Source organism: Myxococcaceae bacterium JPH2, assembly GCA_016458225.1.
In the GTDB taxonomy this organism is placed as follows: domain Bacteria; phylum Myxococcota; class Myxococcia; order Myxococcales; family Myxococcaceae; genus Citreicoccus.
This window is the reverse complement of record JAEMGR010000018.1, coordinates 1-109,348: the sequence shown is the minus strand read 5'-3', so window position 1 is coordinate 109,348 and position 109,348 is coordinate 1. Positions and strand designations below refer to the sequence as shown.

Genomic DNA, 109,348 nt, shown 5'->3' with positions numbered 1-109,348 from the left:
CGGCATCTCAGCCGAGGCGACAACTTCCCTGACACAGGGGGCTTCAGGTGGTCCGATAATCCCAGGGCATGTCACTTACCTCTTGAAGTTCTCAGGAAAAATCACCGCACTGGGCACCAACGGAAGAGCTTCACGATCCAGCATTCTCTTAATAGACGTTATCTCCCCAACATAGTTGCTTCGCTCAAAAACAAACCGAAACCCTTCCCCCACATCCAAATTCCAACTCACCGTAGACTCTCCCTGCATCACTTCAACCCCCTCCCATCCTCCATCCTCCGCAACACCACACGCACACGTAAAAATCAAGTAATTACCAGAAGCACCAACACTCTTCTCCAGTTCATCAAAAACAACCACCGAACCCCGAAACGGATCAACACACCCAATATCATCCCCATCAATAAACACCCTAACAAACACCGCATTCGAAAAATGTATCCCATCCAAAACCTTCCGCTCCTCACCAACCACCCGCTCAAGACTCAAGCCAAACAAATTCATCACTCACTCCCATGCCTGGGCGCCAAGGGAAACTGACTAGACAGCTCGGGATTCGGATTCACGAAAACCTTATGCACTCTCGACGACTGCCCCGACGCGGGAGTAACAATCGAATCAACCATGTTGTTCGGAGTAATATCAAACGGATACGATTTAGTGTAACCAACCGCGAGACTTTTCGGATCAACATAACGTCGATCGGGATTCGCAATAGTGTCTTCACGCAGTCGCGCAACATCGACATTCTCATCAAACTGCGTGCGATTCTGATTGGGGGCGCGTTCAAGGTTATATCGGTGCCTCAAATAAGAGTGTTCACTAATAAAATCCGCCTCAGTCCTGCCGCCATTCTCCTTATAGAATCCGTAACTCTCAAGCTCTTCCTTACGAAGAGAGGCCTTCAAGCGCGCGTACTGCGCAGCCGACTCCACACGCTCTTCCAAGCCAATGAAATTGGCATTCATCTGGAGTTCGACTCCAGAGAATTCGGCCTTCTTGCCCTCAACATGGGCTCGTGCCTGGGGCAGGAAATCCTCCCACCTCCTTGCCACAGTCTCAGCCTCAGCCTCCCCTGCAATAGACACCACTGTGGAATCAGCCGCCCCGAGCTTTGGCTTCGACAGCAATCCAGACGAACCGAGCGCCAGACGCAACCCGCCGTTGAGTGCCGCCCCACGGAGGCTCACTTTGAGCAACTGCGAGAGGTCAAAGGATTCTCGGCCATCAATGGTCAACTCGACTGATTGCTCTAGCGAGTCACCGAAGGCCCCAAGCAGGAAGCCCTCACTCGCATCCAATCCTGCCCCCAACAGCAGCGTTGCAGCACGGCCTAGCCCCCACCGAGCAGCCAAGCCATCCGCTGCAGCTCCGACACTTCCCGAAAAACCCATCGTTGTGGCAAAAATTAGCCATTTTGAGGCACCAATCACACCATCGCGGGTGTCTCGCACGGCCAGCTCACTCTGAGTCAGCAGCGTCGCGAGAGGGAAACCTGACTGAGCCCATGCATCAACAGCTTCTAGGTATTCACGGGACTGGCTCGGGTGAACAAGCATCCCTCGGTCGGTGAGACTGTTCGCCACCAAGGCGCGGTGATGGTCTTCGACTGTGCTACCAGGGGATTGACCATCCGGATCCGTGTACCGAAGCGGGTTGCCGTTGGCATACAGCCATGTCTGTATGCCTGTTGGTATGCCCAAGTAGCTGCCAGCACCGACTGGATCCTCGGACAAGAATCGTCCAGTCGTCGAGTTGTACCAACGCTGTTGTGCGTAGGTGAGACCAACATCGGCGTCCCACGCGTGGCCCGTGTATCCGAGGCTGGCCTGCGTCGACGTCGGCGCCGTGTCACTCCGATACCCACCCCACGCATCGTAACGGGACGCGGTCAGGTTACCGCCGCCATTCACCCGCCCTGCTGCACTGCCCAACGCATCGTGGAGAACCCGCTCAGCACCTACTCCAAGGACAAGACCAATTGCGCGCGTGTACACCAGCGCGGACGGCCCAGGCAGGCGCTCCTCGAGCAGTTCTCCTTCGCCCCACTGGTAAGTCGATATGGACGCAGAGCCGGTCTTGCGCTGGACTCGGAGGCCATCCCAACCGTACGTGTACGTGGTCGTGACACTGCTGCCTCCTGTTGGTGTCACAACTACCTTGGCCAAACGCCCTGCCCCATCCCAGCCATATTCCTTCTGCGCGCTAGCGGACTTCTCAGACGTCACTCGGCCAGAGACGTCCGTTACATAGGTTGCGAGTCGCTTTCGCGCCTCATCTGACTCCAACTCGTTGAAGATTCCTTCCAGTCCGCCTCGGGAGTCGAAGCTGTAGCGCCAATGGCGCTCGGCTACTTGGTTGTTGAACCCCGTCGCCGGCAACGACAATGCTCCTGCATATCCTGGCGCAGTCTCCTTCTCTTGCAAGCGCGTGCCATCATCTGCCAGACGATAGAGCACGGCTCTTCCGTCTGGGTTTCGGACCCCAGCCAGTCGGTCCGCGGCGTCGTAGCCATACTCCGTGACCTCGGTGCCCGTGCCCGCGCCCCGGTACGTCTCCTTTAGTCGGTTGCCTCGCCCATCGTATTCATACTCAAACAGACTGTAGCGATCCGATGCAGTGCTCAGGGCACTACAAGTAACGTCCGTTGTGCCATTCAGGATGGCCTTCATCCGCCCGCGAGAGTCGTAGCAGCGGCGCTCCACCACATTGCCGCCCTTGACGGAAAGCAAGCGTGCGCCACCGGCCTCCCATTCGAGCGCCGATTCTCCTGCAGGTCCCGTTACGGATTTGATCCGATCCAAGGAATCGAACCCATACCCCACGGCCCCAGCCAGCGACATCACGCTGTTGCGCTGGCCGTTCGTGTGGTAGCCGAATGTGACCGTCTCCGAGCCTCGCCGCTGACTCCTAAGTCGCCCACGCGCGTCGTACCTATACTCGCTCTCCACCGTCCCGCTCGCGCCGCGCGTCTCAAGCACCATCCGGGGCCGGTCTGCGGCCGTGTAGCCCAGCGACACCGCAGTCAGCGTCGTGTTTCCGGCGCTCGCGGGCCCTGGTTCGTAGGTCACAGTCGAAGCGCGGCCGCGCCCGTCCATGAGCGTGCGGATCGCGTCGCCATTCCCATCCACCTGCGTCGCCACACCCGCAGCCCAGGTTGTCTGCCAGCGGGCACTTCCCCGCGTGCGCAGCACCTGTCGGCCCAGACTGTCATAGGCAAATGTCTGTTCGGCCGTTGGACTCCCGCTGGGCGGCGTCACTTTTGTCAGCCGGAGGAGACCATCGTATTCGTACGCGAAGGAGCCACTGCTCCCCGGCTGGGTTACGCCCAGGAGTTCGCCTCGCGCACCTCGCGCGTACTCCCAGACTGTCTCATCCGTCGTTCCGTAGGCAAACGCTACCTTCACGACGCTTCCATTGGCGTCGTAGGTGTACTGGGTTCCGTCGTAGTCGCCCAGCTTCCCATATCGCTTCGTCTTGAGGAGACCTCGCGGCCAGTACTCGTAAAGCGTTTCGCGCCCGTCTGGGTCCTCACGCTTCTGCAGTTGGCCATCTTTGTAATAGGTGTACTTTGTCTCCTCGAGCCCCGAGGCTGCGGCCACGCCAAACTTCTCGGTCTTCAGGACGCCGTCGACATACGAATACGTCGTTGGCACTGCCCCTGAGGGCTGCTTCTTCAGGACATTGCCCGCAGCGTCATACTCCCAGGTGTCCGTGTCCGCGCCGATCTTCAGGGAGAGGACATTCCCCAGCGAGTCCACTTCGTAGGTCGACACCCGCGTGTCGGTCTGCCCGTCCACGGTGTCTATCTGTGTCTGAGTGGCCGTGCGATTCAGCCAGGTCGTCGTCGTCTGGTAGCGATACGACCGGGTCCCTGATGCCCAGGTCTCCAACTCATTGAGCACCCGGCCTTGGTCATCCCGCCCCAAGTACTCGGTCTTCGCGGTCCACCCCGAGCCCTCATTCACTTCACGAGACAGCTCCCAGGGACCGTCCAGCGTCACGTCCAAGGTGCGCGACGTTCCGCCCCCTGAGACCTCGAGACGCACCAAACGGCCGCGCGCATTCTCCTTTCGAGTGGTGACGATCGGAGTCCCGCTTCCAAAGTTCGCCGTCTCCGTGACCTGCTTTTCTTGGACGCTGTAGGAATAGTCCCACTTCATCTGCGGCGTCGTCTTGTTTGCCGCGATCGTCTTCGATGACAGGCGCCCGAGGTCGTCGTAATCGTACGTGCACTTGAAGCCTACATCGAGGCGCCTCTCGACATGCACACGTCCCGCATCATCGAGTTCGTAAACCGTGGCATGGAGTTCGGCATCGACCTCTTGCGTCTTGTTTCCGAGCGGATCGTAGTAGGTCTTGGTGACTTCGTTCGTCGGAGACGTGTAGGACCAGACCTGCCCCCGCTCCGTGTACTCGAACTTCTCCACCGAGGGCTGTCCATCGATGAGGCGATGCACTTCCAAGACGCGCCCGGCGGGGTCCAAGAACTGCGTCTCGGTCTCCGTCCGCTTCGTCTGCGCGTTCTCGTCGATGACACGCGATACCACAATCTTCAGCGGCGCTGTCGTATAGGTTCGGGTCTCCAGCTGAGTCAGTTCGCCTGTCGTTGTCTTCACGACCCGCTTGCGCTCAGTCAGGCGGCCCAGGACGTCACCATAGACATACGTCTCGACCAGGCCTGACTCCCGGTCTTCCAGGCGGGTCAGCCGCCCTGCGCTGTCGAACAGTCGACTGGCGTGGACTGCACCCGAGGGACTCACGCTATCGACACGTTGAGCATTCCCCAGCGGGTCAAACGTCGTCATGACCTGCTCATGCGAACCCTGGCTGCGTCGCACCGAGTTCCCCTGAGCATCCAACTTGACCGTCTCGACATCGTTATCGCCCCAGTTCCACGACACGGGGCGCCCGAGTCCGTCATAGCCAACCTGGGTCGTCCGCCCCAGGCTATCGGTCGTTTCGAGAGGATTGCCCTCGGCGTCTCGCGCGTACGACGCCTCGAACAGCAGCCCCACCATGACATGAGTGAGGTTGCCCGAATCGTCATAGACATACTTATGAGGATGGCCCATCTCATCGGTCACCGTGTCCAACCGACCGCCCTGTGCGTACGCATAGGAGCGCGTGACCTCGTGGGCGGGATCTCCAACCATGAAGGATTCGGAGGCGAGTACGCCGTCGACATACTTCATCTTCCGTCGATGGTTCGCACTGGTTCCCAACGTCGGTCGGTTGAGGGTCTCGGTGACGGTAAGACTCGGGATCCCATCCGGCGCTGTGGTCTCCTGATAGGCGTAGTTCCAAACTGCCGGGGGAGTTCCATTCTGCGCGGTCGTGAGCCGCCGACCCAGCGCGTCATACTCATTGATGGACCAATTCCCTGTCTCCCCCTCCGAGACAGAAGTCAGGCGACCATAATTGTCATACACCAATGCGCGGGTCAGCGTGGAGAAGCCGGTGGTCGCCGCCCCCAGGGTCAGCACCGCGCGTTGAGGCTGGCCCAGCGCATTGAATTCAGAGAACTGGACCTGCCGTCCCGCCGCGTCTTGGTAAGACTCCAATGTGCCGTCCGCATCATAGGCCGCATTGGTCATGACGGACTGGGACTCCTGTCCCTTTTTGACAGACAGCGACTGGAGGTCTCCCGTCGCCGAGTGGGGCGCCTCCATCGTGACCAGTCCATCCCCCGTTGAAACGTGAGTCGCTTCGGGCACCCCAAATTTCGGGTTCCAGACGTTCTGGCTCAACTTCCCGTCCGAGGGCAGTCCGGCCACCGACGCACTGCCCGCGGGCACCTGGGTCAGGTATTGTTCAAGCAACTGCAAGCGGTCGTTGGGCGTGCTCGCCACCGTTCGCAATGACCGCGAAGTTGAGCTGGTCTGAAAGACTGCCCCGCCCCGACTATCACTGCCCCACTTCGCGGTTGCCTTGCCCGCGGGCGTGGACATGAGGTTGTAGTTTCCAGACTCGTTCAGCTTCAGGCTCACCGGGACGTTGTCCGGGAGTGTGACGCTTCGCGTTTCTGCACCATAGTTGATGCGCAGTTGCCCATCCGTCATCCCCGATTCCTTGACCTCGGAGACAAGCTCCAGTGCGGTCAGGTGCACGTAGGGTGGGGTCGTGACATTTCGCGAGTAGGTCGCACGCCAAACTACCGGCTCTTCCGCGGTCTCGGTTGCGCCGTGGATGAGTCGCGCGGTCTCCAGCTCATTGCTGGCATTCCAGCGATCATTCGCGCTCACGGACGCCGAGAGCGGGACATAGGAATACGCGTAGATCTGGGAGGGCCCCCCCGGAGTCCGGACCGCACGCGTGAGGTTGCCACGGTCGTCGCGGGTGAACTCCACTTTGTAGAGCACCGTCGTCCCAGACATGAGCGAGACAGACTTCAGCCATTGCATCACGGTCTGCTTGGAGAGCTGCACCAACTCCGGCAGGGGATGCTGACCGGAGGCAACGATGGGCTCGTACTCGAAGCTCAGTGCGAGGCTGCCCTTCTCGCCCAAGCGTTGGACGCTGCGGACCATGTCCGTCTGGTTGTCGTACGCCAGCGTCGTCCATCCCAGACCATTCTCTCGGCCGTGCGCGTCCGCGTAGCGCGTCAGCAACCATCGCCGACGCCCCTCCGACTGCGGCCCCTGCGCGGGACGGTTGAACTCGAAGCGCTCGCCCGTGGACGTCGTGAAGACAACCTTGTCAGCGCGCTCCTCTCCGTCCGGCATTTCCAGCGGCGCATCCACCGTCAACTCGTGCCCGTGCGAGTTGTCCGTCTTGCAAGAGGTCACACTCCCCAAGTGCCCAGGGCGCAGGTCCTTCGTGCATTCAGGAAACGCAAAACCCTGGCCGTTGATGACGACCAGGTAGCGGCCCACCTCCTCCTCACGCACCCAGCCTTCGTAGTTGTGCGTCCACCCCACTCCGAGTGGGCGCACCTCGTTGCTCTGGTTGTTGTACGTGCGGGTGAAACCCATGCTGCCCGCGAGGAAGGGAACCGAGAAATCCTCATGCGTCAGGGAGAGGAGTCCCGATGCCAGGTTGACGCCATTCAGCGTCGGCTGCCCCACTGGCACAGCATTCGAACTCGTGAATGACCCCAGCGGCCGCCCCAACCCACTGACAATGCGTTCCTTGTTCGGACCAATGGGTTCCAGCACCAGGTAGATGGCGACCGAGGCTTCTTTGCTTCCTGGCATGCGCCCGCGCGCCAGATATGCGGGCAGTGGCAGGCGGATTCGCCTCGCCCCCGCCGCGGTCATGGTTCGCGATTGCTGGAGCTCGGCCTTGATGCTGCCTCGCCCGGTGTCGAACACCGAGTACTTGCCATCAGGCTGTCGCTGGACCAGCGCCTCCTTCAGAATGCTCCCTTCCTCGGGGCCGCATCCCTCGTTGAGGCACAGCTTGACCATTCCCGCGGTGATCTTCGCGGGGTCGAGCATGAAGTCAGCCATCGCGGGCCGCGAAATGGGTCGCCCCACCGCCGGCGTTCCATCCGGCGAGGACTTCGTCACCGAGGCATCGGCCGTAAACGACGTGGAGACCGTCAGGTCGTCCTTGCGCGCCGCCAACCCCTGGAAGTTGAAGCGGTACAACACGTTCTCTGCATTGCCGCTCAGGTACAGCTCGACGTAGAGGATGTCGCTCGCACTGAGGACATCCGCGAGCGAGTCACCGCCACAGCTCGCGGTAATGGTGTGCGCGGCTGTGTCCAGGGTCAGCGGACAGTCGATGCCGAACTGATCCGACCCCAAGCGCACGCGGTAGTCACCACTCAGTGTTCCCGCGCGGCCCGGGTCGTCCGGAGCCAAGAGGCTCGCCAAGAAGTCATACGAGAGGTCCTGCGGGCTGCTCGCAGGCGCGGAATTGGTTCCCGTCTCGAGGGGTCGTGTGCCAGCGCTTCCGGTCGCAGACACCTTCGGGGAATCCAGCGCCAGCACGCGGAACTCGTGCTCCCGCGCGAAGTCGTATTGCTCCGAGACAGCGCCCTCCGCATCGAGTCGACGGAACACGCTCTTCAGGAACAATGCCCGCGCCGGCAGGCCGGGTGGATTCATTCCACGCGGGTTCGGCTCCTCGAAGCGTGGCGGCGTCGCCTCGTTCTCAGCGGGGCTGACATAGCCGTCGCCGTCACGGTCTCGCTCAAGCAGGCGATTGCCCACCACGTGCAAGTAGTAGTTCGCGCGCACGAGGTTGTTGAGGGTCTTCTGCTTCCCCTCCTGATTGACCATTCGAAGCGAGGCTTGGATGTTGACCGTGTTCTGCCCTGGCGCCACCTGGAACGTCGTGACAGCCGGCTGCTCCACCGCGGTCCCCGTCACGCGAACAATCTGCCCCTCGAGAGCAGGAACCCCCTTGGGGACGTCGCGCAGCTCCTGGTCGTCCTTCAGACACGTCGCCCGCTGCACCGGGGACGCCGTGGGCAAGAGCTCCGAACAATAGACCTCCAGCGGAGTGCCGCCCCGTGCGTCATCATCTGTCAGGACTCCGGGCGCGCAGGTGCCTCCGTCCGACTGGAAACCTCGGACGCACGTCGCTCCGCCAGCATCCGGGCCAGGAACTCCACCGTCGCCTCCGGTTTCCCCGGTCCGAGGGGGCTCTTGCTTCGCACGGCGCACACGCCAATGCGTGACCACCTGCACCGCGTCATCCCGCGTCGTCCCGGCTCCCCCTGTCCGGATGAGGTGGGCCGCCGGGCCCTGCTTGAAGCCATCATCCTGGGCGCGCCGTTGCACGCGGACGTCGATTTCGGGCGGATAGAGATCCACGTCTCCAGGAATGCCCAACTCCGCCTGCGTGCAGTGCGAGATGGAGACTGTCTGGTCTCCCTCCTGAATCTTCAGCAGGCCATTCGCATCCGCCGCACACAGACCATCCGGTCCACGGGTCGAGGTGTTGACCGGGGGGACCGTCACCGTCGACATGCCCGCGTAGCCGGTGGCGTGGTTCACCGCGAAGACGACCAACCGGTCTCCCGGAACCAACCACAAGAAGCTCCCCGCGGTTTCGCCACACTCGGCCCGGAAGAACTGCTTGTCCGCCTCGGTCTTGGGTCCCGAAGCCTCCAATTCCTGACAGCGCTCTTTGGTCGCTCGCGACACGCCGTGGGTGGGCCCGAGCCTCACGCGCGAGTACTCGCCCTGCGCGCCCTGGGGCGGGTGTTGGGCGTCCGAGCACTCCTCCGTCAGCGGCTGCGTCACCGCGTACTTCGCCAGCGGGTGCTCCAAGTCATCCTCGCGGAAGAAGTGCACCTCGGTCGTCGCCACATCGTCTTCGGACACCGTACGAAGCTGGCCCGAAACCGGATCAACCGAGGTCTTCGTCACGCCCTTGCAAATGCCAGGCACCGGAGTGCCGTCCTTGGTCTTGAACGTGACGCGACCGTGCAACAGCCGAACATCCACGAGGATGTCGGCACGCGTCGTGCCTCCCGGAGATAGCCAGAAATCCGGAGAGCAGGTCGAGAAGGAGCTCCCCACGCTGTCGAAGCGGGTGTTGCCATTGGCATCCAGTCGCGCCACCCACCGAGGCCCCAGGGGGATGTCCGCGCACGCAATGCTCATCGTGTTCGACGCGAGCAGCGGGACCAACGTGGAGTACTGGCCCGAGGCCTCCGTCGCCGCCGTGGTGTCGACCGTGCTGGTGATGTCCACCCGCACTCCCTGGAACCGAGCGGAGCCCTGCAGCGGATCCTTCGCGCCGTCCTCTGAACTGTCCGACTCCTTCACGAGCGTCAGCTTCGCGCGCCGCGGAGCCCCCGCACCGCCATCCTCGAGAATGGGCTCCAGCTCCGCCTTCAGCCGAATGGCACGCACGTCGTACGGCGTCCGCCCTGTCAGCGTGAACGTGGTGGTCCCAGGCGCGAGCGTGACCTCCGTGAAGAGGGAGACCTCTCCCTCTCCTTGAACCTGCCACTCTTCCCCGGCCTCCGGAGCCAGCCGCCCGCCCGTCGGAGAAACACCCTCCACGGTCGCGTTGACGACCGTCGGCGGCGCGCCTCCAGATGCCTGGGCTGACGAATACCTCGCCGAGAACTCGAGGGCCTGCGTGTAGGGCAGGTCCACCTCCACCGTTCTGGACAGCGACGCCGCAGCAGGTGCCATCAGCGTCAGCGCGGTGACGTCCTCTCTCGGCGTGCGCACGACGCCCCAGACGCGCGACGAGCCCCCAGGGAACGTGTCCAGGATGCCCAGTCCTACCGCCAGCCCGGCGAGCCATTGAGCGTGGGCCGTGCCAAGTACAGCCTCTCCCATCCGCTGCCACAGCGTGGGAGGCGAGCGGGATGGAAGCAGTTCGTTGAACCCCAATCCTCCATCCGTCCCGCCCCCCGTGCTTCCCGGTACGCCACCCGCCTGAGCGAGCGCGGCCTCGACCTGGAGCTGCTGCTCCGGCGAGATCTCCATGTAACCGAAGTACTCGAACGAGGCCGAGGCCACGTCGCCGTCCGAGACAATTCCCTCGGGAGTGACGTGCCCGAAGCCCACGCGCTTGAGCGCGAGGCGCTTCTCGTCCTGCGCGAGCAGCACCACCATGCGCCCCACCGCGAGCGACGTCCGATTGGGCAGCGTCAGCTTCACAGACTTCATGAAGTGGACCTGCTCGGGCCCCAGTTGCCACAGGGCCGCCACCGCGGCGCGATCCTCGATGGGCACAGGCCGCGCATAGGGCGGCAGCTCCGTCGCGGAAAGGAAGCCCGACACCGAGCCGTCCAGGAAGGACAGCCCCCCTGCTGGGATCTCCAGCTTCATGGCCCCCTGAGTGCCATTGAAGCTCACCGTCCCACCACTCGCGCCGTCCACCGCCTGCGCCGATGCGCTGTTCACCGCCACCAACATGAGCGGCCGGTCCTTCGTCTCCTGCTCCGCGGCGACGACGAGGCTGCGCCGCACCGTGGGCAGCACACGACCATCCGAGGTCGTGCCGCCCTCGAATCGCACCACCACCGAGCCCGGGTGGATGCCCAGGAGCGCCCAGTTCCCGTCCGGCCCCGTCCGAGCCGACGCGTCCTGTCCCATCACCTGCACGCGCACGCCCGGCACCGGCTGGAAACGCTCGTCCAGGACGACGCCGCGCACCACCGTCAGCGGGCGACGCACCGTGAACTCACTGGAGAACGTCGTCTGCTGATCCGGCCCTTGGCCGGCCTTCATCCCGCTCACCTTCACGATGACGCGCTCGCCGACGGGAAGCGACCTGCGCGCCACGAAGGTCATCGTCTGACCTCCCGGCGCCAGCGAATAGCCGCCCTCCAAGAGCTCGCCCCGTGCCCGCACCTCGAAGTGTTGCGCCGCGGTCGCCTCGTCCACGGGCTTGTTGAAGGCCACGCTCACCAGAGCATCCGTCTCCACGCCCTCCGTGCCCGATGCCGGCTCCACGCCGGTCACCGCCAGCGGCTCCTGCGTCGCGTCGCGATAGCGCACCGTCACGCGCGCCGAGCTGGAGAGCCCCTGCGCATCCGTCGCCATCACATCAATCGTGTTCTCACCCAGTGACAGGGGGACCTGAGCCTCGTAGACCCCTGGAGACACCATCGCCGCGGCGCCCGTGCCGATGGAGACCGAGGACACCTGCGACGCGGAGGTCACCTGCGCGCGCACCGTGACAATGGGCTGCTCGGCTTGCGTCCCCTCCAGCGGCGTCAGGATGGTCACCACCGGAGCCACGCTCGGGATGAACAGGTGTTGCACCAGCTCGCGATGGTTCCCCGCGAGGTCCTCCGCGACGATCTCAATGGCGTTGTTGCCGGCCTGAAGCGGCAGCGCCACCGAGAATCCTCCGGCCACGACAGGCACGGAAATGCCCCGCACCGTCAGACTCGCCAGGTTCGCGTCCCCCACGGTTCCCTGCAGCAGATACGGGCTCTCCGAGACCTGCGCGGGATTGCTAGTAGGCCGAGTCAGCTGGAGATAAGGCGCCGTGCGGTCCACGGTGACCGTGCGCTGCGCCGATGCCACGCGCCCCAGTGCATCCGTCACCTGGATGGACAGGGATTGCTTTCCCTCCAACAGCGCCAGCGAGGCACTGAAATGCCGCGACGTCACGGCGGCGGGCAATCCATTCACCGTGACCTGAAGCGGAAGCGCGCCCTCGTCCACCCGTCCGGTGACGGCGAAACGCATTCCGCCCACCACGGTGCCGTCCGCGGGTGACTCCACCACCAGCGACGGTGGCGCCTCCGCCGCACCGCCATCCCGTCCGGAAGTGCCCGCGTCCGGACCCGGAACTCCGGCATCCTGTTGTGGCGGCGTCCCAGCATCCGAACTCCCCAATCGGATCAGATTCAACGTGGCCTGAGCAGACTGCCCCAGTCGGTCCACCACGCGAACGAGCGCCGCCTTGGGTCCCACGGGCACTTCCAGCGTGTGCGCGAAACGACCGCCCGCGCCCACCGGAACCGAGACACCATCCACCGTGAGCTGAGGCGTGTCCGTGGGATCTCCCAACGTCACCTCGCCCCGCACCGTGATGAAGGCCTCCGTAAAACGGTAGCCCTCGGGCGGATCCGTCACGACCAACGTCGGGGCCGCCGTGCCCACAGAGAGGCTGCGCGTGACGGTGGAGGTATTCCCCGCCGCATCGGTCGCGCTCACCACGATCTCGGTCTGGCCAGACTGCAGCACGTACGTGGTGGAGAAGGCTCCGCCCTCACCCAACACCACGGGCGTTCCGCCGACCTTCACCGTCAACTCCGTCAGGTCGGTCGCGGTCCCGGCCACCATCACCGAGTTTCCGGTCACCGGGGCATGATCGAGGGGTGCGGCCACCACCAACGCCGGCGCGACCGTGTCCCGGACCACCTGGAAGGACAACGCGGTCGAGTTGCCCGCATCGTCAAAGGCAACCACCTCGAACGCATTACCGCCCTCCGTCAGCGGCACGACTGCGCGGTACTTGCCATCCGGTCCCCGCACCATCGGGATCCCGCCCAGTCGAACTTCGCCCAGGGGACCGTCGTCGTTCGCGCGAACCACGACACTCGCCTCGGATGCTTGCGTCACGAGGTCCGTCGAGGGCGACTCCAGCACCACGGTCGGAGCCACCGTGTCGACCGCGAAGTGGAGCGTCACGGCGCGCTCGTTGCCCAGCGCATCACGCGCCGTGACAACCAACGTGTGGCTGCCCGTCGCGGCAACCTGCCCGCCGCTGGTGAACGGCTGGCCATCCAGCGTCGCCGAGACCTCTGGCGAGTGAGCATCCGTCGCGGTGAACGTCACCTCCACGGGGACGCGGTAGCGCGCGCCGTCAGCCACACCAAACACTGAGATCTCAGGGGCGGTGGCATCGATGGTGAAGTGAGCCACGGAGATCCGCTGATTGCCCGCCAGGTCCTCCGCCTTCACCTCCAACAGGTATGCACCGTCCGCGGTGACGCTCGTTCCGCTCACAAACGGCGCACCGTTCAGGGCCGCGCCCACCTGCTTCAGGTTCGCATCCGACGCGCTGAACGTGGGCGTCACCGCCGTTTTCACCAGACTGTTCTCAACGACTCCCGTCAGCGCCACCTCGGGCGGCGTGAAGTCGAGCGTGAAGTGACGCGTGGCCTTCGTCTGGTTTCCCGCCTTGTCCGTCGCGGTCACTTCAACAGTGCGCGCGCCCTCGGCCGAGACCAGGTCTCCGCTCACAAACGGCTGGCCATCCAAGGTCGCCACCGGCGCCGCATCCACGAGGTTCGCGTCGTCCACGGTGTACGTCACGACCACGGGCTCATTGAGATGACTCCCCTCCGCGGGTCCCACCACCGTCACGCTCGGCGCAATCGAGTCGAGCGTGAAATGCAGCGTGGTCACGCTGAAGTTCCCCGCACGGTCCTTCGCGATCACCTCCAACGTATGGGGGCCGTCCTCCGTGATGGGCGTTCCCTTGATATAGCCGACCTCGTCGAGGGTGTAGACATCCACCTCGAGGAACTGGGTTTCGATGTCGATGACGGGCGTGACCGGGCCCTTCACAAACACCCCATCCTGAACGCCAGTGACCGTGATGACGGGCCCGGTGACGAGGACCGTGAAGCGCACGCGCTTCATCGCCACGCGCCCTTCCTGATCCGTCGCAGTCACCAAGAGTTCATGTGTTCCATGGGCGCTCACCGAGGTTCCCGGCGTCCAGGGATTGCCATCCAGCGTCGCAGACGACGTGGCGAGATACCCTCCGGTCACCGTCCAGGTCGGCGTCACAGGCCCTTGAGTCACCAATCCTTCCGTCACGCCCGATACCGCGATGACGGGAGCCTGACTGTCCAACACCACTGCCCGACACACTCGCGCGACGTTCCCGCAGCTATCCACCACGGCTGCGGTGATGGCATTCACGCCTTCCACCAAGCCAATGTCTGACTGATAGCCATTATGACCGACGATTCCGGCCAGCGCCCCAGCGACCCAGACGCCCTTCGTATCGGGACCGAAAGTGCCCGAAACCGAAACGGGGGAACTAGTGAAGAACGCACCATTCTCCGGCTCGTACATCGTCAGGGGAGGAGGCAACGTATCCGCATCAAACACGGACACACGCGCACTCGAGCCCTGAGCATTCCTCGCAAACACATTGAGCGTGTTCTCGCCCGGCACCAGGGCTACCGGCGCAACTCGGACTCCATTGCCTGAAACAGGCAACTCAACGTTCACGCCATTGATCGAAACCTGGATCGAGCCAACGGCCCCGACGGACTGAACCATCAAGACAGGCATCGACCCAACACCATGCGAAGAGAACGTCTGCGAGACCGAGTTCTTGGCCTCACTCAGCACCCCGGTGTCCGCCATGCCGCATGGAAGCATGTTCAGACTTGCGACAGCGACGCGGACCCGTCCCCCTCCTGTCGCGGAAACCATCAACTGATTGAGGCTCTGACCCGCGAGAGTGACCGCCCGGACAAGCAGGGGAGTTCCTGACGAAATGGCTCCAACAGACACGCCATTCAGCGTCACCGTTGCAGACTGCACCTCGTCTCCACCTTGAGCGTCACCATTCTGAACAACCACAATGGCTGGCTCTTGGCCTTCGCCCGCGAACTGCGCCGTCCCCTGACTACCGCCCTGCACAACCAGCACACCGCCGAGCCAAGCCAAATCGGCAGACTCGGGGACCTCCTCCTCGCAGGCCGGCGCGAGATCCTGAGCCGAGAGCTTCATCCGCGTGGAGGCCTTTGCCGCCCGGGACTTGGGCTCGACGGGCTCCGACTTGCGCGGACACCCCGCGAGCAACACCAGCGCCAGGACTCCCCAACCCCACACCCAAGCTCGGGTCTTCATCACTGCGCCCCCTCGGCCTTCTTCTGCTCCACCACACCCGACAACCGCTCCGGGTAGCGCCTCACCGGAATGTCTTCTCGCAGTCGACGCATGAGCGTCTCCTCGGCCTCATGGCGCGCCTCGGCCGCCAGCTGTCCGCGAACCTCCTGGAACGTGGGCACCACGGTCCGTGGCGATTCCAGGGCTCGCGCGACATGCAGCCCGAAAGCCGTCTCGAATGGCTGGGACACCTCGCCGGACTTCAGCGCGGCCACCGCGGCGAAGAAGCGCGCGTCGATCTGCCCCTCGCGCACGAGCCCCAGGTCTCCTCCCAGCGCCCCCGTCACCGCGTCCTCGGACACCTCGCGCGCCACGGCCGCGAAATCCTCCCCGCCCACAAGGCGGGCATGCGCCGCATTGATCTTCGCCTGGGCCTCCGTCCGCGCTCGGCGGTCAGCGCCCTCCGCGAGCCGAACCACGATGTGGGCCACATGCACTTCCCGGCGCGCCAGTCCTTCCCGACGCGCCTCATACCGCGCCATCAGCGCCTCATCGGTGGAGGTCTCACGAGACAGGCGGTCAAGGTACGCATTCGCGATCACCTCGCGACGTGCGGCCTCGGCACGCGCGGCCACCTCGGGGTCCTTCAAGAGGTCGTCCTCCCGAGCCTTCTCGACGAGGAGCGTGCGCTCCACCACGCCATCCAGCGCGGCCTCCGCCGTCCCCACCCCTTCGTGGGTCTGCAGCCACAGCGCCACGTCCGCCCGTGTCACCGGCGAGCGCCCCACCTTCGCCACCACGTCCGCGGAATCGCACCCCACCAGCCCCCACCCCAACACGCCCACCAGAACCACCCCCAACAGCCCCCGATTCACTGTCCGCCTCCCAGGAACTCGCAGGCCGTTCCGGCCACGCAGTCGCCATCATCACAAGTCGTAGTGCCCGAGGCACCACTCACCACGCGCCCAATACAACGGCCCGCGGCGTCCGGCTTCCAGACGCCCGGCGTGAATGCACCGCGCAGGCCAGCCGAGGCGTCGGGCATCAGCCATGTCCCGCCATCCCAAGCGTCCTGCGCTCCAGACCAAGAGCCCCCCTCAACCGCTTGGCAGCGGAACCCTCCCACCGAATCCACCTCACAGCGTCCAGAGGCACAGACAAAGGCCGTGGACTCGGGCTCACACCGAGCCCCCACTCCGAGTCGCGCCTGCTGGAGGGTGACTCGCGGGGTGTCACTGCCTTGGTGCGCACGCCGCACGAAGAGGCGAGCCCCCGCCGACAGCGGTCCCACGGTCTGCACTCCCGACTGACACGCCAGAGGCACGGCCCCACAGCCATCCTGGGCGAACGCGACATCCGAAGAGGAGAACGAGAGGCTCTCGACCGCTCCGTCGAACGGCAACGACAACCACGCGCCCGCCATGCCCGCGTAGCAGCTGGGCGAATCCGAGACTCCCGTGACCGGGACTGACGTCTCTCCGAGCTTCAGCGGAATGGGCAGCTCACACGAGGCGCCCGAGCCCGTCGGCAAGCGCTCCACCTGTCGGAACACGCTCACCCGCCCGCCCAAGCGATCCATGACCTCGACCTCGAGCCGTGCCGATCCCGTCGTCGTGGCCGTGTAGGGCACCTGAACTGCCGTCTGCGACGGCGCCTCGAAGCGGCCTCCTGGAATCACATCACCGTCGACACGGAACTCCGCCCAAGCGAGCGGAATGTCCAGACTCGACCAGCCGGCAGATAGCGGGATGGGGCGTCCGACAACCAGATAGTCGATTGCATCCAGTGACACCGAAGGCATCGCGCGCGAGGCACCCACGGACTCGGGCAACGGAGACTCCGAGCGGCCCAAGGCTGCCGGTTCTGCCCCCTTCGACGTCCCGGAGGTAGTTGCAAGACTCGGTGCGCTGTCGCTCGCCGGGAGCACGGTGTAGGTCTGCGTCGAGGTCAGCGCTCGTCCGAGCGGATCCTTTACCTCCAGGGACAACGTCACGCTCTGGCCTACCTGTGCCTCGGGGATGCGCAGGTCGTAGAGCAGTGGATAGCTGTAGTAGTTCGCATACGGGATGTCTTGCGTTGCGACAACCGCCCCATTCACTCGCAGAGAATACGCGTATGGCCCTTGAGACCACCAGTAGGACGTATTGATACGATTCACATAAGGCAATGCGCGTAGCTGCGTAGGCAAGCCTCCCGGTGGGCTCGTGAATACAGGAGGCGGCTGGACGGTGACCGTTACCTGAGACCGAACCATTCGTCCGACGCCATCCACAAGCTCCGCGGACAATGTGTCGGTGGTTGCGGTCCCCAATGCAGGCATCCGAACCACAACGTTCGTCCAAGACGCACCTGGCTGCGGAGTCACAGTTCCTACCAGTCGAGAACCAAACCGCAGCGCAATCTGTGCCGGGCTAACGAAGTTATTGTGCCCCACCGCGAGTTCCAGGAACTGGCCGGAGTGATAGGTCGTCCCGTTGGAAACGTTCAGGCTGATGGGCGCTGCGACACCCACGAGAGGAGCAATAGTGACTCGTGCGGGTGGCGACAGAGCCGTCCTCCCGTTCGAGCTTCTCGCGAGAAGCTGCACGGACAACTCAGTCCCTGGGCTCGCGTCCGCTGGCACTTGATGAATGATGCGCAGCTCACGGTCATAGATTGCCCCCACGAGCTTGCCATCAATCAGCAAGTCAAGGCTCTCCACATCGACACCGGACGACTCACCCAACACAACGAACTTGTCACCAGGGCGCAGTTCTGCCCCGGCCACAGGCAGCGTGATACTGACTGACGGCGCAGTGCTCACACGAGGCAGCGTGAATCGTCTCACGCCGTGAATTGCATCCGCCACGACGATGTCGTCCCCGCTCAGGATCGCATCATCTGCGCGCCCCGCAGGGTACTCAGCCACCAGACGTGGGGCATCGACTTGCGTGAAGTCAAATACCTGCACACCCCTGTCTGCCTCGCTCAGGACAGCGAGGCGCCCGTAGAGGCGAGCCCGAACAACGGGGCCCGCAGTGGACACAGTCACCCGCTGCGTCGCAGATGAATCGCTGATGCTCCATGACGTGACCGACGTAGCGTTGGCCGTCACGGCCAATTCGCCTCGCAGCGCGACCGCACTCACAGCGACGCCAGCATAGGTCGCCAGCCTGCGCATGCTGCCCGAGGCATCGGCTCCCAGCAAACTCCAGCCTCCTGCGCCATGGGCCACAGCAGCGTGAATGTCATCCCCCGAGATATCCACCGCGCCACTCGACATCAGCATCGAGGGCACTCCGACCCCATCGGGCAGGGCCAAAGTGGAAATCCTTCCGCCATTCATCGCCCAGAGACGCCCCTTGGCGACCGAGAAACGCGTGACCGCTCCCATCTGGGCCAGCCAGTAGTTTCTGTACCAACCCGACATGTTCAGCGAGAGCCCCCCGCCCTCCTGCTCATAGTTCCACTCAATTCTGTTTCCGAGCAGGTAATAGAGATCATTCCCCATTCGCTCGATTTGCCGACCCGAGAATCCTGTCAGTTGCGACCGCTCGACAAATCGCGTCGGTGATGTGGAATCCAGGTATCGGAAACCCGCGCTCCCGGCGGCAACCACGACACCCCCTCGGTAATCCGAGAGGCCCATTGGGACATCCGAGAATGTCATGGTCGCAGAGGGGGTCGACGTCGGCGACGCCGTACCGTGAACCAGTCGTCGAGCCTCAACTCCCGATCGAGACGCGATCAGGAGGACTCCACCTGAGACCGCAACGTCCGCCCCATCAACCAGCTCTGATGCCACCACAGTTGCAGCACTGGGCTCGCGGACATCGACGATGCGCATACGGCCGTCCGTGCCCAGCACATACGCCATGCCGTTGACGACGCGAAGTGCACGCGGCGCGGCAATCATCGGAGCCGACGACAAGAATGTTCCGGCTTGCAGAGCGTGCACTCGAATTGCCTTGCTTGTAGCAATCACAACACGACCGCTGTCTCTCTCCGCGGACACGATGTTCTCATCGAGTTCAACCCATGAAGTTGACCCGCCGTTACTGCCACTCGCGGTCAGCGTTGTACGAGCCGGGACATACAACCCATTACCGGACTTCTGCATCGCTCCATCGACCGAGGCCCCCACCAACACCGCGGTCCCTCCGTAGGGAAAGTTAACGAGAGGGTGCTCGAGATCGGACAAGTCCAATACCGCGACATAGTTCGGGGTCAGCATCGACGCATAGACCGAATCCCCAAAGGCAGCCACGACACCAAAGGCGTTGTCCAGGTGGCTCGCGACCACGGGCGCAGTCGGGTCCGTGGCATTCACGATGTCCACGCCTCCGGTTCCGTAGGCCAAAACAACGGTGTCACCCGTCACCGCCATGGAGAGCGGCCGGTTCGGCGTCACGAATCGTCCCAGCTCCACGAGGGATACCGGATCGCCTCGCGTCAGGGCACCAATCGTGAATCCCGTCGCCGTCCGGACGTAGACGCGGTCGCCTTGCACCACGAGTTGCTCGGCTCCTTCAAACGAGGATGTGAAGAGTTGTCCTGTCGAGGAGAGCACGGGGGCAATCACTTCCCACTTCACCGTCTTGGTCGTGACGTTGCCCATCCGGTCAGTCACCTGAGCGACCAACTCCAACAGCGTGCCCATCGGCGTCGCCTCGGGCACCGTGTAGCGAATCACCGCCCCACCCGTCGTAACCACCGAGCCGCCCTGGGTCAGGGTTTGCTCGACGTGCAGCACACCGCCCGCATCGGACGCCGTCACTGTCGCCGACAACAGCGAGCCCGCGGCAACGCGCCCCTCAGCCGGCTCCACGGAGAGAGACAGACTCGGCTCCGAGGTGTCATCCACCACGATGAGAGACAGCGAGACCGGAGCGGACTCCCGGCCCTGCAGATCCACCGCCACGGCCTCCACCACGACATCCCGAGACCCCGTCCCCGTCGGCATCAGCAGCGATGCCACGTAGGGGGCTCCCGTCACGCGTTGCTGCTCGACGTGGTCCACGAGGAAGCGCACTTCGCGGACGGCGGCGGGCGCCGTCGTGGCCAGCACGCTCACACGCGCCCCCTCCAAGATGGGACCTGTGCCCTGCCGCTCCAAGGTCGACACCTGAGGCGCTGCCCCCGTGTCGTCCACCACCTGGATCTGCGCTTGGACTGCCGGCCCCCTGCGCCCCTGCGCGTCCACGGCCACCGCAGCCACCGTGACAGACCCGCTCGACGAGACCATCGGAGCCCGCAGGACTCCCGCCCACGTGGGCGCGTTGAACGTGACCGGAGACTGACCCGAGACCGTCACCTCGACTGCGGCAACTCGGGCTGGGTCCTTCGCCAAGAGGCGAACCTGGAACTCCGTTCCTTCCAAGACCGAGCTGGGCAACCCGAGCCCCAGCAGCACGGGCCCCGCCCCGTCATCCACCAAGGACACGGTGCGCTGCGCCGTCACCACGTTCCCGGCCAGGTCACGGACGCGCAGCGTGAGCTGCGTGGACGTTCCAATCCGAGGCAGATCCACTGTGCTCGGCAGACGACTGTCGAGCACCTCCACCACGCGCCCATCGACGAGCAACTCCGCAGTGTACGCATTGAGCGGCTCGTCCTCATCCACCCAGGTCGTGGCCAATGCCAACCGCGTTCCGGGCGCGGCCGTACTCGGCGCCGACAACGTGAGCTGCGGCAATCCCGGGTCTCGCGCCAATCCCAGACGCGACACCGTCGCACCGCGAGCCGCGAACACCCCTCCACCCGTGGCCACCACTCGGCCCTGCACTTCGGGATACTGGCCCGCGACCCGAGGCTCGAAGCGGGCATCCAGCACCGTCAGGCCCGTGTCCGTCCCCACCAGCAGCCAGGCACCGATCGCTCGCACCGAGACAGCCGGCGCCGACAGCGTCTTCGTTCCTGAAGGCGCCAGCACACTCCCGCTCACTGTGAAGCACGCCACCGACGTGCCCGCGACGCAGACTCGGTCGGCCCCCTGTGCGGTCACCGCGACCGCATCCGTCACGTTGACCGAGGCAACCACCTCGGGCGCCGGAGGCACTGCCAGGTCAATCACGGACAGCTGAGCCCCTGCCAGGACGTACAGCCTCTCGCCCTGGACGGAGAGCCCCTTCACGGGGCCGAGAGCGACGCGCGCCTGCAATGCACCCGCCGCATCACGAACTTCGACTCCTTCGTCCGAGCCCACGAGCCAGCCACCTCGGAAGGCGGCCAACGCGGAAGGCTCGCGGCGCAGCGGAATCCGGATCAGCGTCGACAGATCGGACGGCAGCAGGTCCAGTTCACCAGCGCCCGCGACCCGCAGCGCCACCGCGACCTGGTCTCCTCGCGTCGCCAACGCCGCCGCGCCGCCGTCCAGCGACCGCGACGAGAGCAAGGTCCCATCCGCGCGGACATGCGCCTCGACGCGACTGAGTCCGCCCCCGTTGTCACGCAGGACCCACAACTGCTCTCCAGTGAGCGCCATATCCGAGACGGCCTCTGGCCCCTCCAGCGGGAGTTGCACCGCAGCGCCCGCCGCGAATACAGCCAGCACGCCCGTCGACTCGGCGGTGGCATTTCCTCCCAGACCCGAGGCATCGGCGGAGACTCGAACGCTCGCGCCCTCGGGGCCCAGCGGCAGTACGGCTCGACCCGACGTCACAGCGCTGTCGGCTCCGTTCACCTGGACACGCGGCGAGACAGAGGCTCCCGTCGTCGCGGACGCGACCACGGAGATCTGTGAGCCGCCCGTGAACACCGGCCCCTCGGGGTCACTCGTCAGGGTCACGACCGGAGCCACCGTTCCGCTGTCACGCACGCGGATCTGCAGCGTCGCGGGGGCACTCTCCACGCCGCCCTGGTCCTCGACCACCGCGCGCAGCATGGCCGCGCCGCCCTCGGGCCCCACGGTGGGAGCCACGAAGGTGTAGCTCCAGGGGGACTGGGTGAGGACGACTTCGTTCGTGTCCATGGACAGTCGCACGCGGCGGATTCCCGCGGGGGCGATCGGATACACCGTCACCACCACCGGACTCCCCTCGACGAACTCGCTCCCCATTCCTGGGCTCGAGAACGCGACATACATGGGCGCCGTGCTCGGCTCGATCGTGAGCCGCGAGGTCGCCGTCCCCATGTTTCCGCGCTCATCCAGCGCGCTCACCGTCACCACCACGTTGCGATCCGCCGTGACGACCGGCGCGTGCCACCGAACGGTCCACGGAGAACTCGTCAGCGTCGCCACCGGTACGCCATCGACTTCGAAGCGCACTGAGCGGACCGGGTTGGTATCCGTGGCGTTCACGCGCAGGTCCAACATCGAACCTGAGATCACGCGCGTTCCATCCGCGGGTGCCAGGACCGACACCACGGGAGGCGTGACATCCGGCGTCACGGTGAGCGCCACCGGAACCGCGCTGCCCGTCAGGCCGCCTTCGTCCGTCGCCGACGCGGTCAGCACGTGGGCCTCCGCGCCCGACACCATCCGGGGCATGCGCACGCGATGCGTCAGCGTTCCACTCGCCGTCGTCAGCGAGGCATCGCGCTTGATGGAGGCACCGTCCAGGCGCAGCTCCATCGCGCTGAGCTTCGTGTTGTCCGTGGCGGAGACCCCCACGTCCAGCGTCGAGCCTTCCTCCAGCGTGAGCGCCGCAACCGTGGGCTGCGTGAACGTCACCGTCGGCGGGACGTCGTTCACGATCTGCACCGTCACCTGCACCTCGGCCGAGTTTCCGGACCCGTCTTCCGCGCGCGCGAGCAACTGCGACGTCTTGCCCACCTTGTCCGCGGACCACGTGTACGTGAAGACGCCGCCGTTCCCGACCAATGGCACACCATCCACGCTCAACGCCCTCGGGCCAATGCCGCCCGAGTCATCCGTCATCCGAACCTCGAGCAACCACTCAATCTGGGCCGTGAACAAATCGCCCATCTCGACGGGACGACCCGAGTTCTTCACCACCAGGGTCACCACCGGACTGGTGACGTCCACCGTCCGGAACGACGCGGTGCCTCCCTCGGTGACGGTGTTCCCGTTCAGGTCTCGGATGCCCTGCACGCTCAGCACATACTGAGTGGTGGACAGCAACGAGGCCGAGGGCACCAGCGTCAGGCCCATGCCATCCGCGGACACGGTCACGGTCGCCGGCTCGGCAATCGTGCCACGCCACAGCTTGGCCTGAGCGGCGCTCGCCGCATCGATGGGCTCATCGAACCGGACCGTGAATCTGCTGGTGAGCGGCAGGTTCTGCCCACCCTCCAACTGCGCCGGATCCCACGCCACCACCCGCGGTGGACGGGTGTCCGCGCGCTGCACGGACCCCACCAACTCCACCGCCGCACCACCGGGCTGCGTGAGCTTGAGGGTGACGAACCCCAACGGACCGGCCGGAACAAAGACGCGCAACTCGGTCGCGCTCAGGGCGTTGCTCAGCACCTGTCCGCCATCCACCGTCACGACGATGCCTCGCGTGAAACCGGTTCCCGTCAGGGTCACCCAGCCTCCATCTTGAGACACCTTCGACGGGGACACCGCGGTCACCGCCAGCGGCGCCACGTAGACGAAGCCGCCCTCCACGAGCACCCGCTCACCGGACGCCGAGCGCAACTCCACCGTCACCGGTCCCGCCCCCATGGCCGCCGGAGCACGGACCCGAACCAGCGACGCGGTCGCGGGCTGGAGCAGCACAGCGGGCACTCCCCCGAAGCGCACCTCCGACACGGACTCCAGATGCGTCCCCGAGATGTCCACCAGGGCGCCTCCGGCCACGTCTCCGTGGTCGGGCGTCAGCGAGGCGACCTGCATCTGGGTCTCAGCCGCGCCGCCAAGCACGGAGTAGCGCCACGGCCCCGCCAGCACGCCACCGCGAATGTCGGTGGGCGCGAGCGTTGCTTCGACCGTGTAGCGCTGCCCCACGTCGAGCGACGGTGACGGCTTGAAGCCCAGCGTGAACCCTGAGTTCGCTGGCGCTCCCGCCACGGGCACGTTCCCGACGAAGGACTTCACGAGCACGGTGCTCGCCTCGGCCTGCGCCTGAGAGAGCAACGAAGACACCGTCACGGACAGCGTGCCTTCGGGCGCGACCACACCGCCGGGAGCCGGCTGGGCTCCCACCGTCACGGGATACGGCAGGTGATACACCTTCATGCTGGTGGCGTTCGCCGCCACCGCCACGCCCGCCACCACCGCGACGTGCTGCCCCTCGACGCCCAGCGCGGGCGCCCACGTGCGCTCCACCAGCCCCTGGGTGGTATCCACCCACGACAGCCGCTGACGGCCTCCCACCCAGGCCCAGGGCCCGAACAGAGACACCGACAACGCGTCGTTCCACGCGGTGCCCGACTCCCACGCCCCCACCAATTCGGGAGCGTCAAGCTCCGTCGCATCCACCAGCCGAGCCCCTGCGCCCAAGCCCAGCAACAACCGATTGCCATCCGCCGCCATCGAGTAGGCCGGCGCGGGCAATCCACCCAGCTGTCCCAACAGCTCCAACTGGGCATCGTCGAAGCTGCGAATCTCGAGTCGAGACGTCGTGCCCTCATCCACGAGGATGGCCAATCCCCCGCGGATCCGCTCCATCGCGCGGATGTTGCCCCCCAGCACATAGGCACGCGAGACCACGCGGAGCACGCCATCCACGCGGCCGAGCAACGCCAGTTCGTTGCCTCCGCCCATGGCCACGTAGGCCGCGCCCGGGGTGGCGACAATCGCCGTGGGCGTCACATCGGAAGGAGACAGGAAGATGCTCTCCTGCTGCTGTGGCGCGCAGGGCACTCGGGGCCCCATTCCACAGGAGCCCAGCGTGTAGCGGACCACCACCCCCGCGCCCGCCAGGAACGCCTCGTCGCCGCTCACGCGCAGCGCCGTGGCTTGGGTCACTCCCGAGACCTGTCCCAGTTCGTACGGGACCTCCGCCACGGACAAGTCGAGCGCCGTGAGCTGCCCCGCCTTCGCGACCAGCAACGCATTGCCCACGCGAGCCATCGCCTCGGCGCCCGAGCCAAAGGGTCCCCGAGACTGCAGCGTGAACATGAACGCGCCGCTCCAGGCCGCCCCGACGGGACCGCCAGGCGCGGGCGTCGCGATCCGCACATCCGCGGCGCCCGTGATTCCATCCGGCACTCGCACCCGCAGGGTGGTCGAGGACAGCAAGCGGACCTCGGTGGCGGGCAGGCCCCCGAACGTCACCAACGAATCCGAGAACAGGCCCTGGCCCGTCAGCTCGACATACGCCTGACTGTTGAAGGGGGCAGACGTGGGTGACACGCCCGTGAGGCTCGGCGCAACCAAGTAGCGATACGCCCCAAGCTTCACGTCCGACAGTCCGCCCACGTTCTCCACGCGGACCGCCGCCGGACCCGCCACACCCGGAGGCACCTTCACCGAGATAGAGCGTCCATCCGGGGCGACGGTCCGCTGCAGAGCCGGGGTGCCACCGATGGACACCAGGCACCCCTCCACGAACCGCTCGCCCTGAATGAGGACGGTGTCCCCTCCCGCCTCCAGGCCGTATCCAGGAGTCACTCCGGTGATGCGCGGGCGCTCGGCGCTCGCGGTGGAAGCCGTGCTGAAGCGGATGTCCACATCCACCCCGAGCTTCCCGCCCGCCACGTCCGCGAGGTCCTTGCCCACATGCAGGCGGTAGCGCGTGCCACTGAGGAGCGGCACATAAGGCTCCAGCAGGAGGTCCGCGCCCTCCGTCGTCGCGACTGCGCGCCGCGCAACCCGAACCGGCGTCGCCACACCGTCCTCTGGGACAAGCGTGACCGACTCCGCGGTGGTCATGTCCGGGAACGCCGTCAACCGCAGACGCATCGCGGCCCCGACCGCCACCCGCTCCCCCTGCGCCGGGCTCGTCCCCACCAACTCCAGGTGGTCCATCGCCACCGCGGCCAGCGCACCCGCCAGAACACCCAAGCGCGACGACTCGTGCTGGAGCGGCAGCTCCACGGCCTGTCCAGCCACATCCAGGAACAACGTGCCCACGAGGAGGTGGTCATCCGCGAACGCCAGGGTCCGCGCGTCGCCCATCACCCACGCCCGCTCCAGCGAAGTCGGAGACTGCCCCACGGGAACCGCGAAGCGCTGAACCTTCCCACCACCCGCGGCCACGTAGGCGACCCCGCCACTCACCCACGTCTGCTCGGCGGACATCCAAGTGCGACCCTGAGGATCGCTCAACACCAGGCTCCCCGCCGGGGCAGGATTCAGCGGATCCGCCAGCTCCACGATCGCCACCTGCCGCACACGGCCGAGCGACGCGAAGGCGCGTGAACCGTTCACCACGATGTGCTGGGCGGGCGCGGACAACGGGAACCCCGTCCCCACCTCCGGCAGATCGCCTCGGGTCGCGTCCAACACATGCAGCCGCGGCGCCGCCACGTTTCCGTCCGCGACGAGCAAATAGGTGCCCTGGAGCGCGAGCGCCGTGGCGCCACCCACCACCGCCCGCGAGCCCACCGGCAACGGGGCCTCGGTCTCACCGAGCCGATACTGAGACACCCCGGCCGAGTCCGCGACGAACAGGAGCCGGTCTTGCACCACCACGTCCGTCGCCGAGCCAGTCGTCGCGATCGCCGGCTGCTCCACCGGCGCCGCGGGCAGCGAGACATCCCATCGCTTGAGGCCCGCTGGGCCCGCCGCCATGTAGAGCGTGCTGCCCGCCTTCGCGAGCCGTCGCCCACCGCCCGTCGCAGGGAAGCGCAGCGTCTTCTCCTCACGCAGCGTGGGCAGCTCGTTCAACCGAGCGATGAGCAATCCGCCCTCATCGGTAGCGCGAGAGGCCTCGTAGACCGTCCCATCTTCACCAACGATGGCCGACGCACCGCCCAACGCCGCATAGGCCACACCGTTGTCCACGAGGACGTGCGCCACGGGCAACGTGGGCAGTCGCGCGACCGCACCCGCGCCGTACAAGAAAGACTGAGGCAGCGTGAACGACTGCCCTGCCGTGGCCACCGTCACATCCACCAACCCCGCCGTGTGCGGTGGCACTCGCGCCACCGCCTGATCCATGGACAGCACACGCACTTCGAACGAGGGGGTATCGCCGAACGAGACGGACATGCCCGGATGGAAGCCCTTGCCTGTGAGTGTGATGCCGCCCCCGCCCTGCTGCGGCGACTGCGTCGGCGACACCACCTGCAAGCGCAACGGATCTCGGTACAGGAAGCCACCCAGCCGCGAGGCGCTCAAGCCAGAGGGGCCATCGATGACTTCCACGCGCGCGGGCCCGGCAGCGGCACCCAGCGACGGCGGCACCGTCACGTCCAGGGTGTCCCGCGCAATCCACGCAACCGAGGCTTCCTGACCACCCACCAGGACGCGCGTCCCGGGCGTGGCGCCAGCGGCAGCGCGGAAGCCCGCGCCGGTCAATCGAACCACCGTGCTGGCGTTCGCCAGCCCCGAGGCAGGGGTCAACGCACCCAACACGGGCTGAAGCGCCCCGTCAGGAGCGAGCATGAAATGCACCGACACTGGCACCGCCAGCGGCCGTGTGTCGAAGGCGTGCACCCCCGACGTCACGGACACCTGGATCTCGTCCCCCTCATTGAGGCTGTTCGGGGCCGGGGTGAAAAGCACGGTCGAGCCCCGTACCGAGTACACGACATCGAGCGCTCCCGCGACGTCTCGCCACGAGCCCCCGCTGCGAGCACGCACAAAGAACGTGGAGGGCGTCACCGAGCTCACGGCCACCGGCAACGTGAAGCGAACTTGAATCGAAGTTCCCACCGGGACGACGGCGCCCTCGGCAGGAGTCACATCCACGGCCAACAGCTCCGTGGGAGGAACCTCGATGAGCGTCGAGCTTCCGGACGTCGCCGCGAACAACGAGCCGCCCACCTCCGTCAAACCCGTCACCGGCGCCCCCAGGTCCGTCGCCTGAAGCAACCGAGGATGGCTCTCATCGCGCAAATCGAAGACATGGACCTTCGTCCCCACCGTGACGAAGGCCTGTCCGCCACGGACCAACAGCCGGCTCGCGACAAGCTGCTCATAGCTTCGAGAGCCACTCAGCACCGTCGTACTGCCCAAGCGGGTCCCCAGTCGGTCGTACACCGTCAGCGACAAACCCGAGCCCGTGCCGTTCGCCACCTGCGAGGTGAGCGCGTAGAGCCGGCCTGGTCCCACGTCGAGCGCGAGCGCATCCGCGTCCAGCGGGACCGAAGTCGGCGTGGACAAGCGTGGCCCGCTCGCTTGGAAGACCTGGATGGCACCCGGGCCCGCCTGCGGATCCGTCACGCTGACGAATGCCTCCGCCCCCACGACTCGGACTCCAGTCGCCCACCCGAATGTGGTCGCGTGATCCGCCACGAAGGGGAACGCGGGGTCAGAAGCGTCCACCACCGAGAGCCCCAGCGCATCCGTCGCCAGGAACGCAACCGAGCCCGACACATCGATGCCTCGAACCGGCGTCTGGCTGAGCACCCCACCCAGTCGCAAGGGGCGCTCCTCGACCTTCACATCGAAGATCTCCAGCCCGGCGAACCCCGGGGTCGACACGCCCGCGTACAACGTGTCCCCACGCAGTCGAATCTCGGAGGCCACGCGTGGCGGGAAGCCCGGCAGGGACAGCGCGGTCCCCACGGGCATGTCATACGAGAAGAGCCCGACCTGGACCGGCGCCTCATCGGGCCGCTGCACCCTCACGGGGACCAGCGCCGCGCCGTCCACCGCGGGCGTCGTGAAGCGCAACGACGAGAGGTCTCGGATGTCCACGTCCACCGCCGGCGCGTCGCCGACAAACACCTTCGACCCCGGAGCGAGCGCGCGTGCTCCGGACAGAGACACCGTCACCCGCGTGCCCCCCTCCACTGGGCCATGGTCCGGGGTCAGCGTCACCAGCGCCCCGGCGAGCGAGTCCAGGTACAGCACCGCGGACGGCAGCGTGCCCGTGGGACCGCCACCGTTCTCCACGGTCAGGTCCGCAGGCCCCGCGAGCGTCGCCGCGGGCACAGTCACACGCAGCTCCGTATCGGACAGGACATCGAACGTCGCGGCGGCTCCCCCCACCCACACATGGGCCGTGCCCGTGAAGCCCTCTCCCGTCACGGTGAGGCTCGTGCCTCCCGCGAGGTCCGCCGTGGCACGCGAGACCGCCACCGGCTTCGGCACGTGGCTGTTCGCCGCCGCGGTCCGGAAGTCCAGACGGAACGGGACGAGCAAGGCCCCTCCGCGCTGGTCCGTCACGGTGGAGTCCACGGACAGGTGGTAGTCCTGACTCGGGCTCAGCGCGCCGCTCGCGCGCACAGTCAGCACCGAGTCCACGACCTCCAACACCACTGGCACGTCCTCGCCCCCCGGCCCCAGCAGCCGGACGTTGCGCGACGTCACGCCCGAGGTCGCCAGCGCTCGATTGAAGCGCACCGTCAGCGCCACGCTCTCAGGAGGCACCGCCGCCTGCCGCTCCGGGGCAAAGCCCGTCACGTACAGGAACGGCACGGACAGCTCGGAGACACGGTCACGGCTGGCCAGGAGCAAGCGGTCCTGCACGGGCACCACGTCCCAGGCGCGCTCCACGTTGCCGCCACTCACCAGCTGCGGACGCGTGGGATCCGACACATCCACCAACAGCACGCCGCCTTCGGCCGACGCCACGAAGAGCATGTCGCCCACGAGCCGCAGGCGCTGCGGGTGCCCCGGCGCATTGGACAGCTTCGAATCGAACGGAATGGACGCGCCCGGAATCAGCATGGGCACCGCGGGATCCGCCACGTTCACGAACAACAGGCCGAAATCAGCGGCGGCCACGATGGCCACGCCTCGCACCACGACGACATCCGTCAGGACATAGGGAAGCGGAAGCTGTCCCACCAACGCCGCCCCAGGCCGCGCCGAGCCATAGACAAGCAACTGCCCCGTCGACGTCCCGCCCACATGGGGAAGCGCCTGGTCTCCCGCGCCATGGCCCGTGATCGAAGTCTCGGGAGGCGGAGGCAGATCGCGCGGGTCCCCCGAATCCGGCGGGCAGTAATAGAGGCCCTGGTGCGATCCCGTCACCACGAACGCACGCCCCTCGGCGACCGTCGCGCCGAAGACATCCGGGAGCATACCCAATGAACCGACGAGCACCGGGTCCTGAGGCACACGTGCGTCAAAGAGCGCGACGGAACCCGCCTCGCCATATGCGCGCAGCGAGCCAGGACACTGCTCGTTCATGGCCTTGTGCATCTCCGTGCCGAGCACCCAGGCTCCGGTCGGCGTGGGGAGTACGCGAGTGGCCGACATCGTCTCGCCGCTTCCGCTCGTGTTGAGCGCGGCCCGCCCCAGCAGTGGCAAGCCTCGCGTGTCGGTCGCGTCGAGCACCGTCAAGCCACTCTGCCCGTTGGCCACATACAGCCGGCCATCGCGCGCGGCGACATCCAGCGAGTCCGGCATCACTTCGATGTCCGGCAACGCGGTGTCGTTCACGTAGCGCATGCGCACCGCGAAGAAGCGATCAACGAGCGCATCCGGCGGATCCACCACTTGAGCGCCCGACGTGCGCGGAGCCCCAGCCCGGGTCGCATCCAGCACGAGCGCGCGGTACGACTCCTGAATCGTCCCCTGCTTGGTGATGGGGCCGACGTAGTCCTGCGCGAAGCGGTTCCCGTTTCCACTCGCACCCGCCGCCGCGAACACCTGGAGCGGCTGCGCGGGATTGGCCACCAGCGCCTGAGGCGCCGTCGCCACCGCGCGCTCCTCTCCCGAGAAGGGCAAGCCGTAGCCCACCTTGCTCGACGCGCTCGCGCGCGACAGCCCATCGGGCGCCACCACGGTCACCTCGGCCGCACCGAACGAGCCAGCCGGCGCCACCGCGGTCAGCGAGTGGAAGGACGTCACCTGCACATCCGAGGCGGGCAGGCCTCGCACGAGCACGCGCGTGGCCCCCAGTGGATCCGCCCAGGCCGGCAGGAAGCCGTCGCCCACGACGCTCACGGTGCTGCCGCCCCTCGGGTTGAGGAAGCGCGGCGTGGCCTCGGTTGCGCGCAGCGGCGCGACATACAGGTACCCACCCGAACGCCGAGCCACCAGTGCGGACGTGTCTTGCCGGACCTCGACATCCGCCAGGCCCACCACACCCGGCGGCGTCACCACCTCGAGGCGCGTGGACGACGAAGCCCACACCTGCGCCGGCAACCCGCCCATCCACACCGTCGAGTCCGAGGTGAAATGGCTGCCCAGCACCTGCACCCGCTGGCCGCCCACGACGGGGCCCACGCGAGGGACCACCTGCGAAATCACCGGTGCATCCCCCATGTCCGCCGCGGCGATGAAGGACACCGAGAACGGCGCGATGAGCGCGACCCCAGCGGGCGTCTTGAGGGCCTTCGACACGGACAGACGCATCACCGCGCCCGCGGGCAACGGCTGCGACGGCCGGAACACCATCGTGCTGCGAAGGTCTCCTTCGCCTCCGACCTCGGGAGGCGGCCCTGCGACAGGGATGCCATTGGCCGTCAGCGAGAAGGCTCCCGGCGCCGTGGCGGCATCGAACGCCGCGGACAGGAAGACGGTGACGGACGCCAAGGACCTCGGGACTCGCTCTCCCTCGGCCACGCTGGCCCCCACCACGGACAGCTCAGATGCGTCTCCGAACTCCAGGGCCCAGCCCCGCGCCCCACGCTCGCGCATGCTCACGAGGCGGCCCCCACCCAGGGCCACGGCCCGAGCGTCCCCCCCGTCATTTCCAGCGACGTGGTAGAGCAGCTTCGGGTCGAGCAGGTCGCTGAGATCCACCACCGCGACGCCCGCGCTCCCCGCCGCCACATAGGCCACTCGCCCGGCGAGCCGCACGTCCGCGGCAAAACCCTTCACGTCCACCGAGGCCAGGCGAACCGGAACCTCGGACGACACGTCCACCAGCACCAGTCCCTCGGCGCCCGCCGCCACCACTGCCACATCACCCAGCATCCGCACGCGCTGCGCCGCGATGGACTGAGGCATGGCCCCCACGGGCACGGGTGCGCCCGACATGGACCACACCTGCAGAGTGCCCGCGCCCACGCGGAAGTCCGCGTCACGCGTGCCCGTCCCGAGCACCGCCCGGTCGCCCCAGACCGCCACGGACTGCGCTCCCGGCGGCGTGGAGACCTCGTGAACCGGGAATGCCTCCACTGAGATGTCGAACGAGCGCAGACCACTGGCCGCGGCCGCCGCGAGCAAGCGGTCACCTCGCGCATCCACGGCGAAGACGCCGTGCGCACCCGCGCGCGTCACGCGACGCAGGACAGGCGACTCGGGGTGGTCCACATCCACCACCGCCACCGCCCCCTCCATGGCGCCGCCCCCCGAAGCCGCTGGGACGACGAGACCCACGTACAGCAGGTCTCCGCCCTCCAGCGGGTACGCGATGGACGTGGCCTCACCCGGAAGCATCAGGCTCCCCAGTCGACGGTCATCGCGCTGGTCGCCGTTGTCATCCACCAGCTTGCCCCGCTGGTCGGGAGGAATGGGCATGCCCACCTGAGGCCCGAAGCGCCGCAAGCCCGACAGGTCGACGACCTCCAGCGCAGAACCACCCACCGTGAAGGCCAGCTCGCCCACCACCACGGCATCCCGCAACGGATGCCCCAGCGCGACAGATGCCCCCGTGGGTTGATCGAACGTGAAGCCACGCACCAACGTTCGAGTGGTTCCATCCGGGTTGGTGACCGTCACATCCACCGGCCCGCGCAGCCCATCCGGCGTATAGGCCTGGATGAGCCCCAGCCCCAGCACGCGCACCTGATCCGCGGGCCGACCGCCGAACCGCACCTGCACACCGCCTTCGGGCGCGAAGCCCGTGCCCGAGATGAGCACCCGCGTGCTGCCAGACGTCGGCCCGCGAGCGGGTGTCACCGCCGCGACCGAGAGCGAATCCACGTAGAGGAACGCACCCACGAGGTCCGCGCGACTGCCCCCCGGCACCCCCACCGTGAGCGTGGCGGGCCCCGCTCCACCCGCCGGAACCTTCACGACGGCCTGGGTGCTCGACACAAGCGACACGAGCTGCGCGGGCACGTCGTTGAAGCGCACTTCCATCCCCACTCCGAAGCCCGTGCCGTTCAGCGTGACCAGGGTCCCACCCGCGGACGGTCCCTGACGAGGCGTGAGCGTGGAAACAGTGACGGGCACCGCCGAGGGCTGCGAGGCCGTGGTGAACTCCGCCACGAAGCTCCCAGGCATGGGCGTCGAGTTCTTCCGGGCGTGCAGCCCCTCGACGCGAATCTGGTACGTCTGATTGACGGCCAACCCGTCCTGGGGAACGAGCGTCAGCGTCGTCCCGGCCGTATCGGCTTCGACACGCGACAAGGGCACGGGCACGCCCGCGGCCGATCCGTTCATCAGCACCAACTGCACCGTGGACGCGTCCGCATCCAGCACAGGTTGGCTCAGGATGACTCGCGGCGTGGTGCCCACGTAGACGGCGGTCTCGCCATCCGCGGGTACGCTTGCCGTGACGACGGGGAACGGCACTCCCACGACGACCAACGCGTCGCCAGGGACCTGAGCCCCCTCGGGCACGGGCACCGTCTCGGACACGGTCCCCACGAGCACATCGCCTTCCACCGCCACGTCGGACAGCTTCGCCGCGGGGAACAGATCCACCGCGTCCACGGCCTCGGGGCGCGTCGGGTCCGACGCCATCACCACCTGGAGGAGCGCCGCGTTGCCAGAAGCCCCCGCCACGCCCAGTTGCGCCCCGAGCGCGGCCGATGTGAAGCGCATGCCCGCCACCAGCGGCGTCACCGTCGAGACGTCATGCGGACGGGTTGGCGGAGTCAGGGAGAGCGTGCGCAAGGCCTCTCCCACCACGGACAGACCTTGCCGCCCCGAGAGCGCGACCGCCGAACTGCCGCCGGACAACTCACCCACGACGGGCAGCCCCGGCATCGCCAGGTCGGTGACGAGCAGACGCCGTTCACCGCCCCACTGGGCCCGCAGCACCGCGTAGTGACCCGATACAGCCACGTCCTCGATGGACGGCTCACGCTGCGTGCCGTCGAAGAGGAACTTCGTCACGCTGCCCAGCAGCACTGGACGGTCCGGGTCCATCAACGAGAACAACGTCACGCCCGAGCTTCCCGACGCCATCAGCGCCAGGTCCCCCGCGAGCGCGATGCCCGTTGCCTTGCCCACGCCTGGAACGGCCACCACCAGCGCTGGCGCGGTCGGCAGGGTCACGTCAACGACGAGCAGCGAGGGAACGCCCTCTCCCACCACGTCCACGTACGGCAGGCTCGCGCCGTTCACCGCGACGTAGGCGCGCGTACCCCGCACCGCGAGCGCCACGGGCTCGTAGGGCGCGGGCATCGACATCCCGCCCATCACCGAGGCTTGGGTGGGCTGCGACACATTCACCACCGACAGCGCGCCCTGAATGCTCGACCGCTGCAGCTCCACCACGTCCTTCGCGCTGGTCGCGACCGCCGCAGGCGAGAGCACATAGGCCTTGCCCGCCGACAGCGCCACCTTCACCGGCGGCAACGACGGGAGGCGTCCCGCGACCTGCCCGCCATCCCCCGGCACCGAGACCTGGCGCCCCACCACGGACGACACCGAGAGGTCCGTGTACAAGTAGGCGCCGGGCACGACCACGACGCGGCCATCCGGGTTCGTCACTCGGACATCCGCGGGGCCGAAGGTTCCGGACGGCATCTTCACCGTCATCAGTCCCGGAGACAGCACGCGCACGTCGGTCGCGGCCTTGCCGCCCACCGTCACCGTGGCACCACGCTGGAACCCACCTCCGACCAGTTCGACAGTGTTGTTGCCCGCGAGCGGTCCTGTGGCGGGGGAGACGAAGTTCACCTCCAAGATCTTCAAGAAGAGGAAGCCGCCATAGAGCGAGCCCTCCAGGCCATTGGGGTTCACCACGGTGACCGTGGCCGCACCCTCGAGCTGCGCGGGGGTGCGCGCCGTCAAACTCAGCCCATCCGCGGCCACGGCCACATCCGTGGCCTCCGCCCCGGAGAAGAGGACACGAGCCCCCGTCGCGAACCCCGTGCCATGCACCGTGACGAACGTGCCGCCTTCCAACGGCCCCGAAGCAGGCACCACTTCGAGAACCGAGGGCAGCGCCGCGCCCACCGCGCGCGTGGTGAATCGCGAGCGGAACGTCTCGCCGAGGACCAAGTGGGTGGACGTGGCCAGCTCCGGCCCCACCGTGAGGAAGTAGTCCGTGGAGACCGCGAGCGACTGCAAGAGATGCACGCGCAGCAGCCGCCCCATGACCTCCACCCGAGTCGGCACCTCAGGCCCCAGTTGAGGCTCTCCAGCGCGCAACACCACCGTTCCAAGCTGGATGCTCTCGGGATCCGGCGCCGTGGAGAACTCGACATCGATGACCAGGTCATTCGCGGCGACGGGCACCTGACGCGCGCCGTCCGCCGGACTCACGGACATGACGACCATCCGCTCCAACCCGTAGAGCGCCAGCGAGCCATCCACCGTCGTGACCGCGCCCCCCGCGGCCGGAACCACCTGGGCCACGCGAGGCAGGTTGGCGCGAACCAGCGTGCTCGCGGAGCCATCCGGTTTGACGACCGAGACGGCCATCAGCCCCTTCACCGGTTGGGCATTCGCGTCGACGAGTTGAGTGGTTCCCAGCACCAGGTGGCCCGTCGCCGCCACGGACGCCAGCCCCGTGGCCAGCACGTCCTGGCGCGCAAGCGCATGCGGAAGCAAAGACAGCAGGCGCGGCGACTCAGGCCGCGTCAGGTCCACCACGGCGAGTCGAGCCCCCGGGCCATCACATCCCACGAAGGCACGCGACCCGACCGCGGACACCGTCAGCGCGGCACCCGGGACCGCCACGAAGCCCCGCTGCTTCAACCTCGGATGCCGCGGGTCCAGCACGAGCAGGCCCGCATCGCCCGCTGCCACGAGCAGCAGATCCCCAGCGACGAAGACATCACGCGCGCCACCAAGCACGGGCACCGTGAGCACCCGCTGCGGCGCCGTGGGCACGCCCACGTCCACGACCACGACCCCTGCCGACCCATTGGCCACGTACGCCAGCCGATCCTTCACAGCCACGCCGCGCACCTCGTTGCCGGGCAGGTCCACGCTCCCGCGCAGCACGCGCGTGCTCGCGTCCACCACCGACAAGGTCGGCGGCACGTAGACGCCCCCCGCCTTGAGCCGCGATGGTGACACCACCAACGCGAACTGCCCCGCCATCGTCATCGCCGCGGGCGGAGCATCGAGGGGCACCAGCCCCAGCGCGACCAAGGGATTGTCGCCCTGCGTCGCCTGGACGAACGCCACCGCGTTCCCCGAGGGCGAACTCTGCGGACTCACCCCAGAGCCACCCACCACCACGAGTCCCGCTGCATTCGCCGCCACGGGCCCCAGCGACGACGTCGTGCTGAATGGACTCAGCAGGTGCGACGGTCGCAGGCCGATCTCCACCTTCACGGAGCTGGACTCCGTGCGGTTCTCGGACGGATCCACCGCCGCGGAGTGCAGCGTCACCTGGTCCCCCGCCCGACCACCAGGCACGAGCCAGCTCAGGGAATGCAACGGGCGATTCGAGGGACCCGGATGCGTCTCCGACGTCGACCCAAGCTTCGCGCCATCCACCCAGAACTCGACGAAGTCGATGCCCGCGTTGTCGCGTGCCGCCGCGGACAAGGTGACGGTGTCGCCCTCCGTCACAAGGTCGTAGGCGGGCGGGTCCACCATCTCCACCTCGGGAGGCACGGTGTCGCGCACGGTGCCCACCATCACTGCCGCGGACACAGTCTCCTGCCCCGCGGTGTCCACCGCCACAGCGGTGAGCGCGAAGTCCCGATTGCCGCTGCCCACCGGCGCGATGAACTCGCCGACATACACGTTGGGCGCGCCCGGAATGCCCGCGGGCGTCTCGGCGGTCGCCACGCGCTTGCCGTCCACCAGGAAGATGACTTGCCGGATGCCACCGTCGGCATCCGTGGCCTCGACCTGCATGCGCACAGGGCGGCCATCGAAGACGTTTGTGCCGGGCAGCGGCTTCTTGATGGCCACCACGGGCCGAGCGTCCGGAACCACCTGGACCTGGAGCGGCGCGGAACGCGTCTCCTGCCCCGACAGGTCCACCGCGCGAGCGCGCAGCGTCAGCGTCGTGCCGACGAGCGACGCGGGCGCCTCATAGTCAAAGTCATACGGCAGCACGTAGCGCCGAGCCACCTCGGTCAGCGAGTCCCCCGTCCCCACATCCAAGGACACCGAGGCCACGCCCACGCTGTCTTCGGCCGTCACCGAGAAGCGGCGCTTCAAGCCCGCGACCACCTGCGCGGGGCCATGCAGGGCCACGGTCGGCGGCTCGTCCTTCACCACCTTCACCGAGACCTGCTGCTGCGACTTCAGTTGGGAGCTGTCCGTGGCCTCGGCGATGAACGTCAGGGTGCTGCCCCGTGCCCCCATGGGGACGCGGTACGAGAAGCGATACGGCGCGACCGGCATGGTGGCGAGCGGCTCGGTGCTTCCCGCCAGGCGGAACACCACGCTGGCCACGCTCACGTTGTCCTCGGCCTTCGCCTCGATCTCCAGGCGCATGCCCTCGACGATCTCCGAGCCAGCCGCGGGCGACAGGAACGCCACCGAGGGCGGTTCTGTATCGGCGTGGACCGATACCGTCACGACAGGGGCCATGGACTCCTGGCCCAGCGAGTCCCGAGCCCGCGCGCGCAAGGTGAGCGTCCGACCCGCGGACCCATACGGCAGTGGCACGCGGAAGGAGAACGGACGCGTGGTGCCCGTGTAGCGCAGCGTTCCACCCACGCCGCCTTCGACGAGGACCTCCACCCACGAGATATCGACATCGTCCTGGGCCGCGACCACCACGGCGAAGTCGCGTCCCTCCGTCAGCGTGTCGCCCTGGTGTGGCTGCGCCAATGCCACCGTGGGCGCCTTGTCGGTCACGACAGGCACGCGCACGAGCTGGCTGTTCACCCGATGCATGAACGAGTCCACTGCGGAGGCCTGCAGCGTCATCTCCGTCGCGCCGCGAGGCACCGGCACCTGGAACGCGAACGGCGGACGCCGCAGCACCAGCGGCGTCACCGAGCCATTCACCGACAGCTCGACCGACTGGATGCCCACGTCATCCTCGGCGGACACGACCACCGTCGCGGTGCTGCCCTCCACCACCGAGCGACCATCGGGCGGCGCGATGATGGCGACCGCCGGCTCGCGGTCTCGCACCACGTTCACCTGCTGGATGAACTGCAAGCTCCACTTCTGGCTGAGATCCCGGGCCCGAGCGGCCACGAAGTACGGAGCGCTCTGCGCGCCCGCCCCGGCCAGCGTCGCGAGCGCGGGCGCCGTCACTGCGTAGCTCACGGGAGGGGCGTACACGTCGAACGGCGACGACGGCAGCGCGTTCTCCGGCGGGAAGCCTCCCGCCACGTACACCACCTGGAGCGCGGCCTGACTCGGTCCCGCGAGGATCTCCACGCGGTCCACGAAGACGTTGTCCCAAGCGGACACTTCCACCTGGAAGGGGGTCTTCTCGACCACGCTCTGGCTGGGCAACGGTTGCAGCAGAGAGGCCACGGGCGCGCTCGTGTCAGCCACGACCACGACAGCCTGCTCCTCGGAGGACGCGTGGCCCTCAAGGTCGGTCGCCACCGCGCGCAGCGTGAGCGCCGTCTGGGTCCGGTTCGGATCCAACGCCACGAAACCGGGCGGCAATCGCACCCGACCGCCATAGAGCTTCAGGCGGGACACATCCTGGAACGGGGCACTCAGTCGGAGGACCGCCGCTCGCACGTCCGGATCCAACGGGACAGGCAGGTCGTTCTCCAAGTGGTCCGCCATGACGCGGACTGCCTGCGCGGTCGTCTCAGGGACCTCCAGCACAGGCTGCCCGTTGATGAACCACTGCACGCTGCGGACGCGCGTGTCGTCTCCCGCGACCGCTTGCAGGAAGAGCTGGATACTGCCCTCGGAGAGCGTCGCGTCCCGCGCGGGTGTGGCGATGGCCACAGCAGGCGCGCTGGCGCGGCGTCCCTCCACCACCAGCCGGACCTGCCCCTTCTTCCCCAAGGTGTCCGTCACGGTGACGAGCAACACAGAGGGCTCGCCATCGCGACCGACGGGCGGCGTGAACGACACGCGTCGCGAGGCAAGCCGCGTCGCGGGCGACACCGCCTCGCTCAGAACGACGGCATCCCGGAACCGCACCTCCACCGAGGCCACGCCCACGTCATCCAGGGCATCGAAGGCCAGGTTCGCCACGGTGCCCTGCAACAGTCGAACGAAGCCGCTCGCCAACTCCGGCGCCGTGACGCTCTCCACGTCGGAGGCCAAGGAACTCCAGCGCACGGACGGCACCGCATCCGGGCGGACATCGACGAAAGTAGAAGCGGACACCGAGGCATTGCCAGCGCGATCGCGCGCCACCACAGACAACGCCACGGGCGCGCCGCTGGCCGGACGACGCAGCACGAGCGACGTGCTGGCATCCGGACCTGGACGCGTGAAGGACGCGACCGTCAGGCCGTCCACCTGAAGGTCCGCTGACTCGACCTCGACGTTGTCTCGGAACGACATGGACACCGCCACCGGCGAGCCTTCGACCACCGTGCTCCCATTGGCGGGCTCCGTCACCAGCACCGAGGGGACCTGGGTGTCTGGCTGCACGCGCAAGGGAATCGTCGCCATCGCGCGCTTGCCCGAGGTGTCACGCGTGAACGCGCTCAGCACCGCCGCGCGCGGAGACCACCCCATCGGCGGACGCAAGCGCACTTGCGGCTGAATGGCACGACCGGCCGTCACGGCATGGGAATCCAACAGGCCCAGCGCGACCCACTCGTCCCCCGCCACCACGCGCGCTTGGACACCGAGGGAATCGAACACGAGCCCCGTGCGGGACACCACGACGGGCTCACCCGCAGCGGTCTCGGGCAGCAGCTCCACATCGATCTCATCGACCTGGACGTCAGGGACCGGAAAGCCGAGATCCACTTCGTACAGAGGCGCCCGGAGCACCACCTCGCCCCGGCCCGCGGGGTACGTCGCAAGGAAATCCCGCACGGCCGCCGAGTTCTCGGCCCCGGCGAGGATGCGGTAGCGATAGGCCACCCGTGCACGTGCGCCCTTCCCCGTTGGGGACGGCGCCACCCGCAGCTTGACCCGGCCTGGGGCAGTCCCCAGGTCGAGCGAGTCCGGAGGAACAATCCGCAGGGTCCCCGCACCCACGGCCGCGCGGAACGTCTGCGCCTGACCGAAGCTCCACGTCACTTGAGACGCGGTACCTCCCGGCACGGCGTTGGGTACAGAGAGTTCCACCGCATCCGGGGTCTCGGTGGAGATCCGCGCGGCCGAGGTGGACAGCACGACGAAGCCCGACTCCAGCCCCACGTCATCCTTCAGCTCCACCTGGACCTGCTCGCGACGCTCCTCCGTGACAGCCGTACCGGACTGGGGACGAAGCACCGCGACCGAGGGAGCCGCATCCTCGACGAGCACGCGCGTCAGGCTTGCCTCGGTGGTCTTGAGGGTCGAGTCCACAGCTCGCGCCGAGAACGTCATCACCCGCGCTCCCGCGCCCTGCGTCGGCATCGGGACGGGAATCGTCATCACGACGCTCGCGCCCGGCGAGTAGGCTGGGAGGCTGAGCGCAACCCCATCCAGGCTCGCCTCCACGGTGCGGACTTCCCCGTCGTCACTCGCGGCCACGGTGAGGTTCACGGTGGTCCCCGCCACGCACACGCGCTCGTCCGGCCCGCCAGCCAGAGACAACGTCAGGCGAGGCGGTTCCTTGTCGAGAAGCGGCTTCACGACGAAGTCCACCGGGGAGGTCTCCGTCACGTTCCCCGCGGGATCGAACGCACGGGCCACCAGGGTGTGCTTTCCCGCCACCATCCCGCGAAGCGAGACGGTGCCCGCGAAACTCCCCACATACTCCCGGCGGGTCAGGATGCTGCCCGGGCCCAGCGGATCCGGAACGCGGGTCTCCTCGAAGCGCTCCTCGGCGACGCTCAGCGGATCCGAGCCATCCGCCAGGTGCAGCACGACTCCGTCCACGAGCACCGCGACGCGGGACACCCGCACGTCATCACGAACTTCCACGCGCGCGCCAAGGGAGCCGTTCAACGCCACTTCCAGTGGGGTATCGCGAGAAGGCAGCGGAGACACCAGCAGGGCCGTGGGCGGCTGCACATCACGAGTCACCTGGAGCGCGACCGTCGCCGGCTCCGAATTCTGCCCGGCGGTATCGCGCGCCATGACGCCCACCGTCTCCGGCTGCCCCAGATGGACAATGGGCGCACGGACCGTCACCACCTGAGGCGTCCGCACATCTCGCGCAGGGCCGGTGACCGGCAGCGTCCCCTGGGGGATGTCACCCGACACGCCCACCCAGCCAATGACCCCATCGTCATCCGCGAGCGACACGGCCACGGGCACATCCTCGCCCTCGCGGTAGGGACTGCCCGACGGAGGCGAGAGCACCGTCACGGTGGGCGGCTGGTCCCGTACGGCCTGGACGGAAATCCGGCGCTCAGCCGTTTGGCCATGGGTATCCGCGGCCACGGCCCGCAGCTCCAGACTCTGAGGCGCCGTCTGGGTCGGCGGCTGCGCGGGGATGGGCACCGGGAAGGTGAAGACCTGGTAGAGGCCATCCCGCACACCCTCTTGCAGCCGGGCCACTTTCTGAGCGCCCAGGTACAGTTCGGCCCACGCCACCGCCACGTCGTCCGAGGCCACCACCTCGACGCTCAGCGTCCGGCTCGCGAATACCCGAGCGCCCTCGGCGGGCGAACGGAAGCCGACGAGCGGCGCCTGCGTGTCCTCTGCGATCTCAATCGAGACCTGGGATTCGGCCGTCGCGTCCGCGCTGTCGGTCGCCACAGCCTTCAAAACGGCACTGCGGGCTGGCCCGGCGATGGGCACCTCGAATCGGTACGGAGGAACCGTCAGGGTGGCGACGGAGGTCGCGCCCAGGAAGAGCTCCACCTTCTTCACCGCCACATCGTCCGAGGCATCGACCACGACCTCGAGCTTGCTACCCACCGTGACGTGCTGACCGGAGGCAGGGCGGCGCAGGGAGACCTCGGGCGGGGCGTCACCCAGGGCGTGGATCAACACCTCGGGCGAGAACCCGACATTGCCCGAGACGTCATAGGCACGCGCCCGCAAGCGGTGGTCGGCCCGAGTCTGGAGAAGGGATGGCGCCACGATGGCGTGCGTGACGAATGAGCCCGGAACTCCTGCGTTCTTGGGGGGCGCGGTGTCCGTGAAGATGACCGCGTCATCCACGAGCAGCTCCACCTTGCTGACGTCGACGTCATCGAGCCCTGCCACGCTCACCAACAGCTCTTCGGTCCGCACCACCTTCGCGCCTTGGGAGGGCGTGACGAGTGCAAGCGACGGTGGCTGCACATCCGGCGCAGAGAAGATCGTGACGGACTGACGCGTCTCCTGGCCCGCGCTGTCTCGCGCCACCGCGTCGATGACGAACGTCTGCCCCGCGGACGCGGGAGGCAGCAGGTAATCGACGGCATAGGGCGCCGCGCTCGACAAGCCCACCGGCGCGCCATTCACGAACCAGCTCACCTGAACGGGCTGCTGCGAGTCATCCAGGGTCGCGGCGAGCAGTGACACATGCGAGCCCGCCAGCACGCTGCCCTGATGCGTGGGGCTGAGAATGCTCAACTGCGGCGGCGAGTCCGCCTTCACCATCGCGTTGAACGCCACCCGGCGCTCGTTGCCCCCCACGTCGATGGCCTGAACCTCGATCTTCACCCGCTTGCCCAAGCTGGTCGCGGGCGGCGTCCACGCGAAGGAGAAGTCCTCCGAGCCCGCAGGCGAACTCCCCAGCGCGCCCTTCGAAAGCCGGGTGCTTGCCACCACGGCACCCTCCACCCACAAGCGAAGGTCCACCCCGAAGGCGAGCGCGTCATCTCCCAGCGAACCCGCCACGACGAGAGGTGCCCCCACGGTGGCATCAGCGATGGGGCCGACCGGCTGACGCAAGGTGAGCAGCGGCGCGGTGTCCGAGGCGATCCGCACGGCAAGCGCCTCCACCGGAACCTCCGCGCCCGCCCCATCCACTGCGGCCGCGCGAATGATGGCCGCAGTCCCCGCCGATGACTTCGGCGGAAGGAAGCTCACTTGCCACACCGGCACGAGGACGGGCTCCTGCCCCTTCGCCGTCGACTTCAGGCGGACTTCGACACTCGGCGCGACTGCCACGCCCAGGGGGGCGTCATCCACCGAGAAGCGAACAGACTGGAAGTCTCCCGGAGCCAAGGTGCCCGAGGTCCAATCCCCGCTCGTCACCCGCAGGAGCTGCGGCAATCCAGCGACGAGCACCTGTCCCGCCTGAGGGGCTTCGTACACGACGTGTCGCGAGCTGGCCGCAGGGGCTCCAGTCACCGCGACGCGGATCTCCGGCGATAGTCGCTCCTGCTGCGCGGTGTCCACCACCCGGGCGCGGAGCACCATCGTGCCCCCAGCGTACGGGGGCGCCTTCACCTCCAACACGTAAGGCGGCGAGGTATCGGACACCGTCGGCACGCCGTTGACGAGGAAGTCCACCCGCGCGACGCCCACGTCATCCGACGCCGTCGCATGCACTTCGAGGCTGCCCCCGGCCACCACCGTCGAGGGGGCGCTGAGCGTCACCTCGGGCACGCCGTCGCGCGCATCCACCTTCAGCGACACGGGGGCCTGTCCGGGGTACTTCGCGAAGACCCGCGTGGGAACCGCGCGGAGTGACGTCACCCGACCATCCGGCGACACCGTCAAACTGGAGGCGTCCTCGGAACTCCACTGCGTCCCAAGCTCCGCGGGCGTCAAATCAACCCGGGCGCCATTGGTGAGAACGCCCTCCAACCGAAGCTGGAGCGCCGCGCCCACTCGGTCGATGACGGCCGCCGTCGCGGGGGGCGCGGGCACAATCGCCAGCGACGCCAGGATCGCGGTGGAGTCCACCACCACCGGCACCGAGGCCGTGTAGCCCGCGTACGCCACCGTCACGGTTGTGTCGCCATTGGCGCGCGCCACCACCTGTCCCTCGCGCGTGACGACCGCCACGGACTCATCTTGGGAGGTGTACGTGGCGCCGCTCGACGCACCGCTGACATCCACGTCACCCGCGATCGCGAACTTCGCCGTCGCCGTCAGGGTGACCCGCTGCCCGGGCCCCTCGGACAGCAGCAACGGAGAGGGGCTGGCCCGCAGGGAGAGCACCGGATCGAACGCGTTCGAGTCGGTGAACTCCACCGTCGAGGTGTGGACGGTGCGACCGAACGGATCCACCAGCGCCACGTCCGCGACGACCACACCATCCGGGGGAATGGAGGGCGTTCGCACGGGCAAGGAGAACGTCACCTTCCCCGGCGACGTCAGCCGGGGATAGGCCACCAGCCGGCGAGCCACCACGAAGGCATGCGCCTCCACGTCATCCAGGTCGCCCTTCACCGTACGCAACAGGGCCGAGGACGCGCCCGTCACCGTCAACTCGGCGCGCGCCACCGGCCCCTGGAACGCCACATCCACCAGCAGCTTGCTCGCGTCCGAGGACGCCCGCACGCTCACCGCGTTCGACGCGAAGCCCGGCGGCTGAGCGGCCGCATCGAGCACCACCTGGGCGGTCTCAGCCTCTGTCCCCGAGGACACCACGGGGGAAGCACGCACCGTGAGGCGGCCATCCGCGGGGAGCGGCGCGCTGAGCGGCACCAACACGTGAAAGGGGACCGCACCCGCCTCGTCCCGCGACACCACCGTCCGCGACAGGTTCGCAAACGCGCCCGCCGAGGCCGATGTGCCCTGCACACTGACGGCGACCTGACGGACGTCCCCCCCCTCGACCTCGAAGCCCAGCTCCACCGAGCGGGCCCCAGGCTGCGGAGGCGCCACCGGATAGATCGCCACCACCGACGGCGCGGACTGCGCCACGGCGAGGCCCGGCGTCGCGCACACGAATGCCAGCACGACACCCAGCGCCCCCAGGCGCCACGTGGAGAGCCACTGCATGGTCTTCCCCCTCTCCCCTCAACGCGTCCCCGACGCGCCGTCTACTCGAAATGAACGTCCGCCGCGTCCCGGAGCCGGGCGCGCAGCGAATCGAAAACCTTGCGCTGGCGCACCGGCGCCATCCGCCCCTCGACCTCTCCCCGAACCTCTTCGAACGGCGGAATCCGCCCCTCTCGCCGCTCGATGAGTTGGAGCACCGCGAACCCCTCCGCGGTCTCCACCACCGAAGACACCTGGCCCACCTCACGCAGCGCGAACGCGGCGTCCTCCAGGCGTCGGTCCTTCAACTCGCCTCGCGCGAACAGGCCCAGGTCGCCCCCCAGCGCCCGCTCCGGCCCATCTCCGCTGCCTTGAATCCGCGCCAGCGTCTCACCCGCCTTGAAGCGACGGGCGAAGCCCTCCGCGCGTGCCCGCGCCTTCGCGCGATCCGCGGCACTGCTTCCCTCCGGCACCGCCGCCAGCACGCGCCCCACATGCACGCGCTCTGGCTGCGCGTAGTCCGTCCGGTTCGCCGTGTACGCACTCCGCAGCTCCGTCTCGGTGAGAGCAGGAGCAGCCCGCTCCTCCTCCGCGAGCAGCGCCTGGACCACGAGGCGCTCCTCCAGCTCCCGCACCTGCCGCGCGATGTCCTCACGCTGCGCGATGCCCCGCCGCTTCGCCTCATCCACCAGCAGTCGCTTGTCGACCAGGGATTGCGCGAACTCGCGCCGCCCGGCGGCATTCTCGAACTGCGTGCGGAGCGCGGGGGGCAGCCGCAATGCCTCGCGCTGCAGCTCCTCGCGCGTGATGACGCCGCCCTTGAAGCGGGCCGCGACGTCCGCCATTCCGGACGGAGTCTGTGCTGGAGACGGTGCGGACGAGGGCGGCTGGCAGCCTGCCAGTACCAACCACGCCACCCATCCCCACCCTGCCCTGTTGGCCTGACGCAAATTGTCCTCGAATCGCAAAGCAGCTGGACGGCGCGCAGTCTGCGCGATCTGCCAATTCATTTTCAATGCCCAACCCCGAGCACGTTTGAGTGATGTCGGGCCGCTTTGGTACGGTGCTAGCAGCCACGTTTCCCCCGTCGGGGGTCCGCCCTGTTCGGAATTACCGTTAGGATTTGCAATTCATGAACATCCTGAAGATAGCCGCAGCGTCAACCACAGCCCTGTTGCTCCTCGGTGCATGCAAGGGTTCAGGTGGCGGAGCGGCCAGCGAGGCGAAAGGCGCAGTGGTTGCTCGGGTGGGGGAGGGAACCATCACGGCCCAGCAGATCGAGGCGAAACTGGAATCCCAGCCACCCCTTATCCGCTCGCGTTTCGCCACGCTTGAGGCAAAGAAGGAATTCCTAGACAACATGGTGCGCTTCGAGCTGCTCCTCCAGGAAGCGCGGCGTCAGGGATTGGAGCAGGACCCCGAGGTGAAGGGCACGCTGGAGAAGCTGCTGGTGCAGCGTCTCATCCAGCGGCAAGCGGAGCAGGCGGAGGTCCGTCCGCTCACCGAAGAGGAATTGAACAAGTATTACCAGGATCATTTGTCCGAGTTCGTGCAGCCGGCCAAGGTCCGCGTGTCCCAGATCTTCCTGGCGTCCGCCGCGAATGACGCCAAGCACGCGGCGGTCAAGGCCGAGGCCGAGGCCCTCTATGCGGACATCCGCAAGAAGGAGTCCGGCCCGGCGAAGATCGCCTTCTCCACTTCGGTGCAGGCCCGCTCGGATGACGCCGCCTCGAAGGGCGCCTCGGGAGACCTGGGCACCCTGACCCACGAGCAGCTCTCCGCGCGCTGGGGGAAGGCGGTGGCGGATGCGGCCTTCGGGCTCCAAGCCATGCATGACCTGGCCCTGGTGGAGTCCGAGCGCGGCATGCATGTGCTCAAGCTCATGGTGCGCGAGCCCGCGCTCGAGCTGACGATGGACCAGGTCCGCCCGCGCATCGAGAGCCGCGTGCTCATGGAGCGCCGCGCCGGAGCGGTCGACACACTCGTCGCGGCCCTCAAGACCAAGACGACCGTCCAGGTAGACGACGCCGCCTTGGGCGCGGTCCGGGTCCAGGCGGACGGCGTGGGCTCCGCGCGTCCTGGCCCCACGCCCTGACTTCGGGGACTCCGCGACAGGCCCTGATATCACTTTCGCCCGAGGTTTTTTGCCAGGGTTGAATCACCGGGTCATTCTGATTCCACGGAATGACCGGGGGGCTCACGACCAAGCACGGGGCCTGGGCCGGCGTTCCTCGCCAAGAGCCTGGAAGCCACCGCATGCGGATCGCTGTCATCGCCACGTACACGCACCCCACCCGGCTGCGCGTCAAGGAACCCTCCATCATGCAGTCCTCGGTCCCGGAGCTGATCGCCGGACTGTGTCCCGCGGACGCCGAGGTGGAGATCTTCAACGAGAAGGAGGCGGACATCCCGTTGGATCGGGATTGGGATCTCGTCTTCTTCTCGTACCTGCACTCGTACTACGAGCACACCAAGGTGCTCTCCACGCTGCTGCGCCAGCGCGGCATCAAGACGGTGGGCGGGGGACGCCACGCCAGCTACTTCCCCGAGGACGCCGAGCGCTACTTCGACGCGGTCATCACCGGGGAGCCCGAGACCAACGTCCCAGCGCTCATCGCGGACTTCGAGCGGGGCGCGCTCCAGAAGCGCTACGCCCTGCCGTCCAAGGGCGCGGCGGCCATCCAGCCGTACCGCTACGAGCTCATCGACTTCACGCACAACAAGGTGCGCCTGCCGGGCATCGAGGCGTCGCGCGGGTGCCCGTTCTCCTGCAACTTCTGCGTCCTCACCGGCAACGAGCGCTACCGCTTCCGCCCCATTCCCCAGGTCATCGATGAGATCCAGACGCGCATGCGCTGGAACCCGAACTACCTCGGGATGATGGAGGACGCGTTCGTCTTCCTCGACAACAACCTGGGCGGCTCGCCCAAGTACCTGCGGGAGCTGTGCGAGGCCCTCATCCCGCTGAAGAAGACCTGGGGCTGCGCCCTCACCTTCAACGTCCTCAAGGACGAGTCACTCGTGAAGCTGATGGCGAAGGCGGGCTGCCGCTACGTGTACACGGGCCTGGAGTCGCTCAACCCGGACTCCATCAAGGCGATGAACAAGGGACAGAACAAGCTGTCGGAGGTGGACGCCGTCATCCAGCGCGTCTTCTCCGCCGGCATCCTGTTGTCCTTCGGCCTCATCGTCGGCTCGGACGGCGACACCAACGACTACCTGCTCAAACTGCCGCAGTACCTCTCGGACCTGCGCTACTTCTCCATCACCTTCCTCGGCATCGTCTGCCCCTATCCCGAGACGCCCTTCTTCCGCGAGCTGCAGGCCGAGGGCCGCCTGCTCCCGGGCACCATCAGCCGCGACTATGACGGCTACACGCTGTGCCACCGCCCCAAGCAGCTTCACCCGTCCGAGGTCATCGAGCACTTCCATCGGCTGTGCAGCGAGCTGGGGAGCCTGCCCAACATCGCCAGGCACTACTGGTCCAAGCTCACGATGAGCGACATGCCGCGCTACAAGACGACCATCCTCTTCTCCGGACCGGAGATCCTCAGCATCCGCAATCCGGTGAAGAACCCCGCGCGCCGCTACATCGCGGGCATGGACGCGCTGGAGGAGTGGGACGTGCGGCAGATGGCCGCGCTGGGCCTGGAGCCCCAGCGGCTCACCTGAGGTTCGGCGTGGGCAGGTGGACCTGCCGCGCCAACCCCACCGCGCGCAAGCAGCGGATGAACGTCCAGCCCACGTCCACCTGCCACCAGACCCAACCGTGGCGGGCGGACGCGGGGAACGCGTGGTGGTTGTTGTGCCAGCCCTCGCCCAGCGCGAGCACGCTCACCCACCAGACGTTGCGGCTGTGGTCCCGCGTGTCGTGCACCCGCGTGCCGAAAGCGCGCGCGTGGCACACCGAGTTGACCGCGTAGGTGCTCTGCATCCAGGACACCATGGGCAGGAAGAAGTACGCGGGCAGCGTCCGCCACCCCAGCGTCAATCCGAGCACGAGCACCGCGATGACCTGGGGCCCCAGGCGGAAGCGCAAGAGCCAGTGGTAGTACCGGTCCTCCGCGAGGTCCTTGCACCACGTGCGCCACGCGTCGTCATGGGTGGACGCCTCGTTGAGGATCCAGCCCATGTGCGCGTACCAGAGGCCGCGCTCCGGCGAGTGCACGTCGCCCTCCGTGTCCGCCTTCGCGTGGTGGATGCGGTGCGTGGCGGCCCAGAGCAGCGGGCTGCCCTGCCCTGTCAGCATGGCCACCGTGACGAGGCCGTACTCCACCCACCGGGGACACTCGAAAGCGCGATGGCAGATGAGCCGGTGCAGCCCCACCGTCGTGCCCAGGCCGATGGCCACATAGAGCGTGAGCGCCACCGGCAGCGCATGCGGTGGCCACGGCAGCACGAACGCCAAGGCCGCCAGGGCATGCACCACCAGCATGTACACGACGATGATGGGGCTGACTCGGAAGCGCGGTGACTCGGCGGACATGGCGGGACTCGGAGGGAGGAACGAAGGGAGGGACCGCACACGGCGACGGCTCAAGCCGAGACACGCTCTGGAGGTGCGAGCGAGGCCCCATCCGCCGTGCCCGCCTCGAGGCGGTCGATCCGTCGCAGCTCGGCCCGCGCGCCAATGTCCGTGAAGAGGGCCCGGGCTCGCGCGAGGAACGCCGCGCGGCGATGCGGCAGCGCCACCGCGGCATCGAAGTAGGCCACGCCCGTCTCCCAGCGGTTGGGGCTGGCCTCCAGCACCGCGATGGCCTCGAGGAACACCGGCTCGGCCGCCGCCACGCCCTTGCGCAGCCGCAGCGCCCGCGCGGTGACCCGCAGGGCCGGCCCCTTGAGGTACGGATACAGCCGAGCAATGGCGCGCGCCTTGAAACAGCTCCGGCGCACCACCCGCCACAGCTCCGCGCGAGGCACCACCGTGGCCCCTTCCTCCAGGGCGAAGAGGGCCGCCTCGGCCGCGTCCACCAAGCCCACCTGAAGGAAGGGCACCAGCACCTGGTAGCTCCAGATGGTGCTGAAGGCGCGCACGGCCACCAGCGCCGCCTCTTCCACCTGGTGCTCGCGCACCGTCACGTTGGCCAGATGGTTGAGGCTGGCGCACTGGTTGGCCAGGTCGTCCACCTCGACGCTGATCCGCAGCCCCTGCTCCAGCTCCGCGCACAGCTCGCCCACGTCGCCCTGGCCCAGCAGGTAGCGACACATGGGACTCCAGGAGTGTGCCCAGCCCTGATGCATCAGCGCGTTGAGTTCCACGCCGATGGTGCGCATCTGCTGGTAGAGCTGCTCGGCCGCCTCGAAGCGCGAGCAGAGGAACTCGCCCGTCGCCTGCATCATGAGGCACGTCTGGCGCTCCCAGCGCTCGCCCACCAGGCGGAGCGTGGCCACGGCCTGCTCCTGGTAGTCGCGCGCGCGCCGCAGCTCGTTGCGGAAAAAAGCCTGGATGCCCAGGCGACTGAGCGCCAGTCCCTCCGCGACAGGGTCCCTCGCGCGCCGTGCGTACTTCAGGGCCCGCTCGCAGTAGCGCAGCGAGCGCTTCACCTGCCCCGAGCCGAACAGCAGCGACGCGAAGAAGCCACTGGCGAGGCTGACCGCGTAGTCGCTGCGCGAGCGCCGGGCCATGTTCACCGTCACCAGCGTGGCCCAGGTGAGCTTCTTGATGTCCGCGAAGTAGTAGATGCGGATGAGTGAGAACAGCGTGGAGAGCTGCCGCAGGTACTGCGACAGCCGCGCCGAGGGCAGCGGGCGCATCACCCAGGGCAGCACCATCGTCAGCGCCAGCAAGAGCAGGTTGCCCAGCGTGCGCACGCCGAGGGCCAACAGGTTGCCGGGCAGGCTGCGCCCCATGAGCACCAGGGACTTCTCCAGGTGCTGCGTGGCGCGGCTCGACTCGCCCTTCTCCTGGTGGGCGCGCCCCAGTCCCAGGTGGATCTCCGCCTGTCGCGCCACGAGCTGCTCGTCCGCGAGGCACTGCTCGAACATCAGGATGGCGCCCGCGTAGTTGCCCGCCTGGAGCAGCGTCTCCGCCAGCTCCTGCATGACGGTGCGCGTCTGCCGCAGCACCTCGTCACGGTCCATCCCCTCCACGGTGCCGAGCAGCTCGAGGGCGCGGTTGTAGTGGTGCAGGGCGTCGTCGTTGGCGTACTGCGCCCGCGCGCCGCGCGCCGCCATGAGCGTGTACTCCAGGCCCTTGAGCAGATCGTTCCCGGCCAGGAAGTGGTAGGCCAGGATGCCGGCGGACTGGAAGGGATTGTCCCCCGCGCGCGCCTCCAGATAGCGGGCCAGGCGCCGGTGCAGGTCCTCGCGGCCGGACACGAGCAGCGTGTTGTACGCCACGTCCCGGATGACGATGTGCTTGAAGATGCAGGTGAACGGCTCCTCCATCTCCAGGAGGATGAGCCCCAGCTTCGTGAGCGTGTCGATGGCCTCGCGGATCCGCGTGGCCCCGATGGACTCCGGCGCGAGCTCCGCCACCGCGTCCAGCGTGAAGATGCGGCCAATCACCGAGGCCACCTTCACCACCAACTGCTCGGTCTCGCTCAGCAGATCGATGCGCGCGAGCACCACGTCCTGGATGGAGTCCGGCAGCGTCAGCCCCTGAAGGCTGCGCTTGAGCTCCATGCGCTCCTCGCCCAACCCCACCGGGCCCACGTAGCCTTGCTCCACCAACCCCTGGACGATGGACTCGGTGAAGAACGGGTTGCCCTGCACCTTGGCGAGCAGCAGGTCCTCCAGCCCGGTGTCCGGCGGCGCCATGCGCAGGTGCAGCCGCAGCAGCTCCCGCGTCTCGTCGTCGTCCAGGCTGGACAGCTCCAGCGTCCGCAGCCCGGCGAGCCCCTGGAAGCCGCGAAGCTGCTCACCGCCCGGCCGAAGCGTGACGAGCAGCGTGATGCGCAGCGCGGACAGGCGCGCGGCCACATGCTCCAGCAGGTCGATGGAGATGTTGTCCGCCCAGTGCAGGTCCTCGAAGAAGAGGACCAGGGGCTGCACCCGGCTGAGCTTCTCCAGCAGCAGGAAGATGATCTGGAACACGCGAAGCTGCTTGCTGCGCGCGTCCAGGTTGCGCGTGACGGCGGCCTCCTCCACCGGCAGGCCGAGGATGCCCGCCATCACCGGCAGCCACTCGGACTCCACGCCCTCCAGCCCCTCCAGGCCCTGGCGCAGGCGCGCCAGCTGCGTCTCCAGGTCGTTCGCCTCGTGGAGCCCGAACGCCTGGATGAGCACCTCCTTCCAGGGGAAGAAGGGCGTGAACATCTCGTACGAGTAGCAGATGCCGTACAGCGAGCGGGCGCCTCGGTCCTCGGCGTCCTCGACCACGCGCGCGCCCAGCCGAGACTTGCCAATGCCCGCCTCACCGGACACCACGCACAGCCGGCCCGCGCCGTCCAGCGACTCCTCCACGGCCTGCCTGAGCACGTCCTGCTCGCGGTGCCGCCCGACGATGCTCCCTCGGCCCTTGATGAACAGGCTGCGGCGCATCTCCGACTGGAGGCGATAGACGGGCACCGGGCGCGCCACGCCCTTCAGCTGGGCGGCGCCCACGAACTCCGAGATGAAGCCGCCCTGGTGCAGCCGCCCCTCCGTGTGGGCGTCCACGTGGATGCCGCTGCCGCGCCCGTGCGTCATGAGGCGGGCGGCCATGTTCACCACCTCGCCCAGCGCCGAGTAGCCCTTGCGCCAGGGCGAGCCCATGTCACCGCAGTAGGCGTGCCCCGTGGCAATGCCGATCTGCAGCTCCTGCACGAACGGGAAGGCGTCCTTCTCGCGCTGGAGCTTGCACGCCAGGCGGCACGCGAGGACTTCCTTGTTCGGCAGCGCGGTGGGCGCGCCGAAGAGGACGTAGAGCACGTTGCCCTTGTCCGTGAAGTCCGTCATCAGGAGCACGCCGCCGTGGTGCGCGCTCTCCTTCTGCACGAACTCGTAGAACGCGTTGAGTTCGTGGGTGAAGGCCTCCGCCTCGGAGGGGCCTCGCGCGCTGGTGAAGCGCAGGAAGAAGCAGGTGACGTCGCGGAAGTCTCCGGAGAACTGCTGGTGCGCCGTGGTGATCTTCGTGAAGAGCACCGGGTTCAGCAGCAGCGCGCACCGGCCCACCAGCTCCAGGCCGCCGGGCGTGGGCCGAGGTTCCACCGTGCGCGCCTCCAGCGCGGCGGCGGGATCCAAGCGGAAGCAGCCGTCGTCGCGGACCTCTCCCCGGCGCGCGGACTCGGGCACCAGCGCCCAGGCCTGGGCGCTGAGGATGACCTCGCCCACCGCGGCGCGCTTCTCGGCGAGGACGGCTTGCGCGAGCGGCTCGCCGATGAGGGCCGGGTGCATCCACAGGCCCGTGGCGCCCATCACGATGCGGTGCGACTCGCCGAACCCCACGCCGATGCGCGACGACACGCCGAAGCGCTGGCCCAGGAGTTCGATTTGTGCGAAGCGCGCCAGCCGCCGCTGCACCTGGAGCGCGCACACCGCCGCGCGCTGGACCACGTGCGCATCGCCCTCGTCCGGGAGGGGCTCGAAGCACGTGAGGATGGAGTCGCCCGCGAACTGGTAGATGTCCCCGCCGTGCTGGCGCACGACGCCAATCATCTCCGTGTAGTAGCTGGTGAGCAGGCGCTGAAGCGCGTCGATACCGCGAGGCCCCGCGCCGCTCAGTCCCACCACGATGGGCGTGAAGCCCGCGATGTCCAGCAGGAGGATGGCCCCGCGCACCGGCTCCACCGGCGGCAGGGAGTACGCCTCCGCGTCCGACAGCCGCGCGAGGACGGCGGCCGGGATGTACGGCACCAGCGACGCGACGACGGGGTCTGTGCTCTCCGGGAGCATCCGGGCGATCTTCCTCGGCTCAGGCCAGCGTGGAGAAGCGGAGCCAGAACGCGATGACACAGACCGCGCCGTACAGCGGAATCTCGGCCGTCTCCGCCCACGGTTGCGCGCGGCGCAGCGCACCCCAGACGTGGACCACCACCATCAAGCCTCCCACCAGACCAATGAGTTCGAAGATGGCCCGGTGGCTCTTGGGGTCCGGGACGAACTGCACCACGGTGATGATGACCGCCAGGGCCACGCCCCCCAGGCAGCGGCCGAAATACACCGTCAGGTCATTGTTCCCTGTGGGGAGCTCCCAACCGAACCACTTCGCCCATCGCAGCGGGATGAGCAGCAGCGGCAGCGCGTAGACGAACAGGAAGAACGACGTGGAGACGACGAGGAACCAGCTGGCCAGGGGATACTGGGCATTGATCATGGCGGCGACGGGGAAACGGCCGGGCGCCAGATTCTTGAACGCCAGAAGTCCGCCCCCCGCTGTCGCATCCTAGACGTTTCACCCGGAGGCGTGTGGGCCTTGAGCACCCCAGCGTGTTGAGGCTGTCCTGGGGCGGGTCAGCCACACCCCAGACCTGACGCATCGCGTTCAGGCCAGCGCTTCAACCCACCTCGCGGGTGGCGGCGAGGAGGAACTCGGTGACGCGCTCCAGCGAGAGGGTGCGCTCGAGTTCCAGGGGGAAGTGGAGGAAGGCCTCCGGTGGCCCGTGGAGGATGATGGGCTTGCCGTAGCGCAGGGCCAGGGCGCTCTCGGAGGCCGTCCCCTCGCCGCCGGGCAGGCCCACCAGGGCATGGGGGGTGAGGACGTTGATGTGATTGCGGCTCATGGGCTCGGTGCCCTGCTCTCCACTGAGTGGCAGGTGCGTGTAGATGGGCAGCTCGATGGCCCGATGGGGGTAGCCCTGTCGGGGCTCGTAGTGCCCTCCCCCTGCGATGCCCCCGGGGACAATGCCGATGGAGATGCCGCGGCGCCCTCTCACCTGGACGAAGGCCTCGGCCGCCGCGCCCATGACCCCGCCTCCCCCGCCCGTGAGCAGATCGAAGCCGGCCTCGGCGATCCATCGTGCCAGGGGCACCACGACGGGCGCATGCGCCTCCTTCCCCGAGCCGAAGACCCCGATGATGCGGCGTTCACTGCGCATGGACCCGCGCCTCCTGACTGCCACCGAAGAATCCTCCAAGCTGCGCAGGCCCTCCGCCGCCCGGAACTCCGGGCCGCCAGACCCGACGCGTCGGCCGTCCACCAGCGGAAGGATCCATCCTTCGACAGTGACGTAGTTGTCGGTTGATTCGCCTGGCGCTCCACCCGCCCGAGTCCCCGCATGTCAGCCCCCTGCTCTACCTTCCCGCACGTCAGCCAGGAGGCCGACCATGTTCGACGCCTGTGGTGGATGTGAGCGACGTGGCAGTGCGGGTGAAATCTTCGACTGGTGCGCGCACTGCGAGCTGTCGCTGTGCCCCCGGTGCATGGCACGCGGCTGCTGCGAGTCCATCCCCGCGCGCTCCGGACGCAGCGCGCCGAACGCGCTGCCCGAGCCGCCCTGCGAAGACCGCGCCCCGCTGCCGGAGCATTTTGGCGGACGCTGCTGCACCCGCGCCCGCGCCATCGCGTGCTCCTGCGCGTTCCATTGGGTCTGCGAGTCGCACGGCGACCTGCACGTGGGTACGCACGACTGACGGCCTCGGGCCCGCAGTGTCGCGAGCGACCTGTCAGGTCCCCAATACCCCTCCTACCTCCGAATCAATGGCGACTCGGACGTTTCTCAAAGGACCGCTGATTTCTCGAACGACGAGATAACCTCGCAGGCGGTCAGGTAGGACAAGGGGGGAAGCCATGGTCGCCATCCTTGGTCGCAGCCGCGCGCATGTCCGCCTGCTGGACATGGTGTCCTCCGCCGCGACGCATGACGTCGAGGTGTTGATCCAAGGGCCCAGCGGGGTGGGCAAGGAGCTGTACGCGCGGCTCATCCATGAGCGCAGTCATCGGACCGCGCAGCCCTTCATTCCGGTGAACTGTGGCGCGGTGCCTCCGGAACTCTTCGAGAACGAGCTGTTCGGGCACGTGAGCGGCGCCTTCACCGGAGCCAAGGCACGCGCCCAGGGGCTGGTGGCCGAGGCGGAGAACGGCACGCTGTTCCTGGACGAGGTGGATGCCCTGCCGCTGTCCGCGCAGGTGAAGCTGCTGCGGTTCATCCAGCAGAAGGAGTATCGGCCGCTGGGGGCGTCGCGCGCGTTGCGCTCGAACGTGCGGATCATCGCCGCCACCAACGCAGACCTGCTGGCGGAGGTTCAAGCAGGCACCTTTCGCTTCGACCTCTTCTTCCGCCTGCGGGTGGTGCCCCTGGAGGTGCCCGCGCTGCGTGAGCGCCCCGAGGACATCCCGCTGTTGATGGAGCACTTCCTCCAACGTTACGCCGCCGAGTATGGCAAGGCGCCCGTGACCTTCTCGGATGCCGCGTTGGAGCGACTGCGGACCTATTCCTGGCCCGGGAACGTGCGCGAGTTGGAGAACTGCGCGCGCTGTCTGCTGTGCACTCGCGCTGGCTCCAGGGTGGACGAGGGGGATTTGCCGCTGCTTCCCCAGGCGAGAGCCACACCGGAGATGGAGCCGCGCCCGCGCTCGTCAGCACAGCGCGAGCCCTTTCATGAGGCCAAGCGCAAGGTGGTGGATGCCTTCGAGCGAGCCTATGTCGAGGAGTCTCTCGTCGAGCACGCCGGCAACATCGCCGCCGCCGCGAGAGCCAGCGGCAAGCACCGCCGCGCGTTCTTCGAGCTGATGCGGCGGCACGGGCTCACCCTGCGCACGCGCTGATCACCTCGTCGTACGCGGCTTGTTTCCCTGCTCATCTTCAAGCAGGGGGAATGACATGTTCGCCCCGGCTCGCGCGGACTTCCTCCGTGCTCGAGCTGGCGCGGCTCGCACGCGCCCACGCGGATCCGCGGCCTCGCCACGAGCAGGCCAGCGGCTCCGCTCCGCGCTCGCGGCACGGCCGGCTTTCACTTTTCTGATCCGATGCGATGGCACGGGGCTCCGCGCCCGCGCGGCTCGCCACGGCCCTGCTCGCGACTCGTGATTCCTCATGTCTCAGGGCGGGCGGACGTGTGCCTTCGCGACGGTGGACCTTTTCATCCACCCCACCGTTCCGAGCAAGCCCGCGAGGTTAGGCGCGGAGGGATGGATGCTTTCATCCACCCTGCCGTCGCGCAGCGCTCCGCGAGACGTAGCAAGTGCGCGCAATCCCGTGGATCCACCACGAAAGCAGGCGTGGCCCAGCAGTTGCTGTGGAGCAGCGAACGCTCGGCACGAACTCCAGGGAGGGTTCGTGGCCTGGATGGCGCGGCGCACGGGGGACACAACGGGTGGCGACGTACGCGGCAATCGCATCGGTGGGGCAGGCCATCCTGGCGCTGCTCGAGCAATCGTGCCCGAAGCCGGAGTTCGAGGGCGCGAAGTTCGAGCTGTATCAGGCGGGCGACTTCAAGACGCCCATGGACGAGGGCATCTCCCTCTACCTCTACCGTGTTGCGCCCAGCACCGTGCGTCGCAACCTGTCCGGACGCGAGGACGCGCTCGGCCGCCGCGCGAGACGGCCGCTTCCGTTGGACCTCTGTTACCTCCTGACGCCGTGGGCGAAGTCCGCCGCGAAGCAGCACCGATTGCTGGCCTGGAGCATGCGAACGCTGGAGGACACCCCCACGCTCACCGCCAGCTTCCTCAATCACCACGGCCGCCCCGAGCCCGACACGTTCCTCCCGGATGAGACGGTGACGCTCGTGCAGGACACGCTCTCCATCCAGGACATGCTCAATGTCTGGGAGGTGGGCAAACCCAACATCCAGGTGTCCGCGACGTACATCGCGCGCATGGTGTTGATCGAGTCCGCCATCTCCGACACACAGGGCCCGCCCGCGCAGACGCGCGCCTTTGGCCTGGGGAGGACCGAGGGATGAGGCCCGCTCCGCGCGTGCTGGAGACGCTGTCGCGCGTGGCCCCCTTGGGCGTGCGCTTCCGCGACGAGTTGATGGGAGCGCTCGTGGGCGACGGGCTCGACGTGAGCGCGTACCCGGAAGGTCAGCCTCACCTGCGTCGCCGGTCGATGCTCAGTCGCTCGGGGGTGCATGTCCTGTCGGATCTGCCGGGGCTGCGCTCCTTTGAGATTGGTGGCGCGGAGATGGGGGAGGCCGCGTGGTGGGCCCAGCTCCCGCCGCGCCAGCCCTTCACCGTCGAGGTGGAGGATTCATTGGGACGCTTCCTGCCGTGCTCGTTCCGCGCGGAGCTGCCCTTCCGTGGCCTGTTCGAACTGGAAGAGGGCTCACCGCCGGGCTCACCGCCGTCTGTCGCGGGGCCTCCGTCCGTGCCGTTGTTCTCCGCGCCCGCGCGTGTCACCGGCACACCGCTGGCCGTGCTCCGCGCCGAACTCTGGGACACGCAGGCCCAAGCGCCCGCGGCCTGGGCGCGCGTGGAGGTGACTCCGGAGGGAGGCTCGGCCTCTCGCGGGGTGACGGATGCCCAGGGGCGTCTCGCCCTCTTCTTCCAGTACCCCGCTCCCGTGGACCTGCCCCCGGGCTCGTTCGCGGATGCGTCGACGCTGCCCTCGGGTCCGCCGTTGCTCGAACAATCGTGGGCGCTGGCGGTGCGAATCCACTACGCGCGGCGCTCGCCCGTGCCCGCGCGTCCTGACCTGCGCGTCACCCTGTCCCAACCATCCTCGTGGGTCTGGCCGGATACGGGCACCTCGCTCGAGCTGCTCGAGCCCACGCTGCGATACGGCCAGGAGCTCGTCCTGAAGACCCAGGGCGCACCGCGTTCCCGGCTGTGGATCACGCCCACGGGTTCACCTCCCTAGGAAAGACCGATGCCCGAATATCTTGCTCCCGGCGTATTCGTCGAAGAGACCTCGTTCCGTGCCAAGTCCATCGAGGGCGTGAGCACGACCACCACCGGCTTCGTGGGACCCGCGCGCTACGGGCCCGTGGACCTGGAGCCGGACCTCATCACCAGCGTGGTGGAGTTCGAGCGCGTCTATGGCAACCGCCGCCAGCTCGACTTCAAGAAGGCGGGCACGCTCCACAACTACACGTGGCACGCGGTGCGCGCCTTCTTCGAGGAGGGGGGCAAGCGCCTGTACGTGGGCCGCGTATTCCGCCAGCTCGATGACACGACGTACAACGGCATCGACGCGACCATCGACATCACCACGGGCTCCGTCCAGAGCAGCTACAACGACGGGCACGCGCGAGCGCTGCTGGAACCCGGCGCGACGAACAAGAAGAAGACGCTGCTGCTCACCGCGCGCTATCCGGGCTCGGCGGGCAACCTGCGCGTGCGCTTCTCGCTGCGACTGGGCCAGAACGTCCTGTCCTTCGAGGGCACCACGCCGAAGGTGGGCGCCCTCCTGGAGAAGGACGTGGTGCTGCTGCGCGACACCAAGTCGCCGCTGGCCAGCCCCGTGGGCGCCGGAGAGTTCTATCTGGCGACCTGGAGCGAGGACGCCCAGGACTGGACCTTCACCGGAGGCCCCGGCTCGCCCATTGCCCTGTCCAGCCTGACCCAGGACGAGGGCTACGAGCTGCGCGTCCTCACCCTGACGGTGACGGCCATCCCCACGGATGAGCCCGCAGCCTCGCAGGTGTGGGACGGCCTGGCGCTGGATCCCTCGCATGCGCGCAACGGCTCGGCGGACTCGCTCACCGACCGCTTCCTCATCGATGCGACCCAGCCCGCGAAGAACCGCGACGTGCCAATCATCATCGCCACGCAGCAGCTCAAGACGGGCCTGGAGGTCCTCCAGGCGTTCCTCGACGCGAGCCTCGCCAGCCCGGTCATGAGCCCCGCGCTGGAGCTGGCGCTGGACGATCCCGACTCACCCGAGTCCCAGCGCTCGCTGGAGGTGCTGCTCAAGGGCGGCGTGGACGGAGAGCGACCCCAGGGCGATGACTACCTGGGCCGGCAGGTCCCCAACACCACGCGCAAGACGGGCCTCGTGCAGTTCGAGGACCTGGAGGACATCTCCATCGTCGCCGCGCCCGGCTCCACCTTCGGCTACGAGAACGGCTACGGCATCCACTCGGCCACGGTGCTCAACGCGCTCATCAGCCACTGCCAGCGGATGAAGTACCGCATCGCGGTGCTCGACAGCGGCAATGGACAGACGCTGGGCCAGGTGCGCGCCCAGCGCGCGAAGATCGACTCCAGCTACGGGGCGCTCTACTACCCCTGGGTGAAGGTGTTGGATCCGGTGACGCGGCAGCCCATCTTCCTGCCGCCGAGCGGCTTCGTGGCGGGCATCTACGCGCGCAACGACGTCAACCGCGCTGTGTACAAGGCCCCCGCCAACGAGGTGGTGAACCTGGCGCTCGGCTTCGAGTCCAACCTGAGCAAGTCGCAGCAGGAGGTGCTCAACCCCGAGGGCATCAACGCCTTCCGCTACTTCGAGGGGCGCGGCTACCGGCTCTGGGGCGCGCGCACCGTGAGCTCGGATCCCGAGTGGAAGTACGTGAACCTGCGCCGCTACTTCGCCTACCTGGAGCGGTCCATCGACAAGGGGACGCAGTGGGCGGTGTTCGAGCCCAATGGCGATCAGCTCTGGGCGAGCGTGCGGCGCACCATCGAGGACTTCCTGCTCAATGAATGGCAGACGGGCGCGTTGCTCGGAGACAAGCCGGACAAGGCGTACTTCGTGAAGTGCGACCGCAGCACCATGACCCAGAACGACCTGGATAACGGTCGGCTGGTCTGCCTCATCGGCGTGGCGCCGCTGCGTCCGGCCGAGTTCGTCATCTTCCGCATCGGGCAGTGGACCGGAGACCGGAAGTAACCCGGGAGGACTGAGCAATGGCTGTCCAACGAGAGCGCCCTTATGTGCAGTTCAACTTCCTGGTCGACCTGGGAACCGGCAACACGGACGGAGCGGATGCCGGGTTCCAGGAAATCAGCAACGTGGGCATGGAAGTCACCGTGGCGGAGTACCGCAACGGCAACGAGAAGGAGAACAGCGTCCGGAAAATCACCGGTCTGAACAAGGCGACGGACGTCACCATGAAGCGCGGGGTGATTGGTTCGCTCAGCCTGTACCGGTGGTTGGATCAGCTCCGCAACGGCGATCCCAACGCGCTGCGCACCGTCACCATCCAGCTCCAGAACGAGGACCACACCGCGGTGGTGCAGACGTGGAAGCTCTTGCGTGCGCGCATCGTCAAGCACGTGAGCGGTCCCTTCAACGCGAAGGGCACGGACGTGGCGATGGAAGAGCTGACCCTCGCCTACGAGCGCCTGGAGATGGAGTGACGTGAGTCGCCCGGCCGCCAGACGCCTCCCCGGCATCCGCTTCGAGGTGCAGGCACCTCCCGTCGAGGAGGTGCTGCCCCGCATGGACGTGGCGGCCTTCGTGGGCTTCGCCGCCTCCGGACCGCTCCACGTGCCCGTGGCCGTGGAGGACCCGGCGGACTTCGAGGCCGTGTTCGGCGAGGCCCCCGCGCTGGCGAGGGACCCCGCGACGGGCGAGGTGGTGGTGGCCCACCTCGCCTCGGCGGTGCGGGCCTTCTTCCGCAATGGAGGTCGGCGTTGCTGGGTGGTGCGCGTGGCCGGGAACGGGGCGAAGTCGAACACGTTCCCCGTACCGGGACTGGTGCGCTGCTCCGAGTCCGGCAAGGTGACGGCGGCCGTGGCTCGCGCGCGCTCCGAGGGGAGCTGGTCCGACGACGTGAGCGTGGCCACCAGCCTCACGCGCGAGCTGCTCGAACTGGGCACGTGGTCCGCCGTGGGGACGGACGTCGTGCTGGAGGTGACGGTCCCCGGTGGCGTGGCGCAAGGCGATCTGCTCCGCCTCACCTTCGGCGACGGCTCGCTGGCGCTGCTCGTCCCCGTTGATACCGCCGAGTCGATCGACGCGACACAGACGCTGCTCATGCCCGGGCTCGCTCCGCGCCGGGTGACGCTGCGCGTGCGCAGTCCCCGCGCGCGCTGGCTCCAGACGGGCGTGGGCCTGGGTGCCCTTCCCCTCTCGGCGCAATGGACGCGCGGCGACGGACAAGCCGTGACGATTCCCGTGCTTCAGGTGGATGACCCGGGCGCGGCCTCGGAACGTCGAACGCTGACGCTCACCTTGGACACGTCGCCCGAGTTGGCGCCGGAGCCGGGCGCGGTGCTGCGCGTGGACGCCGCGGGCACGGGTGAGCACTGGCTGATGGTGGAGTCGCGGGTGCTCGGCCAGTGCCCCCACGCGGTCCAGGTGTCGGGCGTGGCGTCGCGCGTGCTCACCGCTCCGCCCCTGGATGTCTCGTCCACCCCTGTTTTCTGCGAGCGCCTGACGCTCAGCCTGTGGACGCGGCGTGGCGATGAGCAGCCGGCGCGTCTGGACTTGCTGGGCCTGTGCCCCGCGCATCCTCGGCACTGGGGTTCCCTGCCCACCGACGTTCGCCGGGCCTGGGACGAGGAGCCCGAGTCCCTCCCGGGGCGACTCCCCGAGGTGCGGCTGCCGGGCGACTGGCGCCAGGGCATCCCCGTGTCTCGCTTTCCCCTCGCGGGTCCTGGCCCGGAGGGTGAGGCCTTCTCGTTCCCGCTGGGGATGACGGACGTGCCTGGCGGCTGGCTCGGATGCGTGCCCCCTCCAGCTGACGCCTTGGTCCGCGATGGGCTGGATGACTTCGGCTCGGAGCTGTTCCTGGACCCCGACCTGCGAGAGCTGGGCACGGACACGCTGATGGCGCAGGCCTCGTTCATGCGCTACCAGGCCAGCCAGCCGCGCGCGCCCCGGGGCATCCATTCCCTGCTGTGGCGCACGGACGTCACGCTCGTCGCCGTGCCCGACCTAGTGCACCGCCCCTGGGTGCGCGAGCCCGTGGCCACCTACCCGCCCGCGCAGCCCGGCGTCACGCCTCCCCAGCCGGCCTGGGGGGCCTTCCTCGACTGCGCGCGCATGGCTCCGCCCGCCCCCACGGCCCTGCTCGCCGAGCCCTCCGCTCCCGAGGTCGGACAGTCCTTCACCGTGCAGTGGAATGCCGTCGCGGGACCGGACATCACCTACGTCCTCGAGGAGGCCACGCGCCCCGACTTCCGCGACGCGGCCGAGCTGTATCGCGGCGTGGAGCTGGCGCGGACGCTCCATGGCCGTACCCCTGGGAGCTGGTACTACCGCGTGCACGCGGAGCGCTCGGGCACTCCCGGCCCGTATGCGCCCGGCGTCCTCGTCTCCGTCGCCCCCGCCGTGCACTGGCGGCTGGAACCGGTGGCCTCCTACTCCGCCGAGCCGCTGCTGGCGGTGCAGCGAGCCCTGCTGCGCATGGCCTGCGCCCGCGGCGACATCCTGGCCGTGCTGAGCGTGTCAGCGCACTACCGAGAAGACGACGTCATCGCGCACGCGGGGCTGCTGCAGTCGCCCATGGCCGGTGCGTCCGAGGGCGTTCCAGCGCTGGGCTTCGCGGAGGAGAACGCGCTCAGCTACGGCGCGCTCTATCACCCGTGGACGTTCGTCTCCGAGGAGCAGCGCCCCGACGTTCCGCTGCGCATGCCTCCCGATGGCGCGGCGAGCGGAGTCCTCGCGCGGCGCTCCCTGGAGCGCGGCGCCTGGGTGGCTCCGGCCAACGAGCCATGGCGCGCGGTGGTCGCGCTCACGCCGCTCCTGGCTCGCGAGCGGTGGTTGGACCTTCAGGACGCCCAGGTGAACACCGTGCGACAGGAGCCTCGGGCCTTCCTCACGCTCGGCGCGGACACGCTCGCCGTGGACTCGGACGTGCGGCCCATTCATGTCCGCCGGCTGCTCAGCCTGCTGCGCCGCGCGGCGCTCAAGCTGGGCGCGGCGTATGTCTTCGAGCCCAACGACGCCAGCTTCCACCGACTGGTGCAGCGCGGCTTCGAGGCACTGCTGGGCGACTTGTTCATCCGGGGGGCCTTCGCGGGAACCACGCGCGAGGGTGCCTTCCAGGTGGTGACGGGCGACGCGCTCAACACCGCGGCCCAGACGGAGCAGGGGCGCTTCTTCGTGGAAATCAAGGTGGCGCCGTCCCAGCCGCTCACCTTCCTCAATGTGCGGCTCGTCCAGAGTGGCGACCGCGGGCTCGTCACGGAGGCGCGATAGCCATGGCCACCCCGCAGGACGAGACCGTCATCGCGCCCTTCACCGCCTTCGCGTTCGCGGTGGAGATCGAGATTCCCGACGTGGTGCCCAAGGCCTGCAGCGCGGCGTTCTCCGAGTGCGATGGCCTGGAGATGTCGATGGACGTGAAGACCATCCGCGAGGGTGGCAACAACGGCCGGCAGATTCGCCTGACGGGCGCGCTCAACTTCGGACAGCTCACGCTCAAGCGCGGCATGACCGCCAGCTTCGACCTGTGGGACTGGTTCGAGGAGATGCAGCGCCGGCCGCGACTGCGAGCCAACGCGGAGGTCGTCGTCTTCGCCCCCGGTCGCGCGCAGACCGAGCGCGCGCGGTTCGTCCTCTCGCGCTGCCTGCCCGTGAAGCTCAAGGCGCCGCCGCTCAACGCCAAGGACGGCATGGTGGCCATCGAGGAACTCCAGCTCGCCTATGAGTCGCTGACGCGCAAGCGACTGTCCCAGGGAGGTGCGTGATGGCCGAGCCCACGCCCCTGGCCAAGGCCGAGCTGCGACAGCTCGACGCCAACTTCGAGAATGAGATTGAGAACGACACCTGGGCGACGGTCCAGTTCAACCCCGAGACGCTGAAGGTCAGCTTCGCCAATCAGGTGCAGACGCCCTCGGGCGGCGGCGACCAGCGTGGCACGCCCGCGCGCCAGTTCGTGGGGGCCGGCACCACGAAGCTGGCGGTGCAGCTCTGGTTCGACGTGTCCGGACAAGCCGAGGGCCAGTCCGGCGCCGTGGACGACGTGCGGCAGCTCACCAAGAAGGTCGCCTTCTTCATCACGCCCAAGAAGGACGGCGACAAGTTCGTTCCGCCCGCCGTTCGCTTCGTGTGGGGCAGCTTCCAGTTCGACGGAATCATGGAGTCGATGGAGGAGTCGCTGGAGTTCTTCTCGCCCGAGGGCAAGCCCCTGCGCGCGAGCGTCTCCTTCGGGCTCACGCAGCAGAAGATCACCGCCTTCGTGTTTCGCCCCACGGACTCGCCACCGCCCAGCGCGCCCCGTGGGCCGAGCGGCCAGGCCCCAGGCACCGCGCCCATGACGTCCGCGACCCAGGGCTCGACCTTGCAAGGCATGGCCGCGAGCCAAGGCAAGGGCGCCGACTGGCGCGCCATCGCCAGCGCCAACGGCATCGAGAACCCCCGGCGACTGGCTCCCGGGCAGCTCATCGACTTGCAGGCCGGCGCGAGCGTCGGCGTGAAGCGCTAGCGGAGACACACACCATGGCCCTGGTCATCAACGAGATGGAGGTCACTCCCGAGCCCGCTCCCACTCCGGCGAACACCGGCGCGAGCGCCCCCGCGTCACCCGAGAAGTCTCGCACCCAGCACGCCACCGAGCTGTCCCGCTCGCTGGCCCGCCACCACGCCCGCGCCGAGCGCGTCCGCGCGCACTGACCCCGAGCCCCTCCACCCATGGCCGACGGAAACGACACGCGACTGCGCATCGCCCGGCCCACCTTCAAGGTGGACGGACAGGAGCAAGGACCGCTCGCGTCCGCGCTGCTGGAGCTGAGCGTGGAGGAGTCCACCGACGGGCTCTATCGCTGCGAGGCGACGTTCGGGAACCTCGGCCCCAAGGACGGCAGCACGGGCTTCCTCTACTTCGACCGGAAGCTGCTGGACTTCGGGAAGACCTTCTCCGTGTGGCTGGGCACCGATGTCCTCTTCGAGGGGCGCATCACCGCGCTGGAGGGACTCTTCCTGGAGAGCGCGCCGCCCGCCATCACCGTGCTCGCGGAGGATCGCTTCCAGGACCTGCGGATGACCCGGCGCACCGCGACGTACGTGGACGTGACGGACAAGCAAGTCATCGAGCGGCTCGCGGGAAAGCACGGCCTCACGCCGGACGTCCAGGTGCGCGGCCCCACCCACGCGGTCCTCGCGCAGGTGAATCAGAGCGACCTCGCCTTCCTCCGCGAGCGCTGCCGGGCCGTGGACGCGGAGCTGTGGATGGAGGGGCGCACGCTGCATGCGAAGCACCGCGCCGCCCGGCCCCAAGGCCAGGCGCTCAAGCTGGGAATGGGCAACGAGCTGCGCGAGGTGGTGGTGACCGCAGACCTGGCGACGCAGCGCTCGGCCGTGAAGGTGAGCGGCTGGGACGTGCACGCCAAGGACGCCCTCACCCACGAGGCGGGGCCGTCCGTCCTGGGCGCCGAGCTGGGCTCGGACGAGAGCGGCGCGAGCCTCCTCGCCGCGAAGCTGGCCGAGCGCAAGGAGTCGGTGGTGCACACCGTGCCGCAGAACAGCGACGAGGCGAAGGCCCAGGCCGAGGCCTGCTTCCGACAGATGGCTCGACGCTTCGTGGTGGCGCGAGGCACCGCGCAGACGGACGCGAAGCTGCGCGTGGGGGGACGGGTGGAGCTGTCGGGCGTGGGGCCTCTCTTCACGGGGACGTACACGCTCGTCGACGTGAAGCACGTGTTCGACGGTGCCAAGGGGCTGCGCACCGACTTCGTCGCCGAGCGACCGGGACTGGGGAGGCCGTCATGACGGAGCACTCGCCCTGGGAGCAGGTGGCGGACTCACGCGGCGCCCACGGACTGGGGGGCCGCTTCTTCGGCCTCTATCCGGCGAAGGTCGTGGACCTCAAGGACCCGAGCAACATGGGGCGCGTGAAGGTGATGCTGCCCTGGTCGCCAGATTCGGGCGGTGAGCAGTACACGGCCTGGGCGCGGCTGGCCACGCTGATGGCGGGACCGGGGCGCGGCACCTGGTTCGTCCCGGACGTGGGAGACGAAGTGCTGGTGGGCTTCGAGGCGGGAGATCCGCGCCGGCCGTACGTGGTGGGCGCGCTGTGGAATGGCAAGGACCATCCGCCCGAGGCCATGGACGCTGGGGGCAAGAACGCCCGCAAGGTCATCCACTCGCGCAACGGCGTGGTCATCACCCTGGACGATACGGACGGCCAGGAGACCCTCACGCTCACGACCCCGGGCGGTCAGACGATGACGCTGAAGGACGGGCCCGGCTCCGTGGAGGTGAAGGACAGCAACGGCAACTCGATCAAGCTGGAGGCGAGCGGCATCACCGTGACGTCGTCAGCGAAGGTGACGGTCAACGCGAGCATGGCGGAGATCTCGGCCAGCCAGCTCACCGTCAACGCGGGCATGTCTCGCTTCAGCGGCGTGGTGCAGGCCGACACCGTCATCACCAACAGCGTGGTCAGCGCCTCGTACACGCCGGGCGCGGGGAACGTGTGGTGATGGCCACGACCCTGCCCCATCCGGTCCAGTGGGTGACCGCAACGCCGCTCTGGGCCAGCGCCGGAGACGACGCCTCGCGCATGCAGGCGCCCGGGCTCCTCCAGTTCGACTCGGACCGGTTCATGGAGGAGCTGTCCGAGCGGCTCCAGGCCGAAGCGCGACCGGACCTGCGCGACATGGTGGCGAAGTACGAGAGCCACCGAGAGCGCTACCCCGGCGAGCCGGATGATCCGCCGACAACACCGCTCAAGCTCTACCAGCCGGCGCACGGGCGGTTCTATCTGGTCGCCGCCAGCCTCGTGTGCCGCCTGCCGGGGCTCCCAGACCACGTGGTGGACACCGCGCACGGCGACAAGGCCGCCTTCGTGCTGCGCCGGCGCGGCGCAGGGGGCATCGAGGAGGCGTGGGTCCCGGACACGAAGGACCCGCGAAAGAAGCTCCGCATCTGGCAGCCCCTGGCATCCGATCAAGCCTCGCGGCTCGCGGCGGGTGAGGAGCAGCTTCCGCTCTTCCCGGTGAACTTCGCGGTGGAGGGAAAGCGCCGACGCATGCTCGTCGGGCTCATCCCCACCTCCAGCCAGGCCACCTTCGAGGCGGCGGAGTCCTTCCAGCCCGCGGACCCGCAAGTGGCCCTGAAGGACGAGGCCGAAGCGAAGGTGGCTGGGACGTACGAACAGCTCAAGCGCTGGAAGGACCTGCCGGGCGGCACGTCCCAGGCCGAGCGCGACGAGCAGACCGCCGCGCAGCAGGAGGTCTCCCGGTTCCTCCTGCTCGACTTCGCCACGCTGCTGGCCACGCGCATGCCGGCCTTCTGGACCGCGCTGCCGGGGGGCACCAACCCGGGCGGCGCCTGCTCGGACCTGTACCTGCTGCTGGCCAACCAGCCCATTGTCCCGGGCTCGGCCACGACGTGGCGCGCCGCGCTCACGTGGGCTTGGGAGCACCGCGCGCAGCTCGGGCGCGGTGAGACCGCGGGGCTCGACTTCAACCTGCGCGCAAGCGGCGTGTCACCTGACACCCTGCGGGCCGCGTTGCTCGCGGCGGTGGTGACCGGGACGTACACGCTGCCGTCGGAGCCCGTGGCGGTGGCGAAACTCCAGGATCCAGGCGAGACGCACTACGTGCTGCGCTGCGTGTACCTGCGGCCCGCGTGCGGTCCGCTGTGTCCGCCCGTGGTGAGCCCCCCGACAGAAGACTTCCGGCTGGCGCCGTTCTTCGACCCGGATGCACCGGGGCGGCCGGTACGCATCGTGTTGCCAGTCGATACGAGCATCCGGGGGCTGCGCAAATTCAAGAAGAACGTCGGCTTCGCGTTGTCCAAGGGGCTGCGCAAGCAGATGTCTCGCGTGCAGGACCTGAAGAAGACGATGGACGGAGAGCTGGATGCCGGCACGTCGTTCAACCTGGGAGAGCTGTGCATGTTCTCCATTCCCATCATCACGCTGTGCGCGTTCATCGTGCTGATGATCTTCTTCAGCCTGCTCAACATCATCTTCTGGTGGATGCCCTTCCTGAAGATTTGCCTGCCGAAGGTGAAGGAGGGCTAGCCGCATGGACACCGGAAAGTTGCTCGGGCGTGGCATCAGCTTTCCTCCTCGGGTGGGGCCGGATGGACGCATCCAATGGTCCGAGGGCGAGCGCAACGTGCGCGAGTCCATCCAGGTCATCCTGGGAACGCAGCAGCGTGAGCGCATGCTGTTGCCGGAGTTCGGTGGGAGCCTGGCGCAATCGCTGTTCGAGCCGAACACGGTGACGACGCGGCATCAGCTCGCCGAGCGCATCAGCCGCGCCCTCGCTCGGTGGGAGCCGCGCATCGCGGTGGACTCCGTGACGGTGGAGCAGGACCCAGCGGACGCGCGGAGCGCCATCGCCACCATCACCTACAAGCTCGTCGCCACGGGGGCGAAAGAGCGCATCAACCTGGGCGTCACGCTCGCGGGATAAGACACCGTGCCACTGACCCTCCCCACGATTGACGACCGCACGTACCAGCAGCTGCTGGATGAGGCGCTTGCGCGCATCCCGCTGCACAACCCCGAGTGGACCAACTTCAACAAGTCCGACCCGGGCGTGACGCTGCTGGAGCTCTTCGCCTTCCTCACGGAGAGCTTGCTGTACCGCGCCAACCAGATACCGGAGCGCAACCGGCTCAAGTTCCTCCAGCTCCTGGGGATGCCTCTCCAGCCCGCCGCGTCCGCGCGGGGCATGGTCGTGCTGCGCAACGAGCGCGGTGGCGCGCCGCAGACGCTCACCCTGAGCGATGGCGTGGAAGTGCGAGCGGGCCAAGTCCCCTTCCGCACCGAGCGCGGACTCGACGTGCTGCCGGTGGAGGCGGCCTTCTTCTACAAGAAGGCGGTCACGCCCGAGGCGCGCGTGAAGGAGTACTACCAGCAGCTCTATGCGTCCTTCACCGTCACGCAGCCACCGCCCGCGCCGCTGACCAGCCTCCAGTTCTACACGACGACGCCCTTCTCTCCGCGCGGCACCGAGGCGCTGGACCTCGGCGCGGACGCGGTGGACCAGGCCCTGTGGGTCGCGCTGCTGCTGCGGCCCGCGGACAGGCGCCTGCCCGACGCGATAACCCACGCGCGTGAGGCGCTGCGAGGCCGCGTCCTGACGCTCGGGATCGTCCCCGCGGAGACCTCGAATGGGCGCTCACTTCCGCCGGGGGAGCGCGCCACGCCCACGGGCTCGGCGGTGCTCCAGTTCCAGGTGCCTCGGCTGCCGCCCAGCGGCGTGCTGCCCGAGGATCCGGCGCTGCGCAACGCGAGCTGGCGCACGCTCACGACCGTCGAGGTTCCCTCCTCGCCCACGGTGGTGGACATCGCTTTGCCCGCGACCGAGGAGGAGCTGCGGCTGTGGTCGAACCTCGACCCGCTGGAGGCGGGGACGCGGGACTTCCCGCCCGCGCTCGACAACGAGGAGCAAGCAGGCCGCGTGCTCACCTGGCTGCGCATCACCAGCTCAGCGCCGACCGCCACCCGGCTGCTCTGGGTGGGCCTCAACGCCGCGCCCGTCCGCCAGTGCGAGCAAGTGACGGGAGAGGTGCTGCCGCTGGGGACGGGCGAGCCGGACCAGAGCGTCAAGCTCGCACGCGTGCCCGTGGTGCCCGGCTCGGTGCGCCTCACGGTCTCCGTCAACGACGTGGAGACGGAGTGGACCGAGACCGATGACTTGATGAGCGCGGGCCCGGAGGTCGCGGTGCCCGACCCTCGCATGCCCCCGGGTTCGTGGGCCGCGAGCACGGCGCCCGCCAAGGTGTTCACGGTGGACTCGGAGTCCGGCGAGCTGCGCTTCGGAGATGGCGCGCACGGCGCACGGCCGCCCCTCGGATCCACGCTGCGCGCCAGCTACGACCACGGCGTGGGGCGCGCCGGCAACGTGGGGCCGGGCGCCATCGCGAGCGGGCCTTCGCTGCCCCCTGGCATGAGCGTGGAGAACCCGCTGGCCACCTGGGGCGGCGCGGACGCCGAGGACGCCCGCCAGGGTGAGAAGCACATCGCCCGTTACCTGCAGCATCGGGACCGGCTGGTGACGGCGCGCGACTTCGAGACGCTCGTGCTGCGCACCCCCGGCGTCGCCGTGGGGCGCGTGGAGGTGCTCCCCGCGTTCCACCCCGCCCTCTCCCCCAACGAGCCGGGCGATGCTCCGGGCGCGGTCACGCTGCTGGCCATCCCGCGAAACGCGCCGGACCCCTCGGACTCGGCCGGACCCGACAGCTTCCTGGATGCCATCGCCTGTTGGATCGCCCCGCGTCGGCTGGTGACGACCGAGGTCTTCGTGCGCCGGCCGCAGTACCAGCCCGTCTGGGTGACGGTGGGCGTGGACCTGGTGGCGGGCGTGTCCCAGGCGGTGGTGACGGAGGCGGTGCGCGCGGCGCTGGAGGAGTTCCTCTCGCCCCTGCCGCCGGAGGGCACCGACCTGCTCGATGCGCCGGCCAACCGCGGCTGGCCTCTGCGCAAGACGGTGGTCGCGCTCGAGTTGTCCGCCGTGTGCAGCCGCGTTCCGGGCGTTGCGTGGGTACGCGGAGTGCGGCTCGGACTCGCCACGGGCGCGGAGCAGGACAATGTGCCGCTGCGGGGCCTGCAGCTCCCTCGGCTCGCGGGGCTGTCCGTGGCCGTGGGGGATGCGCCCTCGCTCGATGCGCTGCGCGGCACGGGGCCGGTGGCCAGCGGGCCCCAGCGTCCGTTCGTCTCCGTCCCTGTCGTTCCCGAGGAGTGCCGGTAGCCATGGACGCCAACGGCACGCGCTTCCACCTGCTGCTGGGCCGCGACGACTGGAGTCGCTGCACGAGCGACGGCCAGCCACTGGGGCAATCCTGGGAGGGCTCGCCCGCGACGCCCGTGGACCTGTCCTGGGACACGGTGCGCTCCGAGGTGGCCCTCCGCGCGGAGCTGTATGCGTTTGTCTCGGGTACGGGTGACCGGCAACCCGCGCTGGAGGATCGACGGGGCGGCGCGCGCGACCGGTACGGGAACTTCTATTGGGTTGACCGCGATGGTCGCACCGTGAAGGTCCTGTCCAGCGGCTCTCGGCTCACGAGCGACTTCTGGCCCGTGCCGCTCGATGCCGCGAGCGAGACCCGCGGAGGCGAGTTCGGTCCGGTGGCATCTCCCGCCCCGCTCGCGCCGCTGTCTCTCTCCGGACTCGCCGTCACGGAGCACCACTACCTCGTGGTGGGCACCGTCGCGCCAGCGGGCATCCTGGTGTTCGACCTGCACTCGGGCGGCCCGCCGACGCATTACCTCTGGCCCGCGCCTCCCGCCGGTCTGCCCTTCACCCCGTGGGATCTCGCCGCGACGCCGTCCGGGGGCGCCGTCGTGCTCGACCGCGAGCATCAGCGGCTCTGGTACCTGGATGCATCGCTGCGCGCGGTGCGCACGGGCGCCGAGACGGTCGTCACCGCCGCGAAGGTGGATGCGTTCCAACCGCGCGACGGGAGCTTCACGCGCCGCACCGCCGCCGAGACCTTCCCCGAGCCCGTGGCCCTGAATTCCCCGGGCCCCAATGCCGCGCGAGATCCCATCTCGGTGGAGGTCCTCCAGGACGGCCGAGTCATGGTGCTGGACCGAGGCCCCACCGACAGCCGGCTGCTCGTGTTCCGCGACGGCGTGCCGGAGGGAGTCCCCGTACCGCTGGAGGTCGCCAGCCTCGCGCAGCCTGGAAGCCCGGCCTTCAGCTTCCCGCTGGTGGCGCACGACATGGCGCTCGTGCGCGGTGAGAGCGGCGCTCCGGACCGCCTGTATGTCGGCGCGCGGGACGGGAACCAGGCCTTCGCCTTCGAGTTGCACGGCGCACCGGGCGCGCAGCTCGGGGCCACGCCCCTGGCTGAGTACCTTCCCATGCGGCTGTTCGGAGGCAAGGCGCTCATCGCCTTCGCGCAGAGCGCCTACTACGACTTCGGCGACACCTTCATCCCGCTGGTGGCGCAACGGCGGCCCCGCTTCGCGCCGAGCGCCACGCTCCGCACGCCCGTGCTGGATGGCCGTACGCCCGAGTGCGTGTGGCACCGGCTGATGCTGGATGCCTCGATTCCTCCCGGCGCCTCGGTCACGGTGCGAAGCCGCGCCGCCAATGACGTGGCGGAGCTGGAGGCCCAGCCCTTCTCCGAGGAACCCGCGCTGCTGAAGCGCGCGAGCGGCTCCGAGCAACCCTTCGCGCCCGCGGCGCGCGGCGAGTACCGCGGCACGTTCGAGGTCCTCTTCCAGCGCGCCCGAGGTCGCTATGCCCAGGTCGAGCTGACGCTCACCGGAGGCGGAGGCACCACGCCGCGACTGTTCGCCCTGCGCATCTGGTACCCGCGCTTCTCCTACGCCGAGAACTACCTGCCCGCGCTCTATCGCGAGCAGCCCGAGTCCGCCGGCTTCCTGGAGCGCTTCCTCGCGAACGTCGAGGGCTTGCTCACCCCCCTGGAGGATCGCATCGCCGCGGCCCAGGTCCTCTTCGACGCACGCGGCGCGCCTCCCGAGGCGCTCGAGTGGTTGGCCTCATGGTTCGCGGTGGTGCTGGACCCCGCTTGGGATGAGCCGCGGCGGCGCCTCTTCCTGCGCCACACGTTGGACTTCTTCCAGTGGCGGGGCACCGCGCGCGGGCTGCGCATGGCGCTGCGCCTCGCCTTGGACCCGTGCGTGGATGCCTCCCTCTTCACGGAGGACGTGGACCCCACCCGCGCGCGCATCCGCATCGTCGAGCGATTCCGCGCGGCCCGCACGCCCTTCATCGCGCCCATCGCGCCGCCTGCCGGAGGCCTGCGTGTCGTCGCGCCCGCGCCGCGTTGGGAGCCCGCGCAGGGCCGGGCCCTGCTGGTGTCGCGCTACCGCGACGCCCTGACGGATGCAGGTATCTCCGAGGCATCGTTGCCGGACACGTATCCATTGCGCGCGCCATCGGACGCGACGCTGGCCGAGGCGTGGCGCAACTTCAGCGCGCGCTCGCTCGGCTTCGTTCCCGCCGCCACCGACGCGGACGCACCGCGCTGGCGCGACTTCCTGGCGCGTCGCTACCAGCAGTTCGACGCCTACGCGCTCGCGCATGCCAGCCACGCGACGGACTTCTCGCAGGTCGCGTTGCCCACGACGCTGCCCGCGGACGGCGCCGCGCTGGTGGACTGGTACCACTTCGAGACCGTGGTGCTTCCCGTGCGCGCGGCGGCGCATCGCTTCACGGTGGTGCTGCCCGTGCCCGAGGGCGGCGCCGCGCTGGAGCAACGTGAGCAACTGGAGCGCGCGCTGCGCGTGGTGGAGCTGGAGAAGCCAGCCCACACGGTGTTCGACGTGAAGTTCTACTGGGCCATGTTGCGCGTCGGCGAGGCCCGGCTGGGCGTGGACACGCTGGTGAATCTGGGCAGCCGAGCCCCCGAGCTGATGCCCGCGATGCAGCTCGGACGCGAGTACCTGGCAGAGAGTCATCTGGCCCCGAGGCCCCCGCAGGACGCCGTGGACCGGCACATCCTGGGGAGGGATTCGCTCGGGCGCCGTTCGATTCAGGGGAGTGACATCCAATGAGCGGCTTTGGTCCGAGTACCACCACTGCGCAGCGCGCCGCGCCCGACCCGACGAAGCACGTCAACTACGTGCTGGGCATGGTGCTGGGCGTCGACGACTTCACCCAGGAGTTCGCCTACCTGTCCGAGCGAGACAGGTGGCTGGCGCGCGATCTGCTGGGCTACGGCACCGCCTGGGGACTCGCCATCACCACGGGCCTGGGAAGCCGAGGCCCCGAGGTGCGCGTGGCGCCTGGCGTGGCGCTCAGCCCTCGCGGCCAGCTGGTGCGCGTGACGCCTGCGCAATGCGCGTCCCTCAATGACTGGCTGCTCACCCAAGGCACGACGGTGGACGCCCGCGTGGTGGCCGGCGTGCTGCGGCTCTGGGTGGTGCTCTCGTATCGCGATTGTGAGACGGACTCGGTCCCGGTGCCCGGCGAGCCGTGCCGCACCGAGGACGACTCGATGGCGCCCTCGCGGCGCACGGATGACTTCAAGCTGGAGTTCCGCCTCACGCCGCCCGAGGAGCCCACCGAGGAGCAGGCGGTGCGCGACCTGGTGCGCTGGCTGCGCGCCCACATGGAGGTCGTCCCCGACGCGACAGGCACCGCCACGCTGGCGGACCTCCTCGCCGCGCTGCGCGCCGCCGTGGTGCAGCCCTCACCGCTGAGTCCGGAGACCGATTGGCTGCTGGACACGTCTCCCGCCGCGCCGCTGCGCGTCTACGCCGGGGACGTGGAGTCGTTCCTCCGGGCGGCGCTGCGCGTGTGGGCGACGGAGCTGCGCGCGCTGTGGCGCCCCAACTGGCTGGGCGAGGCGCAAGGGTGCCAGCAGCCCGTGAATGCCCTCCCCTCCTCGGACGTGGACTGCGTGCTGTTGGCCGCGGTGGATGTGCCGGTGGTGAAGGAGCTGGGCGGCGCGAACTGGAAGGTGAAGGACGCCACGCCCATTGGCATCGACGAGTCGACCCGACCCTTCCTCTGGCATCTGCGGCTGATGCAGGAGTGGGCGCTCGCGGGTCTCGTGAGGGACACCACCGCGGTGCACCGACCCGCGGCGCTCCCGGACTACCTGATGGTGGCCGCCGGCACCGTGCCGATGGATCCCGCCGGTGACGCCAAGAGCGCCTACAACGGGCTGAAGGCCTACGCGGTGGGCGCGGCGGACGGCAAGGTGTCGTTCACCTTCAACGGCTACTCGAACAAACCCGACACGTGGCAGTACGTCGTCAAGCCCATGCTGGTGGCGAACGCGGCGGTGCAAGCGCCGACCGTGTACCTCGTCGCCTTCGACGACAAGGGCTTCACGCTCCAGGTCTTCGACAAGGGCCTCGTGGTGCCCTCCGCCACGCTCACCAAGCTCCAGGTCGTCCTGGAGGTGAGCCAGTACTTCCTCAAGCCGGTCACGCTGAGGTAGCCCATGCGCATCGCATTGGACACGCCGTTCCTGAAGGACGGCATCCGCTCGACGAACTTCTTCAACGGACGCCTGCTGTCCGCCGAGGACCTGAGCCGCGAGCAAGCCGCGCGCGACGCGGCCCAAGAGCGCCTGGGCCGCGCGCTGGGCGAGGGCGTGGCGTATGGCCTGGAGGTGGGCCTGTCGCTGGACAACTCGCCCAGCACGCCGCTCGTCACCGTGCAGCCAGGCCTGGCCCTCACTCGCGACGGCGAGGCCCTGGAGTTGCTCCAGCCCGTGGAGGTCTCGCTCCTCCAAGGCGCGGTGGAGGGCGCGGCGAGCGCTCCGGAAGGCTCGGGAGACTTCGGCGCCTGCTCGCTGCCCGGCAGCACCTACGTGTCCGGCACGGGCATCTACGTCCTGGTGATGGCGCCCGCCTCTGGCCGTGAGGGACGCGCCGTCGCGAGCGGCCTGGGCGGCGTGCAGTCTGGCTGCGATGCCAAGCAGGTGGTGGCGGGGGTGTGCTTCCGCCTCCTGCGGTTGGACCAGGACGCCGCGCTCACGAGCGCCCTGGCCTCCAGCGCCCTCACGCTGCGCAACCTGGTGGCCCATCAGTGCTTCGGCACCACGGACCCGGATGCTTCATCCGTCGTCACGTGGCCCTTCTCCGAGCCGACGGGCGGCTACGGACTGCTGGACGCGCTCCGGCCCCGCTTCCTTACGCCGTGCGACGTGCCGCTCGCCCTCGTGCACTGGAAGGACGGCACGGGCATCCGCTTCATCGACATGTGGGCCGCGCGGCGACGCGTGGCGCGCGTGGGCCATCCCCTGCCGTGGCTGGCCGGCCCCGGTGACCGCCGCGAGGTGGAAGCCGAGGCGATGTACCTCCAGTTCCAGGAGCACATCGAGCGGCTGCGCGTGGACGCGGTCAATCCAGGCACCGTGAGGGCGACGGACCACTTCATGTACCTGCCCGCGGCGGGAATCCTCCCGCTCGGCGGCTACACGGGCACGCGAGGCTTTGACTACCTCAAGTTCTTCGAGGGCCTCACCGTGCGAGCGCCCATCAACATCGAGGGCGCGCGGCTTCCGTCGCTGCTCTCCGCCGCGCGCGCGTACCCGCCCATCGAGCTGGCTCGCAAGGAGCTCATCTGGCTCTACGTCGTGCGCGAGAACCAGCAGGCCCTGTCGGCCCTGTCAGGCCCCAAGCCCCAGCCGTATCTCGTCTTCGCCACGGGGCACATTCCCTACTGGGGTGACCCGCGCTTCGACACGTCGAAGTGGAGCTACGCGAACTACGCATCTGGCGGTCCCAGCGCGGATCAACCCGGTCCCTGAGCCTCGAGGAGCTACCCTTCCATGTCCCTTCCTTCCAAGGTCAAGCCGGGCGATCTCATCACCTCGGCGCTGTTCAACGACCTCGTCGACTACCTGAAGGCACAGGACCAGCGATTGACGCAGTTGGAGGCGTCCATCGCGGTGCTGGCCATCCTGGACGTGCTGCCAGCGGGCCTCATCCGCATGGGCACGGAGATGCGGGTGCTCGGCCGAGGCTTCGGCACCGCGGGCCTCAACACGGTGCTCATCGACACGGTGATGGTCACCGCGTTCAAGGCCGGCAGCTCCGACAGTCAGCTCATCTTCGACCTGCCCACCATCCCCAACGTCCCGCCCGAGGGCAAACCCGTCAGCCTCTCGGTGAGCAACGCGCGAGGGTTCGCGTCCACCACGGTGCAGGTGGGACAGGCCCTGCCCACCGTCCCGGATGGCAGCATCCAGACCACCATGGCGCAGGCGCCCAGTGGAACCATCACCGCGGGCGGCACCTACGACTTCTTCTACACGCTCAAGGTCATCTCCAACATGGACGAGACCTTCAAGCTCGCCGCCACGCTGCAGCCCACGGGCTCGACGGGCACGTGGGTGACACAGGTGACGGACACCACGTCGCAGCGGACGCCGCTGCCCAACGGAGAGCTGTTCATGGCCCGGGGCGACGCGCCCAACGGCACCGTGAAGCAGATCGTCGTCCGCGCCACCGTGCCGGCGGGCGTGACGGGCACCGCGAAGCTGCGCCTGGTGATGACCTCCAAGCTCAACGCGCAGTTCACCGGCTCGTCCGGAGACTTCGGCTTCACGGTGGGCAGCACGTCCCAGACGCCCACCATTCCGCTGTCGCGCACGCTGGTGTCACCCACCTCGGCGCTCAACACCACGACGGACGAGGTCCAGGCGACGGCGGGCACCCAGGTCACCTTGCGCTTCGCGGCGGACATCCCCGTGGCGGGCACGTACCAGGTGACGCTGAGCCTGCCGGCGGACAGCACCAACCTGTGGGGCGCGAAGCTGTCCAGCGCCTCGCCCAGCACCCCGCTCGTCTGGCAATTCAACATGTCCGCCGCGGGGTCCACCAACATCTACGTCACAGTGCAGCCAGGGGCCACGGCGCCAACCTCGGCGGATCTGTCGATGACCGTCGTGTCCACGACGGACTCGTCCAAGTTCGGGCAGGTGTCTCAGAAGCTGAAGAGGGTTTGAAACGCCCATGCCTTCATGGGCAAACAAGGGGGGTCGGTATCGTGAGTCAGATTGACAAGCATTCTGGTAGCACCATTCGGGCACTCGCCGCCGCGGCCCTGGCCATGTTCCTGGGCGGGGCATCCCGCGCGGACGCGGCCACCGCGCAGAAGCTGTGCTTCCGCACCGCCACGGGCGTCCCCGGAGTCCCGGGGCCGCCCACGATTGATGGAGACATCGCGAGCGACCTCGGGTGGACGGGCGCGTTCCGCTACGAGTTCGGCAACGGGACGAGTTCCTCCCATGGCGTCATCCAGGGCAACCGGGATGGCAGCAATGTCTATCTCTCGTTCGAGGTGAACAACGACGCCACGTTCGATGACGAGGACGTGCTGGTGTTGACCTTCGACGTGGGCGGAGCGACGAACCGCTATCGCCGCCTGCACCTGTTCCCGCTCTTCGCCGGGACGGGCGCCGCCGCGGACGCTCGGCTGCGCGAGGTCCAGCTCTGGCAGTCCGGCACGCTGGACGGGAGTGGCAAGGTCGTGTGGGGCACGGGGACGACCATCCCGCATGCCTCGCTGGTCGCGGGCACGTTCTGGCTGGACGCGAAGGTCAAGAGCACGGACGGCGGCGCGGGGCACCGGACCTGGAACGTGGAGATGAAGATTCCCATCGCGGCCAGCGCGGCGGCCCCGGGCATCAACTTCCCACCGGGCGTCGACTTCAAGATGTTCCTGGACGCGTTCCGCGTGGACTCGCTCATTGCGATCACCCCGTCGCTCCAGTGGCCGGGCAACGCGCCGGTGCCCACCAACTTCGTCGACCTGGAGAACGCCACGCCCGCCCCGGCGGACTGGGGCGCAGGCACCTTCGGGACGAGCGGCTGCGGCGGGGTGTCCTTCGACTGGAGCGACATCACCACGAACAACACGCCGTCGGGCCTCATCAAGCTCAACGCCCCCAACTCCTTCCGCGTCAACCTGCACAACAACTCGGAGAGCGACACGGGCGTGAGCCTCTCGGCCAATGACATCAAGGCCACCTTCAAGATCGCCAACTTCGGACTGCCCGCGCCACTGAGCTGGCAGCCGGTGCCCGCGGCCAACAACCCGACGCCGTCTGGCTCCATCCCGCCCATCTCCAGCGCGATGCTGAGCACCGGCGACTGGACGCTGACGCCCGCGCAGCAGGCGGACTACAGCGCGCACGCGCACCAGTGCATCCTGGCGGAGGTCGAGTCGGGCGACGCGCGCACGCTGTTCATCAACCGGAGCGCCTGGCGCAACATGGACTTCGGGACCGCGTCCACGTTCGAGCGCACGGCGGAGATCGCCACCAAGGGCTACAAGCTGCCGCGCGAGGCGAAGGCGCACCGCATCGAGCTGCTCGCCGCCTCCGAGTTCGCCCCCCTCCACCAAAGCGAGGGGACGCGGCAGCCCCGCGGCACCGAGGCGACGTGGCTCTTCCACGGGTACCGCCACCTGGGCGCGGGCATCACCATCAAGAAGAAGTCCTTCGAGGTCGTCGAGCCGGTGGGCTCGTTCGGATACGTCATCCGTCACGAGCTGTCGCCCAACGACACGACCGAGAACCCGTCCTCCAAGTGGCAGCTCGACGTGAAGGGCATCCCACTCAACCCGCGCACTCGCGAGCTGCCCCCGACGATGCGCTACTACCAGGCGGACATCGAGGACGGGAAGACGCTCGCCATCACCGCGCGGGCCGAGTACCCGGAGCCCAACGGCGAGTCGCGTGACGGCGGCACGTCCGGAGGCACCGACGGTGGCACGGGGGGCCATGGCGGCACCATTGGCGACAGCTGCGGGTGCAAGCGCACGGGCTCCGCGAGCACCGTGGGCCTGATGGGAATGCTGGTGCTCGGCTTCATGGCGAGCCGCCGGAGCCGGCGCGAGTAGCGACGTGAAGACACCGAGGCCCCTCGGCGACGAGGGGCCCACCGAGGATTCACATGAACACACGATGGAGTGCAGTGCCGCGCTGGCTTCCCGCGCTGGCGTTGGGGAGCGTCACGCTGCTGGCGAGTTCGGCCGCGCGCGCGGATGACAATGCGATGTGCATCCGGGATGCGAGCGGCGTTCCCTTCAGTCCGGGCCCTCCCACGGTGGATGGCGTCGTCCCGACCGACAAGGGATGGACCGGCGCGTTTCGCTACGAGGCCAGCAACGGCACCGACAAGCCGCACGCCGTGCTTCAAGCCGTGCGCAATGCCGGCAGTGCCTTCCTGTCCGTGGAGGTGAACAACGATCCGCACTTCGACGCGGAGGACGCCGTCGTCCTCGCGTTCGACCTCGGAGCGGGTCCCAAGCGATACCGGCGCCTCATCATCTACCCGCTCGTGGAAGACGGAAACGGCGTGGAGGCCAACCAGCGCCCCGCGCAGCTCGACTACTTCGAGTCCGACACCGCGACCGGGGGCGTGGTGGACTGGGGCACGGTGATGCACAAGGTGAACGCCGAGCTGGACCCCAGCGCACCGGGGGCTTTCTGGCTGGACGCGAAGGTGAGCACCGCCGTCGCCGGCGTCAACGACAACTCGTGGTTCGTGGAGATGCGGCTCCCCACCGCGAACCTCAACCTCGCGGGCGCCACGAATCCGCGCGTCTACGTCAACGTGATGCGCGTGAACAACCTCGACGCCTCCGTGTTGTCGGAGCGCTGGCCGACGGGGACACCGCCGCCGCTCGGATTCCTGGATACGTCCACGCCCAACACGAGCACCTGGGGTGCGCTCTCGTTGGGCGGTGGCGGAACGTGCACGGGCCTGTCCATCAAGTCCTCGGACATCCGGACCAATAACAGCTCCCCCACGCTCATCATGAATCCGGGCGTGGCGGGGCAGAACGTGTTCCAGGCGGTCGTCACCAACAGCGGGAGCACGGACGCGTCCGGGGTGCGCGCGACGTTCCGGATCGCCAACTTCGGTCTCCAGACGGATCAGAGCTGGAAGCCCGTGCCCGTGGCGAACAACCCGAGCCCGCCCTCGGGAGTCATCGCCAAGAATGGCGGAACCCAGACGCTGCAGATTCCGTCGTGGATCCTCAATGCCCAGGAGCAGGCGGACTACACGGGGCATGCGCATCAATGCATCCTCGTGGACCTGACCTCGGGCGGCACCCCCGTCACCTTCATCAACAGCTCCGCCTACCGGAACATGGACTTCGGCACCGCGTCCGTGTTCGAGCGCACCGCGCAGCTCTCGACGCGCGGCCTTCCCACGGATCCGGGGAAGAAGGTGACCCGGCTGCGGCTGGACACGGTGAAGGGCATGAAGGTCCTGAACACCGACGGGGAGAAGGGAGACGCCGCCAAGCGGGTCGCTCGGATGACCTGGCTGTTCCACGGCTACCGCGAGACGGGGCAGACCGTGACCATCCGGGGCACGTCGTATCGGCTGCTCGATTCGATGGGCTCCTTCGGCTACGTGGTGGACCACACCACGCCCCCCATCGTCCCGGGCAAGCCTCCCGAGGAGGAGGCGGTGCTCAACCGCAAGTGGCAGCTCCAAGTGAAGAGCACGCGGCCCGAGCTGCCCGTGCGTGCCCTGCCCCGCCTGGACCTCATGGGCGTGGCGGACCGACTCGTGCTCTTCCCGCGCCGTCCGCCCGTTCAGACAGACATCGGGAACATCGGCCCCCACGCGGCCGTGACGCCTCCCGTGCAGGGCCCCATCGCCACGCTTCCGGTCGAGCGGCCCGGGACAATCCTCACCCGAGCGCCCATCCCGACCCGGCCCTTGCCGGACCTCCCCACCCGCCCGGTGCCGACGCTGCCGACGGGAGTCGAGGACAAGGAGACGCCGGCCACCTACTACATCGACATCCCCGAGGGTGAGTCGGTGGACGTGCTCACTCACGCGGAGTTCCCCGAGGCCCAGGACGGAGGCAAGCCGGTGCCGGACTGTGGCTGCCGCCGGACGCCCACCACGGGTGCCTCGGGCGTCACGGGGCTCCTGTTCCTCGCGTTCGTGGCGCGCCGGAGAGGTCGTCGCGACGATGCGTGACGGAGCGGGGGTGGGCGAGACGATCATCGGGCGGCTGAAGCTGCGCGGAGCGGACTTGGAGCCGCTCTCCGCGAAGCTGCGGCTGGAGAGCCTGTTGAGCGGCGCCCACCTCGCCCCTCTCGGGCTGCCTCCCTCGGCGACCGTCTGCATTCGACGGTTGGCGGATCCCCGACCGGGGATGTTGCCAGTGAGGCAGCTCACCGTCCGCCCTCCTCCCGCCTGGGAGGAGGCGCTGGTGCAAGCCCTGCGCGCCCAGGTGGCGAGCGCGGCGCGTCCCGCTCGAGGCGCAGTGCCCGCGGGCGCCGAAGCCGTGCTGTTCCTGGACCGCGCGGAGCTGCTGGCCTGCCTCGCGAGCGATGTCTGCCGAGGCACGGCCTCGCTGAACTGGTGGTGGCGCGGCCTGTTTCCCGCGGCGGACCTCGCCCGTCGCGTGGTCGCGGAGTGGCTGCGCCGCCCCGAGTACGTTCCCGCCGCGCTCATCCACGTGGCCCGTCGCCAGGAGACGCCCCTCGTGGCCGCGCTCTTCAGCGAAGACGAGGCACGCGTGCTGCTCGCGCGAGTCTGCGAAGTCCATGGCCTCACGGCGTTGTCCTCGGCAATGAACGAGCGGCTGCGCGAGGACCGAGCCTCGGTGGCCGATTCAACGTTCGCACATGGACATCCTGCGCCCGGGCCCGCAGCGCGAGTCGTCTCGCCCTGGGACACCTGGGTCCCCGAGGTGAAGACCCTCGGGGCTTCGCTCGCGCATCAGGCGTGGGTGGGGATCTCGCTGATGGTCCAGCGGGCTCCAGCCACGGTGAGGCTCACGCCTTTCGTTGAGGCCGTGCAGGCATGGCTCCACCCCTCTCGGCCGTCACACGAGGTTGCTCGGACTGAAGCGGATCCGCCTCCAGAATCACAGGCGTTCGAGGCGGTCCCGAAGGTCTCCACGCCTCGCGACCCCTCCGCCTCCAGGGCGGACTCCACGCTGAATGCCTCTCCTTCGGTGACCGAGGCTCGCGGTCGAGAAGCCGATACCTCGATGCCAACGCTCGCGGAGCCTGCGTCCGCGGACCTCCTCGTTCAGGACGAGGACGGTCTTCCGCCTCCTGCAGCTGCGCCACGAGTCAGCGACAGCCTCGGGGCTCCCGCGCTCACGCCTCCTTCGCCGGAGGGAAGCATCGCTGCCGCGGTGCTCACCCCCACGGAGGAGGCGCTCACGGCGAACACCGCACCGACTCCAACCGAGCAGCCCCAGGCCGCCGTCCCGTCCGCAATGCATCCCTCGACGACGGAGCACTTCGAGCCCCCTTCCGCGAGGGCGTGGGGGCTGCCCATCTCCACCGGGCTCGGTGGCCTCTTCTATCTCGTCAACCTGGGCCTCTTCCTGGAGCTGTATGGCGACTTCAGTCAGCCGCGATTCCAGGGCCTGTCCCTCTCGGTCTGGGACTTCGTCACGCTGGTGGGCAAGCGGCTGTTGAACGACACACGCCCCAATGACCCCGTGTGGTCCGTGCTGGCGCAGCTCGCGGGACGCAGACCTGGGGAAGCCCCTGGACAGGGCTTCGAGCCTCCCGAGGCGTGGCACATTCCACCCGCCTGGCTGCGCGCATTTGGAGCACCGGACGGTCGCCCCTGGACCTGGAGCATCACGGGCGGGCGGATGCGCGCGCGCCATCCTCAGGGATTCCTCGTGCTGGATGTCCCAGCCCTGGTCGACGACGCGGCTGAGTCGCGCCTGCGCCATGAACTCGCGCCCTACGGCTTCACGGACATCGCTTCGCTCGAACTCGGCGCTGTCCCTGGCCCCGACGCGAGCACTCCACTCGAACGATGGCTGGCGTGGCTGGTGCCTTATGTCCGCGCGCGACTGGAGCGGGCGCTCGGCCTTGCTCCGGGAGACGGCTCAGCGCTGGAGCGAATCGTGTTCGCGCAGGATGCGCGGATCCACCTGACGGCGACGCATGTCGACGTGGTGCTCTCGCTCGCGCTGCTGCCCCTGGAGGTCCGCGTGGCGGGCCTGGACCGTGACGTTGGCTGGCTCCCCGCCGCCGGGCGTCACCTGACCTTCCATTTCGACTGAGCGAGGCGTCATGTCCGACACGCTCGAACACTTCAAGCTCCACTTCTTCGCGGCCACCGCGCGAATGCTGGCCCAGGCCTCGCGCGCGCTCGGTGGAGCCGAGTCCGTGCTCGCGCGCTTCCCGTTCCTCTCGGCCTATCGACAGGAGTTGGTGGAGCTGGGGATGGACGCGCCGGAGATGGACAACGATCCACGCTTGTGGGCCGAGGTCCTCACCACCTGGGAATCCGACGTGGTGGGGCACTTGCCCCTGCGCGCGCTGCGCGAGGCCGCGGGCCTGGAGTTCGATGCCCTGACGCTGCTGCTCGCCACAGGCATGGTGGAGGAGGACGCGCGCTTCGGAGCCTTCTTCGCCGCGATGCAGGGCACCCCGACCCTGCACCGCCCTACCCTGGGCTTCCTCAACGCCTGCTGGCGCGCCGAAGAGGACCGCGGCGAGACACGGGCCGCGCTTCGGCGCCTGATGGAGCTGGGGCTCGTGGAGGTCGTCAATCGCGACGCGCCTCGCTCGGAGTGGGCGCTGCACGTGCCGGGCGTCATCTGGGACGCGTTGCGCGGAGAGACCGCCGAGGCTCCGGCGCCCTGGCTGAAGCACCACCCGCTGACCTCGCTGGAACGAGACGAACCGCTCCTCGTCCCCGCGGACTTGATGGACGCCCTGGAGCGTCTGCCCGCGCTGCTCGCCTCGGGTGAGGTGCGCGCGGTGGTGATTCGAGGGCCCCGGCACAACGGTCGACGCACGCTCCTGCGCGGCGTGGCCAGTGCGCTCGGTCGAGGCGTCCTGGAGATTGAAGGCCCCCAGGCGCGCGATGACGTGCGCTGGCACCTGGTGGGCCCGCTGGCCACGCTGCTGCACGCGCTCCCCGTGGCCGTGCTCGACCCTGCTCCGGGCGAGGCCGCCGAGGTGCCTCGGCTCGCGGGCCTGGACGGACCGTTCTGCGCGGTGCTTGGACGCCTGGGCGGCGTAGGTGGCGAGGGCGTGGAGCGTGCCCTGACGTTGTCGGTGGACATGCCCGCCCCGGACGAGCGCACACGACACTGGGAACGCGCGCTGGCGGGCCGACCTTGTCCCTCGCTCGAGGAGCTGGGCGCGCGCTTTCGCTACACGCGCGGCAACATCCGTCGGGCGGCCCGGCTCGCGCTCGCCCAGGCCGCGCTGGCCGGACGTGAGGCGGTGATTCCCGAGGACGTCCGCGAGGCGGGGCGCGCACTGAACCGGCAGGCGCTCGACACGCTCGCCGTGCGCCTATCGTCCACGGGGGACTGGGGCCAGCTCGCGGTGGGCCACGAGACGATGCGCGAGCTGCGACACCTGGAAGCCCGCTGTCGGAGCCGCGAGCGACTGGGCCACACCGTGGGCGACACGCTGGCGCGGCAGCTCACCTCGGGCGTGCGCGCCCTCTTCCAGGGGCCCAGCGGGACGGGGAAGACCCTGGCGGCGCGGCTCATCGCCTCGGCGCTCCAGCTCGACGTGTACCGCGTCGAGCTGTCGTCCGTGGTGAACAAGTACATCGGTGAGACAGAGAAGAACCTCGCTCGCATCTTCGCGCTCGCGGAGGAGTTGGACGTGGTGCTGCTGTTCGATGAGGGCGACTCCCTCTTCGCGCGCCGCACCGAGGTCAGCTCATCCACGGATCGCTACGCCAACCTGGAGACGAACTACCTGCTCCAGCGCATCGAGTCCTTCGAGGGCATCCTGCTCGTCACGACGAATGCGTCGGACGCCATCGACTCGGCCTTCCAGCGGCGCATGGACGTGGTGGTGGACTTCCGCGCACCGGATGCCACCGAGCGTTGGGCCATCTGGCAGATGCACCTGCCCGCCGCGCACACGGTGGAGGTGGGCCTGCTGCGTGAGGTGGCCATGCGGTGCGATCTGAGTGGTGGGCAGATTCGCAACGCCGTCCTGCACGCGTCGCTGTTGGCCCTGGAGGAAGGCGCGGTCCTGGGCTCGGCGCATCTGGAGGCCGGCGTGCATCGTGAGTACCGCAAGGCCGGAGACGTCTGTCCCTTGCGTCGCGCTGGCGCGACCTCGTTGCGCGGATGAGCTGAGGGACGACGCGAATGGCCGCCCCCGCCCGAGCCGCTGCACGAGGATCCGCCCCTGCTGGGGCGAGAGGGGCACCCGCGCGCTCGGGCGGAGGAGCCACGTCCGCGGACGCTCCGGGCGGCGCGGCGGTGAAGGTCAGCGGTGACGCGGAGAAGGACCCCAAGTTCCGCAAAGTCATCGAGCAGTTGGAGAAGAGCGCCAAGAAGACGCGCAAGCACCCACCCGCGTCACAGAAGGCCTCCGAGGCACAGAAGGCCGCCGTCTCTCCGCCGAATGAGCGGAGCGCCGGCGCCCAGGCAAACCAGGTCGACGCCATGAAGTCGGCGGAGGCCCCCAAGGCAGAGCCCAACGGCTTCCTCGCGCTGCTGCGCGCGGAAATCGAAAAGGTGATGCCGAAGAATCTCGACGACGCCGACAAGTTCATGAAGGGCAACGAGACGGCCCAGGTGAAGGGCGCCGTCGCCGGAGGTGTCCAGGAGCAGAAGGACACCGCCGCGGGCCCCACCGAGCAGGCCGCCGGCGCCCCTCCCGACACCGGCGCCGTCCCCGCCCGCGCCTCCGAGGCCATGCCCGCCGAGCCCGCCGAGGCTCAGCTCCCCGTCGCCGCCGGCGAGGCCATGCCCGCGCCCCGCCCCGGCGCTCAAGTCCAGGCACTCCAGCAACCCAAGCAGGACGCCAACCAGCAGATGAAGGACGCGGACCTCACGCCCGAGCAACTCACCAAGGCGAATGACCCGCGCTTCTCCTCCGTCCTCTCCGCCAAGTCCAACGTCGAGAAGGTCGCCACCGCCGCACCCGGCAAGTACACCTCCAGCGAGAAGGCCACCCTCGGACAGGCCGTCGCCAAGGCCTCCTCCGACGGCAAGTCCAGCCTCGGCCAAATGGCCGCCGTGAAGGTGTCTGGCAACTCGAAAGTCAAAACGCGCCAGCTGCTCGCCAAGCAGAAGGACGAGGCGCGCCGCAAGGAAGTCACCGACACCATCGAGAAGCTGTACCAGCAGACGAAGCTCAAGGTGGAGACGAAGCTCTCCTCCCTCGAGACGGACGTCATGCGCATGTTCGACTTGGGCGCCGAAGCCGCCCTCTCGGACATGAAGTCCTACGCCAACCGGGAAATCGACAAGTACAAGGACGACCGCTACTCCGGCATCCTCGGCAAGGGCCGCTGGATTGCCGACCTCTTCCGCGACGTCCCCGAGGGAATCAAAGTCATCCTCCGCGCCGCTCGCACCCGCTTCGGCTCGAAGATGGATGCGCTCGCCGTCCGCATCTCCTCCACCGTCGACTCCCGCCTCGCTGACGCCAAGGCTGAAGTCAACAAGGGCCAGGCCGCCATCAAGTCCTACGTGGACAGCCTCCCTCGTGACTTGCAGTCCGTCGGGCGCCAGGCCCAGCAGGAGATGGCCAGCCGCTTCGACGAGCTTCGCAACGGCATCGACGCGAAGAAGAACGACCTCGCCCAGAAGCTGGCCCAGAAATACAAGGAGGCCCACGACAAGGCCGACGCCGCACTCAAGAAGCTCGAGGACGAGAACAAGGGCGCCCTCAAGGGCCTCGTCGACGCCATCGCCGAAGTCATCCGCATCATCGCCGAATTCAAAGACAAGCTGATGGGCGTCCTGCGCAAGGGCGCTGACGCCATCATGCTCATCCTCAAGGACCCGATTGGCTTCTTGGGCAACCTGCTGGCCGCCATCAAACTCGGCTTCAACCAGTTCGTCGCCAACATCTGGACTCACCTCAAGCGCGGCTTCATGCAGTGGCTCTTCGGCTCTCTTGCCGAGGCCGGCATCCAAGTCCCCTCCGACTTGAATGTCTGGTCCATCCTCAAGCTCGTCCTCGACGTCCTCGGCCTCACCTACGCGTGGATGCGCGGCGAGGCCGTGAAGCTCGTCGGCGAGCGCAACGTCGCCCTCATCGAGAAGCTCGTCGAGTACATCACCGTCACCATCAAAGGCGGGCCCCAGGCCCTCTGGGAGAAGCTCAAGGAGGACTTGTCCAACCTCAAGGCCATGGTCATCGACGCCATTCAAACCTGGCTCATCGACACCATCGTCAAGCAGGCTGTCACCAAGGTCGTCTCCATGTTCAACCCGGCGGGCGCCTTCATCCAGGCCTGCATCGCCATCTACAACGTCGTCATGTGGGTCATCGAGAATGCCTCCCGCATCCTCGCCCTCATTGAAGCCGTGGTGAACTCCATCCACGCCATCGCCACCGGGGCCATTGGGGGCGCGGCCAATTGGATTGAGCAGGCGCTCGCCAACCTCATCCCCATTGTCATTGGCTTCCTCGCGCGACTCATTGGCTTGGGTGGCATCTCCGCGAAGATTCGCGAGTTCATCACCAAGGTGCAGACCAAGGTCCGCGCCGCTGTCCTCGGCTGGCTCAAGAAGGCCTTCGAGTGGGTCAAGAAGCTCTTCGGCAAGGGCGGCGACAAGGGCGACAAGCGCACGATGGAGCAGAAGCAGAAGGACGTGGACGCCGCCGTTCAGGAGGCGGACGCCCTGATGAAGAAGAAGGGCGCCTCGGCCAAGGGCGTCACCGCCAAGCTGGGCTCCATCAAGTCCAAATACAAACTCACCTCCATCAGCCTGGCCCAGGAGGGCGAGAACAAGTTCCACGTCGAAGCGGAGATCAACCCCAAGGGCAAGGGCCCCTCCGAGCGGCTCGCCAGCAAGGGCTCGTTCTCTCTCGCCCCCGGAGGGTTCGCGGCGCACGAGGGCGGCAAGATTCCCAACATCAAGGCGGGCGCGCCGCCGATCACAGTGCACCTGCTCGCCAACCACGGGCCGGACGTGCCGTCCGCGACGCTCAAGGATCGCTTCCAGCGCCAGTTGGAGCAGTTCCGGACGATGCGCGACGCGCGCATCAAGGGCTCGCAGGACGCCATCGCCCGGGCGAACGCGGACCTGCTCGACATCGAGTCGCGCCCCGCCACCGCGGACCAGAAGAAGCTGGAGAAGCGGGTGAAGGATCAGAACACCCAGTACACGCTCATCCGCGAAGCGAAGGAAAACATCCGAAAACTCCGCCTCATCCGCGAGAACGATACCGAGGGCGTCGTCGGGGCGCTGGAGAGATGGGGCGCGACGCCAATGCCCACGCGCACATCGACCCGGTTCTACCGGACCGACCTGATGGAGCAGTCCATCACCGCCGCGCTGGAGGCGGGCAAGGCCACCATCGACGAGCAGTTCAATGACGACAGCGGCCAGTCCAAGGCCGCGGGGACGAAGCTCAGCTCCCCGCTGCGCGCCAAGTTCACCAACAACATCGGCGTTGGCTACAAGCTCATGCCCGACATGACCGTCGTGGAGGCCAAGAACCTGCGTGGCGTGGCGGTCATCATCGTGCTCTCCGACCCCACCCAGCGTCACTACGTCGTCGAAACCGCCTATCCGGAGTGATGCCAATGAGCCCCGAGACACGCGACCCCGATGCCCCACCCGCTCCGAGCAGCCCCGCCGCTCGCGAGGCCGCCCTCGCCACCGTGCGCGACTACCTGGAGCGCTTCTTCAAGGTCGAGCGGGACATCGCCGTCTCGGCCGACGAGGCCCTGCTCACCGTGGGCCCGCACTGGCGCGAGCGGTGGAAGACCGCGCAGGCCTTCCGGCTCGTCATGCGCGAGGACTTTCCGCCAGGGACGTTGAAGTCCTTGGTGGACGACCACACCAGCATGCTCGCGCCCGATGACGACCACGCGCGCGAGACGCTGCACGTCATCTTCACGATGAGCTCCCTGCACGGCGCGGTGGACCACGACGAGTTGGACTGAAGTCTCAACCCCACGCGAGGACGCCCATGCTGCGCAATACCTTCGCCTGTCTCGTGCATGAGCAACGCGAGTGCGTCATCGACCTGGTGAGCAACCTGCATCACCTGGATCCGACCTCGCGCATCCTGCTGTACAACGGCGGCCAGGACGCGGCGCTCCTCCAGGACTTTCCGTGGGAGCAGTACAACGCCGTCGTCCACCCCACCCCGCGTCCCATGAAGTGGGGCTGGCTCCACGACTTCGCGCTCGATTGCTTTCGCTTCGAACTCCAGCAGGGCCCGTTCGACACGATGACCATCGTGGACTCGGATCAGCTCGGGCTGCGGCCGGGCTACTCGGAGTTCCTGGAGCGCTTCCTATCCGAGCACCCAGGCGCGGGGCTCTTGGGCAACATCCAGACGCCCCAGGGCCCGGGCGCCAACGCCGCGCCCGCCGTGAATGCTCGCCGCGAGCTGGACCTGTGGCGCCCCTTGCTGCGCAAGTTCCCCGATGGCGAGTCGAAGTTCGTCCACTGGACCTTCTGGCCCTCCACCGTCTTCACCGCCGCGGCGGCCAAGGACCTGGTCGCGCTGTGGGACTCGGACACGCAGCTTCAGGAGGCGATGCGCCGCTCGCGCATCTGGGCCACGGAGGAAGTGCTCTTCCCGACCCTCGTCGCGCTCCTTGGGTATCCCGTCATCCAGAACCCGTGCCGGTATGACGTGGTGAAGTACCGCGTGCGCTACTCGCGCGCGCAGCTCGACGCGGCGCTGGCGGATCCGGCCGTCTTCTGGGCCCACCCCATTCCGCGCAAGCACGATGATCCGCTGCGGGCCCAGGTCCGGGATCGCTTCGGGGGCTATCCGCTCGCGACGCTCACCGCGCCCGCCGTGCCCGCGGAGCCCGCGCCGCGCCTGCTGCTCACCTGGCCCATCCTGGCGGAGATGCGGCGCATGGAGGGCTGGCTCTCCGACGTGGAGGCGGACCTGCTCATCGCGGCGGCGGCCCGCGCCATCCAATCGCTGCCCGGCGCACCCGCCCTCGTGGAGGTGGGCAGCTACTGCGGCAAGGCGACCGTGGTGCTCGGCCGGGTCGCCGAGGCGCTCGGAGCGACGTCGCAGGTGCATGCGATTGACCCAGGAGACGGCGTGGTGGGCGACCGCGAGCGTGGGCTCCAGAACCTGGCGCCCACGCGGGACACCTTGGCGCGAAACCTCAGGATGGCGGGGTTGGACTCGCGCGTGCGGGTCCACGTGGCCCACGCGCCCTCCGTACCTTGGAGCGAGCCCATCGGGCTCTTGCTGGTGGATGGGCTGCATGATCACGCCAGCGCATCGGCGGACTTCCACCATTTGGAGCCCTGGCTCGTGGAGGGCGGGCTCGTCGCGTTTCACGACTGCGCGGACTACTTCCCGGGCGTCCAGCGCCTCGTGCGCGAGGTGCTGCGCGAGGGTCGCTTCACGCGCGTGCATCAAGCGGAGACCCTCGTCGTGCTCCAGAAGCGGGTCGCACGGTCCGCGGCGCCACCTCCGCCCGAGCCTCGCGTCGACGCGGTCCCTCCAAGGGTTGCCGCCGAGGGCCCGCTCGTCTCGTGCATCCTCCCCACGCATGATCGACGCGCGTTCGTGCCGCTGGCCCTGCGGACATTCCTCGCGCAGGACTGGCCTCGACGGGAGCTGCTCATCGTCGACGATGGTCATGACGCCATCGAAGACCTCGTGCCGAAAGACTCACGCGTGCGCTACATCCGCCTGGACCGCCGGCAGACCATCGGCGCGAAGCGCAACCTCGCGTGCCAGGCCGCCGAGGGCGACGTGGTGGTGCACTGGGACGACGATGACTGGTCCTCGCCGCGGCGGCTCACCCGTCAGGTCGAGTGCTTGAAAGGCAGCGGCGCGGAGGTCTGCGGCCTCACCCGCGTCTACTACCATCAGCCCCTGGCGGATCGCTCTTGGCAGTACGTGTATCCGGAGGGGCGGCGGCCTTGGGTGGCGGGCAACTCGCTCTGCTACGAGAAGTCGTTCTGGCGGCGCAATCCCTTCCCAGACATCAACGTCGGCGAGGACGCGCGCTTCCTCTGGAGCGACCCGCGTCGGCGGCTGCGCGTGGTGGAGGACACCTCCATCCTGGTGGCCTTCATCCACGGGGCCAACGCGGATCCCAAGCGCATCCACCATCGCTTCTGGCACCCGCACTCCTCCGAGGTGCTGCGCTCCCTCATGGGGAGTGAGTGGGAAGACTATCGACGGGCGGCGCTGGGTGCCTCCGCCTCGCTGGGTGCCGCGCCATGACTCCCTCCCTCCTGTTCTGCTTCCACGGCGGCCCGCTGCGCCCCACGGCCATCGCGGCCGTCCGCTCGGCCATCTCCCACAATCCGCAGGCGACCGTGCGCGCGTGGTGCGATGCGTCCGCGCTGGCCCTGTATCAACCCTTGCTTCCCTCGGTGCTCTTCGAGGACCTGGCCGTGCACTTCGAGGCGCTGGGGACGACGCGGGTGGACATCGCCGCGCGCCGCATGCGGGCGCTCGCGCTGTATCGCCATGGCGGGTGGTACCTGGACGCGTTCGACACCCTCACCCTGCGCCCGCTCCCCGCGGTGGAGCGCTTCACCGTGGGCGAGGAGTGCTGGGACCCGCGGCGTCGCTGCGCGGGGGTGTGCGCCAGTCCGCCCGGGGACGCGTTCGCCGCGGCGTGGCTGGAGGCCATGAAGGCCGTGCCCGAGTCCACGTGGGACCACTGGACGGATCAGACGGTGTGCAACCGCCTCATCGACTCGCGCCGCTTCACGGTGGAGGCGCTGCCCACGGGCCGACTCAACTGGCCCTCGGAGAGCGGCTTCACGGGCGAGCTGCGCCTGTCCGAGGATCAGATCGCCTGGCTCCTGGAGAACGCGTGGGTGCTCCACTACTTCGGCCGGGGCGCTCGGGGCGTGCCGTACAAGGAGATGAACGCGACCACCCTGCGGCGCTGCCGCACCCTCAACGGATGGCTGCCGCGGCTCATCCTCCACCACGCCCGAGCGCTCCCGCGCACCGCGTGACGCGGCCGGCACCGGGTTCGTTTGCGTCATTTCCTCAGGAGATGAGACACTGCGCGAGCCGGGGCACTCCCCACCCCGGCCTTCGAGGAGCAGTCCGTGCGCGACGTCTTCGATCTCCCCCTCCTTTCCGCTTCCCTTTCGTCGTGGGTGTCCCCGTGAGCCGCGCGCTGGCTGTGTCCGTGGCCGGGGGCAGTCCGTCCTCCCTTCCTTCCCGAGCCATCGAAGTGGACGCGGGCATGGCGTTGCCCGTGGCGTTCGGCGGCCTGAGGAAGATCCTCCGCGCCTGTGAGGACGCCGCGCCGGAGCCCGTGCGCGCCCTGGCTCGCGCCCGCCCCGCGGAGTGGAATCGGCTCTTCCCCGGCACCATCGACGGAGCCCCGGACCTGGGAGACCTCGCGCTCAGCCCCTCCGAGCGACGGCTGCACCGAGAATCCGAGCAGGTGTTCTGGATCCTCACCGTCGCGGCGCAGGCCATCGTGGCGGCGCTGCGCGCCAGCGGTCGGCCCCTGGTCATCCACGGCGCGGGCGAGTGTGACCTCGTCAGCCTGCGCGCGGTGATGCGCGCCGCCGAGTGGGGACGCTTGGAGGGCCTGGAAGGCACGGTGGTCCTGACGGACTGGAACGTGCGTCGCCCCTACGGTGCCGAGTGCTTCGAGCCCCGCCGCCGCGCCTACCTGGGTGCGCTGTGCGAGCGCATGCGGACGGCCAGCCCCCAGGGACTGGGCGTGGTGTCCTCGCGGCTGGTGGAGCCCGCGGTGGACCTGGAGGGGCGCTACCTGCAGCTCGTGGTGGACGCCTCGCTGTCTCGCGAGGAGCGCGTGGCGGCGGCCATCCTGGCCATCCGCGCCTGCTTCTTCACCTCGAACTACGAGGGCGCGACGCTCGCGGCCGAGCAGGGCCTGGCGCTGCTGGGAACGGGCGCGGAGGGGGCCTCGCCCCAGGGCGTGGCCGAGGCGTGGGACCGGCTGGACACGGGCTTCGTCACCCCGGCCATCGAGATTGACCGGGGCAGCCTGGGCGACGGCGACGAGCTGCGGGCGCTCCTGGAGCGCAGCCTGGGCGTGGTGCACGTCTACACGGGCGCGCATGACGACGCGATGGCGGCGTTCGGGCGCGGGCTGGAGTGCCGCCTGCCTCCCGAGATGGTGGCGCGGCTGCGGATGTTCCGGGCCCTGACGCTGACCAAGCGCTTCGGGCAGCTCCCGAATGCACGCGAGGAAGTGGAGGCGGGGCTGGCCGCGCTGGCGGGCTGCACGGGCGCGGACCGCGCGCTCCAGGAGGGGTGGCTGCGCAACGTGTGCGCGCTGACGTGGTTCTCCGAGCGCAAGCTGGACAAGGCGCTGGTGGAGGAGAAGCTCGCCATGCGCTGCGTGGGCGACCTGCACGACGCGAGCGCCACGCACCTGAAGATCAACCTCATCTCCAACGCGAGCTATCTCCAGGAGACGGCGCGGCAGTTCCCGGAGTCCATCGCCACGTGGCGACGCTTCGAGAAGATCAGCGAGAACTGGGGCGTCAACTTCGCCAAGCACCACCGCTATCGGCTCGCGGGCCTGGAGCTGGCGGCGGGTCAGCGAGACGCGGCCGTGACGCACTTCATCGAGGCCTACGCGGGCGCGGAGCAACTCCAGGACGCGTTCCACCGGCAGGTCATCGCGGCGGAGCTGGGGCGCCTGTTCCTCGACGAGGGCCGAGCCGCCGAGGCCGTCGACTGGTTCGCCAAGGCGGAGGAGCAGGCCCGCGCCATCGGCGAGCCGCTGAAGACGGCGGAGAGCGTGGCGGGCCTCGCCGTGGCGGGGGGCAGCTCGGACTGGAGCGAGGCCGTGCGCTGCGCCCGCGCGAGCAGCACGTGGCCCAAGCAGACCCAGGCCTTGCTGGACGCGCTCGCGAGCGGCAACGCGCAGGCGGTCCAGGCCGTGCTGCCTCGGGCTCGCACGAAGCTCAACCGCCCGTTCGACTCGGTGACGCTGTACTGAGTCCGCGGGGAGCGGCCTCCGCCGCGCTCAGCCCGCGAGCCGCGCGGGATCGAACGGGGCCGCGATGTCACTGCGGCCCTGCGTGATGAGGTCCACCAGGGCGACCGCCGCCAGCGCACCGGTGAGGATGCCCTGGCCGCCCAGTCCCGTCGCGACGTACGTCTGGCGCATGCCGGGGAAGCGCCCCAGGTATGGGCGACCATCGGGCGTCGCGGCGCGCAGTCCGGCCCAGGCGCGCACGAAGCGGGCCTCGCGCAGACGGGGCGCCAGCTTGGCCACCGTGGCGCTCAGGTGCAGCAGGCCCGCGGGGGTCACCTGCTCGACGAAGCCCGCGTCCTCCTCGGTGGCGCCCACGACAATCTCACCCGCGCGCCACGGCGCCAGGTACGTGGACCCCGAGACGACGCGCGACAACTTCAAGCCCGGCGAGTGCACCACCAGCATCTGCCCGCGCAGGGGCTTCAGCGGCAGGCCCGGCACGCCGGGAATCTTCGTGGACCACGGGCCCGCGGCGACGAGCACGTGCTCGGCGCTCAGCACATCGCGGTCCGTCTGGAGATGAACTCGGCCGTGCTGCTCGGCCAGGGAGCGCACGGACTCACCGAGCCGCAGGCGCACCCCGGCGCGCTGGGCCTCGTGCAACAGCGCGTTCAGGTAGCCCTCGGTGTCCACCATGTGGCCGTGCTCGGAGACGAAGGCGCCGAGCAGCGGCGTGCCCTCCAGCGCGGGCTCCAGCTGCGCGAGCTTCACGGAATCCACCCAGGTGCCCAGTCCCTCGGTGTCGCGCGCGGCGGACTCGGCCAGCGCGTCACGGCTCTTCGAGTCCGGCGTCACGCGGAGGATGCCCTGCCCGCGTCGAAGCTGCGCGCTGTCCGGCAGCGTGGCCAGCTCCTCCGCGAGCAGCATGCGGCCTGCCCGGGCGAAGGCGAGCATGGGCCCGTCGTCCAACAGCCGAACGGAGGGGATGGCCACCCCGGCCGCCGCGCGCGAGCCCCGACCTCCGGGCTCCACCGCGTCCAGCACGGTGACGCGGGCGCCCAGGGCCGCCAGCCGCCGAGCGGCCGACAGTCCCACGACGCCCGCGCCCAGGATGACGACGTCGGTTCCTCGCTCCATTCGGTCCGGCCCTCGTCCCGCGGCGCCCCTGCGTGGGGCACGCGCTCAGGACGAGGACGTTACCAGCCCGGCCGCGAGACGCGCGCGCATGCCATCCACGATCCGGAAGAGGAGCATGCCTCCGAGCATGGAGGCCCCGAACAGGAGCGCCGTCCCCGTCCCCGAGGCCAGCGACACCAGCGCGGGACCCGGGCAGTAGCCCGCGAGGCCCCAGCCCACCCCGAACAGGGCCGCGCCGCCCACCAGCCGCAAGTCCACTCGCGCCTTGGAGCGCGCCGGGAACTCCGTGGCCAGCACCGGCGAGCGGCGCCGACGGATGAGCCGCTGGAGGGGTGCATGGACCGCCAGCGCACCGCCCATCACGAACGCGAGCGAAGGGTCCCACGCGCCCGCGAAGTCCAGGAAGCCCACCACCTTGGCGGGGTCCGTCATGCCGCCCAGGCCCAGGCCCAGGGCGAAGAGCAGCCCCGCGAGCGCCGCCATGAATCCGGCCTTCATGCCGCACCTCCCAGGACGTGACGCACGACGAAGACAGTGAGCGCTCCGGCCGCCATGAACGTCATCGTGGCCGCCAGCGAGCGCGGAGCCCCGTGGGCCAGCCCGCAGACGCCGTGACCGCTGGTGCAGCCATTGCCCAGCCGCGTGCCAAAGCCCACGAGCAAGCCCGCCGCCACCGGAATCAGCGCGCCCGTGACGACCGGCGCCCCGAGCAACCCCGGCGCGAGCGCGCGCAACAGGAACCCACCCGCGACGAGCCCTCCGACGAAGGCCGCGCGCCAGCCCCACTCTCCGGCGACTGGCGCGAGCAGTCCTCCGGTGATGCCGCTGATGCCCGCGGTCCGGCCGTTGAACAAGAGAAGGAGCGAGGCGGAGAGCCCGATGAGGACCCCGCCCGCGAGTGCGGCGAGAAACGGATGCATGAAGGTCAATCCTCGAAGATGTTGATCCAGGGAGAGACTCGCGCGTCTCAGCGCGAGGGAACGGAAGAGGATGCCGCGGCGGCGGGCGCGGGCGCGGTGGCGGTGACGGGCGTGGCTCCGCCCAGTCGCGCCAACGTGTCGCGGTTCTTCATCAGGATGCCCGCGCCCATCACCACCAGGAACACGGAGAACGCGCGCTTGAGCGAGGCCTGGGACACGAAGTGGGACGCCCACGTGCCCACGAGGATTCCCACCACCGCGACCGCGGTGAACCCCGCCAGATAGCCCCAAGGCACCACCACGTGCCCCAGGTAGCCCGCGAAGCCGACGAAGGAGTTGAGCGCGATGACGAGCAGGCTCGTGCCCACCGCCTGCTTCATGGGCAGGCCCAACAGCAGCACCAGCGTGGGGACGATGAGGAAACCGCCCCCCACGCCCACCAGGCCCGTGATGGAGCCCACGCCCAGGGCGGACAGGACGAGCAGCGGGATGCTGCCGGGGCGTCCACCCTCGGTGCCGTCGGTGCCCTTCGCGGCGTCCGCGCGGCTGTTGCGGAACATGAAGAACGCGGCCACCAGCATGATGATGGCGAAGAGGATGAGCTGGATGACGCCCGGCACGTGAACGGAGAACCTCGCTCCCGCGTAGGTGCCCGCCATGGTGAGCGCGGCGAAGGGCAGCGAGGCGCGCAGCCGGACGTTGCCCTTGCGCCAGTGACTGGCGGCGCCCACCAGGCTCGTCATCCCCACCACGGCCAATCCCATCGCGATGGACTGCTTGGGGTCGAACCCGAGCACGTACACGAGGATGGGCACCGTGAGGATGGAGCCGCCGCCGCCCAACAATCCGAGCGACAGGCCGATGAGCGCCGCGAGGGTGAATCCCAGAAGAGGCATGGCGAACTCAGGAGGACTCGCGCACGGCGAGCATGCCGCCGGCGAGGTTGTACAGCGAAATGAAGCCCTGGGCGGACAAGAGCCGCGCGGCGATCACCGAGCGCTTCCCCGAGCGACAGATGAGCAAGAGCGGCGCGTCCCGCCGCCACGAGGCCGCCGAGGACTCCAGCGTCCCCAGCGGGACGAGCTCCGCGCCGGGCAGGTGGCCCAGCGGTCCCACGAACTCGTCCGGCTCGCGCACGTCGATGCGGCGGACCTCGGGGCCCAGCGTGCCGAGCTGGGCCGGAGTGATGTCTTGATAGAGAGCGGTCGTCATGGGCGCACTCACGGGGAAGGGAGCGGAGGAGGCAGTCTTCCGCACTCACGATTGGCGGGGACGGCCAGGTGGATCTTCTTGGGGTTGGGGAGCCGCAGGTTCTCCATCACCTGGATGAAGTCCTCGCGACTCTTTCCCGCCAGCCGGGGGTTGTGCTGCTTCTCCTCGGCGATGCTCGTGGCGGTGTGGCCCTGGTAGTCGTGGGCCGGGAAGACGAGCGTGTCATCGGGCAGCGCGAACAGCACGCGGGTGATGGAGTCGTGGAGCTGGCCCGCGTTGCCATTCTGGAAGTCGGTGCGGCCGTTGCTGCGCACGAGCAGCGCGTCGCCGGTGAACACGCGGTCGCCCAGGAGATAGCTGACGCTGTCATCGGTGTGCCCCGGCGTCGCGAGCACCTGGAAGGACAGCGCGCCCACCTGGACGGTGTCGCCGTGCTTGACGTGGCGGTTGGCGCAGGGCGCGCCCCCTTCCCCGCCCACCACCTCGCAGCCCGTGCGCTCGCGCAGCACGCCCGAGGCGGTGACGTGGTCGGCGTGCACGTGGGTATCCAATACGTGGGTCAACTTCAGCCCCAGCTCGGACACGCGGCGCAGGTCGCGATCCACCTGCTCGAGCACGGGGTCGATGAGGACGGCCTGGCGTGAGACCGGATCCCCGATGAGATAGGTGTAGGTAGAAGACTCGGCATCGAAGAGTTGACGGAAAATCATTCCAGGAACCTCCGACCCGTGAGAGCCACGGCGGCCGGAAAAGGATTCACCCCGGGGCGCGGCGCCCCCAGACTTCGAGGGGACAGGGCATGGGCGACAAGAGCGACATGGAGCTGGTGAAGGCCGCGAAGGCGGGGGACACTCGGGCGCTCGAGGAGCTGCTCAGCCGCCACGAGAAGCAGGTGTACCGCTTCGGCCTGCGCATGTGCGGCTCCGAGGAGCAGGCCCGCGAGGTCCTCCAGGAGACGCTGCTGGCGGCCTTCCAGGGCATCCATTCGTTCCGCGGCGAGGCGGAGTTGTCCACCTGGCTCTATCAGGTCGCTCGCACGCACTGCCTGCGGGCGCGGCGGCAGCGCGCGGGCGCCCCTGTCGAGCACGAGCCCTTGGATACGCCCGTGGCCCAGCACGTGCCCTCGGCCGAGCGCACGCCGGACGAGGCCTCGCACGCGCGGCAGCTCGGCGAGGTGCTGCACACGGCCATCCTCGCGCTGCCGGACACCTACCGCGAGGCGCTCATCCTGCGTGACGTGGAAGGCCTGAGCGCCGATGAGGCCGCGCGCGTGGTGGGCATCGAGGTGCGGGCGCTCAAGAGCCGGCTGCACCGCGCGCGCAACCAACTGCGCGAGGACCTGACCACGCTCCTCGGAGAGAGCGCCGTGGACACGGGCAACGGCTGCCCCGAGCTGGCCCAGGTGCTCGCCCAGGACGCCGAGGGGGACATCGACCAGGCCACCTGTGTCCGCCTGGAGGAGCACCTCGCCACGTGTCCCAATTGCTCGGACGCATGTGACTCGCTGCAGCGCACGGTGTCGCTGTGTCGTCGCATCCCGGGGGACGCCGTGCCCGCGCCGGTCCGCGCCGCGGTGAGGCAGGCCCTCACCCGCGCCCTGACGCCTTGACTCGCGCTACGCGCGGGTGAACTGCATGCGCAGCTCGCAGGTGTAGCGCCCTCTCGCGTCCTTCAGCCAGAGCTGCTCCGGCGCGGGATACATCTCCTCCAGCGACAGGCGCTCCGCCTCGCGCGCCAGATGCGACAACAGGTCCAGCGCGAACGGGCTCGCCGTGTCGATGAGGTACGGCTTGCGCTCCTTCGACGTGCGCATGAAGACGAAGCGCGGCCAGCCGTTGGCGCGTCGCTCACGCTGCACCGCGAGGAAGAGGTCGAACCCCGTCACCTTGGCGAGCCGCGCCGCAGGCAACTCCCAGCGCTCGCGCTGATACACCGCGCCGCCCACGCTCAACCTCGGCAGGTGGCTGCCTTGCGTGCGCAGCGGCGCGTGCAGCACCTGCGGATGCGCCAGCGCCGCGAACGGCGGGTACGAAGAGAAGTCGTCGAGCGGCATGTAGAGCCAGAGCCGCTCGCCCTTCCCGTCCACGAGCACCGGGCCCTCGCGCGTCGGCAGCACCTTCACCGTCGACGGGGTCAGCGCGCCCTCCTCCACGTCCAGCACGTCCGACACCGAGTACAAGAGGCGCCGGCCTGGGAACACGTAGAAGCCCTTGTTGCGCCGGCGGATGGCCATGCCCACCAGCCCCTTCGCCGAGGGATCCGCCTTCAGCCAGCGCTCCGCCACCGCCGCGTAGCGCGCCCGGTCCGGATAGAAGGCGCCCAGCCAGCTCCACAGCAGGAGGTGGTGGTGCACGCGCGCGAGCATGACCTCGAAGCCCTCGCCCTCCTTCTTCGCGAGGCACACGTCCGGCAGCGCGTAGCGGCCTCCCGGCGCGGAGGTGCCCAGGAAGTCCACCGGCAGCGTGCGCGCGCGGGCGGCGTCCTCCTCCAGCATCACCGGCGGCACCGGCGAGAAGCGGCTGCCCGCCACGTTGTCCGGTCGCAGGCGCACTGCGTAGTCGAGGAAGTCCACCGGACGCTCGTCCGGACCGAGCGCATCGCGGACCTGCTCGCGGAAGCCGCGCTGCACGCGCTCGCCATAGGCCGCGGACAGCGCGAGCGGATCCGACAACGCGGTCTCCAGCTCCTCGGTGAAGCGCTGACCGAAGCGCAGGCGGAACGGCGAGCTGGCCTCTTCGTAGATCACCAGGCGATCCGCGTAGACCTGCCCTTCGCCTCGGCGCGCGGGCTTGCCGGTCACCTCGGTGAAGCGAGCCTCCAGCCGCAACAACAGCCCGCGCCGGCCTGACAGGTCCGCCGCCTGGAACTCGCTCCGCAGTTGGTCCAGCCCGTCCAGCCGCTCCAGCCAACGCGACCGTGCCTCGGACTCGGGCAGCGCGGCCACGGAGCCACGGACGCTCTCGAAGGTGCCGAAGTCGTTCGGATGGAAGCCGAGCCCCCACAGCAGCAGCGCGCCCTTCACGAGCGGAATCGCGAGCCGCTCCACCGCCTCCGCCGCGACGCCCAGCACCTTCGCCGCTTGCGTAGGAGTCGGATGCTCGCGCAGCACGGCGAGCAAGGCCTCTGCCTCTTGGGAGAGCGGCACGTCCAGCCCCAGCGGCGCGCAGACGGCCCGGCCCGGGGTGAGGGTGAACACGGGGTTGAGGCGCAGCGGCAGGTGCGGTCGCAGCGTCCGCTCACGGCCCACCGCGCGCGCCAGCTCCGTCACGGCCCAGAACGAGAAGAACGTGCGCCGGCGCGTGTCCCCGCTCGGCACGGTGCGCACATCGAACGCGTCCTCGGAGGTCCGCTCGCCGTAGGAGATGGGGCCGAAGAAGCTGGTCGTCTCGTTCTTGGCGCAGAAGCGCTGGAGGTACGTGTACACCTGCCGCTCCACGCGGCGCGCGTCGGAGGTGTCGGGGCGCTCGCCTCCGCGCAGGTAGCGGCTCCACACGTTGTCGAACATGGCCGGGCTGGAGAGGAACACCGCCTCCTGGATGCCCGCGTCCCCTGCCCGCTCGCGCAGACGCTCACGAAGGGCCTGGCGCTCCTCGGCGTAGCGCGCTTGGAGGGCCGCGCGTTGCTCCCGATGGTGCACGAGCGCGGCCTGGAGGTCTGGTCCCACGCGGAGCTTGCGCGCCGGCTCGCGTCCTTGAGCCAGGGCCTCGCGCAGCGCGTTCGCGTCCGCCTCCGACGCTTCGGCGCGCACTGCGTCCACGAGCGACTGCTCCGCGTCGAGCAACCGCGTTGCCTCGGCCTGAAGCTCCGCGGACAGCCCGAGCGACTCCAGCCAGTCGAAGGGAAAGCCCGCGTGCCGCAGCACGAACACGTCGCCCAGCGTCCAGCGCTCGCTCATGCGTGCACCCGCTCCAGCACGGCCTTGCCCACCAGCGCGTCCACCAGCTTCGCCCGGTGGGCCTCGGGGACGTCGCTGAGCGCCTCGGAGATCTCGGTCGCTTGCAGCAAGGTGCTCAGCCTGGGAGCGATGCGTGTGTCCAGCGCAAGCACGCTGCCGGTGCGCAGGTTCGCCGCGTACCACGACGGCTTCGCCACACCGTCCAGCGACGCGGGCAGGTCCACCACCGCGCAGTCCGTGTCCAGGCGCACCTGGGTGGGCACCTTCGCCCCGCGTGCCTCGCTTCCCGGCGGCACCGAGCGCGCGGGCACTCGCAGATAGGCCCCGGCGACCCGGCCCGGGCTCAGCGGCTGGCGTCGCAGCAGGCGCAGCGCCAGCGCGGACAGGACTTCCGGAAGCCTCGCGGCACGGAGGGTGTCCGGGACATCGAAAGGCCGACTCCGCGCGAGGTCTCGGTCTCCAGGAGGCGTGCCGGGCTGCACCCAGCGCTCGTCGAACCGCCGCGCCTCGGGCCCGCGCTCCAGCGCCCAGTGGAAGGGCCGTACCCCCGCGATCCAATCGAACAAGGGCTCCGCCAGCAGCGTCGCGAGCGTCTGCTCCAGCGCGCCCTCGTCCACCGCGGGCGCCCCCACCCACCACTCGGCCACCACCGACACACCCGCGCGGCGCAGGTGCTCCATGCCCCGCCGCAGGAAGTCCGCCGACAGCGCGTTGCCCTGCGGATCAATCACGAGCCCGTCGCGGATGGCGCAGAACCCCACGACCGCCAGCTGGCAGCCGCTCTCCACCAGCGCCTCCGCCCGGAACAACGTTCCCAGGGCCACGTGTCCCGCCCAGGGAGCGCCGCCCGTGAAGGCGCGCACCTCGCTGGCCGTGCGCGCGCCCAATCGCCAGCGCGGTGCGCCCGCCGTCACGCTGGCCTCGGTCCACACCAGGTCCGTGCCCTTGCGCTCCTCCGGAGGCGGCACGACGACCAGCTCCATCAAGTCGGGGATCCACACAGGCGTGGCGCCGGCGGGCGAATCCAGCCCCGCGGTCACCCGCCACCGAGGCACCTCTCCCCCCTCGGGGAAGGTGGCGCGCTGGAAAGGGCTCAGCCGCGCCAGGGCCGCGCGGTGCAAGTGGACGAAGGGCCCCGCCAACTCCAGGGCCACGTCGGGAGGACACTCGCGCGCGAGCCACGCCGCCGCGGGGAGCTGGAGGTCCTTCTCCAACCACAGCCTCACGCGCGTCGCGCCCGCGAACTGCTGAATCGCCCGCGCCAGGTCCTCCTGGTACGGCAGCGGCGCGTCCAACGCGCGCAGCACGTCCTCGCTGCGCTCGGTGGAGCCCTCATGGAGCGCCACGTCGTCGAGCCGGAGCTGCACCTCGCTCGGCGCACCGGAGAGCGCGGTCAGCACCGCCCCCAAGGCGCGCAGCGTGCCGTGTCCAGCATCCGCGTCCCGGGCGCGCAAGGCTTGAGCGGCCTTCAGGAGCAGCAGCTCGCGCAAGGATTGAGGCGTCAGCGCCCCGCGCGCGCGGGCCTCCATCTCGGCGGCCACCGAGTCCGGAGCGAAGACGCGGCGGCAGTAGTCGAGCGCCACGTCGAGGACCCGCCAGCCCTCGGGCGCCTCGGCGCGCAGGGTCACGTCCCGATGGGGCGGAAGCACGAGCAAGTTCATTCGCGGACCTCGGGCGTCTCAGCGCCCCACAGCAGCGTGCAGCGGAGTTCGACAGTGTGCCGCCCCTCGTCCGAGCGCAACCAGAGCGCCTCCGGTCCGGGGCGCATCTCCGACAGCACGACTTCTTCCTTCTGCTCCAAAAGATTGAGGAAGACGCGCAGGAGCGCCGGGCTCCGCACGTCCACCAACACGGGTTTTCGCTCGTCCTTGAACTTGGCGAACACGCAGTCCGGCATCCCCTTCGCGTCCCACACCGCCACCGCCGCGCGCAACCGGGCCCGGTCATCACGCCCTACTTGGAGCGCCTCCCGCTCCTCCGAGGACAGGCGCCACTGCTCGCGCTGCACCACCGCGCCGCCCACCGTCAGCCGAGGCGTATGCGCCCCCAGCGACACTCGCAGCGGGCGGATCCGCGGCAGCGCGAACGCGGTGTGCACGGGGCTCTCCAGCTCGCCGTTGTGGAGGAAGACCTCGGAGCCCAGGCGCTTGGAAACGAGCCGCACGCTCTTCCCGTCGCTCTCCACGAACAAGTCATCGAACGGCAGCCGCCACGCCGCGGCGCGCGCGCTCACGCCCCCCAGCTCCACCACCGGCCCGGGCAGCTCCGCGGGCAAGAGCCCCGTGCGCCGCGACGCCAGCACCGTCACCAGCGGCCCCGGCCGAGACACCGCGGCCAGCGCGCGCACCATGTCTCCCTCCACGCGCGCCCGCGCCTCGTGGAACTGGAGCGCCCAGCCCCACACGAGCGCCGTGTCATGCACGTCGCCCAGGACCAGCTCGTAGTCACCGCGCGCCCAGGCATCGACGCTCGCCGCGCCCACCAGCACATCCACGGACGTGACGAGCGGCAGCGCGCGCGCATCGACGGGAGGAGCCACCTCCAGCGCGCCGCCCACCTCGACGACCCGCGCGGTGGCATCCGGAATCGCGCGGGCCAGGGCCTCGCTCACGCTCGTGTCGAAGGGCACCGGCCCATCCGAGTACGCCGCCACCACCTTCCAGAACGGCACGGTGCGCACGCCCAGCCGAGCCGCCAGCGCGGTGCGCGCCGCCTCGCGCGTGCGCCGGGCGGCCTCGCCCATCAGCGTCAGCGCGGGCACCATCCTCGCCTCCAGCTCCCGTGCGCGCTCGCCGCTCACGGACACGCGCAGGTCCCCCCCGCACTCCTCACGCAGCGGCAAGCGGTCCTGGTAGAAGTTGTGCGCTTCCGCGCCGCCTCGCGCCACCTCGCCCGAGGCCGAGCGCGCGGTGGGAGGCGCCACACCCCAGTGCTCCCGCGCCAGCCGCGCGAAGTCCTCCTGCACCGTCATCTTCGCGGCGGCATCGGCGGCGCTGTACCGGGCCATGCACGCCGCCAGCGCCGAGAGCCCACGCGCATGGCGCCGAGACGCCGAGCCCGGCAGACCCGCGACCCGCTCCGACAAGTCATCCACGGGGTGGTGCGCGGCGGCGGGAACTTCCAACTGGTGCGTGAGCAGCCCCTTGTCGCAACCGAGCCGCGCCGCCTCGCGCGCCAGCCCCGGCTCGACGCCCAGCGAAGAGGCCAGCGACGCCAAAGGCCGCGTCCCGTCCGCCAGCTCCACCAGGCGAGGCAGCAGCTCCTCGGCGCTCGCGGGCGCGGGCGCGGCCTTGCGACCTGGAACTTCCGCGAAGGCCTTGCGGCGCAGCACCAGCCACGGCGCGACGTCGGGGTCGAACGCCACGGCGCGCACCAGGCCCTGCACCAACCACGAGGCCGCGAACGTGTTGCGCCCCCGCAGCACGCGCGGCCCCGACCAGTGCACCGAGACCCCCGTGGGAGCCTCGGGGACCAGCGCGCCGTAGTTGATGGGACCGAAGAAGCCCATCGTCTCGTTCTTGGCGCACACCCGCTGGAGGTAGCTGGCCACCTGACGCTCCAGCCGCGCGCCGTCGCGACCGGACAGCAGGTCCTTCGCCACGGGGGGGCTGGAGCTGGCGATGGCCTCCAGGAAGCGGGGCTCGCGGCGAAAGGACTCCAGCGCCGCGTCGGCCGCGTCCCGCTCACGATTCACGGCGGCCTCGAAGGCGGACTCCACGGCCTGCGCCTCGGCCGCTCGCGCGTTCCACGCGGCGAAGCGCTCGGGAGACTCCAACCCCTCGGTGTCCACCGGACGACCGGCCTTCAACGCCGCGAGCACCGCGCGCGGCGGTCGCTTCACCCTGGGGCCCTCCGCACGAAGGGCCTCGAGCGCGCGCCGCTCCACGTCCAGGCGCCGAGCCCAGGCCACCGCCTCGGGCCAGCCGAGGCGCTCCAGCCAGTCGAACGGGAAGCCCGTCGTGCGCACCACGACGTGGGGGAAGAGGGACCAGCCCTTCATGCGTCACGCACCCTTCGGAGGCGGGCGCCGCGGGCGCCCAACGGTGGCGCTCAGTCCTGCGTCCGCGCCGGGACGGTGATTTCCTGCCCGGGCACGGCCATGACCCACAGCTCGCGAGCGGGCTGCCCTGCACAACTCACGAGCACCTTCAGCTCCCGCCCCGCCTCGATGGGCGCCTTCGCCACCGGCGTCGGAGTCGGCAGCACCGCGTCGCCCACCTTCACCTGGCACCCCGACGGACCCGCTTGAATCGTCAGGTGCCCCGTGGCCGCCGGCAGTGACGCGGGCGCGTCCGCCAACGTCCGCACATCGATATGGTCCCGAGACTGGGTCGTCCCGAAGCGCCGCAGCTTGCCCTCCATCGCCGTGGACACGAACAGCGTCGCGCCCGGCTCGCCCCCGGGCACCGCGCTGTCATCGGCACGCAAGCCACCCACGTAGACATGCTCGTCCGGGGCCACGCCCACGAAGCGCGAGCCGGAGCCACCGCTGAAGAGCACCGCGGCCCCGCCCACCACCAGCAACCCGCCCACCGCGAGCGCCCCCCAGACGAAGGGAGAACGCCGCGCCGCCACCGGCTCGACGGACACAGAGGGACGCGCCGCCCCCTGCGCCACCGCGGGAGCGGCGGGCATCGAAGGACGCGAAACACTGGGAGCCACCGCGGGAGCCGCGGGCGATGACGAACGCGGAGCACCGGGCGCCACCGCCGGAGCCGCGGGCGATGACGAGCGCGGAGCACCGGGCGCAACAGCCGGCGTGGCGGGCATCGACGGGCGCGGCGCGCCGGGCGCCACCGCGGGAGCGGCGACCGAAGGCCGCACCGGCGCGTGAGCCGGATTCGACGGCCGAGGCGGCGCGGGCACCGGCGGACGCGGGGGCATCGACATGGCCGGGGACAGCGCAGCGTCGAGCGGCACCACTTCGGTGCGCTCCTGAGGCTCCAGCTCGGAGAACTCCGGGAGCGTGGGCGCGGGCGGAGGCACCACGCGCGAGGAGCCAGACGGAGCGGTCGGCGGGCGCGGAGGCGTGCCCGTCCCCACCGTCGCGGGACGCGGGCCACTGCCCGAGCCCGTCACCGCCGGCCGAGGACCACTGCCCGAGCCTCGCTGGCCGCCCGGAGCCGCCATCTCGCCCGAGCCCGTGCTCACCGAGGGAAGGCTCCCGCTGCCCGTGCCCACCGGCATGGGCCGGGGATGACTGCCAGTGCCGGCGGCGGCGGCGGGCGTGAACTCCGCGAGCCGATCCCCCAGCGTGTCCTTGAAGTACTGCGCCACCGCCGCCGGAGACGAGTTGAGGCGGTGGTGCGCCATGACCGCCTCGATCTCCTCGCGCATCGCCGCGGCAGACGGCGTGCGCCGCGCTGGATCCTTCACGAGCGCGCGGAGGATGAGGTCGGAGACGTCCTGCGGAATCGCGGGCTTGAGCTGCGAGGGAACCGGCGCCGGATCTCTCACGATGGCCGTCAGCGTGGCCGCGTCGTGGTCGCGACGGAACGGGAGTTGGCCGGTGAGCAGCTCGAAGAGGACCACGCCCAGCGCGAACACGTCGTTGCGCGCATCCAGCGGACGCCCGGACGCGGCCTCCGGGGAGATGTATGAAATCTTCCCCTTCAGCACGCCCGCCTGGGTGTTCTCCTCACCCGCGACCTTGGCGATGCCGAAGTCGCTCAGCTTGATGGCGCCATCCAGCGAGATGAGCACGTTGTGCGGGCTGACATCGCGGTGCACCACCGGGTGCGGCGTGCCGCCCGGGTCCACGTAGCTGTGCGCGTAGTGCAGGCCCGCCGCCACCTCCGCCACGATGCGCAGCGCGTGCTCCAGCGGCAGCGCCAGTCCCTTGCGGCGCAGCTCGTTGATGAGCTTCTTCAGGTCCGGGCCGCGCACGTACTCCATCAGGATGTACGCGACGCCGTCGGACACGCCCACGTCGAAGGTCTGCACCACGTTGGGATGTGTGAGTCGCGCGTTGGCGCGCGCCTCCGCGAACAGCATGTCCACGAACTCGGGGTTCTCGGCGAACTGCGCGAGAATCTTCTTCATCACGACGTACTTCTCGAACCCCTTCACGCCCACTTGCTTGGCGAGGAACACCTCGGCCATGCCGCCCTGCCCCAGGCGGCGAAGAATCTGGAGCTTCGTGCCGCTCAGGGAGTTGGAGATGTCCGTGGACGCGCCCTGCTTGCTCCCCGAGCCCTCCGCGTTCGCCGTGCCGAACAGGTACTGACTGAGCGCGCGCGGCTCCAGCCCCTCGATGTCCTCCAGCGGCCGGTCCGTCAGCGGCGTGCGTCCCAGGAACCCCTGGAGCTGGGGCATGGAGGGCACGCGCGCGCTGCCGCCGCAGATGGGGCACGCGCTCTCGAAGGACTGCTGCGCGCGCAGCCGCGACAGGTACTCGTGGGCCTGGATGCGCTGATGGCTCAACTGCCCGCAGTGGCGGCACTCGCACGGCAGCCACAGCGTGGCCATGCGCGCGGGCAGCTGCTTGGACGAACGAGCCAACGCCGCCAGCGCGGGAGGCGGCACGCGGCACATCACCACCTGGGCGCCCTGCGCCGCCGTCTCCAGCACCTGCTCCAGCTTGCCCAGCGCCTCGGGCTCCACCACCTTCACGTGGCTGAAGTCGAAGGCGACGCGGCCCTCCAACCCGGACGCCAGCCGTCGCACGTTGAGGTCGCCCTTCAGCGCGCTCGCCAGCGTGATGTACGTGATGTCGTCCTGGATGATCTTCAGGTGCGAGGCCAGCTCCGGCTGCTCCGCGGGCATGCTGGCCCGCAGGTAGCGCATCACCACCGGGTCCACCGTGCCGAACTGCTGGCGGAGGCCGTAGTCGAAGAACTCGCTCGGCTGATCCGCGAACTCCAGCGGATTGGCGCACACGGGGCACGCGTGCGCGGGGGCCTTGCCCTCGGCCAGCACCGCCGCGTCGTCCACCAGGTTCACCACCCGCAGGCGGTCCTCGGCGCAGGTCCGGCAGGTGTAGGGCGCCAGCACGGACAGCACGCGCGTGACGCCGGCGAAGCCCTCCACCATGTTCAGCTGATCCACCACCACCGGCGGCGCATGCACCACGTACATGCCCAGCGCGCCCGCGGGCAGCTTGGCGGCGAACTCGCTCCAGCGCCGCACGCCGAACGAGCTGATGCGCTCGACGCGCCCCAGGTCCAGCACCAGCAGCCCG

At 69.0% G+C, this 109,348-nt stretch carries 50 protein-coding genes; 31 read left to right on the top strand and 19 right to left on the bottom strand.

Annotation, left to right across the window (positions count from 1 at the left end; genetic code table 11):
* Positions 1-75 precede the first annotated feature (75 nt).
* The 5 genes from JGU66_25485 to JGU66_25465 are packed head-to-tail and all read right to left on the bottom strand — an operon-like array spanning position 76 to position 45,953.
* On the bottom strand, positions 76-504 hold the full coding sequence (locus JGU66_25485) for a hypothetical protein (GenBank protein MBJ6764141.1): 429 nt from the start codon (positions 502-504) through the stop codon (positions 76-78).
* Positions 504-15,248 (bottom strand): hypothetical protein, encoded by a 14,745-nt coding sequence (locus JGU66_25480; GenBank protein ID MBJ6764140.1) that lies wholly within the window; start codon positions 15,246-15,248, stop codon positions 504-506. Before JGU66_25480 ends, JGU66_25485 begins: the two co-directional genes overlap by 1 nt.
* Entirely contained in the window at positions 15,248-16,102 is an 855-nt protein-coding gene (locus tag JGU66_25475) for a peptidyl-prolyl cis-trans isomerase (GenBank protein MBJ6764139.1), read from the bottom strand. Before JGU66_25475 ends, JGU66_25480 begins: the two co-directional genes overlap by 1 nt.
* A complete protein-coding gene (locus JGU66_25470; protein ID MBJ6764138.1) occupies positions 16,099-45,129 on the bottom strand; it encodes an IPT/TIG domain-containing protein in 29,031 nt (9,676 codons plus the stop codon). Before JGU66_25470 ends, JGU66_25475 begins: the two co-directional genes overlap by 4 nt.
* 41 nt (positions 45,130-45,170) lie before the next feature.
* Entirely contained in the window at positions 45,171-45,953 is a 783-nt protein-coding gene (locus JGU66_25465) for a peptidyl-prolyl cis-trans isomerase (GenBank protein MBJ6764137.1), read from the bottom strand.
* 389 nt (positions 45,954-46,342) lie between these two features.
* Between JGU66_25465 and JGU66_25460 the strand changes: the two genes are divergently transcribed.
* Both JGU66_25460 and JGU66_25455 read left to right on the top strand, forming a co-directional pair.
* Positions 46,343-47,203, top strand: a complete 861-nt coding sequence (locus JGU66_25460) for a peptidyl-prolyl cis-trans isomerase (protein MBJ6764136.1) — start codon at positions 46,343-46,345, stop codon at positions 47,201-47,203.
* 161 nt (positions 47,204-47,364) lie between these two features.
* Positions 47,365-48,780, top strand: a complete 1,416-nt coding sequence (locus JGU66_25455) for a B12-binding domain-containing radical SAM protein (protein ID MBJ6764135.1) — start codon at positions 47,365-47,367, stop codon at positions 48,778-48,780.
* Here JGU66_25455 and JGU66_25450 read toward each other — a convergent pair.
* The 4 genes from JGU66_25450 to JGU66_25435 all read right to left on the bottom strand — a co-directional run bounded on the left by JGU66_25450 (position 48,773) and on the right by JGU66_25435 (position 55,064).
* Positions 48,773-49,594: a fatty acid desaturase gene (locus tag JGU66_25450; protein MBJ6764134.1), complete on the bottom strand. Its 822-nt coding sequence runs from the start codon at positions 49,592-49,594 to the stop codon at positions 48,773-48,775. The two genes, JGU66_25455 and JGU66_25450, sit on opposite strands and share 8 nt — an antisense overlap.
* A gap of 50 nt (positions 49,595-49,644) precedes the next feature.
* On the bottom strand, positions 49,645-53,922 hold the full coding sequence (locus JGU66_25445) for an AAA family ATPase (protein ID MBJ6764133.1): 4,278 nt from the start codon (positions 53,920-53,922) through the stop codon (positions 49,645-49,647).
* Between the two features lie 19 nt (positions 53,923-53,941).
* A complete protein-coding gene (locus JGU66_25440; protein ID MBJ6764132.1) occupies positions 53,942-54,343 on the bottom strand; it encodes a hypothetical protein in 402 nt (133 codons plus the stop codon).
* A gap of 181 nt (positions 54,344-54,524) precedes the next feature.
* The gene (locus JGU66_25435; GenBank protein MBJ6764131.1) at positions 54,525-55,064 is read right to left on the bottom strand and encodes a molybdenum cofactor carrier protein; all 540 of its coding nucleotides are present in this window, start codon (positions 55,062-55,064) and stop codon (positions 54,525-54,527) included.
* Positions 55,065-55,293: 229 nt separating this feature from the next.
* Between JGU66_25435 and JGU66_25430 the strand changes: the two genes are divergently transcribed.
* From JGU66_25430 to JGU66_25295, 28 genes are all read left to right on the top strand, one after another.
* Positions 55,294-55,599 (top strand): hypothetical protein, encoded by a 306-nt coding sequence (locus JGU66_25430; protein MBJ6764130.1) that lies wholly within the window; start codon positions 55,294-55,296, stop codon positions 55,597-55,599.
* A gap of 157 nt (positions 55,600-55,756) precedes the next feature.
* The gene (locus JGU66_25425) at positions 55,757-56,734 is read left to right on the top strand and encodes a sigma-54-dependent Fis family transcriptional regulator (GenBank protein ID MBJ6764129.1); all 978 of its coding nucleotides are present in this window, start codon (positions 55,757-55,759) and stop codon (positions 56,732-56,734) included.
* 548 nt (positions 56,735-57,282) lie between these two features.
* On the top strand, positions 57,283-57,873 hold the full coding sequence (locus JGU66_25420; protein ID MBJ6764128.1) for a DUF4255 domain-containing protein: 591 nt from the start codon (positions 57,283-57,285) through the stop codon (positions 57,871-57,873).
* On the top strand, positions 57,870-58,769 hold the full coding sequence (locus JGU66_25415) for a hypothetical protein (GenBank protein MBJ6764127.1): 900 nt from the start codon (positions 57,870-57,872) through the stop codon (positions 58,767-58,769). Before JGU66_25420 ends, JGU66_25415 begins: the two co-directional genes overlap by 4 nt.
* A 9-nt stretch (positions 58,770-58,778) precedes the next feature.
* A complete protein-coding gene (locus JGU66_25410) occupies positions 58,779-60,740 on the top strand; it encodes a phage tail sheath subtilisin-like domain-containing protein (GenBank protein MBJ6764126.1) in 1,962 nt (653 codons plus the stop codon).
* A 17-nt stretch (positions 60,741-60,757) separates the two neighbouring features.
* Complete coding sequence (locus JGU66_25405) at positions 60,758-61,210, top strand: phage tail protein (GenBank protein MBJ6764125.1); 453 nt, start codon at positions 60,758-60,760, stop codon at positions 61,208-61,210.
* A 1-nt stretch (position 61,211) separates the two neighbouring features.
* Positions 61,212-63,998 (top strand): hypothetical protein, encoded by a 2,787-nt coding sequence (locus JGU66_25400; protein MBJ6764124.1) that lies wholly within the window; start codon positions 61,212-61,214, stop codon positions 63,996-63,998.
* Positions 63,999-64,000: 2 nt separating this feature from the next.
* Positions 64,001-64,489 (top strand): phage tail protein, encoded by a 489-nt coding sequence (locus JGU66_25395; protein ID MBJ6764123.1) that lies wholly within the window; start codon positions 64,001-64,003, stop codon positions 64,487-64,489.
* Positions 64,489-65,226: a LysM peptidoglycan-binding domain-containing protein gene (locus tag JGU66_25390; GenBank protein ID MBJ6764122.1), complete on the top strand. Its 738-nt coding sequence runs from the start codon at positions 64,489-64,491 to the stop codon at positions 65,224-65,226. Before JGU66_25395 ends, JGU66_25390 begins: the two co-directional genes overlap by 1 nt.
* Before the next feature lie 14 nt (positions 65,227-65,240).
* Positions 65,241-65,414, top strand: coding sequence for a hypothetical protein (locus tag JGU66_25385; protein MBJ6764121.1), 174 nt, complete (start codon positions 65,241-65,243; stop codon positions 65,412-65,414).
* An 18-nt stretch (positions 65,415-65,432) separates the two neighbouring features.
* Positions 65,433-66,509 carry a phage late control D family protein gene (locus JGU66_25380; GenBank protein MBJ6764120.1) on the top strand — a complete coding sequence of 359 codons (1,077 nt, stop codon included), beginning with the start codon at positions 65,433-65,435 and terminating at the stop codon, positions 66,507-66,509.
* Positions 66,506-67,222 carry a type IV secretion protein Rhs gene (locus JGU66_25375; GenBank protein ID MBJ6764119.1) on the top strand — a complete coding sequence of 239 codons (717 nt, stop codon included), beginning with the start codon at positions 66,506-66,508 and terminating at the stop codon, positions 67,220-67,222. The genes JGU66_25380 and JGU66_25375 overlap by 4 nt, the downstream gene beginning before the upstream one ends.
* A complete protein-coding gene (locus tag JGU66_25370) occupies positions 67,222-68,769 on the top strand; it encodes a hypothetical protein (GenBank protein ID MBJ6764118.1) in 1,548 nt (515 codons plus the stop codon). Before JGU66_25375 ends, JGU66_25370 begins: the two co-directional genes overlap by 1 nt.
* Positions 68,770-68,773: 4 nt before the next feature.
* Positions 68,774-69,166 (top strand): GPW/gp25 family protein, encoded by a 393-nt coding sequence (locus tag JGU66_25365; GenBank protein ID MBJ6764117.1) that lies wholly within the window; start codon positions 68,774-68,776, stop codon positions 69,164-69,166.
* A 6-nt stretch (positions 69,167-69,172) separates the two neighbouring features.
* The gene (locus tag JGU66_25360) at positions 69,173-71,449 is read left to right on the top strand and encodes a baseplate J/gp47 family protein (GenBank protein ID MBJ6764116.1); all 2,277 of its coding nucleotides are present in this window, start codon (positions 69,173-69,175) and stop codon (positions 71,447-71,449) included.
* Positions 71,450-71,451: 2 nt separating this feature from the next.
* Complete coding sequence (locus tag JGU66_25355; GenBank protein MBJ6764115.1) at positions 71,452-74,226, top strand: hypothetical protein; 2,775 nt, start codon at positions 71,452-71,454, stop codon at positions 74,224-74,226.
* Positions 74,223-75,620 carry a hypothetical protein gene (locus JGU66_25350; GenBank protein MBJ6764114.1) on the top strand — a complete coding sequence of 466 codons (1,398 nt, stop codon included), beginning with the start codon at positions 74,223-74,225 and terminating at the stop codon, positions 75,618-75,620. Before JGU66_25355 ends, JGU66_25350 begins: the two co-directional genes overlap by 4 nt.
* A gap of 3 nt (positions 75,621-75,623) precedes the next feature.
* On the top strand, positions 75,624-76,937 hold the full coding sequence (locus JGU66_25345; GenBank protein ID MBJ6764113.1) for a hypothetical protein: 1,314 nt from the start codon (positions 75,624-75,626) through the stop codon (positions 76,935-76,937).
* A gap of 21 nt (positions 76,938-76,958) precedes the next feature.
* A complete protein-coding gene (locus JGU66_25340) occupies positions 76,959-78,137 on the top strand; it encodes a hypothetical protein (GenBank protein MBJ6764112.1) in 1,179 nt (392 codons plus the stop codon).
* Between the two features lie 41 nt (positions 78,138-78,178).
* Positions 78,179-80,035 carry a hypothetical protein gene (locus JGU66_25335; GenBank protein ID MBJ6764111.1) on the top strand — a complete coding sequence of 619 codons (1,857 nt, stop codon included), beginning with the start codon at positions 78,179-78,181 and terminating at the stop codon, positions 80,033-80,035.
* A 53-nt stretch (positions 80,036-80,088) separates the two neighbouring features.
* Entirely contained in the window at positions 80,089-82,140 is a 2,052-nt protein-coding gene (locus JGU66_25330; protein ID MBJ6764110.1) for a hypothetical protein, read from the top strand.
* Entirely contained in the window at positions 82,133-84,202 is a 2,070-nt protein-coding gene (locus JGU66_25325) for a hypothetical protein (protein ID MBJ6764109.1), read from the top strand. The genes JGU66_25330 and JGU66_25325 overlap by 8 nt, the downstream gene beginning before the upstream one ends.
* Before the next feature lie 10 nt (positions 84,203-84,212).
* A complete protein-coding gene (locus tag JGU66_25320) occupies positions 84,213-86,249 on the top strand; it encodes an ATP-binding protein (GenBank protein ID MBJ6764108.1) in 2,037 nt (678 codons plus the stop codon).
* Positions 86,250-86,380: 131 nt separating this feature from the next.
* Complete coding sequence (locus JGU66_25315) at positions 86,381-89,662, top strand: hypothetical protein (protein MBJ6764107.1); 3,282 nt, start codon at positions 86,381-86,383, stop codon at positions 89,660-89,662.
* A 5-nt stretch (positions 89,663-89,667) separates the two neighbouring features.
* Positions 89,668-90,030: a hypothetical protein gene (locus tag JGU66_25310; GenBank protein ID MBJ6764106.1), complete on the top strand. Its 363-nt coding sequence runs from the start codon at positions 89,668-89,670 to the stop codon at positions 90,028-90,030.
* Positions 90,031-90,056: 26 nt separating this feature from the next.
* A complete protein-coding gene (locus JGU66_25305; protein ID MBJ6764105.1) occupies positions 90,057-92,300 on the top strand; it encodes a glycosyltransferase in 2,244 nt (747 codons plus the stop codon).
* Positions 92,297-93,049, top strand: a complete 753-nt coding sequence (locus JGU66_25300; protein ID MBJ6764104.1) for a hypothetical protein — start codon at positions 92,297-92,299, stop codon at positions 93,047-93,049. Before JGU66_25305 ends, JGU66_25300 begins: the two co-directional genes overlap by 4 nt.
* 143 nt (positions 93,050-93,192) lie before the next feature.
* Positions 93,193-95,025, top strand: coding sequence for a tetratricopeptide repeat protein (locus JGU66_25295; protein MBJ6764103.1), 1,833 nt, complete (start codon positions 93,193-93,195; stop codon positions 95,023-95,025).
* A gap of 27 nt (positions 95,026-95,052) precedes the next feature.
* On the opposite strand, the gene JGU66_25290 is transcribed toward JGU66_25295, so the two are convergent.
* The 6 genes from JGU66_25290 to JGU66_25265 are packed head-to-tail and all read right to left on the bottom strand — an operon-like array spanning position 95,053 to position 98,983.
* The gene (locus tag JGU66_25290) at positions 95,053-96,141 is read right to left on the bottom strand and encodes an FAD-dependent oxidoreductase (protein MBJ6764102.1); all 1,089 of its coding nucleotides are present in this window, start codon (positions 96,139-96,141) and stop codon (positions 95,053-95,055) included.
* A 45-nt stretch (positions 96,142-96,186) separates the two neighbouring features.
* A complete protein-coding gene (locus tag JGU66_25285) occupies positions 96,187-96,639 on the bottom strand; it encodes a YeeE/YedE family protein (GenBank protein ID MBJ6764101.1) in 453 nt (150 codons plus the stop codon).
* On the bottom strand, positions 96,636-97,061 hold the full coding sequence (locus tag JGU66_25280; GenBank protein MBJ6764100.1) for a YeeE/YedE family protein: 426 nt from the start codon (positions 97,059-97,061) through the stop codon (positions 96,636-96,638). The genes JGU66_25285 and JGU66_25280 overlap by 4 nt, the downstream gene beginning before the upstream one ends.
* Before the next feature lie 47 nt (positions 97,062-97,108).
* The gene (locus JGU66_25275; GenBank protein MBJ6764099.1) at positions 97,109-97,957 is read right to left on the bottom strand and encodes a sulfite exporter TauE/SafE family protein; all 849 of its coding nucleotides are present in this window, start codon (positions 97,955-97,957) and stop codon (positions 97,109-97,111) included.
* A gap of 7 nt (positions 97,958-97,964) precedes the next feature.
* Positions 97,965-98,273: a rhodanese-like domain-containing protein gene (locus JGU66_25270; protein ID MBJ6764098.1), complete on the bottom strand. Its 309-nt coding sequence runs from the start codon at positions 98,271-98,273 to the stop codon at positions 97,965-97,967.
* A gap of 8 nt (positions 98,274-98,281) precedes the next feature.
* Positions 98,282-98,983, bottom strand: coding sequence for an MBL fold metallo-hydrolase (locus JGU66_25265; GenBank protein ID MBJ6764097.1), 702 nt, complete (start codon positions 98,981-98,983; stop codon positions 98,282-98,284).
* A gap of 89 nt (positions 98,984-99,072) precedes the next feature.
* Between JGU66_25265 and JGU66_25260 the strand changes: the two genes are divergently transcribed.
* On the top strand, positions 99,073-99,882 hold the full coding sequence (locus tag JGU66_25260; GenBank protein MBJ6764096.1) for a sigma-70 family RNA polymerase sigma factor: 810 nt from the start codon (positions 99,073-99,075) through the stop codon (positions 99,880-99,882).
* Positions 99,883-99,888: 6 nt separating this feature from the next.
* Here JGU66_25260 and JGU66_25255 read toward each other — a convergent pair whose 3' ends face one another.
* The 4 genes from JGU66_25255 to JGU66_25240 form a co-directional block, all read right to left on the bottom strand.
* On the bottom strand, positions 99,889-102,168 hold the full coding sequence (locus JGU66_25255) for a hypothetical protein (protein MBJ6764095.1): 2,280 nt from the start codon (positions 102,166-102,168) through the stop codon (positions 99,889-99,891).
* Positions 102,165-103,829, bottom strand: coding sequence for a hypothetical protein (locus JGU66_25250; GenBank protein ID MBJ6764094.1), 1,665 nt, complete (start codon positions 103,827-103,829; stop codon positions 102,165-102,167). Before JGU66_25250 ends, JGU66_25255 begins: the two co-directional genes overlap by 4 nt.
* Complete coding sequence (locus JGU66_25245) at positions 103,826-106,168, bottom strand: lantibiotic dehydratase (protein ID MBJ6764093.1); 2,343 nt, start codon at positions 106,166-106,168, stop codon at positions 103,826-103,828. Before JGU66_25245 ends, JGU66_25250 begins: the two co-directional genes overlap by 4 nt.
* Before the next feature lie 50 nt (positions 106,169-106,218).
* Positions 106,219-109,348, bottom strand: a 3,130-nt coding sequence (locus JGU66_25240) for a protein kinase (GenBank protein ID MBJ6764092.1), incomplete at its 5' end; no start/stop codon positions are given.

Bases quoted from the DNA above. Each gene is read 5' to 3' on its own strand.
- JGU66_25470 (MBJ6764138.1), bottom strand. From the start codon at position 45,129: ATGCAGTGGCTCTCCACGTGGCGCCTGGGGGCGCTGGGTGTCGTGCTG.
- JGU66_25330 (MBJ6764110.1), top strand. From the start codon at position 80,089: ATGAACACACGATGGAGTGCAGTGCCGCGCTGGCTTCCCGCGCTGGCG.
- JGU66_25390 (MBJ6764122.1), top strand. From the start codon at position 64,489: ATGGCCGAGCCCACGCCCCTGGCCAAGGCCGAGCTGCGACAGCTCGAC.
- JGU66_25405 (MBJ6764125.1), top strand. From the start codon at position 60,758: ATGGCTGTCCAACGAGAGCGCCCTTATGTGCAGTTCAACTTCCTGGTC.
- JGU66_25280 (MBJ6764100.1), bottom strand. From the start codon at position 97,061: ATGCATCCGTTTCTCGCCGCACTCGCGGGCGGGGTCCTCATCGGGCTC.
- JGU66_25285 (MBJ6764101.1), bottom strand. From the start codon at position 96,639: ATGAAGGCCGGATTCATGGCGGCGCTCGCGGGGCTGCTCTTCGCCCTG.
- JGU66_25425 (MBJ6764129.1), top strand. From the start codon at position 55,757: ATGGTCGCCATCCTTGGTCGCAGCCGCGCGCATGTCCGCCTGCTGGAC.
- JGU66_25355 (MBJ6764115.1), top strand. From the start codon at position 71,452: ATGGACGCCAACGGCACGCGCTTCCACCTGCTGCTGGGCCGCGACGAC.
- JGU66_25350 (MBJ6764114.1), top strand. From the start codon at position 74,223: ATGAGCGGCTTTGGTCCGAGTACCACCACTGCGCAGCGCGCCGCGCCC.
- JGU66_25320 (MBJ6764108.1), top strand. From the start codon at position 84,213: ATGTCCGACACGCTCGAACACTTCAAGCTCCACTTCTTCGCGGCCACC.
- JGU66_25310 (MBJ6764106.1), top strand. From the start codon at position 89,668: ATGAGCCCCGAGACACGCGACCCCGATGCCCCACCCGCTCCGAGCAGC.
- JGU66_25455 (MBJ6764135.1), top strand. From the start codon at position 47,365: ATGCGGATCGCTGTCATCGCCACGTACACGCACCCCACCCGGCTGCGC.
- JGU66_25325 (MBJ6764109.1), top strand. From the start codon at position 82,133: ATGCGTGACGGAGCGGGGGTGGGCGAGACGATCATCGGGCGGCTGAAG.
- JGU66_25265 (MBJ6764097.1), bottom strand. From the start codon at position 98,983: ATGATTTTCCGTCAACTCTTCGATGCCGAGTCTTCTACCTACACCTAT.
- JGU66_25485 (MBJ6764141.1), bottom strand. From the start codon at position 504: ATGAATTTGTTTGGCTTGAGTCTTGAGCGGGTGGTTGGTGAGGAGCGG.
- JGU66_25375 (MBJ6764119.1), top strand. From the start codon at position 66,506: ATGACGGAGCACTCGCCCTGGGAGCAGGTGGCGGACTCACGCGGCGCC.
- JGU66_25250 (MBJ6764094.1), bottom strand. From the start codon at position 103,829: ATGAACTTGCTCGTGCTTCCGCCCCATCGGGACGTGACCCTGCGCGCC.
- JGU66_25260 (MBJ6764096.1), top strand. From the start codon at position 99,073: ATGGGCGACAAGAGCGACATGGAGCTGGTGAAGGCCGCGAAGGCGGGG.
- JGU66_25415 (MBJ6764127.1), top strand. From the start codon at position 57,870: ATGAGGCCCGCTCCGCGCGTGCTGGAGACGCTGTCGCGCGTGGCCCCC.
- JGU66_25305 (MBJ6764105.1), top strand. From the start codon at position 90,057: ATGCTGCGCAATACCTTCGCCTGTCTCGTGCATGAGCAACGCGAGTGC.
- JGU66_25435 (MBJ6764131.1), bottom strand. From the start codon at position 55,064: ATGCGCAGTGAACGCCGCATCATCGGGGTCTTCGGCTCGGGGAAGGAG.
- JGU66_25275 (MBJ6764099.1), bottom strand. From the start codon at position 97,957: ATGCCTCTTCTGGGATTCACCCTCGCGGCGCTCATCGGCCTGTCGCTC.
- JGU66_25370 (MBJ6764118.1), top strand. From the start codon at position 67,222: ATGGCCACGACCCTGCCCCATCCGGTCCAGTGGGTGACCGCAACGCCG.
- JGU66_25410 (MBJ6764126.1), top strand. From the start codon at position 58,779: ATGCCCGAATATCTTGCTCCCGGCGTATTCGTCGAAGAGACCTCGTTC.
- JGU66_25440 (MBJ6764132.1), bottom strand. From the start codon at position 54,343: ATGATCAATGCCCAGTATCCCCTGGCCAGCTGGTTCCTCGTCGTCTCC.
- JGU66_25290 (MBJ6764102.1), bottom strand. From the start codon at position 96,141: ATGGAGCGAGGAACCGACGTCGTCATCCTGGGCGCGGGCGTCGTGGGA.
- JGU66_25300 (MBJ6764104.1), top strand. From the start codon at position 92,297: ATGACTCCCTCCCTCCTGTTCTGCTTCCACGGCGGCCCGCTGCGCCCC.
- JGU66_25465 (MBJ6764137.1), bottom strand. From the start codon at position 45,953: ATGGCGGACGTCGCGGCCCGCTTCAAGGGCGGCGTCATCACGCGCGAG.
- JGU66_25345 (MBJ6764113.1), top strand. From the start codon at position 75,624: ATGCGCATCGCATTGGACACGCCGTTCCTGAAGGACGGCATCCGCTCG.
- JGU66_25480 (MBJ6764140.1), bottom strand. From the start codon at position 15,248: ATGAAGACCCGAGCTTGGGTGTGGGGTTGGGGAGTCCTGGCGCTGGTG.
- JGU66_25385 (MBJ6764121.1), top strand. From the start codon at position 65,241: ATGGCCCTGGTCATCAACGAGATGGAGGTCACTCCCGAGCCCGCTCCC.
- JGU66_25245 (MBJ6764093.1), bottom strand. From the start codon at position 106,168: ATGAAGGGCTGGTCCCTCTTCCCCCACGTCGTGGTGCGCACGACGGGC.
- JGU66_25430 (MBJ6764130.1), top strand. From the start codon at position 55,294: ATGTTCGACGCCTGTGGTGGATGTGAGCGACGTGGCAGTGCGGGTGAA.
- JGU66_25380 (MBJ6764120.1), top strand. From the start codon at position 65,433: ATGGCCGACGGAAACGACACGCGACTGCGCATCGCCCGGCCCACCTTC.
- JGU66_25340 (MBJ6764112.1), top strand. From the start codon at position 76,959: ATGTCCCTTCCTTCCAAGGTCAAGCCGGGCGATCTCATCACCTCGGCG.
- JGU66_25365 (MBJ6764117.1), top strand. From the start codon at position 68,774: ATGGACACCGGAAAGTTGCTCGGGCGTGGCATCAGCTTTCCTCCTCGG.
- JGU66_25445 (MBJ6764133.1), bottom strand. From the start codon at position 53,922: ATGCTCCCGGAGAGCACAGACCCCGTCGTCGCGTCGCTGGTGCCGTAC.
- JGU66_25255 (MBJ6764095.1), bottom strand. From the start codon at position 102,168: ATGAGCGAGCGCTGGACGCTGGGCGACGTGTTCGTGCTGCGGCACGCG.
- JGU66_25270 (MBJ6764098.1), bottom strand. From the start codon at position 98,273: ATGACGACCGCTCTCTATCAAGACATCACTCCGGCCCAGCTCGGCACG.
- JGU66_25395 (MBJ6764123.1), top strand. From the start codon at position 64,001: ATGGCCACCCCGCAGGACGAGACCGTCATCGCGCCCTTCACCGCCTTC.
- JGU66_25450 (MBJ6764134.1), bottom strand. From the start codon at position 49,594: ATGTCCGCCGAGTCACCGCGCTTCCGAGTCAGCCCCATCATCGTCGTG.